At 48.1% G+C, this 115,343-nt stretch carries 106 protein-coding genes, 1 tRNA gene and 1 riboswitch (2 of these 108 cut by a window edge); of the genes, 58 read left to right on the forward strand and 49 right to left on the reverse strand.

The window, feature by feature from the left end; genetic code table 11:
• On the forward strand, positions 1 to 256 hold the 3' end of the coding sequence (locus H6F72_RS15760; RefSeq protein WP_190437779.1) for a LysR family transcriptional regulator. Its footprint begins 701 nt before the window's first position; only the last 256 of its 957 coding nucleotides appear in the window; the start codon falls outside the window, past its left edge; its stop codon occupies positions 254 to 256.
• A 79-nt stretch (positions 257 to 335) separates the two neighbouring features.
• Positions 336 to 1,424: an anthranilate phosphoribosyltransferase family protein gene (locus H6F72_RS15765; protein WP_190437431.1), complete on the forward strand. Its 1,089-nt coding sequence runs from the start codon at positions 336 to 338 to the stop codon at positions 1,422 to 1,424.
• On the opposite strand, the gene H6F72_RS15770 is transcribed toward H6F72_RS15765, so the two are convergent.
• The 7 genes from H6F72_RS15770 to H6F72_RS15800 form a co-directional block, all read right to left on the reverse strand.
• Positions 1,392 to 2,300, reverse strand: coding sequence for an MBL fold metallo-hydrolase (locus tag H6F72_RS15770; protein WP_190437433.1), 909 nt, complete (start codon positions 2,298 to 2,300; stop codon positions 1,392 to 1,394). The two genes, H6F72_RS15765 and H6F72_RS15770, sit on opposite strands and share 33 nt — an antisense overlap.
• Positions 2,287 to 2,694, reverse strand: coding sequence for an aspartate 1-decarboxylase (panD, locus tag H6F72_RS15775; protein ID WP_190437438.1), 408 nt, complete (start codon positions 2,692 to 2,694; stop codon positions 2,287 to 2,289). Before panD ends, H6F72_RS15770 begins: the two co-directional genes overlap by 14 nt.
• A 357-nt stretch (positions 2,695 to 3,051) precedes the next feature.
• A complete protein-coding gene (locus H6F72_RS15780; protein ID WP_190437442.1) occupies positions 3,052 to 3,570 on the reverse strand; it encodes an inorganic diphosphatase in 519 nt (172 codons plus the stop codon).
• Positions 3,571 to 4,285: 715 nt separating this feature from the next.
• Positions 4,286 to 4,648: a resolvase gene (locus tag H6F72_RS15785; protein WP_190437445.1), complete on the reverse strand. Its 363-nt coding sequence runs from the start codon at positions 4,646 to 4,648 to the stop codon at positions 4,286 to 4,288.
• A gap of 73 nt (positions 4,649 to 4,721) precedes the next feature.
• Complete coding sequence (locus H6F72_RS15790) at positions 4,722 to 6,512, reverse strand: ABC transporter ATP-binding protein (RefSeq protein ID WP_190437782.1); 1,791 nt, start codon at positions 6,510 to 6,512, stop codon at positions 4,722 to 4,724.
• Positions 6,513 to 6,659: 147 nt separating this feature from the next.
• Positions 6,660 to 7,019, reverse strand: a complete 360-nt coding sequence (locus tag H6F72_RS15795; RefSeq protein ID WP_190437446.1) for a carbon dioxide-concentrating mechanism protein CcmK — start codon at positions 7,017 to 7,019, stop codon at positions 6,660 to 6,662.
• Positions 7,020 to 7,099: 80 nt separating this feature from the next.
• Positions 7,100 to 7,411 carry a BMC domain-containing protein gene (locus H6F72_RS15800; RefSeq protein ID WP_190437449.1) on the reverse strand — a complete coding sequence of 104 codons (312 nt, stop codon included), beginning with the start codon at positions 7,409 to 7,411 and terminating at the stop codon, positions 7,100 to 7,102.
• A gap of 485 nt (positions 7,412 to 7,896) precedes the next feature.
• Between H6F72_RS15800 and H6F72_RS15805 the strand changes: the two genes are divergently transcribed.
• Positions 7,897 to 8,688: a cobyrinic acid a,c-diamide synthase gene (locus H6F72_RS15805; protein ID WP_190437452.1), complete on the forward strand. Its 792-nt coding sequence runs from the start codon at positions 7,897 to 7,899 to the stop codon at positions 8,686 to 8,688.
• A 53-nt stretch (positions 8,689 to 8,741) separates the two neighbouring features.
• On the opposite strand, the gene H6F72_RS15810 is transcribed toward H6F72_RS15805, so the two are convergent.
• From H6F72_RS15810 to H6F72_RS15825, 4 genes are all read right to left on the reverse strand, one after another.
• Complete coding sequence (locus H6F72_RS15810; protein WP_190437455.1) at positions 8,742 to 10,676, reverse strand: ABC-F family ATP-binding cassette domain-containing protein; 1,935 nt, start codon at positions 10,674 to 10,676, stop codon at positions 8,742 to 8,744.
• Between the two features lie 157 nt (positions 10,677 to 10,833).
• Entirely contained in the window at positions 10,834 to 11,220 is a 387-nt protein-coding gene (locus H6F72_RS15815; protein WP_190437460.1) for a hypothetical protein, read from the reverse strand.
• Between the two features lie 156 nt (positions 11,221 to 11,376).
• Positions 11,377 to 12,078, reverse strand: coding sequence for a Nif3-like dinuclear metal center hexameric protein (locus H6F72_RS15820; protein WP_190437785.1), 702 nt, complete (start codon positions 12,076 to 12,078; stop codon positions 11,377 to 11,379).
• Positions 12,079 to 12,197: 119 nt separating this feature from the next.
• Positions 12,198 to 12,440 (reverse strand): hypothetical protein, encoded by a 243-nt coding sequence (locus H6F72_RS15825; protein ID WP_190437463.1) that lies wholly within the window; start codon positions 12,438 to 12,440, stop codon positions 12,198 to 12,200.
• A gap of 263 nt (positions 12,441 to 12,703) precedes the next feature.
• Between H6F72_RS15825 and H6F72_RS15830 the strand changes: the two genes are divergently transcribed.
• A complete protein-coding gene (locus H6F72_RS15830; RefSeq protein ID WP_190437465.1) occupies positions 12,704 to 12,955 on the forward strand; it encodes a hypothetical protein in 252 nt (83 codons plus the stop codon).
• Positions 12,956 to 13,096: 141 nt separating this feature from the next.
• A complete protein-coding gene (locus H6F72_RS15835; RefSeq protein ID WP_190437467.1) occupies positions 13,097 to 13,999 on the forward strand; it encodes an alpha/beta fold hydrolase in 903 nt (300 codons plus the stop codon).
• A gap of 66 nt (positions 14,000 to 14,065) precedes the next feature.
• Here H6F72_RS15835 and H6F72_RS15840 read toward each other — a convergent pair whose 3' ends face one another.
• The gene (locus H6F72_RS15840) at positions 14,066 to 14,269 is read right to left on the reverse strand and encodes a DUF2949 domain-containing protein (RefSeq protein WP_190437468.1); all 204 of its coding nucleotides are present in this window, start codon (positions 14,267 to 14,269) and stop codon (positions 14,066 to 14,068) included.
• Positions 14,270 to 14,837: 568 nt separating this feature from the next.
• On the opposite strand from H6F72_RS15840, the gene H6F72_RS15845 reads away from it, so the two are divergent.
• The 5 genes from H6F72_RS15845 (at position 14,838) to H6F72_RS15865 (ending at position 20,803) form a co-directional block, all read left to right on the forward strand.
• Positions 14,838 to 16,157: a TIGR04283 family arsenosugar biosynthesis glycosyltransferase gene (locus tag H6F72_RS15845; protein WP_348252311.1), complete on the forward strand. Its 1,320-nt coding sequence runs from the start codon at positions 14,838 to 14,840 to the stop codon at positions 16,155 to 16,157.
• Between the two features lie 189 nt (positions 16,158 to 16,346).
• Entirely contained in the window at positions 16,347 to 17,312 is a 966-nt protein-coding gene (gene arsM, locus H6F72_RS15850) for an arsenosugar biosynthesis arsenite methyltransferase ArsM (RefSeq protein WP_190437469.1), read from the forward strand.
• 23 nt (positions 17,313 to 17,335) lie between these two features.
• Positions 17,336 to 18,451, forward strand: coding sequence for an inorganic phosphate transporter (locus tag H6F72_RS15855; protein ID WP_190437470.1), 1,116 nt, complete (start codon positions 17,336 to 17,338; stop codon positions 18,449 to 18,451).
• Between the two features lie 85 nt (positions 18,452 to 18,536).
• Positions 18,537 to 19,538: an arsenosugar biosynthesis radical SAM (seleno)protein ArsS gene (gene arsS / locus H6F72_RS15860; RefSeq protein WP_190437471.1), complete on the forward strand. Its 1,002-nt coding sequence runs from the start codon at positions 18,537 to 18,539 to the stop codon at positions 19,536 to 19,538.
• 92 nt (positions 19,539 to 19,630) lie between these two features.
• Positions 19,631 to 20,803 (forward strand): SpoIID/LytB domain-containing protein, encoded by a 1,173-nt coding sequence (locus H6F72_RS15865; RefSeq protein WP_190437472.1) that lies wholly within the window; start codon positions 19,631 to 19,633, stop codon positions 20,801 to 20,803.
• 141 nt (positions 20,804 to 20,944) lie between these two features.
• On the opposite strand, the gene hemJ is transcribed toward H6F72_RS15865, so the two are convergent.
• The 3 genes from hemJ to H6F72_RS15880 all read right to left on the reverse strand — a co-directional run bounded on the left by hemJ (position 20,945) and on the right by H6F72_RS15880 (position 24,036).
• Entirely contained in the window at positions 20,945 to 21,541 is a 597-nt protein-coding gene (gene hemJ / locus H6F72_RS15870) for a protoporphyrinogen oxidase HemJ (RefSeq protein WP_190437473.1), read from the reverse strand.
• A 145-nt stretch (positions 21,542 to 21,686) separates the two neighbouring features.
• On the reverse strand, positions 21,687 to 22,493 hold the full coding sequence (locus H6F72_RS15875; RefSeq protein ID WP_190437475.1) for a Nif3-like dinuclear metal center hexameric protein: 807 nt from the start codon (positions 22,491 to 22,493) through the stop codon (positions 21,687 to 21,689).
• Between the two features lie 112 nt (positions 22,494 to 22,605).
• Entirely contained in the window at positions 22,606 to 24,036 is a 1,431-nt protein-coding gene (locus H6F72_RS15880) for an LCP family protein (RefSeq protein ID WP_348252312.1), read from the reverse strand.
• An 804-nt stretch (positions 24,037 to 24,840) separates the two neighbouring features.
• On the opposite strand from H6F72_RS15880, the gene H6F72_RS15885 reads away from it, so the two are divergent.
• Together H6F72_RS15885 and treS are read left to right on the forward strand one after the other, a co-directional pair.
• Complete coding sequence (locus H6F72_RS15885; RefSeq protein ID WP_190437477.1) at positions 24,841 to 26,523, forward strand: R3H domain-containing nucleic acid-binding protein; 1,683 nt, start codon at positions 24,841 to 24,843, stop codon at positions 26,521 to 26,523.
• Positions 26,524 to 26,795: 272 nt separating this feature from the next.
• Positions 26,796 to 30,131, forward strand: a complete 3,336-nt coding sequence (gene treS / locus H6F72_RS15890) for a maltose alpha-D-glucosyltransferase (protein ID WP_190437480.1) — start codon at positions 26,796 to 26,798, stop codon at positions 30,129 to 30,131.
• Between the two features lie 132 nt (positions 30,132 to 30,263).
• Here treS and H6F72_RS15895 read toward each other — a convergent pair whose 3' ends face one another.
• Together H6F72_RS15895 and H6F72_RS15900 are read right to left on the reverse strand one after the other, a co-directional pair.
• Positions 30,264 to 31,049: a histidine kinase gene (locus H6F72_RS15895; protein WP_190437483.1), complete on the reverse strand. Its 786-nt coding sequence runs from the start codon at positions 31,047 to 31,049 to the stop codon at positions 30,264 to 30,266.
• A 189-nt stretch (positions 31,050 to 31,238) separates the two neighbouring features.
• Positions 31,239 to 33,236: a family 10 glycosylhydrolase gene (locus H6F72_RS15900; protein WP_190437487.1), complete on the reverse strand. Its 1,998-nt coding sequence runs from the start codon at positions 33,234 to 33,236 to the stop codon at positions 31,239 to 31,241.
• A gap of 785 nt (positions 33,237 to 34,021) precedes the next feature.
• Between H6F72_RS15900 and H6F72_RS15905 the strand changes: the two genes are divergently transcribed.
• Together H6F72_RS15905 and H6F72_RS15910 are read left to right on the forward strand one after the other, a co-directional pair.
• The gene (locus H6F72_RS15905; protein ID WP_190437490.1) at positions 34,022 to 34,756 is read left to right on the forward strand and encodes a PPC domain-containing protein; all 735 of its coding nucleotides are present in this window, start codon (positions 34,022 to 34,024) and stop codon (positions 34,754 to 34,756) included.
• Between the two features lie 363 nt (positions 34,757 to 35,119).
• Positions 35,120 to 37,228, forward strand: a complete 2,109-nt coding sequence (locus H6F72_RS15910; RefSeq protein WP_242016968.1) for a cytochrome-c peroxidase — start codon at positions 35,120 to 35,122, stop codon at positions 37,226 to 37,228.
• 69 nt (positions 37,229 to 37,297) lie between these two features.
• Here H6F72_RS15910 and H6F72_RS15915 read toward each other — a convergent pair whose 3' ends face one another.
• Entirely contained in the window at positions 37,298 to 37,630 is a 333-nt protein-coding gene (locus H6F72_RS15915) for a TMEM14 family protein (protein WP_199295732.1), read from the reverse strand.
• Positions 37,631 to 37,728: 98 nt separating this feature from the next.
• Between H6F72_RS15915 and H6F72_RS15920 the strand changes: the two genes are divergently transcribed.
• Positions 37,729 to 39,063: an ATP-binding protein gene (locus tag H6F72_RS15920; RefSeq protein WP_190437495.1), complete on the forward strand. Its 1,335-nt coding sequence runs from the start codon at positions 37,729 to 37,731 to the stop codon at positions 39,061 to 39,063.
• Positions 39,064 to 39,104: 41 nt separating this feature from the next.
• Here H6F72_RS15920 and H6F72_RS15925 read toward each other — a convergent pair whose 3' ends face one another.
• The 3 genes from H6F72_RS15925 to H6F72_RS15935 all read right to left on the reverse strand — a co-directional run bounded on the left by H6F72_RS15925 (position 39,105) and on the right by H6F72_RS15935 (position 41,366).
• The gene (locus H6F72_RS15925; RefSeq protein WP_190437497.1) at positions 39,105 to 39,713 is read right to left on the reverse strand and encodes an outer membrane beta-barrel protein; all 609 of its coding nucleotides are present in this window, start codon (positions 39,711 to 39,713) and stop codon (positions 39,105 to 39,107) included.
• Between the two features lie 91 nt (positions 39,714 to 39,804).
• Complete coding sequence (locus H6F72_RS15930) at positions 39,805 to 40,830, reverse strand: hypothetical protein (protein WP_190437501.1); 1,026 nt, start codon at positions 40,828 to 40,830, stop codon at positions 39,805 to 39,807.
• 2 nt (positions 40,831 to 40,832) lie between these two features.
• A complete protein-coding gene (locus H6F72_RS15935) occupies positions 40,833 to 41,366 on the reverse strand; it encodes a J domain-containing protein (protein WP_190437504.1) in 534 nt (177 codons plus the stop codon).
• A 258-nt stretch (positions 41,367 to 41,624) separates the two neighbouring features.
• On the opposite strand from H6F72_RS15935, the gene H6F72_RS15940 reads away from it, so the two are divergent.
• The 3 genes from H6F72_RS15940 (at position 41,625) to H6F72_RS15950 (ending at position 44,547) form a co-directional block, all read left to right on the forward strand.
• The gene (locus H6F72_RS15940; RefSeq protein ID WP_190437506.1) at positions 41,625 to 42,290 is read left to right on the forward strand and encodes a Uma2 family endonuclease; all 666 of its coding nucleotides are present in this window, start codon (positions 41,625 to 41,627) and stop codon (positions 42,288 to 42,290) included.
• Positions 42,291 to 42,355: 65 nt separating this feature from the next.
• The gene (locus tag H6F72_RS15945; protein ID WP_242016969.1) at positions 42,356 to 43,189 is read left to right on the forward strand and encodes a class II glutamine amidotransferase; all 834 of its coding nucleotides are present in this window, start codon (positions 42,356 to 42,358) and stop codon (positions 43,187 to 43,189) included.
• Positions 43,190 to 43,806: 617 nt separating this feature from the next.
• Complete coding sequence (locus tag H6F72_RS15950; RefSeq protein ID WP_190437507.1) at positions 43,807 to 44,547, forward strand: diacylglycerol/polyprenol kinase family protein; 741 nt, start codon at positions 43,807 to 43,809, stop codon at positions 44,545 to 44,547.
• Positions 44,548 to 44,554: 7 nt separating this feature from the next.
• On the opposite strand, the gene H6F72_RS15955 is transcribed toward H6F72_RS15950, so the two are convergent.
• The 5 genes from H6F72_RS15955 to H6F72_RS15975 form a co-directional block, all read right to left on the reverse strand.
• Positions 44,555 to 45,157 (reverse strand): 2OG-Fe(II) oxygenase, encoded by a 603-nt coding sequence (locus tag H6F72_RS15955; protein ID WP_190437509.1) that lies wholly within the window; start codon positions 45,155 to 45,157, stop codon positions 44,555 to 44,557.
• An 86-nt stretch (positions 45,158 to 45,243) separates the two neighbouring features.
• Positions 45,244 to 46,512, reverse strand: coding sequence for a family 10 glycosylhydrolase (locus H6F72_RS15960; protein WP_242016970.1), 1,269 nt, complete (start codon positions 46,510 to 46,512; stop codon positions 45,244 to 45,246).
• Between the two features lie 146 nt (positions 46,513 to 46,658).
• Complete coding sequence (locus tag H6F72_RS15965) at positions 46,659 to 47,516, reverse strand: aldo/keto reductase (RefSeq protein ID WP_348252317.1); 858 nt, start codon at positions 47,514 to 47,516, stop codon at positions 46,659 to 46,661.
• A gap of 212 nt (positions 47,517 to 47,728) precedes the next feature.
• The gene (locus H6F72_RS15970) at positions 47,729 to 48,238 is read right to left on the reverse strand and encodes a BON domain-containing protein (protein WP_190437515.1); all 510 of its coding nucleotides are present in this window, start codon (positions 48,236 to 48,238) and stop codon (positions 47,729 to 47,731) included.
• Between the two features lie 109 nt (positions 48,239 to 48,347).
• Positions 48,348 to 49,433 carry a YsnF/AvaK domain-containing protein gene (locus H6F72_RS15975; protein WP_190437519.1) on the reverse strand — a complete coding sequence of 362 codons (1,086 nt, stop codon included), beginning with the start codon at positions 49,431 to 49,433 and terminating at the stop codon, positions 48,348 to 48,350.
• A 366-nt stretch (positions 49,434 to 49,799) separates the two neighbouring features.
• On the opposite strand from H6F72_RS15975, the gene H6F72_RS15980 reads away from it, so the two are divergent.
• The gene (locus H6F72_RS15980; protein ID WP_190437522.1) at positions 49,800 to 50,660 is read left to right on the forward strand and encodes a peptidase C39; all 861 of its coding nucleotides are present in this window, start codon (positions 49,800 to 49,802) and stop codon (positions 50,658 to 50,660) included.
• Here H6F72_RS15980 and H6F72_RS15985 read toward each other — a convergent pair.
• Complete coding sequence (locus H6F72_RS15985; RefSeq protein WP_190437525.1) at positions 50,657 to 51,178, reverse strand: AAA family ATPase; 522 nt, start codon at positions 51,176 to 51,178, stop codon at positions 50,657 to 50,659. The genes H6F72_RS15980 and H6F72_RS15985 overlap by 4 nt on opposite strands.
• 244 nt (positions 51,179 to 51,422) lie before the next feature.
• Positions 51,423 to 51,542: riboswitch (guanidine-I (ykkC/yxkD leader) on the forward strand.
• A gap of 173 nt (positions 51,543 to 51,715) precedes the next feature.
• Here H6F72_RS15985 and H6F72_RS15990 point away from each other — a divergent pair.
• From H6F72_RS15990 to H6F72_RS16020, 7 genes are read left to right on the forward strand one after another with little or no spacing between them, the layout of a single operon-like run.
• Positions 51,716 to 52,576, forward strand: a complete 861-nt coding sequence (locus tag H6F72_RS15990) for an ABC transporter ATP-binding protein (protein ID WP_190437528.1) — start codon at positions 51,716 to 51,718, stop codon at positions 52,574 to 52,576.
• A gap of 23 nt (positions 52,577 to 52,599) precedes the next feature.
• Positions 52,600 to 53,595, forward strand: coding sequence for an ABC transporter substrate-binding protein (locus H6F72_RS15995; protein ID WP_190437531.1), 996 nt, complete (start codon positions 52,600 to 52,602; stop codon positions 53,593 to 53,595).
• Between the two features lie 30 nt (positions 53,596 to 53,625).
• Positions 53,626 to 54,405: an MBL fold metallo-hydrolase gene (locus tag H6F72_RS16000; protein WP_190437534.1), complete on the forward strand. Its 780-nt coding sequence runs from the start codon at positions 53,626 to 53,628 to the stop codon at positions 54,403 to 54,405.
• A complete protein-coding gene (locus H6F72_RS16005) occupies positions 54,402 to 55,187 on the forward strand; it encodes a creatininase family protein (protein WP_190437537.1) in 786 nt (261 codons plus the stop codon). The genes H6F72_RS16000 and H6F72_RS16005 overlap by 4 nt, the downstream gene beginning before the upstream one ends.
• Positions 55,188 to 55,212: 25 nt before the next feature.
• Positions 55,213 to 56,574, forward strand: coding sequence for a type III glutamate--ammonia ligase (gene glnT, locus H6F72_RS16010; protein ID WP_190437540.1), 1,362 nt, complete (start codon positions 55,213 to 55,215; stop codon positions 56,572 to 56,574).
• Positions 56,575 to 56,634: 60 nt separating this feature from the next.
• Positions 56,635 to 57,486 (forward strand): ABC transporter permease subunit, encoded by an 852-nt coding sequence (locus H6F72_RS16015; protein WP_190437543.1) that lies wholly within the window; start codon positions 56,635 to 56,637, stop codon positions 57,484 to 57,486.
• Between the two features lie 47 nt (positions 57,487 to 57,533).
• On the forward strand, positions 57,534 to 58,139 hold the full coding sequence (locus H6F72_RS16020; RefSeq protein ID WP_190437546.1) for a cysteine hydrolase family protein: 606 nt from the start codon (positions 57,534 to 57,536) through the stop codon (positions 58,137 to 58,139).
• 7 nt (positions 58,140 to 58,146) lie between these two features.
• Here H6F72_RS16020 and H6F72_RS16025 read toward each other — a convergent pair whose 3' ends face one another.
• Positions 58,147 to 58,929, reverse strand: coding sequence for an isoprenyl transferase (locus tag H6F72_RS16025; protein ID WP_190437549.1), 783 nt, complete (start codon positions 58,927 to 58,929; stop codon positions 58,147 to 58,149).
• 101 nt (positions 58,930 to 59,030) lie between these two features.
• The gene (locus H6F72_RS16030) at positions 59,031 to 59,990 is read right to left on the reverse strand and encodes a ferritin-like domain-containing protein (protein ID WP_199299119.1); all 960 of its coding nucleotides are present in this window, start codon (positions 59,988 to 59,990) and stop codon (positions 59,031 to 59,033) included.
• Between H6F72_RS16030 and H6F72_RS30790 the strand changes: the two genes are divergently transcribed.
• The 6 genes from H6F72_RS30790 to H6F72_RS16055 all read left to right on the forward strand — a co-directional run bounded on the left by H6F72_RS30790 (position 59,989) and on the right by H6F72_RS16055 (position 66,070).
• Positions 59,989 to 60,117, forward strand: coding sequence for a hypothetical protein (locus H6F72_RS30790; protein ID WP_255527346.1), 129 nt, complete (start codon positions 59,989 to 59,991; stop codon positions 60,115 to 60,117). The two genes, H6F72_RS16030 and H6F72_RS30790, sit on opposite strands and share 2 nt — an antisense overlap.
• Positions 60,118 to 60,190: 73 nt before the next feature.
• Positions 60,191 to 62,596 (forward strand): tetratricopeptide repeat protein, encoded by a 2,406-nt coding sequence (locus H6F72_RS16035; RefSeq protein WP_190437552.1) that lies wholly within the window; start codon positions 60,191 to 60,193, stop codon positions 62,594 to 62,596.
• A gap of 115 nt (positions 62,597 to 62,711) precedes the next feature.
• Complete coding sequence (locus H6F72_RS16040; protein ID WP_190437555.1) at positions 62,712 to 63,689, forward strand: aldo/keto reductase; 978 nt, start codon at positions 62,712 to 62,714, stop codon at positions 63,687 to 63,689.
• 182 nt (positions 63,690 to 63,871) lie between these two features.
• Complete coding sequence (locus tag H6F72_RS16045) at positions 63,872 to 64,099, forward strand: hypothetical protein (RefSeq protein ID WP_190437558.1); 228 nt, start codon at positions 63,872 to 63,874, stop codon at positions 64,097 to 64,099.
• Positions 64,100 to 64,288: 189 nt separating this feature from the next.
• On the forward strand, positions 64,289 to 65,269 hold the full coding sequence (locus tag H6F72_RS16050) for an ROK family protein (RefSeq protein WP_199299120.1): 981 nt from the start codon (positions 64,289 to 64,291) through the stop codon (positions 65,267 to 65,269).
• A 63-nt stretch (positions 65,270 to 65,332) separates the two neighbouring features.
• Positions 65,333 to 66,070: a DUF554 domain-containing protein gene (locus H6F72_RS16055; protein WP_190437560.1), complete on the forward strand. Its 738-nt coding sequence runs from the start codon at positions 65,333 to 65,335 to the stop codon at positions 66,068 to 66,070.
• Between the two features lie 3 nt (positions 66,071 to 66,073).
• Here H6F72_RS16055 and H6F72_RS16060 read toward each other — a convergent pair whose 3' ends face one another.
• The 4 genes from H6F72_RS16060 to H6F72_RS16075 all read right to left on the reverse strand — a co-directional run bounded on the left by H6F72_RS16060 (position 66,074) and on the right by H6F72_RS16075 (position 70,538).
• The gene (locus H6F72_RS16060; protein ID WP_190437563.1) at positions 66,074 to 67,219 is read right to left on the reverse strand and encodes a hypothetical protein; all 1,146 of its coding nucleotides are present in this window, start codon (positions 67,217 to 67,219) and stop codon (positions 66,074 to 66,076) included.
• A gap of 76 nt (positions 67,220 to 67,295) precedes the next feature.
• Positions 67,296 to 68,366 carry a 3-deoxy-7-phosphoheptulonate synthase gene (locus H6F72_RS16065; protein WP_190437565.1) on the reverse strand — a complete coding sequence of 357 codons (1,071 nt, stop codon included), beginning with the start codon at positions 68,364 to 68,366 and terminating at the stop codon, positions 67,296 to 67,298.
• A gap of 586 nt (positions 68,367 to 68,952) precedes the next feature.
• Positions 68,953 to 69,588 (reverse strand): hypothetical protein, encoded by a 636-nt coding sequence (locus H6F72_RS16070; RefSeq protein WP_370527509.1) that lies wholly within the window; start codon positions 69,586 to 69,588, stop codon positions 68,953 to 68,955.
• A 20-nt stretch (positions 69,589 to 69,608) separates the two neighbouring features.
• Positions 69,609 to 70,538 carry an exopolyphosphatase gene (locus tag H6F72_RS16075; protein ID WP_190437567.1) on the reverse strand — a complete coding sequence of 310 codons (930 nt, stop codon included), beginning with the start codon at positions 70,536 to 70,538 and terminating at the stop codon, positions 69,609 to 69,611.
• A gap of 261 nt (positions 70,539 to 70,799) precedes the next feature.
• Here H6F72_RS16075 and ilvA point away from each other — a divergent pair, with 261 nt between their 5' ends.
• Complete coding sequence (ilvA, locus tag H6F72_RS16080) at positions 70,800 to 72,311, forward strand: threonine ammonia-lyase, biosynthetic (RefSeq protein WP_190437815.1); 1,512 nt, start codon at positions 70,800 to 70,802, stop codon at positions 72,309 to 72,311.
• 26 nt (positions 72,312 to 72,337) lie between these two features.
• On the opposite strand, the gene H6F72_RS16085 is transcribed toward ilvA, so the two are convergent.
• A complete protein-coding gene (locus H6F72_RS16085; protein ID WP_190437570.1) occupies positions 72,338 to 73,678 on the reverse strand; it encodes a cytochrome P450 in 1,341 nt (446 codons plus the stop codon).
• 74 nt (positions 73,679 to 73,752) lie between these two features.
• Positions 73,753 to 74,160, reverse strand: a complete 408-nt coding sequence (locus H6F72_RS16090; protein ID WP_190437573.1) for a hypothetical protein — start codon at positions 74,158 to 74,160, stop codon at positions 73,753 to 73,755.
• 150 nt (positions 74,161 to 74,310) lie between these two features.
• Between H6F72_RS16090 and H6F72_RS16095 the strand changes: the two genes are divergently transcribed.
• Positions 74,311 to 75,009 carry a hypothetical protein gene (locus H6F72_RS16095; RefSeq protein ID WP_190437576.1) on the forward strand — a complete coding sequence of 233 codons (699 nt, stop codon included), beginning with the start codon at positions 74,311 to 74,313 and terminating at the stop codon, positions 75,007 to 75,009.
• Positions 75,010 to 75,070: 61 nt separating this feature from the next.
• Here H6F72_RS16095 and H6F72_RS16100 read toward each other — a convergent pair whose 3' ends face one another.
• Positions 75,071 to 78,409, reverse strand: a complete 3,339-nt coding sequence (locus H6F72_RS16100) for an efflux RND transporter permease subunit (RefSeq protein ID WP_190437578.1) — start codon at positions 78,407 to 78,409, stop codon at positions 75,071 to 75,073.
• Between the two features lie 127 nt (positions 78,410 to 78,536).
• Positions 78,537 to 80,021: an efflux RND transporter periplasmic adaptor subunit gene (locus H6F72_RS16105; protein WP_190437581.1), complete on the reverse strand. Its 1,485-nt coding sequence runs from the start codon at positions 80,019 to 80,021 to the stop codon at positions 78,537 to 78,539.
• Between the two features lie 418 nt (positions 80,022 to 80,439).
• Between H6F72_RS16105 and H6F72_RS16110 the strand changes: the two genes are divergently transcribed.
• Positions 80,440 to 81,600, forward strand: coding sequence for a tocopherol cyclase family protein (locus H6F72_RS16110; protein ID WP_199299121.1), 1,161 nt, complete (start codon positions 80,440 to 80,442; stop codon positions 81,598 to 81,600).
• 58 nt (positions 81,601 to 81,658) lie between these two features.
• Positions 81,659 to 81,732: transfer RNA gene (locus tag H6F72_RS16115), tRNA-Arg, on the forward strand.
• Positions 81,733 to 81,794: 62 nt separating this feature from the next.
• Here H6F72_RS16115 and H6F72_RS16120 read toward each other — a convergent pair.
• On the reverse strand, positions 81,795 to 82,040 hold the full coding sequence (locus tag H6F72_RS16120) for a hypothetical protein (RefSeq protein WP_190437585.1): 246 nt from the start codon (positions 82,038 to 82,040) through the stop codon (positions 81,795 to 81,797).
• 340 nt (positions 82,041 to 82,380) lie between these two features.
• Between H6F72_RS16120 and H6F72_RS16125 the strand changes: the two genes are divergently transcribed.
• From H6F72_RS16125 to H6F72_RS16135, 3 genes are all read left to right on the forward strand, one after another.
• On the forward strand, positions 82,381 to 84,006 hold the full coding sequence (locus tag H6F72_RS16125) for a bifunctional diguanylate cyclase/phosphodiesterase (protein WP_199299122.1): 1,626 nt from the start codon (positions 82,381 to 82,383) through the stop codon (positions 84,004 to 84,006).
• A 559-nt stretch (positions 84,007 to 84,565) separates the two neighbouring features.
• Positions 84,566 to 84,817 (forward strand): hypothetical protein, encoded by a 252-nt coding sequence (locus tag H6F72_RS16130; RefSeq protein WP_190437590.1) that lies wholly within the window; start codon positions 84,566 to 84,568, stop codon positions 84,815 to 84,817.
• A 430-nt stretch (positions 84,818 to 85,247) separates the two neighbouring features.
• Positions 85,248 to 85,559, forward strand: coding sequence for an RNA-binding protein (locus tag H6F72_RS16135; protein ID WP_190437592.1), 312 nt, complete (start codon positions 85,248 to 85,250; stop codon positions 85,557 to 85,559).
• Between the two features lie 160 nt (positions 85,560 to 85,719).
• Here H6F72_RS16135 and H6F72_RS16140 read toward each other — a convergent pair whose 3' ends face one another.
• On the reverse strand, positions 85,720 to 86,553 hold the full coding sequence (locus H6F72_RS16140; protein ID WP_190437597.1) for an aldo/keto reductase: 834 nt from the start codon (positions 86,551 to 86,553) through the stop codon (positions 85,720 to 85,722).
• Between H6F72_RS16140 and H6F72_RS16145 the strand changes: the two genes are divergently transcribed.
• The 7 genes from H6F72_RS16145 (at position 86,552) to H6F72_RS16175 (ending at position 93,548) form a co-directional block, all read left to right on the forward strand.
• On the forward strand, positions 86,552 to 86,704 hold the full coding sequence (locus H6F72_RS16145; RefSeq protein WP_190437599.1) for a hypothetical protein: 153 nt from the start codon (positions 86,552 to 86,554) through the stop codon (positions 86,702 to 86,704). The two genes, H6F72_RS16140 and H6F72_RS16145, sit on opposite strands and share 2 nt — an antisense overlap.
• Positions 86,705 to 86,773: 69 nt before the next feature.
• Positions 86,774 to 87,046 (forward strand): hypothetical protein, encoded by a 273-nt coding sequence (locus H6F72_RS16150; protein WP_190437602.1) that lies wholly within the window; start codon positions 86,774 to 86,776, stop codon positions 87,044 to 87,046.
• Positions 87,043 to 87,840: a tryptophan-rich sensory protein gene (locus H6F72_RS16155; protein ID WP_242016971.1), complete on the forward strand. Its 798-nt coding sequence runs from the start codon at positions 87,043 to 87,045 to the stop codon at positions 87,838 to 87,840. Before H6F72_RS16150 ends, H6F72_RS16155 begins: the two co-directional genes overlap by 4 nt.
• A gap of 139 nt (positions 87,841 to 87,979) precedes the next feature.
• On the forward strand, positions 87,980 to 88,465 hold the full coding sequence (locus H6F72_RS16160) for a response regulator (RefSeq protein ID WP_190437606.1): 486 nt from the start codon (positions 87,980 to 87,982) through the stop codon (positions 88,463 to 88,465).
• A gap of 158 nt (positions 88,466 to 88,623) precedes the next feature.
• Positions 88,624 to 91,398: a PAS domain S-box protein gene (locus H6F72_RS16165; protein ID WP_190437610.1), complete on the forward strand. Its 2,775-nt coding sequence runs from the start codon at positions 88,624 to 88,626 to the stop codon at positions 91,396 to 91,398.
• 200 nt (positions 91,399 to 91,598) lie between these two features.
• Positions 91,599 to 91,787, forward strand: coding sequence for an ATP-binding protein (locus H6F72_RS16170; RefSeq protein ID WP_199299123.1), 189 nt, complete (start codon positions 91,599 to 91,601; stop codon positions 91,785 to 91,787).
• 192 nt (positions 91,788 to 91,979) lie between these two features.
• Positions 91,980 to 93,548 carry a response regulator gene (locus tag H6F72_RS16175; protein WP_190437614.1) on the forward strand — a complete coding sequence of 523 codons (1,569 nt, stop codon included), beginning with the start codon at positions 91,980 to 91,982 and terminating at the stop codon, positions 93,546 to 93,548.
• A 12-nt stretch (positions 93,549 to 93,560) separates the two neighbouring features.
• Here H6F72_RS16175 and H6F72_RS16180 read toward each other — a convergent pair whose 3' ends face one another.
• Positions 93,561 to 94,478: a hypothetical protein gene (locus tag H6F72_RS16180; RefSeq protein WP_190437618.1), complete on the reverse strand. Its 918-nt coding sequence runs from the start codon at positions 94,476 to 94,478 to the stop codon at positions 93,561 to 93,563.
• A gap of 348 nt (positions 94,479 to 94,826) precedes the next feature.
• Between H6F72_RS16180 and hppD the strand changes: the two genes are divergently transcribed.
• Genes hppD through H6F72_RS16195 form a run of 3 tightly spaced genes read left to right on the forward strand, consistent with a single transcriptional unit; the run spans position 94,827 to position 98,033 of the window.
• Positions 94,827 to 95,915, forward strand: a complete 1,089-nt coding sequence (gene hppD, locus H6F72_RS16185) for a 4-hydroxyphenylpyruvate dioxygenase (RefSeq protein ID WP_190437620.1) — start codon at positions 94,827 to 94,829, stop codon at positions 95,913 to 95,915.
• Positions 95,916 to 95,921: 6 nt separating this feature from the next.
• Positions 95,922 to 97,079 (forward strand): homogentisate 1,2-dioxygenase, encoded by a 1,158-nt coding sequence (locus H6F72_RS16190; protein WP_190437623.1) that lies wholly within the window; start codon positions 95,922 to 95,924, stop codon positions 97,077 to 97,079.
• A gap of 42 nt (positions 97,080 to 97,121) precedes the next feature.
• Positions 97,122 to 98,033 (forward strand): hypothetical protein, encoded by a 912-nt coding sequence (locus H6F72_RS16195; protein WP_190437626.1) that lies wholly within the window; start codon positions 97,122 to 97,124, stop codon positions 98,031 to 98,033.
• Between the two features lie 8 nt (positions 98,034 to 98,041).
• On the opposite strand, the gene H6F72_RS16200 is transcribed toward H6F72_RS16195, so the two are convergent.
• Positions 98,042 to 100,099: a cupin-like domain-containing protein gene (locus H6F72_RS16200; protein ID WP_190437628.1), complete on the reverse strand. Its 2,058-nt coding sequence runs from the start codon at positions 100,097 to 100,099 to the stop codon at positions 98,042 to 98,044.
• Positions 100,100 to 100,339: 240 nt separating this feature from the next.
• On the opposite strand from H6F72_RS16200, the gene H6F72_RS16205 reads away from it, so the two are divergent.
• Entirely contained in the window at positions 100,340 to 102,418 is a 2,079-nt protein-coding gene (locus H6F72_RS16205) for an AMP-binding protein (RefSeq protein ID WP_242016972.1), read from the forward strand.
• 45 nt (positions 102,419 to 102,463) lie between these two features.
• Positions 102,464 to 103,633 carry a pyridoxal phosphate-dependent aminotransferase gene (locus H6F72_RS16210; RefSeq protein ID WP_190437629.1) on the forward strand — a complete coding sequence of 390 codons (1,170 nt, stop codon included), beginning with the start codon at positions 102,464 to 102,466 and terminating at the stop codon, positions 103,631 to 103,633.
• Between the two features lie 21 nt (positions 103,634 to 103,654).
• On the opposite strand, the gene H6F72_RS16215 is transcribed toward H6F72_RS16210, so the two are convergent.
• The 7 genes from H6F72_RS16215 to H6F72_RS16240 all read right to left on the reverse strand — a co-directional run bounded on the left by H6F72_RS16215 (position 103,655) and on the right by H6F72_RS16240 (position 109,262).
• Positions 103,655 to 104,311, reverse strand: coding sequence for a hypothetical protein (locus H6F72_RS16215; RefSeq protein ID WP_190437631.1), 657 nt, complete (start codon positions 104,309 to 104,311; stop codon positions 103,655 to 103,657).
• 11 nt (positions 104,312 to 104,322) lie between these two features.
• A complete protein-coding gene (gene kbl, locus H6F72_RS16220; RefSeq protein ID WP_190437633.1) occupies positions 104,323 to 105,507 on the reverse strand; it encodes a glycine C-acetyltransferase in 1,185 nt (394 codons plus the stop codon).
• A 44-nt stretch (positions 105,508 to 105,551) separates the two neighbouring features.
• Positions 105,552 to 106,079 carry a hypothetical protein gene (locus H6F72_RS30795; RefSeq protein WP_255527348.1) on the reverse strand — a complete coding sequence of 176 codons (528 nt, stop codon included), beginning with the start codon at positions 106,077 to 106,079 and terminating at the stop codon, positions 105,552 to 105,554.
• Between the two features lie 43 nt (positions 106,080 to 106,122).
• Positions 106,123 to 106,521, reverse strand: a complete 399-nt coding sequence (locus H6F72_RS30800) for an NAD-dependent epimerase/dehydratase family protein (protein ID WP_255527349.1) — start codon at positions 106,519 to 106,521, stop codon at positions 106,123 to 106,125.
• A gap of 51 nt (positions 106,522 to 106,572) precedes the next feature.
• A complete protein-coding gene (locus H6F72_RS16230) occupies positions 106,573 to 107,865 on the reverse strand; it encodes a cysteine desulfurase-like protein (protein WP_190437635.1) in 1,293 nt (430 codons plus the stop codon).
• A 37-nt stretch (positions 107,866 to 107,902) separates the two neighbouring features.
• Positions 107,903 to 108,577 carry a 2OG-Fe dioxygenase family protein gene (locus H6F72_RS16235; protein ID WP_190437639.1) on the reverse strand — a complete coding sequence of 225 codons (675 nt, stop codon included), beginning with the start codon at positions 108,575 to 108,577 and terminating at the stop codon, positions 107,903 to 107,905.
• A gap of 532 nt (positions 108,578 to 109,109) precedes the next feature.
• Complete coding sequence (locus H6F72_RS16240) at positions 109,110 to 109,262, reverse strand: hypothetical protein (protein ID WP_190437641.1); 153 nt, start codon at positions 109,260 to 109,262, stop codon at positions 109,110 to 109,112.
• Positions 109,263 to 109,633: 371 nt separating this feature from the next.
• Between H6F72_RS16240 and H6F72_RS16245 the strand changes: the two genes are divergently transcribed.
• The 3 genes from H6F72_RS16245 (at position 109,634) to H6F72_RS16255 (ending at position 111,241) form a co-directional block, all read left to right on the forward strand.
• Entirely contained in the window at positions 109,634 to 110,497 is an 864-nt protein-coding gene (locus H6F72_RS16245) for a cyanophycinase (RefSeq protein WP_190437644.1), read from the forward strand.
• Between the two features lie 100 nt (positions 110,498 to 110,597).
• Positions 110,598 to 110,819: a DUF4327 family protein gene (locus H6F72_RS16250; RefSeq protein ID WP_190437646.1), complete on the forward strand. Its 222-nt coding sequence runs from the start codon at positions 110,598 to 110,600 to the stop codon at positions 110,817 to 110,819.
• Between the two features lie 182 nt (positions 110,820 to 111,001).
• Entirely contained in the window at positions 111,002 to 111,241 is a 240-nt protein-coding gene (locus H6F72_RS16255; protein WP_190437649.1) for a Calvin cycle protein CP12, read from the forward strand.
• Here H6F72_RS16255 and H6F72_RS16260 read toward each other — a convergent pair.
• Complete coding sequence (locus H6F72_RS16260; RefSeq protein WP_277876026.1) at positions 111,238 to 111,360, reverse strand: hypothetical protein; 123 nt, start codon at positions 111,358 to 111,360, stop codon at positions 111,238 to 111,240. The genes H6F72_RS16255 and H6F72_RS16260 overlap by 4 nt on opposite strands.
• A 500-nt stretch (positions 111,361 to 111,860) precedes the next feature.
• On the opposite strand from H6F72_RS16260, the gene H6F72_RS31150 reads away from it, so the two are divergent.
• From H6F72_RS31150 to H6F72_RS16280, 4 genes are all read left to right on the forward strand, one after another.
• Positions 111,861 to 112,262, forward strand: coding sequence for a pentapeptide repeat-containing protein (locus H6F72_RS31150; RefSeq protein ID WP_199299124.1), 402 nt, complete (start codon positions 111,861 to 111,863; stop codon positions 112,260 to 112,262).
• Between the two features lie 105 nt (positions 112,263 to 112,367).
• Positions 112,368 to 113,174, forward strand: coding sequence for an ADYC domain-containing protein (locus H6F72_RS16270; protein ID WP_190437651.1), 807 nt, complete (start codon positions 112,368 to 112,370; stop codon positions 113,172 to 113,174).
• Positions 113,175 to 113,335: 161 nt separating this feature from the next.
• Positions 113,336 to 114,400: an S-methyl-5-thioribose-1-phosphate isomerase gene (gene mtnA / locus H6F72_RS16275; RefSeq protein WP_190437654.1), complete on the forward strand. Its 1,065-nt coding sequence runs from the start codon at positions 113,336 to 113,338 to the stop codon at positions 114,398 to 114,400.
• A gap of 241 nt (positions 114,401 to 114,641) precedes the next feature.
• A protein-coding gene (locus tag H6F72_RS16280; protein WP_190437657.1) for an aldo/keto reductase crosses the window boundary here: on the forward strand, positions 114,642 to 115,343 show its 5' portion. Its footprint extends 279 nt past the window's final position; the window shows 702 of its 981 coding nt (coding positions 1-702); its start codon is at positions 114,642 to 114,644; the stop codon falls past the right edge of the window.

Here is a 115,343-nt window from a genome sequence, read left to right on the forward strand (position 1 = left end):
TCAGGGTAAGCTAATTGCCTTACTGCCCAAAGCAGCAATTTTTGATGCTCATATTGACCCCACCTTGGCGATACGACCCACCGATGAACCTTTGTTGTTGCGTCAAGTGGTGTTAGTCACGACCCGCGATCGCCTACAAATTCCTCCGATTCAGCGATTTCGCGAGTTAGTTTATCAATTGATTCGAGATCAAATTTCTGGACTTTCTGAGAGCACTTTGGCCCTAGATGCCACAGGCTCACTGCAAGCTGTATGATCCTTTAGCGGTGTTTCTGCCCAATTTCGAGCCAAACACCTAAAAAACCATCTAAAGACCGTTTATTTGAGCTGCGACCATGAGCGATGCATTTAGAGAACTACTGCGGAAAGTTGGCAGTGGCCCCCATACGGGGAAGAATTTGAATCGCTCAGAAGCAGCCGCAGCCACCCGCATGATGTTGCTGCAAGAGGCGACTCCAGCTCAGATTGGAGCCTTCATGATCGCTCACCGCATCAAGCGACCGACCGGAGAAGAGTTGGCAGGCATGCTTGATGCCTATGCGGAACTAGGCCCCCAGTTGCAGCCTATAGGCTCAGAGCAGGCTGTACTTGTACTTAGCTCCCCTTACGACGGGCGATCGCGCACCGCTCCCATTAGCCCCCTCACCGCGTTGATCGTGGCGGCAGCAGGCTACCCTGTGATTATGCATGGGGGCGATCGCATGCCCACCAAGCAAGGATTGCCACTGGTTGAGGTTTGGCAAGGGTTAGGAATTGATTGGACTCGGTTGACCCTAGAGCAAGTGCAGCAAGTGTTAGCTACTACTCAACTCGGTTTTGTTTACCTGCCCCAACATTTTCCTCAGGCGCATGGGCTGGTGCCTTACCGCGACCAGATTGGCAAACGCCCGCCCTTCGCTACGCTAGAGCTACTTTGGGGGCCTTATGCTGGAAGCGCTAATATTGTGTCTGGTTTTGTCCATCCGCCCACTGAAGTCATGCTCCAAGATGCCTTTCAGTTGCGAGGGTTTCCTGCTTATTTCACGACAGTCAAAGGATTAGAAGGCAGTTGTGACTTACCGCGCGATCGCACAGCGATCATCGGTTTGGGACAGGGTGGAGCTGATTTCTTCTTAGAGCGCTTGCTGCTGGCTCCCCGCGATTACGATTTTGCTGGCATAGATGTGCCTCTGGAAGAAACGACTCAGCTCATAGCTGAGATGCAGGCAGTTTTGCAAGGCGATGGCTCTGAACTAGGGCGATCGGCAATTTGGAATGGGGGATTTTATCTCTGGCGCTGTGGCGCTTGTGCAGACTTAGCCACAGGCTTAACCCAAGCCGAAGCACTACTCACCCAAGGACAAGCAGCAGCCCAACTACAAAAAGTGCAACAGGCAATAGCAGGGCTAGCGTCAGATCTCCAGGATCATGCCTTCACGGGCTAATAATCCGCTGGGAAATACTGCTTTTAGTTGCTTACCCACTTGGTCTAAAAAGTTATCGTCATGAGTGGGGTCATGGTGAAACATCGCAACACGCTTTACACCCGCTGCTTGGGCCACCGCGACTCCAGCCTGCCAAGTAGAATGCCCCCACCCTACCTTAGGAGTTTTAACGTCGTGATACTCTTGGTCGGTGTAGCAAGCATCGTAAATTAATAAATCAGCATCTCGAGCCAAGTGGAGCAGACTTTCATCTAGGTGATCGGGGAAATGCTCCGTATCAGTGGCATAAACCACTGTTCGACCTTGCCAAGTCACTCGATAACCCATTGCGGTATTCGGGTGATTCAACGAACCTGTTTCGATCGTGATGTCATCTAGCGTAAACGCATCGCCAGGGGTTAAGTCATAAAACTTGAGGTCTGACTGCATTACCTGAATTGGCACCGGGAAGTTAGGGTGCAGCATTTGATCGCTCAGACGCTGCTTCATCGTCGCCCCATTCGGCGCGATCGCCCCGTAGATGTGAAAGCAATTACCGGGAACGAAAGCGGGGGTAAAGAAAGGAAACCCTTGAATATGATCCCAGTGAGAGTGAGTAAACAGCATGTAAGCTTCTACTGGCATCTCCTTGAGCAGTTCCCGACCTAAAACCCTTAGGCCAGTGCCACCATCAAAGATTAGCCGCTTACCGCCCACCCGCATTTCAACACAGGACGTGTTGCCGCCATAGCGAACCGTTTCAGCTCCAGGAGCTGGGATGCTGCCACGGACACCCCAGAATTGCACTAGAAACTCCTGAGAGCCAACGCTTGGGGTCTGGGTGTCTGACTCGTAGGCAGACGGTGAGTTCTGAGGGACTGAATTAGACTCTGACATCTTCGATCAAACCAGGCCTTGGTAGCATGTGATTGTATCGGAGCACTTCCGCTAGCCGATTGTGCTCGTCCACCAAAATCACCGTAGGACAGTGAGTTTGGACTTCGACAGCATCAAACTGTGCGTAAGTCATAATAATGACGCGATCGCCTTTCATGCCCAGACGCGCAGCGGCACCATTTAGTTCAACTGCTCCAGAATTAGCTGGGGCTGGAATTGCATAGGTAATGAGTCGCTCGCCGTTAGCCACGTTGACCACTTGCACTTGCTCATAAGGAAAAATTCCCGCTGCATCCAATAAAACCTCATCAATACTGATGCTACCCACATAATTGAGGTTGGCAGCAGTGAGTGTGCAACTGTGAATTTTGGCTAAGAGGAGCGTCCGATGCATAGTAGAGGAAAGTCTTCTAAAGGAAAAAGTTTAAAGCCTCAGGTCACCCAAACACCTTAATTAATTATGAACACTCTCGTTTCGTCTATACTGGCACAAGTTATTAAGGTCGGGAAGACTTTGGGATCAACTAGGTAAATACTAGTAGGCAAATATTAAGAGTTGGCACTTCGCTGGCTTTACTGGCTGAGCCAATATCCTTAGTAATTGTGTTCATAGTTAAAACCTCATTTACCTGCGGCACCCCCCTCCTAGAGGAGAGGGGCGAGGAAGAGATTAGCTCAAGTTAATATCTCAGCCTTAGCTCCATGACTTTTAATAAGTACTAGAGCCTCAGTGAGTGCTAGAGCCAGAATTTTAGCCTTTTTCACTTCCAGCTTTGATGCACTCCTCAACTAGAGGCATCACTTGGTCTACGTCTTTCCAGCCCAAGATTTCGGTAACTTTTTTCTCCAGATTCTTGTAGGTTCTGAAGAACTCCGCAATCTCGTCTAGGCGGTGTTGAGCAATGTCTTTGAGAGATTTCACATGAGCGTAACGTGGGTCTTTGTCAGGAACGCAAAGAATTTTTTCGTCGCGATCGCCCCCATCAATCATTTCTAGCATCCCGATCGGACGAGCAGTAATGACGCACCCTGGAAAAGTAGGCTGATCCATGATCACCATGCCATCGAGAGGGTCGCCATCATCTGCCAAGGTATTGGGCACAAAGCCGTAGTCGTATGGATACTGGACAGAGGCGTAGAGGACGCGATCGAGCGCCATGGCTTGCAGGTCTTTATCGAACTCGTACTTGTTTTTGCTGCCCGCAGGAATTTCGATTAGGACGTTGATCAAACCTGCTTTAGGTTGTGCAGGAATGCGCGATAAGTCCACAGTGTTTCTCCAAGTTAACAAGATGACGGTCTATTGAAATCAGATGTCAGCAGACATCTTGGCATTGACTGAATTAGCCAAACCAAACAAATGCAGGCAGAGCGAAAAGTTTTGCTAGAAAACTTTTCACTTTACTGCAACTCAACTAAGTACCCTAGGCTTGGCTCAGCCATCACAGCGTGGTGTCTAGCCAGTTCGTACTAGTTACTAGCATTTTAGGGGAATACGGTTAACGCCGAACTGACAATCCGGCACTCACAACCATAATGGCTACAGCCAGGACAGAGAACCGTTGCTGAATCAGAGATTTAGGGCATGACTCTCGGCTCGATCTGGTTCAAGCTCACCATGATGTCTGCAACTTAAAACTGTCCCAATTTGGGCTTCTATTACTTACATTAGTTCTCCTAATCCCTTGGCCCCGGTAATGAGTAGGTCTGCTGCGGCTGCAAGGGTTCTGTTCTATTAGGCGAATAATGAGCAATCACGTAAATTGGTAAAGTCAAGGTTAACAAGGCAATTGCAGTGCCAACAACATCTGCCAATCTATGACTAGATCGGCCAGGAGGGTTGGCGGATTGGCCACCTGATTCCATAAAGGGCTTAGTTTTTAACTAACTCTGATAGGTTAACTTGCGTGAGGGCTTGATCGTCAGCCCCTCTAGATATAATTTTAGCTATTCCCACAGAGTGGACTGTCTTGCAGCCTACAGTCTCAAGAATTTACGTTAGAGCTTTGAGATTTCAACAACTGATGGATACTCTTGAGTTCTGCTAAGATTGCCCGCAAGACTTCAAGACTAGCGTTTTGGGCTGACTCTTGCACCTCAATGGTGACCTGCCGAATTCCTAAAACATCTTTGGCAAACCGAGCCACTTCGTTGGGGTGAAACAAGAGGGGATCGTTAGGATTTAAGCGCAATTCTGGATTGAGACGCTTGGGATCGTAAGGAGAGTTCAATTCCTGTGGATCAGTATTGGCATATCGATACACAGAGGCTCGTGATCGATTCAACGCTTTCTGTACTGCTTCCACATCCATCAACTCAGGCTGAGCCATTCCAACTTCGAGTTCCATGCGTCAATTTCTAATGGATGAACTACTGAATTAACTTAAGGTTTGTATTAACTTAAGATTGACAATCTCAATCTTACGCTCTTAAGCCCGTCTGGACGCGCCATAAGCTAGCGTAAATGCCTGAGCGGTCTAACAGTTGGTCGTGTCGCCCTTTTTCAACTAAGCGACCCTGCTCCATGACGTAAATGCAGTCAGCATTCCGCACCGTGGAGAGACGATGGGCGATCGCGATGGTAGTGCGGTTTTGAGTAATTGTTTCTAGGGATTTCTGGATCGCGGCTTCGGTTTCGTTGTCCACCGCAGAGGTGGCTTCGTCCAGAATCAAAATCGGTGGGTCTTTGAGCACAGCACGAGCGATCGCGAGACGTTGCCGCTGCCCCCCAGATAGTTTTTGGCCGCGTTCTCCCACAATCGTGTCGTAACCCTGAGGTAATTGCATGATGAAGTCGTGAGCTTCGGCAACTCTGGTTGCTGCAATAATTTCGTCCCAATTGGCTTCGGGGCTGCCATAGGCAATGTTTTCTCTAACCGTGCCGTGAAAGAGAAATACGTCTTGGCTCACTAAGCCGATCGCGCCTCGTAAGTCCTGGAGTTGCAAATCCTGTAAAGGAATGCCATCTAACGTGATCGTCCCCGATTGAATTTCGTACAGACGCAGCAGCAATTTAACCAGGGTACTTTTACCAGACCCTGTAGAACCGACAATGGCAATCGTTTTTCCGGCGGGGATGTGGAGCGATAGATCCTCAATTACAGGTTGGCGATCGCGATAAGCAAACGTGACGTGTTGCAAATCCACTTCACCGCGCACCGACTTCACGGGCAGAGATAAATGGCCTGAATGAATTTCAATTGGGGTATCGAGCAGATTCATCACGCGGTTGGTCGAAGCCATTGCCCGCTGATACTGGTCTAGAGTTTCACCCAAGCGAGTCAGGGGCCAGAGTAAGCGTTGCGTCAAAAACACCATAACGCTGTAACTCCCCACCGAGAGTCTGCCAGCCACCGCCTCCATCCCACCCAACAAAAGAATGGCAATAAAGCCAAACAAGATGATGATGCGAATTAGCGGCACAAAGGCGGCACTGAGCCGAATGGCCCGGTAGTTGCTGCGACGATAGCCTTCACTTTCCGTTGCAATGCGCGATCGCTCATACTGCTCGGTCGTAAAGCTTTTAATTGTCGTAATACCGCTGAGGTTGTTAGAAAGCTGACCGTTGAGCAAGCCAACTTTCTCACGCACCTCGGCATAGCGGGGGGCCAAACGTTTTTGAAAGGCAATCGATCCCCACAGAATAAACGGCATGGGCAACATGGCGAGCCAAGCCACACTAGGAGCCAGGATAAAAAAGGCTCCTCCAATAATCACAACTGTGGTGGCAACTTGGAGCACTTCGTTAGCGCCAAAATCTAAGAACCGTTCTAGTTGGTTAATATCATCGCTGAGAATCGACATTAAGCCGCCAGTGCTACGTTCCTCAAAAAAAGCTAGCTCTAGGTTCTGGAGGTGACCGTAAGCATCTAAGCGCAGGTCGTGTTGAATGTTTTGCGCCAAGTTGCGCCACAGCCGAGCATAGGCATACTCAAACGCTGATTCCAAACCCCAAATCACAGCGCTGAGAACCGATAAAATTACTAACTGCCCAAAGACATCTCGGACGCCAAATTGAGCCAGCCAAGAATTTTGTTTTTGTACCACCACATCAACCGCCGCCCCGATCAGAGCAGGCGGAGCTAAATCAAAAATTTTGTTCAGGATGGAGCAGGCGATCGCCCAGCGAATCTGTGAGTGATACTGATGCCCATACCGAATCAGGCGCTGTAGCGGGTGCTGTGAGTGGGATTGTCTGGGTTGCTGAGGCATGCGGTGTTGCGATCGCAAAGAAAAAAACAGCGACAAGCCGTAGAGGTCGCTGCAAGTTTCTCAAACCCTGGAACCCAACAGCAAGATAGCTCAGATGGCAGTCGCTGATAAAAACTAAGATAACGAATTGGCAAAGCTAGTAAAAGCTTAACCCCGTGGCGCGATGGGGCGATTAACGGCATCGCGGTATTGTTGCACTTCGTTGGTGTACCCGATGGGTAGCACTGCTTCCACGTTTTCATGAGGGCGAGGAATAATCACCCAAGTCTCTAAGGCACCGCCATAAACAGTTTCTACGGCTTCAATACCAGCTGCCATAGCAGTCTTAACTTCTGATACATCCCCACGAATGTTAACGGTAAAACGAGCACTACCCGCTCGGATGTAGCCCACTAACGTCACGCGGCCTGCTTTGACCATCGCATCGGCGGCAGCCAACACCGCCGGAAAACCTTTCGTCTCAATTGAGCCAACAGCTTGTGCTGAACTACCCGCCTGTGGAGGCATTGCCAATCTCCTGAATTAAAAAGTTAAGTAAGAGAGCTAAAAACCGCTATGGAAATGATTGAGCCAGATCCCTGTCCTGATTAAAACATGCGGAACGGTTCATCTTGCTCGGTGTAATGGATGGGGAGCACCTGTTCTACATTCTCCGGAGGATTGGGAATAATGTAGTGGCTAACAACCTCAGCCCCGAATACCTGTTCTACGGATACAATGCCAGCCTCTACAGACCGCTTTACTTCTGAAACTGGCCCCCGGACAGCCACCAGAAACTCGCCTCTTTCGGCCAGACCGTAATACACCAGAGTGACTGATGCCGCCTTGACCATGGCATCTGCTGCTGCCAGCACCCCTGGAAACCCTAGTGTTTGAATAACGCCAACTGCCGCTGGCATGGCTAAGCTCCTGAGTCACAGAATACGTGCAATCAATTGTACGAGGCTTCGTCACCAATTGGCATAAATGGACAGCTCCTTTTCCCAAACTTTGGCTTTAGAGGCAGTACTTCACCGAGCGATTACTAAGGATGAACTTACTAAGAAGTTTTCCGAAGCTGTTGATATAAGCCTCTAAGTCATAGCTAATCTCGGTCAGGCGATCGTCAACCGAACTTTCACTGACAAAAACTAAAATGCTCGCAAAGACAGGTTGATATTCCAGGTATTTCTCAGGTACACCCTAACCAACCATCTGTTAGATGAATAGATCACTATTAAAGTTTTGATTACTTAATTCCATTAAGAAAATTAATTAGATTCATCAAGATTGGTTACCTACCGTAACGTGCTTTTTTAAAGAACTCGAGAAATCTCGCAACTTTATCTACTAGCCAAACCATATATCTTGTTTCAGAGCTCAAATCATACAAATGCCTCAGCTTATGACTCAGCGAAAGTCTAGAAAAGACTCCATTGCGAGTTCCCCCATAGCAGAGGGTATTCTGGCTAAGCTGCCCTTAGAAGCACAAAAATGGGCGGAGAGCTTACCCTGGGAACAACGCCGTTATGTCTTATCTTTATGCCACTTGATCTGTGCTACGCCTCCAGAAAAGCAAGCTGAGTTTTTGGATGACTACACCGCTGATGGTTTAGTTTCTAGGGTTTTGCAGGATCGAGACAACAAAGAAAGAGTAAAAGGGTATCTAAACGGGTTTCATATCCATACAGAATTGAGCGAATTAGTTTTAAGAAATTATATTAGGCAGTTCTATATTCATTCTGCTCAAGATGCTCATCGCCAACCAGATCTCTATTTAGAATCTGCTCTTAAGTTGGTCACCAATATAGAAGAAAGAAATAACGTCTTCAACTATATCTTGGGCTTTGAACTTCTTAAAATGATGTTTCGTATGAGTTGGTGGGAGCACGAGAAGCTATATCGACTGCAACGCAACCAAGAAGCATTCATCAAAACCTATATCAAGCCGATTCAAAGAGCGCACGAAATTAACGGCATTATTGTCCCTAGAGATATAGATGTTTTCTTTGCCAAGCGCGATCACTTTATTCAAAAGCCCAAGGTTTCTGACAGGAAGCTCATTGAGTTGGTAATGGCTACTTTCACAACCGACGTGGTAACTAACTTTGGCTTCTCGATTATTCGTCACCTAAAATCTTTCTGTTTCGATTACGAATACGTGTTTGAACCTGAGCCTGAAGCGATTTTTCAATAGCTCAGCGATCGCCTTTCATCCACGCCTTTCAGCGGCGATCGCACCTTGTTGGCTTAAGCAACTAGCTCTGCCAGCTCCATCCAGCGCTCAGTCGCCTGATCGATCGCCTGGGTCAGTTCTGCTAAGCGTTCTGAGAGTTGTTGCACCTCACTAAAACCAGAAGGTGGGTTATTATAGAGCGTTTTTTCGATCGCTTCTTTCTCCGCTTCCATCTCAGGAATTTTAGTTTCTAGCAGCTCAAATTCACGCTTTTCTTTATAAGAAATTTTTCGTGATTTATCGCCATTTGCCGATTTAGCAATTGGCTCTGAGGTAGTTGAAGCTGCTTGCTGGTCTGGCTTTGCAGCCGCAACTTGCTTGGCTTCCTCTTCTTCTTCCTTTTTCTTAAAGTCTAAGTAAACTGAGTAGTTACCGGGGTATTGACGTAAATTTCCGCCCGGTTCTAAAGCAAAAATTGTGTCTATGGCGCGATCGAGAAAATAGCGATCATGAGAAACAGCAATCACACAACCATTAAAGTCCTCTAAATATTCTTCCAAAACTGCCAATGTTTGTACATCCAAATCATTGGTCGGTTCATCTAAGATCAATACATTGGGCGCACTCATCAATATCCGCAGGAGAAACAACCGACGTTTTTCTCCCCCAGAAAGTTTGTGGATCGGAGCATACTGTTGATTGCCAGGAAACAGAAAGCGCTCCAGCATCTGGGAGGCGCTAATTTGGCTGCCGTCAGCGACTTTAACGAACTCTCCCACTTCCTTGATGTAGTCGATTACCCGCTGATCTTCGTTGAGAGCGGTCAACAACTCTTCTGAGTGTTGGTCAAAATAGCCAATGTGAATGGTAGAACCGATTTCGACGGTACCTAGGTCTGGCTGCACTCGCCCAGTGATGATGTTCATCAGCGTAGACTTTCCTGCCCCATTGCCGCCAATGATGCCCACGCGGTCTTCGGGGTTGAAGTTGTAGGTAAAGTCCTTGATTAAGGTGCGGTCATCATAGGCTTTAGAGATATTAACTAAGTCAATCACTTTTTTACCAATGCGACGGCCTGGGGTGGATATTTCCACTTTGCCTGGGCCTTGCTTGAATTCCTGCGATCGCATATCTTGAATGCGCTGAATCCGAGCTTTTTGCTTGGTACTGCGAGCTTTGGGGCCACGCTTCAACCACTCTAGTTCTCGCCGCAAAACTCCTTGGTGCTTCCGCTGACTGCTAACGGCAGATTCCTCAGCCAGGGCTTTTTTCTCTAGGTAGTAGGAATAATTACCGGAGTAACTATAAAGATCCCCTCGATCAATCTCAATAATGCGATTAGTCACGCGATCGAGAAAGTAGCGATCGTGAGTAATCAAGAGTAACGCACCCCGAAAGCGATTGAGATAGCTTTGCAACCATTCCACAGAGAGCGCATCTAAGTGGTTGGTAGGTTCATCCATCAGCAACACGTCGGGACCAGCCATCAAAGCAGCCGCTAAGGCAATTCGCTTCCGGTATCCGCCCGAAAGAGAGCCAATTCGAGCTTCAAAGTCTTCAATTCCCAGTTTGGTCAAAATAATTTTGGCTTGGGTTTCTAGTTCCCAAGCGCCTACAGTATCCATGCGCTGCGAAACAACGGATAACTGAGCCATCAACTGATTCGCATCACCGTGACCATGCGCTAATTTGTCCGAAAGCTCCTCATACTCTCGTACCAGCGCCATTCCTTCTCCGCTGTCAGCAAAAACTTGCTCTAGAACGGTGTACTCTTCATTCAGGTCAGGCTGCTGGGGTAAGTAAACAATTTTGATACTAGAATTGACCAGAATTTGTCCAGCATCAATCGGTTCTAGCCCCGCAATCATCTTTAGGAGAGTAGATTTGCCAGAGCCATTAGTGCCAATCAGACCAACTTTATCGTCAGCATTAAGGCTGAAGCTGGCATCTTTGAGGATTTCCTTAATGCCAAAGTCTTTCTGAACCGACTGTAGTGTGAAGATACTCATGGAGCTGCTGGACCAAGCAAAATTGAAGACTAGGTGGAGCAATTAAATCTTACCGACAGAATTCTTGGCAAGAATTAAATTGCCCCAGCTTCAATAGTAAACGTTGCAACCTAGAGAATTTGTTTTTTCATGAGCTCCCCAGCTAATGCAACTCCCATCAAGTTTCTGACTTGTGCGCGTAGTAGCTGGAAATATGCTCATAGACATGCTCTGGAAACTCTAGCTCCTTATACACATTGCAAGCGTCGGGATCATTGGCATCTGGGCAAATGGGGAAGTCTTGCTGCTGTTGCCATTCCAAAATGCGCTCGCGTTTGGGTGGATTGTAGTCTTTGCCCTGCACTTGCTGAAACAACACTTTGGCATCGGTTTCGCTGCAATCAGGCGCTTTTTGCAAATAACTGATCAGTTCGTCTTCTTCCATAAAGTGACGCGCGATCATGGCGAATGTCAACTTGCCATAGTGACCAATATCCTGGCCTGCATCTAAAGCATCTAAGAGATGCACCATCATCTTGCTTTTACGGAGTTCTTCAACTGGCATAAATTCAAATTCCCTGGGAGATCAATTTTGGTTGAGAACGCTACTTGGTGCCTCGGCTAAGGCTCACCTAGCGACCTGGCCACTTCTTTTATAAAGGGTTTAAGAAGAACAGCCGTCTTCCAGAAGAAGGTGATCTTGATAGTACAAAAATACTACTTAAGATGGGGGTAAAATGACCTGCAACTCTAGCCAGCGCTCGCGTAGAACTCCAGCTAACGCTTGCAATCCCCACTCCTCACTACGACGATGCCCTACCACAATGACATTGATCCCCGTTTCTAAAACAGCAGAGCGGGCTGGCTGGCGAAACTGCCCTGTAATGTAAATCTCTGCGCCACGTGTTTTGGCATCTCGCACTAAATCCTCTGTCATAGCTCCCACAACCGCGACTTTTGTGACTGTCTGGGGTAAACCTCTTTCTACTGCTTCGCAGCCGCCAAATGCTTGTTGTACGCGATCGCAAAAACTTTCAAGACACTGAGATGAAGTACTACCCAACATGCCGATCGGTCGTCCAGCTTTTTGGCCCAAGACTTCTAGATCAAAGAGGCCCAAAGTGTTGGCGAGCAAAGGATTAAAGCCAATAGTCATCTGCTCATCGAAGGCTAAGTGGTAGGCTACTACTCCTACATGCGCCGGAAGTTGATCTCCTTCAAGCTTCCAAGGCCGATGCAAAAATAACGCATCTATCTCTGTTTCAGTTACCCATTCTGCCAAATCGGACCAAGGCTCTAAAGCTAAGCCTAAGCGCTGAATTGGAAGATTTGAAGGTCGATAAATACCACCAGGATCAAGCTCAAATTGATGAACTCGCAAGAATTGATTTAGAAATTCAGCTAATTGCGCGAGATAAATCATAGACAAAGATATATAGAGCGATCGCAGTTTTACCCCAAGCAGTGCCTAATTTCTACCAAATCACGGCTGCGGCGATAAAGTTGCAGTACACAGATCCACTGGCTGTCATAATTGGCTAGCTAGTGTAAAGAGTCGCTATAGTTCAGTATTTTGAAGTTCTCCAAAACTGCTAAATGCGATACCATGTACCCGGCGGCAGAAATAAAGTTGAAGGAGATCTCTTTTGGTGTCCGTCTTGCTAACCGCTTCAAGGTGGACAATTGCTCAAAATTAGCCAGCACAGCAGTTTGAGGCTTAAATAAAGAGCGATCGCGCTGCAAATCCTCCGGAAAACACATTAATGCAGGTGTGGATTTAATCAAGGCCTTACTCAGGTATCTCTAAAGATGAGGGCGTAAAACTACCGAATTCTACACAAAGAGACTAGAGACTCGCTACTTACCAGAGTAGAAATACAGTAGAGGTTCAAGCCAGATCGTTTTAATCTCAAGACAGTTAAGGAATCGCGCAGCAATCGCTTCTAGAGCCAAGAAAAAGAATCGCAACACTCTATAACCAGGCTGCCCCCGCTATCCAAGTATCTCAGCCGCAACAACTGGATTTACCTAATCCGCAGGAGAAACCAATGAGAGATTTTGTTTTGGACGCTCCCAACCAAGAACGCTACACCTACTTCATTGCGTTATATGGCCGGGACTACCAACAACGGACAGGTTTGCTGCATATCAAGCATGATTTTGGTGATTCGATTCGTGACCTGCATACTCTAATCAGAGACAGACTGAACGAAGTTTTAGGTGAAGAAACTCCTTCTTGCTATCACATCTTGGCGTTAGCTGCCCCAGAACCAATTCCCTGCCCAGCTCCCACTAACTAAACGGCCCTTAGTGCACATTTGGATCTGTAGTCGCTACCTGCAAACTTGGCCTTTGAGCTTTTAAGCTCTATACCATTCTTAAACTCTTACTTTGGCTGAGATTTACCAAAATTGACCAGGTTGCGAGGTAAACTGGAGCTTATGCTCACCAGTTTTCTTCCACCCCTAGCTAAAAACCTGACGGAACCCGCTTCGATTGCTCTAGCCCAAAGCATCGAATGCCAAGATATTCTTACACCCCTATGCTCACAGGCGATCGCGACAGCCTATGTTCATCAGGGTAGTGGTGGCACTCCAATTTTGTTACTGCACGGCTTTGACAGCTCTGTTTTTGAGTTTCGTCGGCTTCTGCCCCTTCTAACGGCTCAATCTGAAACCTGGGCTGTAGATTTATTAGGATTTGGCTTTACCAATCGCACGGCAGGCCATCCCTTCAGCCCCACGGCAATCAAGACTCACCTCTATTCCTTCTGGAAAACTCTGATTAATCAGCCTGTGATTCTAGTCGGCGCTTCGATGGGAGGAGCCGCCGCTATAGATTTCACGCTCGCCTACCCCGAATGCGTGCAAAAGCTGGTACTGATTGATAGTGCAGGCTTTAGAAGTGGGCCAGCCTTGAGCAAGTTTTTAGTAACACCCATAGCCCATCTGGCCGCAGGAATTCTTCGCAGTCCCAAAGTTCGCGATCGCATTAGCCGCACCGCCTACTACGACCCCACCTTTGCTTCTCCAGACGCTCAACTCTGTGCAGCCCTACACCTCGAAGTACCTGGTTGGCGTGAGGCACTTGCTGCTTTTACTCAAAGTGGCGGTTATGGTTCTTTCAGCAACAAAATAGCGCACATTCAGCAGCAGACGCTGATTTTGTGGGGAGAGGCTGACAAGATCCTGGGAACTAAAGACGCCACTCAATTCCATCAGGCGATCGCTAACAGTAAGCTTGTTTGGATTCCCGAATGTGGTCATGTGCCGCATTTAGAAAAGCCTCAGCTCACTGCCCAATATATTCTTGAGTTCGGTCAAGTTAAGTCTGGCCAGATCTAATTTGGGCAGGCATAAAGTGCGATCGCGTCGGTACTAATCTAGCGACCTGATCATCTCCAAGAGACTTCAGACAGGCGCACTAGCTAGCCAGTCAAAAACTTGTTCTAGTTGCTCCAGGGAAATGAGGCCGTATTGCCAAAGGATAATGGGCAGCGAACCAGATTCCTGCTCACATCGTCGTAGAGCCAGCGACATGGAAGCAGCGGAAACTGCGAGTTCGTCTTGCAGAAAGTTAATGAGTTGAGCTTTACTGCGTCCGGTTTCAATCATGGAATATTCACCTCCTTTCCTGGCAACAGTTTTGGTTGAGTAATTTTGAATCAAGCTGTATGTAAGCGCTTGCTGTTAGGACAAGTTATCACTTTTGGTGCCAAACAGATCACTTGTCTTTAAACTCTATGTTGAAGCTTTATAGTAATGAGCAATCTTGATGAAATACCGATTGCTGATTGAGCGATCGCAAGTTGATATCTTAAAACAGGTGAAGACAATAGAACAGTAAGCCGACTATTCTCTACTGAAATTTTACAGTTTGAAAAATTATCTTAAAAGTTAATGATGTAGTGCGATTGTTCCTCAGAAAATAATTGTGGCTATTATCCTACAAATGGACAACAAATGGTGCCTCATCCTACTGAATTACCTGACTAGGTGATTGTGGAGAGCATCAAACCGATTGGCACTAGGCATACAGCAGTTCTAAATGATTTATGAAGTTGGCGAGTTGTGAGAGGCACACCGCATTTAAGAATCGCTATATTACATTTCCAGCTAACAGAGAGTTTTGCCTGGAGAAACTTAATCAATTGCGCCAGTGTAGGATAAGTAGCTGTACTGAGTGGCGACAGCAGTGAGAGAACGCCTGATTATTTTTACGCGTTACCCTGAACCTAGCAAAACGAAAACGCGACTGATTCCGGCGTTAGGGCCAGAGAGAGCAGCGATTTTGCAACAGCGCATGACAGAACATACATTGGCGCAAGCCCAACTGCTCCAGGCAAGTTTACTCATTGATTTAGAGGTGCGATTCACAGGTGGTAATGTCGGTCTGATGCGATCCTGGTTAGGACACGATTTGACTTACCGATCGCAAGGTGAAGGAGACTTAGGACAACGGCTGGCCCAGGCTTTCCAATCTGCCTTTCGAGCCGGGATGCAGCGCGTGGTGATTGTGGGAATTGACTGCCCCGATTTAGATGCGATCATTCTCGGCAAAGCACTTCAGGAATTACAGCAGCATGATTTAGTGTTAGGCCCTGCTACCGATGGTGGCTATTACTTGATTGGTTTGCGGCGACTTGTCCCAAAATTATTTCAAGGTATTACCTGGAGCACCGATCGCGTTTGGGAACAAACGATCGCGATCGCCCAACAGCATGATTTATCGGTTGGTTCTTTACCGCCTCTAGATGATATTGATCGCCCTGAAGATTTAGCGATTTGGGAGCGAGTCAGCCAATCATCTATTACTCAGCTTGGTAACGAGAAAATCTCGATTATTATTCCGGTGCTTAACGAAGCTGCTGCGATCGCCCAAACTTTAACGGCGGCTCAGCAAGTGTCGCAGGCAGAAATTATTGTGGTAGATGGTGGCAGCCAGGATGAGACAGTGGCGATCGCGCAATCACTGGGAGCCAAGGTAATCACGACTGCCCCAGGCCGCGCTCAGCAGATGAATGCTGGGGCAAAGGTTGCCACTGGAGAAGTGTTGCTGTTTCTGCATGGAGACACGCTTTTACCTGCTGATTTTGCTACCCAAATTCGGCAAGATTTAATTTCCCCAGGAGTGATTGCTGGAGCGTTTGCCCTCAGTATTAATAGTGCATTACCAGGAATACGGCTGATTGAGCGGTTAGTGAATTGGCGATCGCGCTACGGGCAAATGCCCTACGGCGACCAAGCTATGTTTCTCCGAGCCAAAACCTTTCAGCAAATGGGTGGCTTTGCTGATTTGCCAATTATGGAAGATTTTGAGCTGATGCAACGGTTGAAGCAAAAGGGGGCAATCGCGATCGTTCCTGAGCCAGTTATCACCTCTGGTCGCCGTTGGGCAAGACTCGGCGTGCTCCGAACCACACTGCTCAATCAATTGATCATCTTGGCTTACTTTTTGGGAGTACCGCGCGATCGCTTAGCTCGATGGTATCGCTCCCATTGAATCAAAGCATCAAGCTAATTTAACCGCACGCTAAACGTATTTCTGACGTTACACTGACCAGAAGTAGTCATTCACCACAGCGAATTTGTGGGTTTAGGTAGGGCTGAGAAAGTCCATCTAACCAACAAAATTAACCGGGTGAAATCGTAGCCATGAGCTACTGAGGTCACATCACGAGAGAGGGTTTCTGTGAGTTATCTTGAATCAGTTGCACAGTTTTATAGTGAAGTGGCAGAAACGCCACAGGTGGGGCTTTGCTGCGTGCAAAGTAGCCCCTTGCAACTGCCTGGTCTAAACATTCCTGGCAAGATGCAGGAGATGAACTATGGTTGTGGGACCACCGTACATGCAACAGAACTAGCAGGTAACCCCACTGTTCTTTATGTCGGGGTGGGGGGCGGTTTAGAGGCACTGCAATTTGCCTACTTCTCTCGCCAGCCCGGAGCGGTGATCGCGGTCGATCCGGTTGAGATGATGCGGGAAGCGGCTCGCCAAAATCTACAGATGGCTGCCCAAGAAAATGACTGGTTTGACCCTAGCTTCGTGGAAATTCGGGAAGGAGATGCTTTTCATCTACCCGTTGCCGATGCTTCTGTAGATGTAGTGGCCCAAAACTGTCTGTTTAATATTTTTGAACCTGCCGATCTAGCTAAAGCACTTCAAGAAGTTTATCGAGTCCTGAAACCGGGTGGTCGTCTCTTGATGAGTGATCCGATCGCCACGCGGCCCATTCCAGAGCATCTACAGCAAGATGAGCGTCTACGGGCTATGTGCTTATCTGGAGCCTTAACTTATGAACGCTATGTTCAGCATCTTGTTCAGGCTGGCTTTGGGCAGGTAGAAATTCGGGCGCGTCGTCCTTACCGTCTGCTCGATCGCCAAAGCTATGGCTTAGAGGAACATCTCTTATTAGAAAGTCTCGATTCAGTTTCCTTTAAAGTGTCAATTCCGGATGATGGAGCCTGCATTTTTACAGGGAAAACCGCCATCTATACGGGGTTAGAACCCTTTTTTGACGACCAAGCAGGGCACGTATTACAACGCGGTCTCCCCGCAGCCGTATGCGACAAAACCGCTGCCAAACTTGCAGCCACCATTCCGGATGTGATTGTGACTTCATCCACTTGGCATTATGACGGTGGTGGTTGCTGTTAGGTGGATCGTTAGAGACAAGCCTCATGCTTTTGTTTGTGCTATTTTTAGCTACTTGCTTTCTTGCATATTCCAATGGAGCCAATGACAACTTCAAAGGAGTTGCTACTCTATTTGGCAGCAAAACCACCAGCTACAAAGTCGCGATCGCTTGGGCTACCCTAACGACATTTTTAGGGTCAATCTGTTCAATTTTTTTAGCGGCAACCCTACTCAAAAACTTCTCTGGTAAGGGGCTAGTGCCTGATGCGATCGCCAGTGCCGCTGACTTTCACTTAGCTGTAGCTTTAGGGGCAGGAATCACGGTCATCCTAGCCACCTTCACCGGATTTCCCATTTCTACCACTCATGGTTTAACAGGTGCCTTAGTAGGTGCTGGGTTAGTCGCGATCGGTAGCCAGGTAAATTTTGGTGCCCTAGGAAGCTCGTTTTTGCTGCCTTTATTGGTCAGTCCTGTCCTGGCGATCGTGCTGGGAAGCTTATTGTACGGGCTGTTTCGGACTTTGCGAGTAACCCTTGGCATTAAGAAAGAGTGGTGTTTGTGCGTGGGAGAGACTCAGCAGGTGATTCCGATTCCGCAACCAGATGCCACGAATCTGCTCAAGTGTGTGACGACCACTGACATTGCGGTAGATTCCTTGGACCGTTGTACGCAGCGCTATACAGGTAAGTTTCTAGGGGTAAAAAGTCAACAACTGATTAATGCCCTCCACTTTTTCAGTGCTGGGACGGTTAGCTTTGCTAGGGGCTTGAATGATACACCTAAAATTGTCTCCTTGCTCTTGGTTGGGCAAGCCTTCTCCGTGCAGTGGGGCATGCTGGCAGTTGGCTTAGGAATGGCGATCGGTGGCTTAATCAACGCTAAAAAAGTTGCCATCACAATGAGCCAAAAAATTACCAACATGAATGCGGGACAAGGTTTCTCGGCCAACTTGGTCACAGCCGCCCTAGTGATTGCTGCGAGTCGCTATGGCTTACCTGTATCAACGACGCATGTTTCAGTGGGTTCGATTTTTGGTGGTGGTTTAATTTCTCGCCAAGCGAACTGGCAGGTGTTTTATCAAATTCTGCTGTCTTGGATTTTAACTTTACCGATCGCAGCCTCTATTAGTGCAGGAAGTTATTTGCTGCTCCATCGATAGCTTGACGAATCACTCCCTAATTACGGGTTGTGAGGATGATTACTGTTGCGATCGCTTAGCTCAGGAAACTCCAAAGGAAAAGAGGATGATTCAATCACAATCAAGTCCTAAAACCGTGACTCCTTTCGCGCAAAAGCTGGGTGCGCCCCTCACCAAGCAATCCATTAGCGTTCTCCAAATTAATTTAGGCAGGCGTTGCAATTTAGCTTGTAGTCATTGCCATGTGGAAGCGGGGCCAAAACGTACAGAAGAACTGACAGCAGAAGTTTGTCAACAATTGATTGAAGTGATGTACCGCTTCCCTCAAATTAAAACCGTTGACTTGACGGGTGGGGCTCCAGAGATGAACTATGGCTTTCGGCCTCTAGTCGAAGCGGCAAGAGCGACAGGTAAAGAGGTGATTGTGCGCTCTAACCTGACCATCTGTTTTGAGCCAGGATTTGAAGATTTGCCTGAATATTTTGCTCAACATCAAGTCAGAATAGTGGCTTCCCTACCCTGCTATCAAGCAGACAACGTAGATAAAATGCGGGGCAATGGGGTGTTCGATCGCTCTATTCAAGCTCTGCAAAAGCTCAATCAATTGGGGTATGGCGACAACCCCAACTTAATTCTGGATTTAGTTTATAACCCGCCAATTCCGACCACTGAGAAGTTCTCACTCACACCTAATCAACAGAAACTAGAGCAGGATTATAAAACCTATCTCAAAGAGCAGTTTGGAATTCAATTCAACCAACTATTCACAATCACCAACCTGCCCATTGGTCGAACCAAGTTTCACCTAGAGCATCGTCATCTGCATCAGCCTTATTTGCAGTTTTTAGAAGACAACTTCAACCCTGCTACTTTAGCCAATTTAATGTGTCGCAACGAACTCTCAATTGATTATTTAGGCAATATTTACGACTGCGATTTTAACCAAATGGAAAACCTGCCCGCTAGAACTGGCGCTGGAAAAATGTTGAGCGTCGCAAAGCTACTGGAAGCTGGGACTCTAGATGTAATTGAAGCTGTCCGTACTGCCAATTTCTGTTATGGTTGTACCGCTGGAAGTGGATCTAGCTGTGGCGGAGCCTTAGTGTAACTGATTCAAAAGCCGAGTTATAGTTGAAAACCGTAGGAATAAATAGCTATAGGCCCAACAGTTAAATAGGAGTCCAGACCTTGAGCCGTTCTATGGTAAAGCCTATCTTTAGCTTGATCCAACGCCGCCCTTGGCCACTAATTCCAGTGCTAGGTATGGTGCCGCTCGTGAGCATTTTGTTGATCAGCCAAAGTCGCCAAAGTGCCCCAGTCGCTCAAGAAACTTCAACAGTCATTTCGGCTTCACCGACTGCCAATCTTGCAGTTCCGTCTCCCACTACAACGCCAACTGCTGCTAAGAGTGTCGTAAAAACGCCGACTGCCTCTCCCAAAAAATCTACTCAGAAGTCTGGAAGTCCTGCCAAGCCAGCCGCCAACACTAGTCCTGCCTCTGCCGCTAAAAATCCCAAACCACAAGCTAAAGCTAAGTCTACGGCTCCTGCCAAGCAACAGAAAACCTCTGCCCAGGCTAGTGCAGCACCCATCAGTGCTAGTGCCGCAGAGAGATTGGCAGCTGCTAAGTCCTCCACAGCAATCGATAGTGTGCTGGAGATCCAGGTGGCGATCGCAGTAGAAGCTAACTCTTTAGCTGTCGGCACCTCAACACCTGGAGTTATTCTAGACACCAATGGTCAAGTGCTCCGGGAGCTACCTGCCGAATCTGCTTATACTGCTCAGCTCGATGGGTCAGGCATCACCTTAAATTCATGGCAGCTTCCCAGTGCGGTTTATATTGAACCCACAGAAGGAGGTTTGGTCTACGTGGGCGATCGCTGGTACCGGGGCCGTTTGCTGCTGATGGTGCGACCTAGCGGTTTGTTAGCGGTGAACCATGTTCTATTGCGAGATTATCTCTACAGTGTGGTTGGCGCTGAGGTTTCTCCGAGTTGGCCGATGGCGGCTCTGAAAGCTCAGGCGATCGCAGCCCGCTCTTATGCTTTGACTTATTATTTCAAACCTGCAACCGACTTTTATCACATAGGGGATGATGAGCAGTACCAAGTCTATGCGGGTGCCGAAAAAGAAGCAGACAGGACTTATCAAGCGGTGAATGAAACTGCGGGAGAATTTATTAGTTATCGCGGTGGGATTGTAGAGTCGCTCTATGCCGCTTCTGATGACATTGTGATTGATGCGCATGGGGGCCGAGGAATGAGCCAATTAGGAGCCTTGAAGTTGGCGGAGGAAGGATATGATTATCGCCAAATTTTAGGCACCTACTACCCAGGCACAGGACTCGCCCGAATCGAAGTAGATCAAGAATAAAGATTTACAGCTCCCCTTCGCTTGTACCGGAGGAGAGCAATACGGGAAGGAACCAAAACTCAAAATCCCCCTCCGTTGCGGAGAGGGATTGGAGAGATCAACTCAAGTTGGAAACTTTGATAAGTATTTGCTTCGTTCTCTTTAAGAATTAGCGGGTAAAGAGTTGTCCGTTGTTTGGGTAACAGCGGCAGCTAGTTTCTCTTCGTTTTTGCGGCGGATCTTGGCATAAAGCTGGATTGTGGCAGCCATTGTAACCACTAAGCCGACCACTACCCAGGCTGTAGCATCGGTGGGCAAGCTGTTTTTGAACACTGCCAGCATCACAATTACGACTAGCAGCAGCGTTGGGGCTTCATTTAAGGCTCGCAACTGCCGACTGTTCCACTTGCATTCCCCCTTACCCAATTGTTTGAGCAAGCGACCACAGTAATGGTGATAGACCAGCAGAATAGCGACGAATCCCAACTTGAAGTGCAACCAGCGATCGTGTAACAGATCCGGTTGGGTATAGAGCATGCCGATCGCCATTGCCACTGTCACCGCCATTCCGGGCGTGGTGATGATGTTATATAGGCGCTTTTCCATCAGGGCATACTGCTCTTGCAAGATGGAACGGGCGGGTTCTGGCTTTTCTTCGGCTTCTACGTGGTAGATGAATAAACGCACTAAATAGAAAAGTCCGGCGAACCAAACTACGACGCCGATGATATGAAATGCTTTAAACCAGAAATAAGCCATGAATACAATTCTCCCAAACAGCCTCATAACCAGAGTATCCGTTACAGTATGCCACTGGCCGAGCTGCTGACAAGTTGTTTGGCAAGTAAATTAACGAGCTGTAGTAGTGGAAGCAAAACCCACAGCCATCAAAATTATTACCAATTTAATGATGGTAAAACTGCCGAAAGTCTTCGTCTTCGCTGCTGAGTTGCACCCATTCCAGCCCTAGTACCCGCAATTTTTCGACTAAGCGAGCACAGGCGGGGCGTTCGGTGGCGTAGTGCCCCGCGTCAATCAAAATTAGGCCGCGATCGCGACTTTCTTGAAACTGGTGAAACTTGCAATCCGAGGTGAGGTAGGCTTGCGCTCCCGTCTTGACCACAGCGGGAATATAGCTCGCGCCCGAGCCTCCCAAAACGGCTACCTTTTGAATTGATTGATGCAGATCAGCCGTAGGCGAAAAAATCAACTCAGGGGGTGCAAGCTGAGTTTGAATTCGGGCGAGCAAATCTTGTAAGGAAAGTGCTGGTTCAAGTAAGCCGACTCGTCCGTAACCAAAGCCATTTTGCGTCGGCACAATCGGGGCAACCTGAGCCAAATCCAAAACTTCGGCTAGGACATCTGCTGTACCGTGATTCACCTGGTCAAAGTTAGTATGAGCCGTGTAAATACCAATTTGGTGGGTGAAGGCTAAGCGGGCCATATCCCCGATGGGGTCACCTTTTTTCAGCGATTTCAGGGGGCCAAAGATTAACGGATGGTGGGCAAAGATTAAGCTGACTGGAATTCCGGCATGTTGGAGGGCGATCGCCTCATGCATGACGCTGAGCGTGGGGGTGAGGCAGACTAAAACGTAGGCGGGTTGATCGAGAACTCCTGGCTCTACTTGCCAGCCACAGTTATCCCAACTTTCCTGCCAACTTGGATTGGCCCAAGCTTCAAACCAGGTAATTAAATCTGCAACTTTCATCCCACTTCAGCCACCGACATTCTGCACCCAACCTAGCACGAGACCGCTTGGATATTAGTTCAGGCGAGGCGAAGCTCTACTCAAACTAATCTAGCTAATCTAGCCCAGAGTTCTAGATCCCCTTTTGCAGCCAATCTTCTCCGATGCGAATAGTGAGGTCAGATTCTAAATCTCCGGTGGAAGTGGCTTCAATATTACCGAGTCCGATCGCTTTTTTGAGAACTGCTGCTCCTTCTAAGTCACCTTGCTGCACGATGATTTGGGTTTGGCGTTGATGGTCGGGCCAGTCTTGCACAATGTAGACGTTTGGAAAACCCTGGTTCTCTAACAGTTGAGCCACACGACTACCTAGATCAGGCTGTCCAGAGGCATTTTGAATAGCAATTCGTAGGCCTTGGGGAGCGGCATCGGAAGCCAAGCGATATTGGTTGTCTAGAGCTAATCCGCTGGAGTCGATTTTGAAAAACTCTCGCATGACGCGATCGCGCCCCCGATCGTCCATGAGCCAATAGCTGGCAATGTATTCATCGGCTTGGCTAAAGCGACCGGGTAGCATCACCATCTTGAGTTGGTCGCGCTCTAAGTTGAGACCAAAACCAATGAGAGATAGCATTTCCTCTAGGCTGAGGTTGGTGTCAATGTACTTCCGCATGATGCGAATCGCCTTGGGGAGGCGCGGCAGCACACTAGGGCTGGTGAGGCGATCGCGTAGAGCTTTGATTAAGGCCTGCTGGCGTTGAACTCGGCCAATGTCACCATATGCATCGTTGCGAAAACGAGCAAAGCCCTCGGCTTGTTCCCCATTTAGAGTTTGCCAGCCCTGCGCCAAGTCGATTTTTAGCTTTTGGGTTTGGTCTACATAGGCCATTGGCGTAGGAACGAAGACATCAACACCGCCCAGCAAGTCTACAATCTCGCGGAAAGCATCAGTACTGACGCGAACGTAGCGATCAATTGGGACATCATTTAAGGTGCGACTAACCACCCGCGCAGTTAGAGCAGGTCCACCACTAGCGTTGGCTTGGTTAACTTTGGTGATCCCAATTCCCGGAATCTCCACCTGGGTATCTCTGGGAATCGAGAGCATGCTGACTGATTGAGCTTTGGGGTCAACATGCAGCAGCAGCATGGTGTCGCTACGACCGTCAAACACTTCTGAGGAATTACCCGTCACCCCAGGAACGCGATCGACCCCCATCACCAAGATGTTGACTGGCCGAGACACTTTGTACTGTAGCCCTTTCTGCCACAGGTTATTCAGAGATACGTTTTGCTCTTCTGGAGACGAAGACGGCGCTAAAGGAGTCAGCAAAGCCACACTTGCACCAATCGACGCAGAGACGGTGGTCGTTAAAACGAAGGCAAAACTCCAAAAGAGGCGTTTGGCCAGGGTAGTACGTTGGGACAAAGGTGCAGTTACGACCGGGTTGGACATGGGCGATTCAAATGGAGTGACTGGCGGAGAGAAACCTACCGATTCTTCCGTGCCATCGGGTTGTTGCAATTTGGAATTGCTGGTAGATTGTTCCACTCCTTCTATCACCTTTCCTTCACCCGAACAACCGGACTTTACGTGTGTAGTTTTGTTAATTTAACGCGATTATACCCCTACTACTGTTATTTCTCGGTAACAAAATAGGTATTTATCACAATTCTCAACTACATGACAGCCCAGAAGTATTGGGTGGAATCTACGCCAGGTGCCTCGCCCAAAGCTCTTACCAACCCCAACTTACTCCGCTGCGTCGTGGGGAAATAGAGAGTTTGTGCCCTGGGCGATCGCCTAGAAGCAGATTCATCAATTTTAGGTAATTACTTTTATTTCTTTGTAGAAAATTTAACACAATCTCCCTCGCCTTTGAAGCGTCAGGCTGATGGAGAGGATTTATTTGAGCAGTCACCCTACCGCTTAGAGAAAAACTATTGGAGCGGAGCTATACAACCTTAGGATCTTCTTCCTCTTCAACTTGGGCGATCGGCCAAGGGGTAGGTAAGGTGTCAAACGAATCTGTTTCAGACAAGTTGGCTCGACCAAGAGGTTGAGTTTTGGTCATACCAAGCCGTTTCTTAAGGGATCTGATTAAACGTGCGAGCATTTAGCTCTCCGCAATTGAGTATGTGCCATCCTAATGATTATCTGCCGTCTACTCGTCTACTTAGCGGTAGAGGCTAACCCTAGATCTGGGGAGGTAGATTGGTAGAACTGAGACTCAGGGGTGGAATCCCTACTTGGGTAGTCGTACTCTCTGGCTGATAAAAAGTGGGACGATCGCCACAATGTTAGATGAGATGGCAAGCAGGTTTTACTAATTCTTTTATTTGCGTCTAGCAACGCTGACATAGAAGCATGCAAACTACAGATGATCTCCAGAAACTGTTAAATATTTTGCCTTCGGAGATTCAACAGGTTTTAGAACAACATTCAGAGTGCGATCGCTTAGTTGAAGTCGTTTTAGATTTAGGGCGGCGACCAGAAGCTCGTTTTCCGCACCAAGCCGAGTATCTTTCTGAACAGGTAGTGACTCGGGCTCAAATTCAGGACTGCATCGATCGCGTAGGCGACTTTGGGGGAGATAACCGCGCCGGAATTGAGCAAACCTTGCACCGGATTAGCGCCATCAGAAACCGCTCTGGTGAAATTGTCGGCCTTACTTGTCGGGTAGGTCGTGCTATTTTCGGTACGATCGCGATGATTCGAGATCTGGTGGAAACAGGCCAGTCAATTCTGATGTTGGGTCGTCCAGGAGTCGGTAAAACCACAGCCTTGCGAGAAATTGCGCGAGTTCTGGCAGATGACTTGAATAAGCGGGTGGTGATCATTGATAGCTCCAATGAAATTGCTGGAGACGGAGATATTCCTCACCCTGCGATCGGTCGCGCTAGACGCATGCAGGTGGCTCGTCCTGAACTGCAACATCAAGTAATGATCGAGGCGGTGGAAAACCACATGCCAGAGGTGATCGTCATTGATGAAATTGGTACAGAACTCGAAGCTTTGGCTGCTCGCACGATCGCGGAAAGAGGCGTGCAACTCGTAGGGACCGCTCACGGTAATCAGATTGAGAACTTAATTAAAAACCCAACCCTTTCCGATCTGGTGGGCGGGATTCAGTCTGTGACGCTGGGAGATGAAGAAGCCAGGCGGCGAGGTAGTCAAAAGAGCGTCCTGGAACGCAAAGCTCCCCCGACTTTCGACATTGCTGTGGAGATGCTAGAGCGGCAGCGTTGGGTTGTGCATGAAACGGTGGCAGATACGGTAGATGCTTTGCTCAGAGGTCGTCAACCTAGCCCGCAAGTCAGAACTATCAATGACGAGGGTCAGGTCACGATTACCCGAGAAGTGCCCAGCCTATCGCCTGTCAGACGACCCAATGCGCCTGCGGCAAATGACTCATTTAGCAAAACCAGTAGTCAAAGCACAGGACAGCTTCTGCCTTTTCCGCAAAATCTATCTAGAAGCAGGAGCTTAGCAGAAGTTGATCGTGAGTTGCCACCAACAGAGGCTCTAGAGCTATCGGGCCATCAACCGCTACGGCTTTACCTTTACGGGACAGGTCGTCAGCAGTTGGAACAGGTGATCAGCATGCTGAACTTACCAGTTGTCCTGGTTGAAGGGTTGGCAGAAGCTGAAGCGATCTTGGCGTTGCGATCGCACCTGAGAAAGCATGCCAACCTACGGCACCTAGCTCAAGCGCACGACATCCCAATCTATGCCATTAAGTCCAACACAACTCCTCAAATTACCCGCACGTTACGTCAGGTGTTGGGGATGCCAGGGCTAGAAGCGATCGCTGAACCTGATTTTGATCTAGCGGCTGACAGAAATGATGAGGGCGATGAAATGGATGCCCTGGAGGAAGCCAGATTAGCAGTAGAGCAAATTGTGCTACCTAAAGGCCAGCCTGTGGAGTTGCTGCCTCGCGCAGCCCATATCCGTAAGATGCAACATGAGCTAGTAGAACACTACCAACTCCAGTCCAGCAGCTTCGGCTCCGAACCGCATCGTCGCTTACGCATTTATCCTGCCTAATACCAACACCAACGTAATCAGGGAGTGATAGAAATGGGTGGTCCTTAGCGATCGCCCATTTTTTTGTGAATTTATTTCTTCTGGTATAGACCTATCTATTTCTTCAGGAGTAATCGCATGCCGACCATAGCAAGAGCAGGGGAGGCTGAAGCCAAATAGTGATGGGCAAGACACTGTATACCCCTTAAGTTTCAGCCTGTAGGCTATTGGCAAGCTAGGGATAGACTCTCTACCTTATTACAGTGGCGATAGGGAATTGAACTGTGGAAAAGATGCAACGTTCAGTGATCAAAGATGAACCTTTATGGTTTAAGAACGCGATCATCTATGAGGTGCCAGTTCGGGCTTTTGCTGACAGTAACGGGGATGGCATCGGGGACTTTCGAGGTCTGACGGAGAAATTAGACTATCTACAGGATTTGGGCACTACTGCCCTTTGGGTGCTGCCGTTCTTTCCCTCGCCACTCAAAGACGATGGCTACGATATTGCCGACTACACCAACGTCAACCCAATTTATGGCACGCTAGAAGACTTTCAGGAGTTTCTGGCCGCAGCCCATCAGCGGGGCATTCGGGTCATTATTGAGCTAATTGTTAATCATACTTCTGATCAGCATCCTTGGTTTCAGCGGGCGCGTCGCTCTCCAAAAGGTAGCGTAGAGCGAGACTTTTATGTATGGAGCGATACTCCAGAAAAATACCAGGAAGCTCGGATTATTTTTCAGGATTTTGAAACTTCCAACTGGGCTTGGGACCCGATCGCAAAATCTTACTATTGGCATCGTTTTTACTCCCACCAGCCTGACCTGAACTATGACAATCCAGCCGTACGGCAAGCCGTTTTTGAGGTGTTGGATTTCTGGCTCAGTATGGGTGTGGATGGCCTCCGAATGGATGCGGTGCCTTATCTCTACGAGCGTGAAGGTACCAACTGTGAGAATTTGCCAGAAACCCATGACTTTCTGAAGCAAATGCGGCAGTATGTGGACGAAAGACATCCGAACCGGATGCTACTAGCGGAAGCCAATCAATGGCCAGAGGATGCGGCGGCTTACTATGGCGATGGGGACGAGTGCCATATGAATTTCCACTTCCCCCTGATGCCGCGCTTGTTTATGTCATTGCGGATGGAAGATAGCTTCCCGATTATCGATATCTTGCATCAGACGCCGCCAATTCCAGATAACTGTCAGTGGGGATTGTTTCTCCGTAACCATGATGAATTAACCCTAGAAATGGTGACGGATGAAGACCGCGACTATATGTATCGCGTCTATGCTCAAGATCGAGATATGCGAGTGAATTTGGGCATTCGCCGTCGCTTGGCTCCTTTGCTGGGGAACGATCGCCGTCAAATTGAATTGCTTAACAGCTTGCTACTGGCCCTCCCAGGAACTCCGGTGCTGTATTACGGAGACGAAATTGGGATGGGGGATAACGTCTATGTAGGCGATCGCAATGGCGTGCGAACTCCGATGCAATGGAGCGCCGATCGCAATGCTGGTTTTAGCCGTGCCAATCCGCATCGGATGTATTTGCCGATTATTGTCGAATCGGAGTACCACTACGAAGCCATCAACGTTGAGGCACAGCGGGCTAACCCCAATTCCCTCTGGCATTGGATGAAGCGCTTAATTGCTACTCGCAAGCGCTACCAAGCCTTAGGACGGGGCAGTTTTGAGCTGCTGCACCCAGATAACCGAAAGGTGTTGGCTTTCATTCGTACCTACGAAGACGAATCGATTCTAGTCATCGCCAATTTATCCCGCTTTGTGCAAACTGTAGAAATCGATCTCTCTGCCTTTCAAGGCATGATGCCTGTAGAGATCTTTGGTCGCACACAGTTCCCCCCAATTACGGAGTCCTCCTACTTCCTCAGCGTCGGGCCTTACGCTTTCTACTGGTTCACCTTGCAACCCCAACCCAGTGCCTTACAAGCACCAAAATCTCAAGCTGATCTACCGACATTGACGGTTCAGGGTGAGTGGCGGATGGTGTTATCCCAACGCGACTCACGGGATTATTTGGAATCGGTGCTAGCAAATTATCTCTATACCTGCCGCTGGTTTGTTGGTAAAGCACAAACGGTGCAATCGGTTCACATTAAAGAGGCGATCGCGATTCCTTTCCAAGACCGAGAAGCCCATCTCCTTTGCTTGCAAGTGCAGTATATTCAAGGAGAGTCAGAAACCTACTTACTTCCTCTGGGCTATGCAGAAGGAGATCAAGCAATCCATTTGTTGGCTGATAATCCGCAACTAGTGGTAGCCCGCCTACATATTACTGGCAAAGATGACATCGGCGTTTTATTTGATGCCACAGCCGATAAAAACTTCCTCACAGCTCTCCTAGATGCAGTAGCAAAAAATCACCGCTATCAGGGGACAGCAGGAGAACTGGCGGCTACACCAACCGATATCTTCTCTCCTTTAACGGCTGATGCTGCTCCTCTAGAGCCAACGCTGATGAAAGGAGAGCACAACAATACCTCGATCATTTATGGCGATCGCTTGATTCTGAAGCTATTCCGTAAAGTTGAGGAGGGTATTAACCCGGATTTAGAAATTGGGATCTTTTTGGAAGAAAAGAAATGTCTAGAGCATTTTGCTTCGGTTGCAGGCGCTCTAGAGTATCGCCAACCCAATAAAGAACCCATGACTCTGGGTAGGTTGCAAGAATTTGTTCTGGATACCAGAAGCGGTTGGGATTACACCCTCGATAGTTTACGGGATTATTTCGATCATGCTCTGATTCAACCAGAAGCAATCACGGAAATTTCAATTCCTTCAGGAACGCTGTTTGATTGGCAAAAAGCTACAGTGCCTGACTCTCACCTCAGTAAGATTGGTTCTTATCTGGCTAATGTCCAGCTCTTGGCTCAGCGGACCGCAGAACTACACAGTGCTCTAGCTTCTGATCTAGAGAATGCCAGCTTTGCACCAGAACCCTTCTCCACATTCTATCAGCGCTCTATTTATCAATATGCGCGCAATTTGACCGGGAAAGTGTTCCGGTTGCTGAAGCAGAACCTAGGCACTTTATCCGCTGATGTTCAACCGCTGGCTCAGTCTGTTTGTGATCTTCAGGAGAAAGCGCTGGATAGCTTCCAACTCATTCTGAACCAGAAAATTACCGCGATGCGGACCCGCTGTCACGGGGATTATCATCTGGGGCAAGTGCTGTATACCGGGAAGGATTTCATCATTATTGATTTTGAGGGAGAACCGAATCGAACTCTGAGCGAACGCCGGATGAAGCGATCGCCTTTACGAGATGTGGCAGGGATACTCCAGTCCTTCTACTACGCCGCTAACCAAGCTCTGCGCAATGAAATTGAAGGTGGCTTGATTCATGCCGACAACCTAGCTCTCATGGAGCAATGGACGGAGTTTTGGCATGGTTCTGTCAGTGCTACATTCCTCAACACCTACCTTGAGACTGCGGCTCAGCATCCTTTCGTGCCTCAAACCGAGCAGGAGCTACAGGTGCTGCTGAATGCGTATCTTTTGGAGAAAGCAATCTACAGCCTCGGCCACGACCTCAACCACTATCCTGCTCAGGTAGAGATCTCCTTACAGCGATTGCTCCAGTTGATTAACGCTAGTTAGCAACTCGTAGGGGCGAATGGCCGTTCGCCCTTACAGGGTTTCGTGTAAAAAAAGAGGGCGATCGCCTCTGGTTAACAGAAGAGCGATCGCCCTCTTTTTTATCTAATCTCTAACAAAGAAATTGAACCAAAATTAGCGCTTATTAGAACGCTCTTTCTCACGCAAAGCATCACCCGCAGAGTGCAGTAGCTCACTGAGAATTTGCCGAATTTGGCGCTCTTTTTTGGCTACGGCTGTCCCTGCATCTCCCAAGCGCTCCTCTAGCTGCGATCGCTTCTGCTCCACTTGCTCAGCCAACGCTTCCGCTTGAGGACGAGAACGGTCATACCAGTTTTTGGCTTCGTCTAAATATCCTTGGATATCTTCAGTGCGTCCACCATAACGAGCCGCTAAGTTAGCTCGGAGAATTGCCAGTTGTGCTTGGAGTTGAGCATAGCGTTTTTTCATCAAAGAGACTTCATCGCTATCTCGCAAGCTATCGACTGCGGATGTAATGGCTGTCTTGACCTTAGGTGAAGTCTCACCGTGGTCTGCTTCACCCACATCAACTAAGAGGCGATCGATTTCTTGTTGCAGTTCTGCCTCTTCGCTGTCTAATCTGGTTTCCAATTGCTTCATCTCCGATTGGGTTTGAGCGATCGAGCGGCGTCTTATCTCACTCACACCCTCAATAGCGCCTTCCAACGAAGCCGTCACTTCTTCTTTCAGTTCACCGCCTTTTTCTTGAAAGGTTTCCACAACCGCAGAAATGGCATCTCTGACAATATCCCGGAGTTCACCGGAACCTTGCTTTACTTCAGAGCTAACTTGGGAAACTGCCGACTTGACAATGTCTCGGATGCGGTCCGATCGCACTTGTCCAGTAGATTTGACTTGTTGCAAATCTTGGGTAATTTTCTCTTTGATATTGCTAGGCATATTAAGCACTCATGTTGTAGGTAGGGGCTGTTTCAAGCTCACACTTGAAGCCAATAAAACTCGCACTGTAACAATCAAATAAGCTAGAGTATTGTTTGATCTTGTCGCAGCCGAGCTTAGATTGTTCACCCTCCTTAGACATAACCTCAACAGAACCTAAGTTGCCTCAGCACCATTGCTCTGCCTAATTTACTTCACTGTAATTAACACTCCAGCGCTTTCGTTGGCTAATCTATCAACAGTGCAGAGAGCGTAGGTGCCAGGTATGAGGGTGACAGTTCTGGTGTCAGCCGGTAGGATTCGCTGCAATGTCCAAGTTTCTCCTGACTGTTGATAGAGGGTCCAAGATCGCACTGTACTATTAGCTGTGGTGCTCCAAGTGAGGGTACCATTTTGCAATTTCAGGTTAATCGGGAGAGAGGGGCGATCGCTACTCAACCAAGTCATTGCAGGTGCTAAAGCAAGCTTGGTATAGAGGGCATTTTTGAAAGTGTCTGTAATGCCTAAACGATTGTCAAGCAAGGGTTTGGCGCTGAAAAAGATATTGCCCAAGGCTAATTGAGCTGCCATGCTACGAGTGATGGCGATTTGCTGCTCGACCTCTGCAACAGGCCACTTGATGCTATCTAACTTACTTAAGTGGTTGCCGACATAAATGTGCCGACGCTGGGAGTTTTGCTCGGTCCACCACTGCAACAACATCGGGTAACTTTGGGCGGGAGCATCAATGCGCCAATACAGTTGTGGGGCGAGATAGTCGGCCCAACCTTGTTGCATCCACTTTAGGGCATCGGCGTACAGGCGATCGTAAGCATCTAATCCTTGAGCCTTGGGAGGCTGTCCAGGGCGATAAATCCCAAAAGGGCTGATGCCAAATTTGACATGACGTTTCGTGGCTCGAATCCCGGTGGCAAGGCGCTGAATCAGTTGATTGACATTCTCCCGTCGCCAATCTCCCAAGGAGAGTGTACCGCCTTTTGCTTGGTACGCCTGATAGGTTTTCTCGTCTGGAAATGGCTGATTTGCGAGCGGATAAGGATAAAAATAATCATCCAAATGTATCCCATCTACGTCATAGCGGCGAACTACGTCCAAAATCACGTTGTAAGACAAATCTTGGACTACTTTTGCTCCTGGGTCCATCCACAGCTCATCTCCATACGGTAGAACGGCTTCTGGATGCGTTACCGCAATATGGGGAGCAGCTAAAGATTTGTCTTGTCTATCGGTTCTAGCGCGGTAGGGATTGAACCAAGCATGAAACTCCATATTGCGCTGATGGCATTGCGCGATCGCAAACTCCAAAGGATCGTAGAACGGCTCTGGGGCTTTTCCTTGCGTCCCGGTTAACCAGCTACTCCAAGGCTCTAGCTGTGAAGCATACAGGGCATCTCCTTCTGGTCGCACTTGCAGAATCACCGCATTGATGTTCAACGCTTGGAACTGATCTAATAATCTGACAAACTCTGCCTTTTGTTGCTCTACAGATAGCTTTGAAGAAGAGGGCCAATCGCGGTTCCAGACCGATGTTACCCACACGCCGCGGAATTCCCTGGTATGAGATACGGCGGCAGTGCGCTGATAATTCACAATGTAGTTGGATGAAATGACAGGTGCTTGTCCCAAATACACCAGGGTCTGATAGAGCAGGGCGGCAACTTCCGCTCTGGTGGCAGCTTGGGCAGGATTCAACCGCTTCAGGTCTGGGTAGTTGACGATCATCCCTGCACTGGTAGCCGCTGCGATCGCCTCAGTCGCATAGCCGGGAATTTGAGCTGCATCTTGATACACCGTTGGTAGAGCCGCTTTGAGATCGGCCGCAACCATTTTGTTGATGCCCAAGCCATTCACCAGGGAAACCAAAACCTGAGCCCGAATAATCTTTTCGTTCGGTTGAAACTGATTATTGGGATAGCCAGACAGAAACCCCGTTTCGTAAGTTTTCTGGATGGCTGTTCGCGCCCAGTGGGTAGTAGGCACATCAACAAACGGCACATAGGGACGAATGGCGGGCTTGGGAAAGGTCGCTTGCATCAAAGCCGCAAACTCGGCCCGCGTGATGGATTGGTTGGGCCGAAAGGTACCATCCTCAAACCCTTTAATGATGTTACGGTGCGCCAAATTCTCAATAAAAGCACGAGCCCAATGAGTTTGAATATCCGGGAAGCGAGCAGTCGTGTAAACCATCAGTAACCTCAATGTAAATGCAGCGACTGGTTTATATTTTTCCCAGGCCAAGCACGCTCATTTGCACTCGGCCTAGAGCCAAATTAGTACTTCCCCCAAGCTGCCTGGTTGGTAGCGATTGCTAGCTCATCTATGAGCCGTAGATTGGTACGAGTTTAGCGCCAGAATATACATCTTCTGCACTGCATCTAGAATCCCTTAAACTTGCTCCTGTTCCTGACAGTACCAAACCCTATCTCTTTGGCAGCAAAGCTTGATGAAATTCGAGATAGGTGATTTTCCTCTAGCTATTCAGTGATATCAACTAGTTTGGTAAGCGCGATCGCACCAGAACGAGTTAGTACGCATAACAATAGTTACACCAAATTTACTTAACCTTGGCCTAAATAATTAATAACACTGTCGTACCACTTCCAGAGTAGCAGCTCTAGATTACAGAACATTGTCGTATAAAAAATAGCTTTGGGCTCATTAAAACTTCAAAGTAGCTCATACAAGCTTTTTGGAATCAGCTCCACAAGCATTAGACAATGATGGATTTAGGCTAAGCCTAGGTATTTATAAGTACTTTAAAATTAATTTCCTAGTATATTTTTTTGATAAATCATACTTAGATGCTTCGCTGTCTCCGTACAAATCATGTCAACTTATATACAGAGACCTCTTTAATAGTGCTCAGAGTAAAAAAATGAGCCGAGAAATACGTAGATAAAAGGTACTTTTGATACCTAAATTGATCTGTCTCTCAAGGGGTCTCAATCATCAACATTCACCCAATGAGAGCAATGAACTTCGTATCTAACCTTTGGAAAACCGGAACGGTTGCAGCGCTTGGTGCTCTTTTTTCGGTTGGCTTACCACTAGTAGTACGACCTGCGATCGCGAGCTATGCTCCGGAACAAGAACCCAACAATGATTTGTTTACAGAAGCCCAGAGCCTGGATTCCTTGTTTTCGCTCGATTGGGATGAAGACATTTTGAATTCTTTGGAAATCCCCCATGCCTCTATTTGGGGTAGTGGTTTTTCAGAGTGCATCACGCAAGATGAGTGCCTAGATGAATTCGACTTTTACTCATTCACAGTTCCTACAGGCAAGCGGACTTTTAGTTTCTTTGACATCGATCGCACAACTGGAGATCTAGACACTCAACTCTTTTTGTTCGATCGCATACCAGATTTGACTTTACTCGCTTTCAACGACGATGCTTTAGCCAGTTTAGGAGCTAAGGGTAGTCAGGCAAGTTGCTCAATTTTTGATCCCAACTTCTCTTGTGATTCTTTTTTGGGATTCAACCTGAGTAACCCAGGCACTTACTACTTAGGTGTCAACTTTATTCCTCCCGCTACAGCAGGCCGAATAGAAGGTAACTACACATTGCATGTTTCCTTACGGACTGAAGACGTGCCTGCAAGTGTTCCTGAGCCTGCTTCTGGATTGGGGCTTCTCAGTGTAGGTGCTCTAGGTGCAAGAGCGATCCACAAGCGAAAGAAAGCTACTGGTCTAGACCAAGCTGCTTAAACTTCACCTAATACTGTGATTAGGTCAAAGGAGCGATCGCCTGTAGAAGCAATATCAGTAAGCGTTGAAGATACAGGTATTAATAGTAACTTCACAAAGCTGCCGGGCTTCTAAGGTCTAGTAATACCAAGAGGAACAGGCGATCGCCTAAGCAATTCAGTAACAACTAGCACAAAGTTTTAGTGAAAGTTACGTAGGTACTTGCATTATTACCTCTACGTAGTGCTTCAATCAGAAGTGATCGACATCTACCTAAAGACGTAGGTATTTACCTCATCCATTCAGAGCTATATGACTAGAGAAAGGAATATGTTTAACTTCCCTCTAGCCATCTGGCGAAGTTGCCTTCGGCTAACTTCCAAGATGCCTAGATTTAAAGGGAAACCGTTTAAGCACTTGCGGATTGCCATTCTATTTGCTCTGGCAATTTTTGCAGGTCAGGCGGTTTCATCTACTTTATCGGCTCAAACAGTTTCTGACTCGCTGCCACCACTAGTTTCGCTGAGTACGGTTCCAGTCCCCAAACCACCTAACATCAGTGAATACATCAAGAACGAAAAAGCAGCGATCGCTTTAGGAAAATCTCTGTTTTGGGATATGCAGGTAGGAAGCGATGGCGTGTTAGCTTGTGCCTCTTGTCACTTTAGCGCTGGCGCAGACAACCGCTCCAAAAACCAAATCAACCCTGCTTTAATTGCTGGGGACAAAACCTATCAAATTGGTGGCGCACCTAACTACCAATTGCAGGTCAGTGACTTTCCCTTTCACAAACTGGTAAACCCCGATGACCGCAACTCAACGGTGCTAGCGGATGCCAACGATGTTTCCTCTTCTCAGGGAGCATTCAATGGGTTCCTAACCGAGGTGGTGCCCCGTAAATCAGCCGATGCAGGGACCGTTGAGACAGACAACGACTCCTTCGAAATACAGGGCATTAATGTACGTCGGGTAGAGCCTCGCAACAGCCCCACCGTCATCAATGCTGTTTTTAACTTCCGTAACTTCTGGGATGGTCGAGCGCAGCATGAATTCAACGGACAAAATCCATTTGGCGATCGCGATCCCAATGCGCGAGTTCTAAAAACATCAGGATCAAGTGCCGATTGGGTAAGAATCAGCATTAAGAATTCCAGCTTGGCTTCTCAGGCAGTTGGCCCACCGCTGAGCGGATTTGAGATGTCCTTCCAAAAGCGCGGATTCGCTCAATTGGCACGAAAAATGCTCTCCCTGCGTCCGCTCTCTAAGCAGCAAGTCAGTTCTACAGATAGTGCTCTAGGGTCTTCTAGCCGCTATCCTTTACCTGGCCTCAAGACCTCTACCTACGCCACCTTGATTCGCAATGTCTTTCAAGATGTGTGGTGGAACAACACCAATACGATCGTAGAGTTTGATGCCAACAATAATCCAGTCTTAAAACCTCATCCTGGAACTCCTTTGGCAAGTAATCAATTTACCCAAATGGAGTACAACTTCCCCCTCTTCTTTGGTTTGGCAGTCCAAGCTTATGAAGCGACTTTGGTCTCTGACCAAACTCCTTTTGACAAATATGCTGTCGGAACCACTAGCGCTCTGACTGCCCAACAGAAGCACGGCTTAGAACTCTTCGAGGGTAAGGCAAAGTGTATTAACTGTCATAGTGGTCCAGAGTTTACCAACGCTTCTGTAGCGAACGTCAAAAACCAGAAAATCGAACGGATGCGGATGGGCGACAACAACGTTGCTGTCTATGACAATGGCTTCTACAATATTGCTGTGCGACCCACTGGGGAAGACTTGGGTGTAGGTGGTACCGATCCATTTGGTAAGCCGCTATCGTTTAGCAAGCTGACTCAGCAAGAAGTGGCTGCGGGTGCGCCTGCTCCTGTCTTGGAGGGTGTTCCTGAAGAAAACATTGAGGCAGCACCGCTAGACCCGAATGAGCGAGTTGCCGTGAATGGAGCCTTCAAAACTCCAACGCTGCGTAACGTGGAACTCACTGGGCCTTACTTCCACAACGGCGGTCAGCTCACTCTACGTCAAGTGGTGGAATTCTATAACCGAGGCGGAGACTTCCACGAAGCCAATATCAATGACTTGGATCCCGATATCGTGAATCTGGGTCTAACTGAAACAGAAAAGGATGATTTGGTCGCTTTCATGAAAGCGCTGACAGATGAGCGAGTTCGCAACCGCAAGGCACCTTTTGATCATCCTCAACTGTTCATTCCCAATGGTCATCCCGGTGATACTCAGTCTGTTACTAATGATGGCACTGGCAATGCAACGGATAGCTTGCTCAATATCCCTGCGGTGGGAGCTAGCGGTGGTAAGCCATTACCCTACTTCTTGAATGTTTCACCAATGGCTAATTTGACCCCTACAACAACCACATCAACTACCAGTACTAATTCACTGGAGGGCAGCATCACTCAACAAGATTGCCCAGCAGGCACCACGTTAAAGTTCATCTCTGGTGGCTATGCCTGTATGTAAGCGATCGCTGTAATCCAGATCAAGCAGTTCTCCTAGCTTTGCCTAGCTTCTCACAGGAAGCTAGGTTTTTTATTGGCCCCGGAGGGTGTACAGCATCACCGCCAAAGCTCCTACCCCTAAAATAATCATTAGACCCGCAGGCATAAATTTGCGAGTTTTGGTCCAGCGTCCCACAAACACAATGATGAGTAGAGCAGTAATCGCAGCGGCTAAAGGCAAGCCCCAAGCGTATCCTTGCAGTTGTAGCACTGCCGCACCGATTAGCAGCAGGCCACTGATGCTACCAGAAATGAGGGATGCTTTACTTTGAACTTGGAGGAAGCCCACGATTCCCCCGATAATAGCTAAAGTTCCGTAGGCGATCGCGGCCAAAATACCTGGGTTAATCACAGCTGATTCCATAAGGTCAATTCCCTGGCTATCAGGGCTGAAGTTTGTACACTTAGTCCAGAGATTAACGGACGATCGCGCATTCCTCAAGTAAACTACCTGATTCATTCATGGATGCCCAAACTGTTGCTTCAGTTCAATTTATCCAACGTCAAGCCGCGTCCCTCCTGCTATACCAATTTTTATTTGAGGAGGAAGTCGGTCGGCGGTTTGTAGAACTGTTGCAAGCCCTACGCCACACGGATGTAGACGGGTTGGCTTGCGTGCAAGCCTATGGGCGCTGGTTTCAATCTTTGGCCGCGAGCAATCAAGGCTGGCAAGAATACCTGCTGATGCAACTCCTCAAGGCTGATAATCCCTTCTCGCGGCGCGTGCAGCAAACGGAATTAACCGAACTACCTCCGGCTTTAGTCACAGCCGCTCGGCATGACTTGCGGGTGCTGCAAACGCTGTATGGCTGCACGAGCTATCGCTTGAGCCAATGGGTGCAAGTAATAGCCCAGTTGCCTGCGGCTCCAGTTTCCTGGGTGGATGACTTGACCTGCTTTAGCCCTGCGATCGCCTTGCATACGGATGAAACTATGCAGGAGCAACTGCTAATCACTAAGCTGCAAACGATGGATGATTGGTCGGATGCCTTGGAAGATTTGGCGGCCTATTATCAACGGTTTGGTACTGGCTTCTTTGCGGAATATTGCGCCTGTCGCTGGCAATCTGGAAAGTTAGTGGGAATTGCTCACCCTGACCCAATTCGGCTCACTGATCTAGTGGGTTATGAGGCAGCACGGGAAGCTTTAATGAAAAACACAGCCTTTTTGCTGTCTGGTTACCCAGCGTTGCATGTGTTGCTCTACGGTAGCCGTGGTTCTGGCAAGTCGTCCCTAGTAAAGGCGTTGTTGAATGAGTACAGTGACTTGGGGTTGCGCTTGATTGAAGTCGCCAAGTCTGACCTGAAAGATTTACCTGTGATCGTGGAGCAACTGCGGAATTTGCCTCAGAAGTTCATTGTTTTTGTTGATGATCTGTCGTTTGAAGAAGATGATGATGCTTTCAAATCCTTAAAGGTGGTACTGGAAGGCAACTTGACGGCTCGAGCGCAAAATGTTGTCGTTTATGCCACATCCAACCGACGGCATTTGGTACGCGAGTTCTTTGGCGATCGCCCCCGACCGAAGGATAGTGACGAAATCCACAATTGGGATACGGTGCAGGAGAAGCTATCTTTTAGCGATCGCTTTGGCCTAACTCTAACCTTTGAGCCTGCTAACCAGGATGTGTATTTGCAGATGGTGCGACACCTCGCGGTTCAGGCAGGAATTGCCATCAGTCGCGAAGAGTTGGAGTTCCAAGCCTTGCAATGGGCAACGCGCCACAATGGTCGCTCTGGCCGTACCGCTCGGCAATTTATCGACTTCTTGCAAGCAGATTTAGCGCTTTCTAGCTGACTTGAGAGACCCCTCCCCGACGCGGAGAGGGATTTCATGCTCTAAAAACGATAACCCGCTCCTACCTGAACTCTCACGGGAGGATTGGTGTCAGCGCGATCGCGGTTGAGCCTCAATTTGGCATCTCCGTAAATCACAATGCCATCACTCACGGCTGCTTCTACGCCTGTAGTCAGGACGACGCCATTGCGATCGCCTAGCGGTGTGGCTTGTTCTGGCGTTTTGACGAAGGTATATCCTGCTCCTGCATAAATGTTGGTGTTGTCAGTCACAGCGAGGTCGTAGGAGAGCATTGGCATCACGGCCTTGACTTCTTTATCCACCAAGAAGACAGATCCTCGCGCTGAGATTTTGCTATTGGGCAAATCCAAGCGGCCTTGAAACTGATTTTCGATCCCGACGCTGGAATTGTCAGTAGGCTCTTGCCAAAGCTCTGATGGAGACCAAGTAGGGCTACCATCCCAGGTTCCTGGCTCTATGAAGGATTGCAGCATTTCGTTGGTTTTGCTGCTATCAACGGTCACACCAACGTAGCTACCCTGCATCCCTTGAGGCTGAGCGGTAGAGGGCTGGGCCAGCAAAATTGTGGGGGCGATCGCTAAACCAAAGCCAATCAGGGAAGGGAGGGGCAAACCTAAAACTGATTTCATAAGGTTTCGACTAAAAGCTACGTCATGTTATGTCATCCCTTACAGGGTAGCGCTGATTTCTTCAGGAAAGTTATTGAGGGGGCGATCGGAGTTATTGAACTCTACTTGCTGTTAGGTAAAGCACATGAGGTTTGCGCGCATCCATAGGTTGAGGATCACCTAAAACTAGCTTTTTCTGTTGTAAGTCAATAACAATCTGCGTTTTGCTAGGATAGTATTGCTGCACAAAGTCAATAAAGTTGTCTATTGTGCAGGTTTTATTGGTTCCGCCCATAAAATCTTGATGAAACTGATCATGGACTTCGCAAGCTAAAGTAATCAAGTTACTTTCAATATCTGCCAAATGCGGATAATCGCGTTGTGAGTACAGATGGTGAGCTGCTAACTTTAAGCCCTTTTCCATGTAGTTCTTTTTCTTCCCAGTGACCTTGCATGTATGACCATCACGCTTTTTAACGTGATCCTTAACATTCTGGATCCGTTTTTCACGGTTTATAATCTGAGAAACAATATCATCAATCTGTGGCTTAATTACCTCACCGACCTCCTTGCACTCTTCCTTTCGATTCTTTTTTGTTTGACATTCTTCAAAAGCCTGCGCTAGCTTGTAGATGCCTGAAAGAGAGAAGTAAAGCCCACCATCATCAACGAAATCTTCGTAATCCTCACCTTTAATCAAAGGATTTTGAGTCCGTTGAGTGTAGTCAGCCATTTTTGTTAGATAGTCAGAGCGTGTTCCAAAAATGGTTACAACATTAGCTCTTGAAATAAAGAATTGGTTATTTCTTTTAACTAAAGACGAGCAGTTGTCTAGGATCTTTCTTCTAATAAAACTCCTGCGAATCTCTCTTTTGGTATGTAAAAACCATTCTTTTACCCACTGCCAAAAGCTCTGCTTTTGAGTTGCTTCTAAGTAGCGGGCTATTGTGTAAGCTCCTGACTGGGTATATTCTCGCAAGCCGTTAGAATTTATAACAATTTTATAGTCTTTGCCTTTAATTAATTCCCACTCATCATCTAGAATTGAATCAAATAACTTTTCAATTCCCATCAATTCATCAGAAGTAATTTTTAATGTTTTGATCAGCTCTTGGCAAGTAATGTATGTTTCTGCCATCGTTAGAATCTCTCAGTAAGGCTTTTATAGAACACAGTCAAGCGATTAAAGATTAGAGCATCCCCAGTTTTGGTGTTATCTGGGTGATAAATCTTGCTTAGGTCTCGATAAGAAGCCTTAATATCTTCAGTCTTGGCTGTTTTAGGATCTAAACCAAAAGCTTTCCATGGCAAATCATACTTGAGGATATTAACCCCATTAATACACCCGTATCCCTGCTCGTTTTCTTCACCTGGTAGAACCCCAACCAGCTTTCGGTAAAGTTCCTCCCAAGCTGCTTTCTTGCTCAGATCAAGCTTACCCATGCCACTGGTCGCCATTTGGAAATTCCCAGACTTCTTCAGAGTGGTTGTATCCTTGACGCTGAAGTGCTGATAGATTGCCTGTTTGAGTTTGGGTAGAGAAAGACTTTTAGCTATCTCCTTTTCAAGCGCAAATAGAACGAGGTTCTTTAAGACCGACTCACTATATCCATTCTCTTCAACCAATCGTTGAATTTCGGATTCTACTCTTTTGGTGAGTTGTTTTTTAGCCATTTTGAGTTATTCCGACAAGGAATCAAAACAGTGTCACACAATAACACTGTTAATTGGTATAAGGGGACTTTGCTTGCACTTCTTTCAAGATGGAAATACACGCCTTACTAAGTGTTCCCCACATCAGGTCAAAAAACTGGTAGTTCTGGATAAAGTTCTTAAGAAGAGAATGGCTAAATTTATGAAGAAGCGATCGCCCTTCCTTCAATTAAGCGAATATAGAAAATAAGTGCCGATCGCGAGACGTAGGGAAAATTGATGAGTTACCTACAGACCAAATTGCCGACAGATACCTGGGTTGCTGCCTCTTGGGAGGATTATTTGCAGGCGATCGCAAATCCTGCTTACGAAACAGCCAGAGGTTACTACTACAACGGCCACATGAGGATAGAAATGCTGCCAGTCGGTCACGATCACGCTGCTGCTGATTCCGCGATCGCCCTAGCAGTCAATCTCTTTGGGATTGCCAAAAACATTGCCCTCAAGAGCCTCAACAACTGCACCTATCGCAAAGCCAACCACCAAGAATGCCAGCCTGATATTTCTTACTACATTGGGCCACAAGCTCAAGCAATTCCTTGGGGCACCAACATCATTGATCTAGACCGCTATCCCGCCCCCGATTTAGTCATCGAAATCTCCAGCACCACCTTACTCGCCGATCAAGGAGCCAAGCGCTTACTCTACGAAGACTTAGCCGTAAAAGAATACTGGATTGTAGATGTCCAGCAGGGGCAGATTCTCGCCTTTGCCATGCTGCCCGCCAATCCGCAAGATGGCATGGCTGAGCAAGGAAGTCGGCGGATTCGCGAATCACAAGTTTTACCAAGTTTAGCCATATCCGTTTTAGAAGAGGCATTGCAACGCAGTCGGCAAATGGACCAGTCTCAAGTAGGGGCTTGGTTACTGGCTCAGTTTCAGTAATGGGGGCGATCGCACGTACAATCAATAATGGGGGCGATCGCACGTACAATCAATGGGCATAGGGTTTGAAGGACTATCGAGACATTGCCTCCATGTGCCAACTGTTGGGAATGAACTGCAACGTACCCACCGACATCTGCTTTTCATTTGAAGGCTTCTCGGCACGGGGTGGCAAAACAGATGAACACCAAGATGGCTGGGGAATCGCCTTCTTTGAGGGGTTAGGATGCCGTTTATTTCTAGATGAAAAACCCTCCTCCACCTCCCCCATAGCTGAGCTAGTGCGGCAATATCCGATCAAATCTACCCATGTGATTGCCCATATCCGTAAAGCAACGTTTGGCGGAGTGGCACTAGAAAACTGTCATCCTTTCCGGCGGGAACTGTGGGGGCGCTATTGGATCTTTGCTCACAATGGCGACTTGCCCGACTTTTACCCAGAAAGCAATGGCTTTTACCGTCCGGTAGGACAGACCGACAGCGAACGAGCTTTTTGCCTGATTATGAATACTTTGCGGCAAGCCTTCCCAGAAGACAAACCGCCCCTAGAGCAACTTTATCCAGTCTTGGACGAAGTCACTCGCACGATCGCCCAGCAAGGCAGCTTCAACTACTTGCTCTCCGACGGTGAACACTTCTTTGCTCACTGTTCTACCAAGCTTTGCTACATTGTGCGTCAGGCTCCTTTTGCGGCAGCCCATCTAATTGATGCTGACCTCACCGTGGATTTTCAGGAGTTGACTACCCCCCGCGATCGCGTTGCCATTATTGCCACTGTGCCGCTCACCGATAACGAAGTTTGGACATCTTTTCAACCCGGAGAGCTACTTGTCTTTCGGGATGGCTTACCGCTGAAACCAGAGACAGCTATAAACTCAACTGGCGATCGTCCAACTTGACCCAGCCCAGGTTAGTCCAGTTTTAAGAGTGTGTAATTGCGCGATCGTAAACTTTGGTTTCAATGTCATGAAACCGATAAAATCCGAGTATTCTGTTAATAGAAGCTAATTAGCTTCTGAGACGAGTAAATCGTTACGTTGCACGTCAAGAGGAGGTTAAAAATTAATTCCTCATCCTGTTTACTGGACCAAATTACCGCTGCATTTAAACTGGTTCTTGGTATTTCCTCTCCACTTTAATCGGGAGCTCTGTTGCTGATAGCTTCACTGAAATTTACGCTTCAATGAAGTCTTACATCAGCCCAACTCCAAGTAACCTCAACCTATTTGGGGAAGTCAATCACAAGAATCGTTCTGGGTCGTAAGTAGTCCAGTTTCCGATCGATGCAGATTACAAGTAAGTTCCTTTGTGAATTTATCGACCGAAATTACAACAGCATCCAATTCTGTTTCTCATATCTCCCTTCTGGATTAAAAGAGAGCCTTGTTGCTGATACCTTTGTCAGAAAGATTTAGTTTAAATCTTTTTCAGCACAACTCTAGGCAAGCTCATCGTATTGGAGGAGATTATTGTAAGGAACGATTCTGGGTGCTGTTGTTGTTTGTTGATTTAAAGAATGGAATTAAGTGCTTTATTAGCTAATTTCCTAGTTCGAGATATTGCAGCTACGGCAATCACCTTTGCGATCGCCCTCAGTTGGCTCAAGCTAGTAAATACGCTGGCGCAACGAGGCTGGCTAGAACAAAAACTCAGCCGCAAAATTATTCATATTGGGACAGGGCCGTTGTTTGTCCTCTGCTGGCATCTCTACAGCGAGCAGGCGATCGCGCGGTATTTTGCAGCCCTGGTACCTCTCGCAATCACCCTTCAGTTTTTAGCGATCGGCACCCAGCTCATTGCCGATCCAGCGACTGTTCAAGCCATGACCCGTGAGGGCAAGCCCGCCGAAATTTTGCGGGGACCACTGTATTACGGCATTGCCTTTATTTTCTGCACAGTGTTGTTCTGGCGCAATTCCCCTGTCGGCATTTTGGCTTTAATGCTGATGTGTGGCGGTGATGGCTTAGCAGATATTGTGGGGCGACGACTAGGCAAACACAAGTTACCCTTTAGCTCTCATAAAAGCTGGGCAGGCTCAACAGCCATGTTTTTGGGCAGTTTCGGATTTGGCTTAGGATTTCTAATGCTCTTCAATCACTTGGGCCACTTTCAACTACCTCTCAATTTTGCGAATACCGCAGGTGCAGTAGCAGCGATCGCGTTTGTGGCAACTCTCGTAGAAGCTCTACCATTCCCAGATATCGACAACATCACGCTGGTGGGAGTGGCGATCGCAATGGGGTTGTGGCTGTTGTAGCATTCTGCTACTTGCGTTTTGGCTTCATGGCCCTCGATTCTATGGTCAAGGTCGGGATGTCGTGCAGCTCTGCATCACTGAGGCTGTATTGTTCGCAGACTAAGCTCAGCCGCGTTCCAGTTGTTTTCACCGCATTGACAGAATGGGTCAAATCCCCTTGAAAATACACCAACGTATTGGCTTGAGGTTTCACTTGCCCCACCTGCTGCTTTTGGCGACGTAGCACTAATTCTCCGCCCTCCAAATTGGCTGGTACCTGCACATAAAGCACGCTCACTGCCATTGGTGGCTCAACGGTTTTGCAGTAGGACCGCAACGAGCGATCGATATGGGGGTCAACGCGGGAGCCTTCCCCCAATAACAAGGGGTTGAGGTAAAAAGCGTTGCAGTTGGGCAGTAAGGCTCGATCGAGATAAGGCTTAAAGAACGGGAATTGCTGCTCTACCTTCCCTAGTTCTGAGCGTTGAAACACGATTGAGAATCCTTTGGTTCCTACAAAGTCACGATTGAGATTATTCACCGCTAAATAAGAGCAAGCGAGAATCTGACCTCGGAGGTCGCTAAGGTACTGAGTAGGGAAAACATCCCGTTCTTGAGAATAGTATTTCAAGCGCCTGAACTAATTTAGGTTGAAAGGTTGAGCGTTTACTATGTTACCCCTCCCTCTTGGCGCTCAACCACTTAGGGCTGCAATTCCTACTCTGTTACTGCCCGCGCCACTGGCGATTGGAAAAGCGCCTGAAAATTCGCTTGCCGTTCTGCTGCGGGTTCGGGGGTATGCTCCCAGAGGCTTTCGTAGTAGAAGAAAGATACACCCAAACCGCGATCGCGAGCGGCTCTGACTTTTGACTGAATCAGCGACATCGGCATGGGTTTGTTTCTCAAGCCTGTCAGCACCCCAACTCCTGTGGGAATTTTTTGGCTAGCTTCTTGAAGTTCCGAGCGGGCGATTTGTCCTAGGAAACTCTGCATGTCAGGACGATACACCTGTACGATCAGCTCATCTACAATATCCTTCCGTACCCAACTCAACCAGTCTTGCAGATAGCCACTATAGGCCGAATCATAGGGGTTAGGAGACACAGAGAAGATCGCATTTGGCTTTCTCTCCTTGACTGCTTTATTTAACTGAGCCATGAAGGCCGTAATTTTATCAGCCCGCCAGCGCACCCACTCTGGATCACGAGCATTGGCTGGAGCGTCTTTCTTGGTTTCCTTTTTGTATAAAGCTAAGGTATGGCGGTCGTAACCGAACTCAACAGGCAAGCTCATGTGGTCATCAAACTGGATGCCATCGACATCGTATTGAGTTACCGCTTCTAGCACCAGATCGCTAATGAACTGCTGCACCTCTGGCAAGAACGGATTCAACCACATCACCTCACCAGCATCAATCTCTGTGGTTAGGCTGCCGTCGCGGCGGTGGGTGAACCACTCAGGACGATTGGCGGCTAACTCCGAAACCACAGGTGCCATGAAGCCGAACTCAAACCAAGGGATCACGAGCAATCCTTTTTGATGAGCCTGAGCTGCTAGATCAGCAAGGATATCCTGTCCCTGCAAGCCTTTGCGTACAAAAGGTTGAATTTCATGGCGTTGAGCCACAGCGCTGGGATACAGGACATACCCTGAATTCCAAATCACCGGGTAAAGCGTGTTGAAGTTCAATCGAGCCAGCTGACCGACAGCATCTTGAAGCTTAGCCTGATCTCTTAGGATGTCATTATCATTCTCGGTTAGCCAAACTCCACGAATTTCCTGGTGGGGCTTCGGCGTAGGTTGTGGAACGCTGACCTCTGGCAGCGGCACCTCTGGAAAAGGCATTTCTGGAATTGGACTTTGCGCGATCGCTTTGGTGGGCTGACCCGCTAATAAGATAGTCAGGGACGCTGCTAAGCAAAATAGGAAGCAGGACTGGAGCGACTGCCGCCAGCTTTTAGACAGAAAGCGTAGTGGTCGTTTCATTGGTTTGAATGAGTGCTCTACCCAGTTGTGCGATCGCATGCTTTCGTAGTGAAATCCAAGTCAACTATTGTATAGGTATTTGTAGTTACAGCAAAATTGCTCCGCAAACCGGACTTACCCAATAAATAATTGTGGTTGGTTGAGCACTAAAGCCATTGCGTCTCAAATTTGTCCAGGCCATTGCCATAAACGAAATCCCCATACTGTCGCCAGTGAACTAGCTCTGGAGAAGTCAGGGATGCAGTTTGTAAGACGCTAAGATTTGCAGTCAGTTCCGTCAAGTTGGCAGGTGAAGTCAAAACAACTGAAATCGCCGAGGGATGTAGCGAGAAGCGATAGCAGTCAGTGGCACTAGAAGGATCATGAGGCCAATCGGCTGGCGATCGCAATAGAGTGCCCCAGCGGGTCGCAGTAAATGCCACTACTGGGATACCTGTTTGAACTGCCGTCGGCAAAACATCTACTTCTGCTTTACGGTGCGCCATGTTATAGCGATGCATCAAGACATCACAGCGCTGATTTTGGATCATATCCAGAGCAATCGCTCGGTTATGGGTACTGACGCCAACATAGCGAACATATCCTTGTGCTTTCCATTCGTATACCTCCTCTAGCGCTGCTGCAACCTCGGTAGGGTTATCGCTAGGAGACACATATTGTGCAAAAAAGATATCTACTACATCAACCGCTAATGTTTTTCTTACTTGATCTAGATACTCTCGAAGGGTAGTAGAGCTGCGTTGTTCACTGCCTGTGGCGATACATAAATTTTCTCGTTGAGCGATCGCCAGTAATTTCAATGCCTCTAAAAAACGCTCAGAACCCAAGTTGTAGAAGAAAAAGTAGTTAACCCCAGCCTCAAATGCTTGAGCTATACAAGCCGATTCTTGTACTCGTCGGCTAGCTAAACCCAAGCAACTAATGGGATTTCCAGCGATCGTTTTTAGTTCCATATCTATGTCAAAAAAGTCTGCGATCGCTGCGTGAAGGGACTGATGCCTCACAATATCTTCACAAAAATCACGTATCTGTTTACCTAAAGAGTTGTCGCTAGTTTTGCAATTAAGCAGCTCAAAGCTAGCGACAACTCTTTAGATACTGAACCCAGCCAGTTAAATGAGATCTCTGGCGAGGTTGACGTTCAACCCAACTAATAGATTTTCAAATTTTCGGTTGTTTTGCCCGAGCTAAATCGTACCAGATAGGACCATGAATTCTAATTTGTATGAGTTTCTGTTACTTCTTTGGAATCTGCTGCGGGTGGTTCGTCTGGCTGGGCATGGGAAGCAACGTTAGCCTTGACAGTCACAGCGCGAACGCCTTTGATTTGTTTTGCTAAAGGTTCGATTTTTCTCAATTGTTGATCATCTACTACGGTTCCAGCGATCGTGACTGTTCCTTCTTCCGCAGTGATAGTTAATTCACTTTGAGGCAGATTAGCTTCTAACTTTGAGCGCACTTCACTTTGTAGATCACCATCGGCTCTGATAGCATCATCTCCGGTGGCATCATTGCGCTGCTCACGGGCACGAATATCAGAATTTAATTGCCTTCTTCGCAGTTCGGAAGTAGCATCATTTTGGTTTTTTTGAGCAACAGGCTCTTTTAAGTTGCTCTCTGGCTGTGTCGCTGTATCCGGTGAACTGTTACTGGTTCTGGCAGTATCACAAGCTGTTAAGCCCAGTAGCAAAACACTACTCAGAAACAATGGAGTTAACGTCTTCATAATTTTCTTTGCAAAGCTGATTATTTATCAATTATTATTTGAGGGCGATCGCTGACCTAAGCCTCAAAGCTAATCTGAGAGGGGCGATCGCTACCCGTGAAGATAAAGCTTAGATCCGATCCTGAGGCAGGCGATCGCGGTCTGCATTCACAGCGGGATGCCCTTCTGTCTCGACCCGAATTTCTTCGCGACGTACTGTATCTTCAAGACTGACCACCTCTCGGGTAACTTCCTTCCGTAGGCTGACCTCTTCGCGAACAAACACCTCTTTTTGAATGTTTGGTGTCTCCTCATACACTGCCATGCGGAAGATTTCTCCGGCTCGAAAGCTAGTCTCATCAAGTGCTACAGGTCGGTCAGCGTCCTCTATTTTAATCCGCTCCACAATAACGCGCTCTCGCTCAATTGAAGTTGAAACACTTTGGGTTTCTACGGCAACGTGCTTACCAACAGAGACTTCCCCTGTCTTTTGCCGAGTCTTATCTGGCACCAGCCGTTCTGAATACAAGTCAATAGATTGGATATTTTCTGGCTCAACTGTGGCGACTGTGGCGGCGGAGTTAGCTATTTCAGGTGACTTAACAGATGGCTCAGCGATGGCGGTGGAGCCAGCTCCTCCGGAGTGCTGGGTATCATAGATGCCCCACTCCTCAACACCTCGATGCTGGAGGATCGCTTCAGCGCGACGCAGGTCTGCATCTGTGCCTTCCACTATGACCATGTATTGTCCTTGAGCCACGCGATCGCTATAGACTTTAGCCCGATCTTCAGGGATGCCTAGCCCTACTAGCCCGCCCAGCAAGCCGCCTGTAGCAGCGCCAATGGCCGTACCTGAGAGCGCTGTAGCTAGGACAGTGGCTCCTGCTCCCGCTAGCATTACTGGCCCAATTCCTGGGATTGCTAAGATACCAAGACCCACTAGCAGACCTGCCAAACCACCCAACGCACCGCCCGTAATCGCGCCTGTCTTTGCACCTTCATCAGCTTTGTTGCCGACTTTGTTGCCGACTTGATGTGTGACTTCAGTGCCTGCCAGCCGCTCATCGTTGTGATTTGAGTCTTTCGCTACAACAGAAACTTTGTCCATCGGGAAGCCGCTGTCACGCAATTCTCCCAATGCGTGTTCTGCCTGCTCACGACTGGGAAATATACCGATCGCTCTTCTATGTTGTTCTAAAGGTTGTCCTAAAGCCATTTCTCCCTCCTGATTCATATGTTTTCTGAAAAAATTTATTTTTTAGAAGTATCTTCAGCAAGGTTATTAAGACTTAAAAAAAGAATTTAGGCGATCGCTTAAACCCAAGATTTTACTTTTCTAACCGTATGTTTATAAAACTGTTTTAATGACTACAACCCCTTAATCTTGCTCTACTAAAGTCTTTTGGGCATTCATCCATAGATGTAATCTCTTACTCCTCGGTCACTCATTTGGTAGAGATACTGACTTCGCTGAACTACAAAATAGTTGAGTTTGGTGGAGCTATTTTTGGGGTTAAAGCTGCCTATCTGGGAACTTTAGGCTCAACCCATCCATAGCGTGCTGCAAACAGCAGTTGAGCTTGTGTTTCTACTAGTCATCTCCCTAATCTCTTTTTTGCCAGGTATCTTTACAGGTCAAACCTTAGCTCGGCGGGGTTTCACCGCTGCCAACGCCCTACAGCACCGTCAGAAACAAGTGTATGTGATTAGCCTATTGTCACTAGGTGTTGGCACCCTACTGAGTATCGTACTAGTAGCAGGACGCAGCAGCCCTTGGGTGCCCAACTTTCTTTTGCTATATGTGGGAGCCTACCTTTGGGATGCTGTTTTGGCGGTTTGCTGCTTCTGCACTGGGCTGATCCTATCGTTGGAGTTACCTGGTTGGAAAGATATACAGCGCCTACAACAATTAGTTTTGTTTTTGGTGGTGAGCTTGTCGGCTACCTGCTTTTTGACGTACTACCAGTTGCCAATTGACAACTTGGTCCAAGCCGCTAGAGTTTCAGAGGAAGTTGTGCTGCAAACCACCCCTTACACATGTGCTGCTGCATCTATTGCCACCATCGCTCAAATAATCAAACCTGAGTCATCCGTCGCTGAGCTAGATGTGGTGAAACTAGCTGGGACTGACCGCACGGGTACCAGTACGATCGCGGAGATTTATGCCATGCGGGTTTTAGGGCTAGATCCTCAATACGAGCGTAATTTAAGTATTCAAGATCTAGTGAATCGTCAGCAACTAGCAATTTTGCATGTCATGGAGCCTGTAGGAGAGAGTAAGATCTCTCATGCGATCGCTCTATTAGCCATTGATCCTGCAAAACAGACCCTATTGCTGGGCAATCCCCTCTACGGTAGGCAAGTCAAAACCTTTGCTGAGATGCAAGACTATTGGCTGAAAGAGGCTGTGTTTGTCTCTGGCACACTAATTCAGCCAATCTAGACCAGTTCTTTTAGCCAGGTTTGAGCGACTTGGGGCGATCGCAAGTGAATAACTTTTAGATGAGCATACTCTGGTCGCTGTAGCAGGACGGGATACTCGCGTCGGCGCTTGTGATAGGTGCGAAATAGCCACAACAGAATCGAGTCTTGGCTCAGCGCTTTGGTAAGCGTCTCTCGGTTGCCACCCCATAGTTCTTCTTGAGTTACCACTCGTCGCACCGTGCGTCGCAATAGTCGCCCAAAGGTAGTAGAAAAGGGCAGATCCAACCAAACTAAAGTATCTGCTCTGGACCAAGTTAGATTTCGTACTTCGCTGTAATTTCCATCTACCACCCAGCGATCGCCACTCAAAGCTTCAGCCACTCGTGAGCAAAAAACATCGGTTGCACTTTCCGACCAATTAGGGTTCCAGTGCAAAGCATCCAACTCAACGTGGGGGATGTTCAGACGTTGAGAAATGTGCCGAGCCAGAGTTGTTTTGCCAGAACCCGTGGTTCCAACTACTGAAATACGCTGCATGCAACCCCTAGTTCCATGAAATCACTACTCAATCTCTACAAGCTTGTGAGAATCAATTCCCTGAGCCTGCTGAAGTTAGGTTGAGACCGCTCTCGCCCTTAATTAAACTTTTAGGGTTTTAGCACTGCCTTGCAATTTCGTCAATTTTGATACAACTGTTTCTGTTAGCAACTGGCTATATATAGTCTGGGTCATTCATTATTCTCGAAAAAAGCTTTCTAGAGAAGTTAAAAAAACTGAAAACTGTTACAGCTTCTAGGGTTCCGACCTATCCATCGAGATAAGTGCCTGGTCCGAGAGAAGCGGATCTATTAACTTTTATAGAGTTTGATAGGTTACACGGCGGGATAAAAGCCCGGGAGAGTTTACTGCTACAGCAGTTGCTTCTCTCCTGGGCTTTTTTGTTCTATTTCCTACAGGTGAGTTTGTATATGGCAACTATCGTTATCGGAAAATCCAAAGAATTTGTAGAGGTTCAATCTGCCTCGGTTCTTCGGCTCAGCATCGTAATCCTTCCCGCCTCAGGAGCTTTTTGCAATGCTCAGTACTGATTCAAAATCTCGTAAGTTGCCAGAGCGCGCTGCTCAACCCCAACCAACCCATCCAATGCTTTCTCCCACAGGTGCAAAACTAGAGGTTCACAATGTCTGCAAATCTTACGGTCTCAAGGGTAAGCAATTAAGAGTACTGGACGATATCAACCTACAGATTCACTCTAGAGAATTTGTCTGTTTGGTTGGTGCCTCTGGTTGCGGTAAGTCCACGTTACTCAATATTGTGGCTGGACTGGCTGCCCCTTCCTCTGGTGCGGTCTTTGTCGATAGTCAGTTGGTGACAGGTCGCCCTGGTTCCGATCGCGGCATGGTATTTCAGGGATATACCCTCTATCCTTGGCTGACCGTAGCTCAGAATGTGGCGTTTGGGTTACAACTCCGCCAAATGTCAAAAGCAGAACAGCGCGATCGCGTGGGTTACTTCCTGAATGTGGTGGGGTTATCAAAGTTTGCCAACAGCTACCCCAAACAGTTATCGGGTGGGATGAAGCAACGGGTGGCGATCGCACGAGCCTTAGCCAATGAGCCCGCTGTGTTGCTGATGGACGAACCCTTCGGCGCTTTGGATGCCCAGACTAAAGAACAAATGCAACAGTTCTTACTAGAGCTATGGGCGCAAACCCATGTCACCGTGATGATGATTACTCATGACATTGAGGAAGCTATCTACTTATCGCAACGGGTTTATGTCATGAGTGCCCATCCGGGTCAAATCAAAGCCGAGATTACGATTCAATTGCCAGAACGTCGAGAACTGGATATTAAACTTTCTCCCACCTTTGTCGATATTAAACGGCAAATTATTCATACTCTCCGTCACGATGTTGCCACAGTTTCTCTTTAGTTAATCAAACTCAATCAGATTCCATGCGTAAGTTCCCTTCTTTGATTCGGTTGCTGGGTTTAGCGTTCTTGTCTTTAGTCCTCAGCATTGCCTGCTCTCAGCAACCTAGTACTAATACGCCTCAATCTCAACCTTTGGTTTCTGCCACCAATAACTGGGTGGGGTATTCGGGTCATCATGTGGCTGTAGGCAAAGATCTTTTCTCCCAAGCAGGGCTAAAAGTTCAAGATCTATTTTTCCAGAGTGCTACAGAAGAGATGACCGCGTTCCTAGCAGGAAAAGTAGATATTGGTTGGTTTACCTCTGGGGATGCCATTCAAATGGCGGCTAAAGATCCTTCGATCAAGATGATCTACTTGGTAGACTACTCTAATGGTTCCGATGGCATTATTGGCCGTGGGATTAAATCTCCTCAAGATGTCAAAGGCAAAACGATCGCTCGTGAAAATATTTTATTTGAGAAAGTTCTGCTCCGAGCCTACCTGGAAAAAGGAGGGCTGACTGAAGCAGATGCGATCGTTAAAGATCTAGCAGCGGCTGATGCGGCAACCGCTTTCGCAGCCAAACAAGTGGATGTTGCCGTTTCCTATGAACCTTACTTGAGTAAAGCCGCACAGCAAGGAGGAGGAGAAATCATTTTCTCCACCAAGGATACCAATCTGATTGCAGATGTGATTGCGGTGCATGACAAGTTGCTGCAAACCCGTCAGGCAGATCTACAAACTTATCTCAAAGCAGTCGATCAAGCTGTGAAGCTTTTGAATGCAAACGATGCCGAATCTCTGAAGCTTGCAGGTACTAGGCTGGGGGTGAGCGCTGAGGAAATCAAAACGCAATTGGAAGGCGTAAAACTATTTGATTTAGAAGGCAATAAATCTGTCGGTTTCAATGCTAGTAATGCCAACAGTTTGATTGGCAATTTGGACATGACTGCCAAAGCCGCTTATGACTTTAAGTTTGTGCCTCAGGCTCTCAAGGTTGATTCTTTGTATGACGCTTCCATCGTGAAAGCAGCATAATCATCCATTGCTCATCTGTTCGCTATTATCATGTGCAACAAACCTGTCTGTGAGCATTGGTTTTCCACCCAACGAGTCCGAGACAACCTGTATTTGATTACAGAGCCTCACTATTACGCCTATAATCGCGCCAATCTTTGGCTAATCAAAGGCCAAACCCAAGATCTACTGGTTGATACCGGGTTAGGAGTAGCGAGTCTGCGGCAACATATTGCTGCCTTGATTGATAAACCTTTGCTAGCGATCGCCTCTCACATTCATTTCGACCATGCGGGCGGGCTATATGAGTTTGATCAGCGAGCCATTCATGCGTCAGAAGCAGAGGCTCTGCGGCGAGGTGATGATTATGAGGCGCTGTGCTTACCAGAGCAGGGTTGGGTGCAACCAGATCATTTCGATCTGCTACCTCACGCTGGGTTTACAGTCGAGCAATACACCCTCCGAGAGACTGAGCCTACTAGAGTTCTGCAAGAAGGAGATGTACTGGACTTGGGCAATCGCGCCTTAGAAGTGTTGCATCTACCGGGACATTCGGCTGGCTGTATTGCTTTGTACGATCCTGCTTCTCAGGAGTTATTCTCTGGCGATGTGATTTATGACGGTGAGTTGCTGGATGAACTGCATTGCAGCCACATTCCCACCTACACAGCCACCTATGAGCGCTTACAACAGCTACCTGTAGAAACGGTCTATCCCGGTCACTATGCTATTTTCGGCCAAGAACGCTATCACCAAATTATGCAAGACTATCTAGAGCGCCGCCGCCAACCGGGATGTCCAATAGATCTGGCTAGGAGTGCCAGACCATGACCCACCCAGACACCTCCACCAAGCAGCCTGTACTTTGGGAAGAACTGACTTGGGAGCAAATCACCCAACTGCGAGAAAGCGGAATCAACATGGTGATCCTCCCAATTGGAGCCACTGAGCAACATGGTCTGCATTTGCCAGTTGGGGTAGATACTTTCTCCGCGATCGCCGTGGCTCATGGGGTTTCAGCTCAAACAGGTATCCCCGTGTTACCTGCCTTACCTTACGGTTGCTCTCTAGGTCATTCCAAAAAATGGCCTGGAACGATCTCCCTACGCCCAGAAACCTTGGCTAAGTTAATTTTAGAAATTGCTGAGTGGGTTTATAGCGCCGGATTCCAGCGTTTACTCTTGCTGAACGGTCACGTCACCAACTGGGCACCGCTGCGTTGCGGCCTAGAAAATGTGCGGCACACCTATCCCGATCTCCGGATTGCCCTGCGATCGCTTTGGGAAATCACGCCTCAAATTCATCAGTTCTATCACCAGGATGCAGCTAATTTCCATGCTAACTGTGCCGAAACTTCAATGATGTTGGCGTTACGGCCAGATTTGGTGCAGATCGATAAAGCGCTAGATGAACCTGATCGCTCGGCTGGTTGCTTCTTCGCCTACACCGTCAATAAAGAGAGCGTTCACGGAGCGGTAGGAACCCCTAGCCAAGCAAATTTTAATTTTGGCAAACAAATCTTAGAGAGCTGTGTGGTAGAGCTAAGCGCCCAATTGCAACGAGCCATGTCGGAAGGAACCCCGCTCGAAGAGATGCCTCCCATCATTCAGTAACGCCCGACTTTGAAGGATAAAGAAGATGACTGAGACTCTAACTTCAGAATCACAAGCACTCAAAGAATCCCTACAAGATCAAGGTGTAAAGTATGCCCTAGCCAGTTTTGTCGATATCCACGGCATGTGCAAGGCCAAATCCGTACCGCTGAACCACTGGGGGCAAATGATGTCAGGGTCAGAGCTGTTTACTGGAGCTGCTCTGGATGGTGTGCCGCAGGATGTCAGTGACGAAGAAGTGTCGGCTCGTCCTGACCTCAACTCAGCAACTATCTTGCCCTGGAATTCAGAACTGGTTTGGCTGGCCAGCGATCTTTATCTCAAAGGAGAACCCTTTGAAGCTTGCTCTCGTGGCATCCTCAAACGAGTTTTAGCCGAAGCCGCTGCGATGGGATTTACCTTTAACCTTGGCATTGAAACCGAATTTTTTCTTCTGAAAGAAGGAGAAGATGGCAAAGTTGTGCCAGTGAGCGATCGCGACACCTTAGCTAAACCTTGCTACGACCTACAAGGACTGCTAGATAACTACACCTGGGTGACAGAAATTGTCGAGGCTATGAATAGCCTAGGATGGGATGTCTACTCCTTCGACCACGAAGATGGCAATGGCCAGTTTGAAACCGATTTCGCTTATTGTGATGCCCTAAAAATGGCCGATCGCTTTACCTTCTTCCGGCTCATGGTAAAAGAGATCGCTCGTAAGCATGGCTTTTTTGCCACTTTCATGCCCAAACCCTTTGCCAATCGGACGGGAAGCGGTGCTCACTACAATATGTCCTTGGCAGATATCCAGACGGGAGAGAATTTATTTTATGAGCCTGACGATACGCGAGGTTGTAAGCTCTCCAAACTCGGCTATCAGTTCATTGCAGGCATCCTCAAACATGCGCCTGCCATCTGTGCCGTCATTGCCCCTACGGTCAATAGCTACAAGCGGTTGGTAGCTAGAGGCAGTATGTCAGGTTTCACTTGGGCTCCCATCTACGTCTGCTACGGCAACAACAACCGCACTAATATGTTGCGAATTCCTTTAGCAGGGGGACGAGTAGAATGCCGCGCCGCTGATATTGCCACCAACCCCTATCTCGGTGCCGCCATGCTGTTAGCCGCCGGATTAGAAGGTATTCGGGAGGGGGTCGATCCAGGGGAGCCTCATGTTGAAAACATGTATAACTACTCGCTAGAGCAATTGGAGGAGATGGGGATTCGCTTTCTGCCGCGCAATTTAGGAGAAGCGATCGCGGCTTTTGCCAGTGACCCGCTGAGCAAAAAAGTGATGGGGCCGTTAATGTACAAATCTTACATTGAGTTCAAATCCCAGGAATGGAAGGAATATCACACCCATGTTTCCGATTGGGAAATCCAGCGGTACTTAAAGTTTTTCTAAACTCAGATTTCTTAAACATCACTTTTAGCCTAAGTCTTAACCCTAGCAGAGGTAATTTCGGTGACTCAATCCAGCCTAACGAATTCAGAACCTACTCGGGAATATCACTATTTGCAGCCCTCGACTTTTTGGAGTATCCGTCAAGGCTTTCCCAAATCCCTGTCTTTGCTGCTCATTGCTGTATCCCTGATCTTTCCGTTAGTGCTCTGGACTGTGGTTAGCTCTTTGGGCTGGGTATCGCCAATCTTTTTGCCATCCCCAGCCCTTGTCTTTCAAGCTGGCCTCAAACTGTTTACTGAAGACAGTCTAGCGTTGGATGTCTTAGTCAGCAGTGGCCGTGTCTTGGCTGGTTTTCTCGCAGCCGCAGTCATTGGCGTGCCCATGGGATTGGCAATGGGCACGTTCTACAGCCTGGATAGCTTGTTTGCTCCCTTGGTTGGTACTGTGCGTTATATGCCTGTGACTGCCTTTGTGCCGTTAATCGTGATTTGGTTGGGCTTGGGAGAGCCTTCCAAAATCTTGATCATCATGTTGGGAGTGGTGTTGTATAACGCCATTATGGTAGCGGATGCAGTGAAATTCATACCCAATGAAATGATCAATGTGGCTTACACATTGGGTGCAACTCGGCGGAATGTGGTCTTCAAAGTGATTATCCCTGCTGCCTTCCCTAGCGTCCTCGATACTCTTCGCGTCAATATCTCCGGAGCTTGGAACTTCTTGGTCATTGCAGAACTGGTAGCAGCACAAAATGGTTTAGGCTTCAAAATTATTCAAGCTCAACGCTTTCTGCAAACCGAAAAAGTATTGTTCTGTATTGCCCTAATCGGGGTGATTGGAGTCGTGATCGACTACGGCTTAAAAGCGCTTTCACAAAAGCTCACGCCTTGGGCTGACCAAATTCGCCATTAGTTTTCACGCAAGAGCATCACCTAAATCATCACTTCTACAGGTATCTGATGACGCTTCAATTTAATCCCCAAACAACCGCACTGATCTGTATTGATTTCCAAACGGGTGTGTTCACGGGTGAGGGTGGATTGCCGCATGTGGGTACAACCGAGGTTTTGCCAAAAGCTAAGCAAGTATTAGCTGCAGCGCGAGCCGCCAAGATGCCCATAATCCACTTTAAGGAAATCCATCGCAAGGAAATGGTAGACTTTGGCCGAGAACTCGATGGTGCGGAACCAATTCATTGCTTGGAAACTTGGCCCAGCACCGACTATTACTGCGAACTCGCCCCCATTGAGGGAGAATTTGCTATTGGTAAACGCCGCTATAGCTGCTTCTTTGGTACTGACCTAGAAATACTTCTACGAGGCTTAAAAGTTGACACCCTAATCTTGATGGGCACGATGACCAATGTTTGCGTCCACTACACCGCCGCCGAAGCCCACCACCGCGACTATCACTTTCATGTCATCGAGGATTGCTGTGCTGGTTCTGATTGGGAGGCTCACTGGGCGGCACTGAAGGCGATGGCATATCTACAACGATCGGCCCGGATTAAGCACGATGAATTTATCCAGGCAGCAAGATCGACATCCCCAACCGCGATCGCCTAAAGCATAACTACAGGACAGCCTGAGCCGCAGAATTAGATAGTGGCGTGGAGACAGTTCCGAAACGGCGGTCGCGCGATTGGTAAGTCAATAAAGCCTGATGAAAAGCAGCCCGGTCAAAATCGGGCCAAAGGATATCCGTGAAATACAATTCTGTATAAGCCAACTGCCACAGCAAGAAGTTGCTCAGGCGTAGCTCTCCGCTAGTCCGAATTAAGAGATCTGGAGCAGGAGTATCAGCTGTATCAAGATATTGCTCAATCAAATCTTCGCTCACACTAGCAGCAGACAGTTTTCCCTGTTCTACCTGTTCGGCCACCCGACGACAAGCCTGCGCAATTTCCGCCCGACTACCATAATTCACTGCCACATTAAATTGAATAGTTCGGTTGTGAGCCGTCATCTGCGTTGCATAGTGGATTTCCTGCTGCAAAACTTTTGGTAGACCTGATAAGTCTCCAATAAAAGTGATCTTTACGTCCTCTCGCTGCATCACAGCCAATTCCTGACGTAACAACCGCTTAAACAGCAGCATCAAAAAATTTACTTCTTCAGGCGATCGCCGCCAATTCTCAGTCGAGAAAGCATAGGCAGTCAGCGATTCAATCCCCCAATCTTTGCAGCAACGCAATAGCGCTTTGAGAGTTTTAGCACCTTGACGATGCCCCGCAACTCGTGGCCAACCCCGCTGAGTCGCCCAACGACCATTCCCATCCATAATCACCGCCACGTGACGAGGCAAGCGTTGGGGATCTAAATCGACAGGTAAAGACGAAAGAAATTTGGTGGCCATATAGGTTTTGATTCTCGGCTTATATTAATTACTCATCATCAACAGCAAGAGGCTTTTCACCCTTAGGATATTTTTCCTCCGGAACGCTGCACGAACATCCCTCAGCCTTCATCTTTACTAAACAGCTCCTGCAACTCCATAACCGTCAAACTCCTGCTCCACCCATAAAGACGGTGCAAAATTCGGGTACAGGTAAAAATAAACGTGGCTCGGTTACTCCACGACCAAGATTGCCACGCCAAGACATTCGTCATGCGATGAAGAGTGCCAACTAAGCTACTGCGGTTCTGGCTGTAAGTAAGCCGTCCTTGCATCGTTTGCAGTAGGGTGAGACCAATATGAGGCAGAGAAGACTCTGGAAATGCCCAAACTCCAAATCCCCAGAATTTAGTCATGTGATTGATCTCATCTCGTGCTAACTCTTCTAGGACTACCTGGAGCGGGCCTGTCGTATGCGCCATCAGCCAAAGATAGAGACAAGTGGCACCATATTCGGTTGCGATGCGATGGAGACCATGCCGATATAAATCGTTGCGGGGGTTATCAGACGATTGATAGGAGCGAACCGATCGCTGAGCTGGTATGACTTTCTCGCCTGTCAGTTGGGCGTACACCTTCATCAGGGCTGGCGTATGTTGTCGTTCCTCTTTTTCCCACAAGCCTGGCTCTACCAGAGAACCTTGCTCGTCTACAGTGCCGCCAACAAACCGAGCCAACTGGGGATGTAACTGCTCTAGATACAGCCGACTGGTCTGCGTGTATTGCCGAATCGGGGCTTCTGTGTCGATCGCGCCTTTGAGAATTGCCAAAAACACATCCAAGTCAACCCCAACCACTTGCTGACGGTCGATCGCTTGCCAATCGATCGGTTGCCAAGGTCGAGTTTGCGGGGTTTTGAACTGAGTCGGAAGATCTTCTAAGCGATCGCGCAAATGTTCTACAGAGAGATAGCGATTGATCAGAGCATCAATTCGATGCTGAATCTGCCAGAAATTCAGGTCTTGGTGGTACTGGCCTGCCAAATCTATTGAAGTTAAGTTCAATTGCAGCATTTCAACCATGTTTCTCTCAACTAGCTCTTTTTCTGTAGCTTATAAAGGCGCAGCATGCTTTGTCAGTCGGTTGGAGTCGGGAGTTTTGTCCGAGCAAAAAGTCGGAAAGTCGGAAAAACCGGATGAGCCGTTGTAGCCAAACTGAGTTGTCAGTCAGACTGTCACCTTGTACGAGGTAGACTAAATACAACTTTGCGATGTGGCTATCAATGGACGCTGAAGCAGTATTGGCATGGGTTGACACCCTAGTTCTGACCAAAACTGGGCAGCGTCTGAGCGATTTGCAGAAAACAATTCTGCGAAAAGTCTGGCAGGGACATAAGTATCTCGAAATCGCTGCTGACTACGGTTGCACTGAAGGGCATGTCAAAGATGTTGGTTCCGACTTGTGGAAGTTTCTCTCTCAACAAGTTGGTGAAAAGATTACTAAAACCAATTGCCGAACCGCGTTAGCTCAATATTTTCAAACCACCTCAATCACGTCACAAATTTCTCGCACTCAGTCTCTCTCGGCTCCTCCCCCATTCCATCCAGGCATAGCTCCAACCACAGAACCTACTAACTTCGTTGGACGGACAACCGCGATCGCACACCTCCATCGCTTAGCCAGTCAAGGAGCAAAGGCGATCGTCATTCAGGGAGAAGGCGGTTTAGGGAAAACTACACTGGCCCAACAATACCTGCAAGCCCAAGAATTTGAGGTAGTTTTAGAACTGTTGATGGCGAAGGAAACACAAAATATTACTTCTGCTGAACGGGTGGTAGAGGAATGGCTCCAACACGACTTTGGCCAAGAGCCCAGCGTAGACTTTGGCGTAAATTTAGGGCGGCTCAAGCGACAACTCCAAACTCGGCGCATTGGCATCTCGATCGATAACTTGGAGCCTGCCCTAGATTTACAAGGACGATTGTTAACCGCCCATCGCAACTATGTCGAGCTATTGCGGATCTTGACCGATGGCCGAGTCCGATCGCTGACCTTAATTACCAGTCGCGATCGCCTCTGTGAATCGAGCCTCAGCCTACTGCACTATCGGCTCCCCAGCTTAGATCAGGAGGCATGGGAGCAGTTCTTTCGGCATCAAGAGATTGCAATTAATGAATCAGTACTGCAAAAAATGCACCGGGCCTATGGCGGCAACGCTAAAGCAATGGGGATTCTCTGTGGTGCAATTCAGGAAGACTTTGTTCATGATATGGCGGCTTACTGGCGAGAAAACGACGGCGATTTGCTAGTGACTACCGACTTAAAAGATTTAGTCGCCAGCCAAGTCAATCGGCTACAAGCTCTAGACCCCCCAGCGTATCGGCTGTTCTACCGTTTGGGCTGCTATCGCTACCAAGATGTTCCCACCATTCCCACAGCAGCACTACTTTGTTTACTGTGGGATGTCCCACCGACGCAGCAGCGACAAACTATTGCTTCACTTCGCAACCGTTCTCTGATCGAACATCATAACGGGGGCTACTGGCTGCATCCCGTCATCCGGGCAGAGGCGATCGCCCGTCTACGAGCTAGTGATGAATGGGTCACTGTGAACCACAAAGCAGCAGAGTTTTGGACTACCAGTATCCCTGCGATTGAAACGACCAAAGATGCGCTACAAGCCCTAGAAGCCTACTATCACTACATCGAAATTAATGATTTTGAGGCAGCGGGCAGCGTGATTCTCAAAAGTAGAAATAATCAGTGGCAGCAGTTTCTCCCTCTGGGTAGCACCTTATATCGGATGGGGCTACTGCAACCGCTACTCGCTGCGATTACTCAAGTGATTCGCAATGTGCGCTCCGAGCGCAACCTCAGCGAACTCTACAACATCTGGGGAGATTTGCACTGGATTACGGGCAAAATTCATCAGGCGATCGCTTGCCAAGAAACGACGATGACGCTGGCTCATCAAGCCTTGCAGTCTCTCCCTGCTGCCCCTCAAACTCCAGCCGAGAAACATCAGCTTTACTACTTCAAAATGCTGAAAGTCGATTCCCTACTCAGCATTGGGCTTTACAAAATTGATCTGTGGGAGTTAGCGGATGCCGCCCGTTTGTTTCAGCAAGTAATCGCTCTAGCTCAAAACACCGAACACCACCGCTGGGCCGAAAAAGCCACTGTCTGTCTAGCTTTGGTCAATTCTTATTTGAATTTACCCAGTGCATCTCTCACGTTGGTGGAGACAATCTATCATTCCCTCCTGACCGAGCAGTTGGCAGAGCACAGCGGAAGATTTGCTTATTTCATTCAGATTCTGGGTCAAACTTATGTCAACTTAGGCAATTTCGAGAAGGCAAGGGCTATGCATCAGATGGCGTTGACCTTTTCTGAGGCAGGTTGCTACACCCAAATCAAAGCCAAAACTCTCAATGGTTTAGCCGAAATTGAGCGCCAACAATCTGCTTTTGATATCGCCCTCAATCATCACGCCGAAGCGATCGCTCTTTTAGAACAAATTGGTGCCAAATGTGACTTGGCTGAAGCTTATTTCCAGCTAGGACTTACTCACCAAAAAATGAACAATATTGTGAGTAGTCAAACCAACTTTGAGCGTGCCATTCAGCTATTTACAGAAATGCAAGCGCCTCAACAAGTGCTCAAAGTGAAGCAAGCCCAAAGATCATAGCGCTGCGATCGCGTCCCAATCAGCTCAGAAACCTAGACAGAATCGGGCGATCGCCCACTAGACTAGCAGAGGAGGCTTTTTCAACCGAGACGACTAGTAACTGAGACTATCAACTATGCATCATCAATCACTCTCTTTACCCCTGATGGGATGCGGCACTTGGGCCTGGGGCAATCGTTTGCTGTGGGGCTACGACGAGAGCATGGATGAGCAGTTGCAAGCTGTCTTTAACTTATGCGTCCAGCAAGGTGTGACGTTATTCGATACAGGCGATTCCTACGGCACAGGCAAATTCAATGGACGCAGTGAGCAATTACTCGGACAATTTAGCCAAGAGTACATTGGCCCCAATCAAGCAGAGATCTGTATTGCAACTAAATTGGCGGCTTATCCTTGGCGCTTGACGCGCAAAGCAATGGTGTCGGCGGGCCAAGCCTCAGCTCAGCGTTTAGGGAGAAACGTAGACTTAGTGCAGATGCATTGGTCTACGGCGAATTATGCACCTTGGCAAGAATGGTCTCTCTTAGATGGTCTGGGTGATCTATATGAACAAGGACTCGTCAAAGCGGTAGGCCTCTCGAATTACGGCCCGAAGCGCCTACGGCAAGTCTACCAAAGACTAGCAGAGCGGGGCATTCCTATCGCTACTTTACAAGTGCAATACTCGCTGCTGTCTACCTATCCCGTTACAGAGTTGGGATTGAAGGATGTCTGTGATGAGCTAGGCATCAAACTCATCGCCTATAGTCCTCTGGCTCTGGGAATCCTAACGGGCAAGTATTCTGAGCAAGGCCCCTTTCCCAAAGGTATTCGTGGGCTCCTCTTTAAGCAACTCCTGTCAGGTAGCCGACCGTTGCTAGATTGCTTACAAGCGATCGCCACCTCTCGTGACAAAACCATGTCTCAAGTTGCCCTCAATTGGTGTATTGCGAAAGGCACTATCCCCATTCCTGGTGCAAAAAGCGTAGAACAAGCCCAGCAGAACATCGGGGCTTTAGGATGGCAACTGGACACAGGGGAAATGGCAGAACTCGATCAAACAGCCGCTAACGTAGACAAACCAATGGTTCAAAACATCTTTCAAACTAAATAAATTCACCATCTACTCTCTTTGTGATGATTATCACCAAAAAACCAAGTTTTAATCACTGAAAGAGAGGAACTATATCACCGAAAAATCTTTGTAATATCACCTTTGTGGCAGGGGCAACATCACTACAAAGTCTGTTTAATTAGGTGATATTGAGGGTAGGCAAAACTCCCTTTAGAAATATAATGTTAGTCACTGCATGTCTACTACCCTCTGCCCTCTCTGACCTATTTGCTCAGTCCCAAGACTCTGGCAAAATCACCCTCGCCGATCGCCACGGAATCAGAATTGCTCTGCTTCAGACAGCTCTCGATGAAGAAGAATTAGGCTCTATCGATCGCCTGCTCCATGCCATTCGCCGAGGCCGAGTTGAGGTAGTCGATGAACTGTCTGTCATCCTCTCAAATAACTAGTGCATTACTCGTTCTATCGATCGCGCTTTTATTTCTTTAAGCTTAAAATTCTAAAGTTACAGCCGTAGATCAGCATTATTTTTAACGCCACAAAGTAAGTTCATTAATCAGACCTTCTATTCTCTGTTGTGCAAGGGCAAAACTCATTCAACCTGTAGAATTAAAAGCGATTGCTTTCTAGCAAGTTGGTTGAGTCGAGACAAGCCTGTGACAGAAACTCCTTTATTGCTGGCCCTAGATTTTGGCGGCACGAAACACGCAGCAGCACTGATTGGTCAGGGTGAGACGCAATGGCGAGATTCCCGCCGTAAGCTTTCTCCTGCCGAACCCACTGCCCAGACCGATTGGGAGATCATGCGATCGCTAGCTCACGAACTGCTGCAAGGTGCCAAGCCAAATGCGATCGGAGTTAGCTTTGGTGGGCCAGTCGATGCCAAAACCGGAACAGTGCGGCTCTCTCACCATGTCCCTGGTTGGGAAAATGTGCCCCTACAGCAGTGGCTAGAAACAGAATTTGGTGCTCCTGCTAGGGTGGATAACGATGCTAACGTTGCCGCCTTAGGCGAGCATCGCTTTGGAGCTGGCCAAGGCTGCGAGAGTTTGTTATATATCACCATCAGTACAGGCGTGGGCGGCGGCTGGATTCTCAACGGCCAACCGTGGTCAGGAGCCGAAGGGATGGCGGGAGAAATTGGTCATATCGTCGTTGATCCCGATGGGCCAATTTGTCTATGCGGCAAACGCGGCTGTGTCGAACGCTTAGCCTCTGGCCCTTATATCGCTCAAGCAGCACGAGAGCAGCTAGCAGCCCAACCCCACCGAGGCCAAATTCTGCGATCGCTGGTCAACCAAAACTTAGACGCGATTACCGCCCAAGTAGTGAGTGAAGCCACAGCTCAAGGCGATGACTTAGCTTGGGAAGTTTTGGAAGTAGCAGCTTGGGGGCTCGGCATAGGAATTGGCAATGTAGCTAACTTGATGAATCCGCAACGCTTTATTTTAGGTGGGGGGGTAACTAAATCAGGAGCACAGTGGTGGGAGACAGTGCGGCAAACGGCTCAGACTACCGCGCTACCAGAAGTTCATTTTGAAATTGTGCCTGCGGCCTTAGGTGATGAGGCTCCTTTGTGGGGAGCTGGGGCTCTGGCTAGCGATCGCCTCCAAGCATAATCTTTTAAGCTATTACCACTATGGTTTGTGATGCCCCTCTCACAGCTCCCTTAGGATCGCTCTATGACACTTGATTTTTGGGCTAAAACCAGCGGCACCTGGATTAATATCGGCACGGTCTTGGCTGGTACTGCACTAGGCTTGGGGCTGCAAGGTCGCTTGTCAATGCGAATGCAGCGCATCATTACTCAAGGCTTAGGGCTGATCACCTTGTTCGTGGGGATTCAGATGGCGGGCAGCTTAACCAAAACTCAAGCAGGCCGAATTGATGGCGTAGTTTTAGCATTATTGGCGATCGCCTTGGGCGGGCTGTTAGGCGAGTGGTGGCAACTAGAAGAACGCTTGACCGCAGTGGGGGACTGGCTAAAGCAACGCTTTAAGAGAGGGGGTGGCTTTACCGATGGTTTTGTCGCCGCGAGCCTCTTGTTTTGTGTTGGACCCATGACGTTAATCGGTAGCCTCAACAATGGCTTAACTGGAGACAACACCCTGCTAACCTTGAAAGCCACAATGGATGGCTTAGCCGCGATCGCCTTCACTAGCAGTTTTGGTATTGGTGTGGGCTTCTCTACCTTGATTATTTTGGTCTATCAAGGGGGTCTATCACTAGCAGCAGGGCTACTAGCTCAGTCCCTCCCCGATCCCGCCACCGATCCCTGTGTGCTGTTGGTGACAGGCGTGGGAGGGCTGATGATCTTGGGCATCTCCTTAAACTTGTTAGAGATCGCCCAAGTTCGCGTCGCTTCATTCTTACCAGCCTTGGCTTTAGCACCCTTGATCTATTTCATTTTGGCTCGCTAGCCACTACAGTTTTTCCCAAGCTTGAATTAGGGCTTGCAGAGCTTGAGGTAAACCTTCCTTGTCAATGTCGATATATTCAAAGGTGCTACCCATTGCTTGCACAGTTGAGGTGGGGTAATCGGCAAAAGCAGCACTGGTGAAGAATCTCAAACCATTCATGTTAGGGACTCTTTGCTGCTCTAGCACCTGTTGAAACTGACTCAGTTGTTGTTGAGACAAACGCTTGATCACCTTGGGTCCAGAGGTCGGAGAATTAGGACCTCGAGTTTGGCTGTAGAGCGTCCCGTCGGCGGTGAGGTAAGTATCAGTTACGCTTCCAGTCAAACCACCGGAAACGCTGAGGCGAAACACTACATTGTCACCAATCGGCGTAGGCGGTTCGTTTCCTTCAGGGATGAAAGAAGTGAAGACTTCACCTCGACTGCCGCTGGCTGTAGCATTTTGGGCAATGCGGGAAGCATCTTCGCTTACATGGTAGACCCACTGTTGGCGATCGCCCGCTACAATCACCTTCCAACCAGAAATCGCAATTCTCGTGCAAGCTCGTCCGGGTTCGTAAATCCCCATGCAGCCGTCAAAGGTGGCAGCTTTAGATTCTAAAACGCGCAAGCTAGAAGCAGGAACGCGAGTTTGTTTTGCAATGGTCTCAAACAGGCGATCGACCACTTGAGGCGGCAAAGCAGAGGGATCTTGAGTTTCTATCCTGATCACTTGAGCTTTCAGGTCAGTGCGGTAGACCCAATTCTCTTTACCATTGGTCATTTCAACTCGCCAACCTTCTACCGTTGCCATCGCGCAGCGCTCATTGGGTTGGGCCAGCCCTAAGCAGCTATCTCCCCAAGTTTCTCGGCTAAAGCTGACTACTTTTAAGTCGCGCGATCGCAACTCAAAGCGTTGAACTAAATCTTGTTTAACTCGCCGCACCACCATCTGGGGCAAACGAGTTTTAGCTTTAGCAGCTTGGGCTTGCTTAAGTTGGGCAATCAGGGGTTGGGAAGGGTGGGACAGCGTCACTGCTGCTGGTGCAGAAACAGCACCAAACATGACGGCACCCAACAGAGCTAACGACAAAAGCTTTTGAGGTTGCTTGGTTGCTGAAGAATTTGAAGTGAAACGCATCATTGGAAGCACCAGAAGTAAGAGAGTCATTCATTACTCTCCTAAACTAGCCTTCTGCAACCCACCCCTGAGTCCGGTTACAAAATTGGTTACAGAATTGACCAATCTAGGCGACTGGAACTCCTCCGGTTTGCCGACTCACCGCTTCTGCCAGATTTTCTAGCATTTCCGCAGTCGTGCCAAGGTCCACACAGGGATCGGTAATGCTCTGACCGTAGGTGAGTTGAGACAAATCGTCGGGAATGGGTTGACTGCCCGCCACCAAATGACTCTCAATCATAATCCCCATAATGTGAGGAGAGCCAGCTTTCACCTGAGCCGCAATGTCCTGCGAGACTAGGGGTTGGCGGGTGTAGTCTTTGTCAGAGTTGCCGTGACTACAATCAATCATGATGCGCTGGTTGAGCTTGTATTTGCTCAGTTCCTTGGCTGATTTCTCGATGTAAGCAGCGTCATAGTTGGGTCCTTGCTTACCACCGCGTAGCACTAAGTGACCATCTGGATTGCCTGTTGTAGTGACAATACTCGCTAGCCCTTGGGAACTGATCCCTAAAAAATGATGAGGAGAATTGGCTGCGAGCATTGCATTTACGGCAGCACCCAGGTTGCCATCGGTACCATTCTTATAGCCGACAGGCATAGAGAGCCCAGAAGCCATTTCTCGGTGAGTTTGGCTTTCGGTCGTACGTGCTCCGATCGCGGTCCAAGAAATGAGATCGGCTAAATACTGCGGAGTAATGGGATCGAGCAGTTCTGTGGCAGCGGGCAACCCTAATTTAGCCAACTCTAAGAGCAACTTCCGCGCCTGCCGCAATCCCGTATTGATGTCGTAGCTGCCGTCTAAATGGGGATCATTGATCAAGCCCTTCCAACCAATCGTGGTGCGGGGCTTCTCGAAATAAACACGCATGACGATCTCAAGCTGGTCTTGTAGTGCTGTCCGCAGCTTGAGCAACTTTTGGCCATACTCGTAGGCAGCATCCACATCATGAATTGAGCAGGGACCCACAATGACGAGTAGGCGTTGATCCTCTCCTTGTAGAATATTGCGGATGCGATCGCGGGTTTCTGCCACCAAAGTAGACACTTCTTCGGTGATCGGCAATTCGCTATGAATAAAGGCTGGACTTAATAGGGGACGCGTTTCAACGACGTGCAAATCGTAGGTTCTACGCATGGGACTTATAAACTCTCAACAAAGAAACCCGGTCTCTCAAATTGCAGCTTAACAGTTTCGCTCTCCATCGTGACGTTTGAATAGAGAATTTAAGCCACAATACTTAGACTTAAGCAATTCTAACTGGCCCAAAGCTCAACGTTTTGCGGCTAACGTCGGCGCAGCTATGCAAACACCTGCTCGACTGATAAGCTCAAAGCCATCCCCGCTAAACTTGGTAACCAGTCCGCGCCTGATAGTAAATCTGGCAAGCGCTCGGGCTGATAAACCAAGACTGAGCGCTCCTTGGGCTCAATTAACCATGCTTGCCGCCCCCATTGGTTTTTGAATTGCTACTCCACCGATATATTCCCACGCTGGCGACTCCTCAATAGAGGAGCGTTCGAGAAACTCTTGCAGAGTCAAAACTTGGGATGATGCGAGAGTATGGGCGATCGCTTACTTAACCTTTTGATGTACAGAATTAGCTTAGCAGTTACCTTAATAATGACTATCTTTGGGAGGTAGTGACTGCCTTAGCAAAAGCGATCGCCTTCTCGAATGTGAAAGAGCGATCGCCTTCATCCTGAACTAATTACGCACCTAATTAGCCACGGTTCCGCTCCAGCAAAAGCATCATCACCAGGCTCAACAGCACTTGAGCTTCTTCGTTACCACTGAGTTGATCGACCTGCTTGATTGTAAAAATTCGAGATAAAAATGCTGGGCGTTTCTCCAAATACATCACGGGGTTTCCGTTAGCCCGATTCACTGCATAAACTGGATTAAACACATAGCCCGTAAATAGCCCAACGATGGGAATCTCTGCAAATAGGCTATCCATGACTTTTACCCAGGGATTTTGCTCACTAATGGTAAAGACAGGAGTTCCACCATCGTAGATATCATAGTGAGCACGCCACAGGGACTTCATACCACGCCGCTTCACCGCACCCATTGTTTTGCCATTGGTATCTACAAAGTTGTAGCGAGCGGAAAAGTCAATAATGCGATCGGCTTTGATCTCGTATCTTAGCTGAGTCCGTTCCAAGTCAGAAAAAACATTGATGACTTCCTTGAGTTTGAAAAGCTTCTGACGGATACAGAAGACCGTATCACCTGTCGCGTCTTGCAGGGCAAGTTGAGGTGCCAATGACCAAAGCTTGAAGGTAAGAGTAAGTGGATATTGCATGGGTAGTTCCGGAAAGAAATCAGAAGGGAGCGATCGCGCTAACTGCTTCACATGGCTGTTTTGGCTATGCTTTAGCCATCTGTGTTAATTCGAGCAATCAATTCCTTTAGGGTTGCTTCAGCTTGAGCATTGTCGATTTGGCAAGTTCCCGCATTGGCATGACCACCGCCGCCATATTGCAGCATTAATTCGCCAATATTGGTTTTGGAGCTTTTGTTAAAAATCGACTTACCCACTGCGAAAACTGTATTCTGTTGCTTTACGCCCCACATCTGATGAATGGAGATGTTGCAGTTGGGAAACAAAGCATAAATCATGAAACGGTTGCCTGCATAGATTACATCCTCATTCCGCAGGTCTAAGACCACTAAGTTGTCATATACGGTGGCACAACGCAGAAGTTGATCTTTGAACTGAGATGCTTGTTCAAAGTAGAGGTCAACTCGTTCCTTAACATCAGGTAGTTCTAGGATTTCAGCGATGGTGTGATTTTTGCAATAGTCGATTAATTCCATCATCAAACTGTAGTTTGAGATATTGAATTCCTTGAATCTTCCCAAACCTGTTCTGGCATCCATTAAAAAGTTGAGGAGCACCCAATTCTTAGGATGTAAGACTTCATCAATATTAAATTGAGCTGAGTCTCCTTTATCAACGGCCTCCATCATTTCGGTGGAGATGTGGGGGAATTTCTCTGAGCCTCCAAAATAGTCGTAAACCACTCTGGCTGCGGAAGGAGCCTCTGGGTTGTTAATATAGCCTGCTTCAGGATTTTGATTTCGCAGAATCTCACTGTAGTGGTGATCGAACGCTAAATGAACTCCTGACACATAGGGTAGATTGGTGGTGATATCTTTATCGGTAATTGCAATTTTGCCATCCTGCATATCTTTGGGATGGACAAATTTAATTTCGTTAATCAAATCTAATTCTTTTAATAAAACAGCACAGACAAGGCCATCAAAATCGCTTCTAGTGACTAATCGGTATTGGTCGGTCATAACTACCACTAATAATTCCTCTTATAGTAAAACCCGTTACTCAATGCGACACAGCTTTTGGTATCAGCGATCGCAAGCTAAGCATTCCACCCTAGACTTCCCAGAACTTGCTAGATGGCGACAAAGAAAGTAAAACAGCTTAACTTTGAGCGCAGGAAACTATAGAAGCTTTTCTAATTCGCGCGATCGTCCACCTGCACAGCAAAAGGCGAGACTGGAGTAAAATTGTCCTTTATCTGCCACTGCTCACCCCTTGACCCCATGCTTTGCGACTACCTGGTACAAATCCTGACGGCTCGTGTTTATGATGTCGCCCAAGAATCGCCGCTAGAGTACGCCCCTAATTTATCGGCACGGCTAAATAATAAGTTGCTACTGAAGCGGGAAGATATGCAGTCAGTGTTTTCGTTTAAGCTGCGGGGGGCCTACAACAAAATGGCAAACTTATCCCCGGAGCAGCTAGCGCAAGGCGTGATTGCAGCTTCAGCAGGAAACCATGCTCAAGGGGTTGCTCTGGGTGCTAGTCGGCTAGGAACTCGTGCCATCATTGTCATGCCTGTGACTACTCCTCAGGTCAAGGTAGATGCGGTTAAAGCACGGGGCGGTGAAGTGGTGCTACATGGCGACACCTATGATGATGCTTATGCTTATGCCCGTCAACTTGAAGCGGAAAAAGGATTGACCTTTATTCATCCCTTTGATGACCCCGATGTGATTGCAGGCCAAGGCACGATTGGCATGGAGATTTTGCGGCAATGTCAGCAACCGATTCATGCCATCTTTGTCGCGATCGGTGGTGGTGGCTTAATTTCTGGAATTGCGGCTTATGTTAAACGGTTACGCCCAGAAATCAAAATCATTGGCGTAGAACCTGTGGATGCCGATGCGATGCACCAATCCCTTAAAGCAGGACATCGGGTGCGCTTGCCTCAGGTGGGGTTGTTTGCTGATGGGGTAGCGGTACGCGAGGTAGGAGAAGAAACGTTTCGCCTCTGTCAAGAATATGTAGATGACATTATTCTGGTGGATACAGATGCCACCTGTGCGGCGATCAAAGATGTGTTTGAGGATACGCGATCGATTCTGGAACCTGCCGGAGCCTTAGCGATCGCTGGAGCCAAAGCCTACGCAGAAAGAGAACAACTTGAAGGACAAACGTTAATTGCGATCGCTTGCGGTGCCAACATGAACTTTGATCGCCTGCGATTTGTGGCAGAGCGAGCCGAGTTTGGTGAACGTCGAGAAGCGATTTTTGCCGTCAACATCCCAGAGGAGCCAGGAAGTCTCCGCAAGTTCTGTGAGTGCCTGGGTCGTCGCAATCTGACCGAGTTCAATTACCGCATTTCTGACCAAAAGGAAGCGCATATCTTTGTCGGTTTACAGATTCAAAATCGGGCTGATGCCGCAAAGATGGCGCAAGACTTTGAGACCTGTGGATTCAAGACGATTGATCTCACAGATGATGAATTAACCAAATTACACCTCCGACATATGGTGGGTGGTCACTCGGCTCTGGCTCATCATGAACTGCTCTACCGCTTCGAGTTCCCCGAACGTCCCGGTGCCTTGATGAAGTTTGTCACCTCCATGAGCCCCAACTGGAACATCAGCATGTTCCACTACCGCAACAACGGTGCAGACTATGGGCGGATTGTGGTGGGGATGCAAGTGCCACCCCAAGAGATGCAAGAGTGGCAAGCCTTCCTCGACACCTTAGGATATCGCTATTGGGATGAAAGCCAGAATCCTGCCTATAAGTTGTTTTTGGGGTAGGTTTTTGGGGTAGTAAGACTGTCTCCCTAGCGGCGCGATCGCAGTACCATCTTAACTCCCCGTTCTGGCCTTAGTGTGACGCCTCCGCGTACAGGACGTTCTGGCTTTTGGTCGCTCAACTCTAATTCATAGCGCTGTAGGATCGTCGCTAACACCAATTTCATTTCAAACCAGGCTAAAGCTTCACCAATGCAGCGTCGGACACCTCCTCCAAAGGGTAAAAATTCATAGGGGGAAAACTGGCGCTCTAGGAAGCGTTCGGGTCTGAATTGTTTGGAGTCTGGGTACAGATCTTTACGATGATGGGTGAGGTAAATGCAGCCAAACACCCTGATCCCTGGCTGTAGTGAATAGCCCATAAGCTCTACAGGTTCCTTCACTGCTCGGGGCACTGTTAGCACAGCAATGGGACAAATCCGGAGAGTTTCTTGGCAAACTGCTGTGAGATAGGGCAACCGAGCAATACTGGTGGGATCAGGCGCATCTCCTAATGTGGCTAGCTCCTGAAGTATCCTCTCCCGGACATGAGGAAATTTATGCACCCAGTAGAATGTCCAGGCGATCGCAGAGGCTGTAGTTTCGTGGCCTGCCAACAGCAAAGTCATTAATTCATCTTTTAATTCTGCATCAGTCATGCCTCCTCGAGCTTCATCCTTAGCGGAAAGAAGGAGGCTCAAAATATCTGAATTAGCAGGATCATGATGTTGGCGACGAGCTTGAATTTCCGTGTAGAGTAGTTCGTCGATTTGCCGCTGGACATGCCGCACATATCCCCAAGGACTGCGAGGACCTAAATCTTTTTGTAAGTTAGGGAAAAAGAGCAAGCCTGCTATCAACGGAGATTTAAACAAATCCATCAGTGTAGTGATGCGTTGCTTTAGCTCATAGAATCGCTCTCCTTCCGATAGCCCAAACACAACCCTCAAGATCACATCCATCGAGATGTTCTGTGCTAGGCTGCGGGCAGTAAAGGACTGACTAGGCGCTAATTGAGCAAAGGCTTTATCTGCCAACTCAATAATTGATTGCCCATAGGCTCGCATGCGATCGCCGTGAAATGGAGGCAAGAGCAGTTTGCGCCCCTGGAGATGGCGATCGCCTTCTAATACCAGCAGGGAATACTCACCCACTAAAGGCCGCAACAATTGATTAGGCGGAGCGGCGAATTGTTTGGTATCGCTAGAAAAAATTTGTTGAATTGCGGCAGGATGACTAACCAGCAACATGGTATCGGCATTTCCCGTAACAGGTGCATTGAAAATATCTCCGTAACGTTCTGCTGCTGTCTCCAGGAACCTTAGAGGATCTAAGGTATATTGCAGTTTTTGTAACCAAGATGGTATTTTCGGACCGTCAGGGATATTCATCGTAGTTACTGGTTAAAGTAGGAAACTGGTTCAAGCAAGAGCGGGCTTTGCCACCGCAGATTATACCCTCTGTTTCATTTTGCAGTAGCTTGTTGAATTCTCTCCTCAATGTCTTCTAGCGTTTGAATCACGAGGCGCTTAGCTTGTAGTTTCCAGCCCCACTGTTGAATCTTAAAGGCGGCAAACCCAGCAGCAGCCACGATCGCAAAATCGAAAGGTTGGGAGAATGATATCCCTAGCAGTAAGCCGAGTCCAGCAATGCCCCAAAATGGCAGGGCGACGGTCTGACGCTGTTTCTCCACAAGTTGGCTTAAGGTATCTGTCGGCATCTCTGCCAGCAGTGTTTCTTTAATCTGCCGCTGCTCTGCTAAAGGAACAGAGATACCGATTTTTTGACGCAGTTTTTCTATCTTGCGAGCATCAGTGCTGTATTGAGTGAGTTCATCCTCTGCCATAAGGATCAAGCGTTCTAGCTGTGCCATTGTTTATTACTGTGATTTGAAGAAGTCGAGTAATAAGAGTTTATAACATGGTCTCTTCTTATCCTTCAGTGGCAAGAAAACTGCGTGTGACGTTGCCCCTCAAATTATGCAGCAAGGGTTTCTAAAACTCAGGAAAACGATTTGAGATGGATGTATCTTCTATCAGTTGTCTCCTGCCTACCCCAGCAAGAGAGCAGCGATCGCTACAACTCTCTCAACTTGCGTATTATGAAACGTTTTGCTATTTTTGGCCTCTTCCTATCTTTAGCTGCTGGCTGCACGCCCTTACAGCCCGCTCCTCTACCTGCCCCATACCCTGATACTGGGAGTCCGTCCCCAACTCCAACTATCACTCAGCCTACTTCTTCTCCCTCTAGCACTCAAGGAAAAAATACTTTTCAGAGCGATCGCTTTGGCTTTCGTTTCCAATATCCGGAAGGTTTTACACCGGATAATCGCAGTGAGAATCAACCTCCAGAGGCTAAAGAAGCTCTGCTAGGGCGCATAGAAGTTTGGGAAAGTGAAGACTACCAGGCGATCGCCTCTGGCACTTGGAAGGGAGGTGAGTATCCGGCGAGCGTGACAATTTCAGTTTTTGATAATGCTCAGAAGCGCCCCCTCGCAGCTTGGAAGGAAGCCAATCTGAGCCGAGGCAAAGATAAAAATATTACGGTAGCGGGTCAAGATGCGCTAGCTTATGCTTCCACAGGTCTTTATGAAGCAGATAATGTACTCTTCTCTAGTCCCGATGGTCGTTATGTGATTCATATTCATGGCGCTTACATCAACCCGGAAGACCCCATGCGTCAGGCTTATCAAAAAGTAGTATCCAGTTTCGAGTTTCAGTAAAAGCAAGAGCGATCGCCTTATTTGAGTAAAGCGATCGCTCCCTGAATGTATGCCCTAATCTCTAGTGATGATCTGTGGCGCGGCTAGCAGTAGTTTCTCGGCTGTGATGACCTGCACCGTCACTATGCCCATCCTTATGACCATCTCCGTTGCCATCTCCGTTGCCATCTCCGTCGCTGCCCATAGTCGCTGAGTTTACACCTACAAAGGCTGGCTGGCGCGATCGCCGGAGCTGAGATTCAGCGGTTTTAATCACGATGTACAGCACAGGCACTACAAACAAACTGAGCACTGTGGCTACGCACATTCCGCCCACGATCGCTGTACCCAAAGATTGTCGGGCTGCGGCCCCTGGTCCGGTAGCAACGATCAGGGGCACAGCACCGATCACCGTTGAAATGGCGGTCATCAAGATTGGGCGTAAGCGGTCTCGGCAAGCTTCCGTCACCGCTTTGGTTAAAGTCAATCCTTCGTCAGAAAGTTGGTTGGCAAACTCCACAATCAAGACTGCGTTTTTACTCGCCATACCGATCAGCATGACTAGCCCGATCTGGGTGTAGACATCATTTGCAGTGCCCCGCAGCAGCACCGCAAATAAGGCTCCCAAAACCGCTAATGGCACAGTCAGCATGATGATCAGAGGATCGGTATAACTTTCATACTGAGCCGCCAGGGTTAAGAAGACAAAGATAATGCCTAAAGAGAAAATAAAGACCGCTGAACCGCCTGCCTGAATCTCCTCCAAGGAGAGACCAGACCACTCATACCGGAACCCCTTGGGCAGGGTTTCGTTGGCTACGGCTTCCATCGCCTTGATTGCTTGCCCAGAACTAACGCCAGGTGATCCTGAGCCATTAATCTCTACAGAACGGGAGAGATTGTAATGGGTAATGATTGAAGGGCCGATTGTTTGATTTACGCGCACCAAGTTGCCGAGAGGAATCATCCTGCCAGCTCGCGATCGCACATACAGCTTCTTGATGTCTTCCGGATTAGAACGGAAGCGGCTATCTGCTTGCACATAGACTCGGTAGGCCCGTTGAAACTGGTTGAAGTCATTTACATAGGCTGAGCCGAGGAAAATTTGCAACGTGCTAAAGATTTCTTCCGGTGAAACCTGGAGTTGGTTGGCTCTCACCCGATCCACTTCTACGGAGATCTGGGGAGTGTTGGCATTAAAGGTAGGCCGCAACCCAGCTAGTTGAGGTTTGTCAGGAGCGGGATAGGTAGTTGCCCGCCCCATGAATTTACCTAACACTTCCCCAATCGTGTTGAAGTCGCTGCCTGTGCGGTCTTGTAGGTGAAACTCAAATCCCCCAAAATTACCAATCCCTTGAATAGCGGGTGGGGGAAACGGCACCACGATCGCTTCCTTAATTCCAATCAGTTGCGGAAATAGCCCCGATGGTTGCGGAAAGAAGCCGCCAATAATGCCTTTAACCGACTGTTCTGCTTTAGGACGTTCTGCCCAGGGTTTTAGGGTGGAGAAAATTAAGCCATTATTGGGTGTAGCACCACTGAAGCTAAATCCTCCCACCGCAAAAATGTTCTTAATTTCAGGGCGTTGCTTCATGATCTCCTCAGCTTTTGCCAAAACTTCTTCGGTGTAGCTGAGGGATACGCCTTCTGGACCTTGAACCAGTGTAATAAAGTAGCCTTGGTCTTCATCGGGTACAAATCCCGCTGGCACGATCGTATAGATCCAGTAGGTAAGGACTAAACCCGCTGAAAACAAGGCCAGCACAATGCTTTTGCGCCGAATGACTTTTGTCAGTGTTCCAGTGTAGCTTTGGCGGGTCCGCTCGATCGCACCGTTAATGCCATTAAAAAACCAATTGTTTGGCGTTGTGTGTCCTTGCTTCAGCAGCAAAGCTGACAAAGTAGGCGTAAACGTAATCGCGTTGAAAGTAGAAACCACAACCGAGAAAGCGATTGTGAGCGCAAACTGCTTATATAGTTGCCCTGTGGTGCCAGGGAAGAAGGCAATGGGCACGAACACTGTGATCAACACCAGCGATGTGGCAATGACAGCACCAAACAGCGCATTCATGGAGGCGAGAGCTGCCTCAAGGGGACGCAGTCCATCCTCGTTAATCCGCCGCGAGATATCCTCCACAATCACGATCGCGTCATCAACTACCAGACCTGTAGCAAGTGTTAAACCGAACAAGGTCAGAGTGTTGATCGAGAAGTTGAGCAGCTTGACAAAGATAAACGTACCAATGAAAGCTACCGGAATCGCGATCGATACTACCAGCGCCGCTCGCCAGTTCTGCAAAAATAGGAAGATTACTAAAATCACTAACGCGATCGCCTGGAAGAGCGAGACGATTACCTCTTCCGCCCCTGCTTGAATAAAAGTCGTGGTGTCAAAGGCGATTTCGTAATGCAAACCGGGAGGGAAACTAGCGGTCAGCCGTTGCATCTCATCTTTGACTGCTTGTGCTGTATCCAGAGCATTACTGCCGAACTGCTGGGTGATCCCTAGTCCTACTCCCCGATGGGTGACGCGATCGTCTGAGGTAAAGCGCAATACGGAACCGTAGTTTTCCGCGCCTAATTCCGCTCTGCCCACGTCTCTCAGCTTCACCAACGTGCCAGCATCCGTACTTTTGATCACTAGCTCGTTGAATTCTTCCGCATCTTTCAGCCGTCCTTGGGCTGTCACTGCATATTGATACTGTTGCCCAGTAGCAGCAGGAGGCTGACCAATTTGTCCCGCGCCAATTTGGAGGTTTTGTTGCTGCAATGCCACCACTACATCTTGTGGGGTCAAGTTGCGGCTAGCTAGGCGTTCTGGGTCAAGCCACAGCCGCATAGCATATTTGCGCTCTCCAAAAATCTGTACCCCGCCCACGCCTTCGAGCCGCTTTAAGGCATCAACCACATAGAGGTCGGCGTAGTTGCTGAGATAAACATCGTCGTACAGATCTTCGTCTTTGCCCTCGTCCCGGTCAGAGTAAAGCCCGATCGCTAGCAAAAAGTTGTTGTTGGCTTTGGAAACTTGCACCCCTGTCTGGGTGACAGGTCCAGGCAGACGTGAGACTACAGTTGAAACCTTGTTCTGGACATCAACCGCAGCAATATCCTGATTTAGACCCAAGTCAAAGGTCAAGTTGATACTGCTGGTGCCGTCATTGGCACTAGTAGACTTGATGTATTTCACCCCAGAGACACCGTTGAGTTCCCGTTCCAAAATGTTGGTAACAGTTGACTCTACGATCTCCGCATTCGCGCCAATATAGTTAGACGTAACGCTGACCTGGGGGGGCGTAATGTCTGGGTACTGGGCGATCGGCAGGGTAGGGATACAGGCAAGGCCTAACAAGGTCACAACGATCGAACAGACCGTAGCGAATACAGGACGTTTGATAAAGAAGTCGGAAATGGAGAGAATCATAACTTCGCTACCCGTAGAAGCGGCCGTAGAAGTGCTAGAGACGAAGGATTCAGTCAGGAATTTTTGGATGAATCTAAAATTGAACTGCCGAATGCTTCGCTTCTACAAGACATGGCACAGTATCGTTTTAAGGAGCGCTAGCAGGAGCGTTAGCAGGTGGAGTATCTGCTGCGATCGGCATGCAGTTCTGCAATTGCAGGATGCCAGAAGTCACAATGCGATCGCTCGCACTGAGTCCTTCTACGACTTCCTGGTTGTTGCCGACAATCCTGCCTAACTTGATGGGTTTCTGCACGGCAACTAATTGGTCAGGCTCCACCTGGGGTCCGCCAGGAGCACCACCGGGAGCCGCATTAGCTTGTGCCTGCGCTTGACAACCTGAGCTTTGAAATGGAGCTGCCACGAAGATAAAATCTCTGCCGCCTAGCCGAGAAATGGCGGTAGTAGGAGCCAGAACTCCAGAGCGTGACTGCCAAATTACTCTGGCCCGGACAAACTGCGACGTCCGGAGTTGATTGTTGGCGTTGTCGAAGAGCGCCTTCACCTGTACTGACTGAGTTGACGGATCAACACTGGGCGAAATAAATGAGACTTTGCCTGTCTGCAACACCCGGTCTTGATCACTCAACAGCTTGACAGGCAACCCTAAGCGCAAATTAGGCGCTCTTTCCAGCGGGATGGCAATTTGTACTTCCAGTTCCTGGTTTTGCGTCAGGGTCAGTAGAGGAGTTGCAGCACTGACAACATCACCCTGCTTGACTGGGATATTGCCAATAACGCCTGCAAAAGGAGCGGTAATAGCGTAGTCTTGTAGTTGCGCCTGCCCTTCTGCTACATTCGCCTGGGCTTGCTCCAAGGCTCGCTGACTTCTGACCACTTGAGATTTGGCTCTGTTGATGGCACTTTGTTGAGCCCGGATGTCAGCCTCCGTCTGCCGGACGGTTGCTTGAGCCGTTTGCAGCGCATTGAGTCTCTGATCCAGAATTTGTCGGCTTTCCGCTCCTTGTCGCTGGAGTTCCTGGTAGCGCTCGTATTCGCGCTGATTTAGCTGGACATTGGCTTGATCAGCCGCTCGTTTTTCTTGCAACGCTTTCAGCGTGTCGATCGCGCTGGCAACATCGGCTTGCGCAGAATCAATATCAGCGGCGGCTGTATCAACCGCAGCATTGCGACTAGCGACTTGCGCCCGTTGCTCAGCCGCACCAATTTGTAAAAGTGGCTCACCTGCTTCAACGCGATCGCCCGCTTCTACATAGATAGCTGAGACTTGGCCTGACACACGCGGTTGTAGGGTCACAGACTGCCGTGAATCCAAAGTAGCCGCATAATCTGAGCTATCTTCTACTGGGGCTGATTCAGGAGTGCCTAATTGCACTAGAGTCGGTGGTGGCTGCATGGAGCCTGCCATCAGCATGGGCATGATGAAGCGGCTAAAAATGATCCAACCTATGCCACCGAGAAGCAGCAGGCCAATTGTAACAGGCAGTAACCACCGTCGAAAGCGGCTTGAGTTAGGGGGCTGACTCGGCTCTTGCGGGTGTTGAGGAGCGTTCAGTTCTCCCTCAGAGATAGCTGGGAGAGCAGGTTGCTGTTGAGTATCGTTGCCGCTCATAGGGAATGCCTTGAATCCGAACAATGGTTTAAGCCACTACAAAGAGTGATGCTCGAAATAGTGATGGTTGAGCCCGCTCAGAAAAACAGAGCTAGACTTCATGCTTGTATTCAATTAGCTTCAGATACGGCTTTTTCTGTGAACCAAACTAAATAACTAAGAATATTTTCGAGCTAGAGCAGCAAAGATGAATGAGCCCAAGTTATCACAGGCGATCGCAATTCGACTTCATGCCGTTATCTCACCCAATCGGGTGAAGTGGATGGCTATTGCGATGGACCTGTAGAAAGTTTATTGATTGTAACTTTGCGTTAGATTACCTTAACACTGGACGATGCTAAATTCTATCCGGGTGGGGACGAAAATTCTGGTAGCTTTTTACTACCCTATCTCAACCACTACTAGGGGCTAATTACCGTTGGTTCAGCAAGCATCAAGCTGCATCGCTTCCTTAATCTCCTCTTTACTACCAGCCTCTGGCTCCCTTCAAACGCCTCATAGCGGCTATCACTGGGACGGTAATCCGCGTCGGTTTTTTGAAGGCTGGTACTACCGAGTGACATTACCCGATCTGGGCCAAACCTTTGCCTTTATGTACTCTATTGAAGACCCGCAGGGGGGGACACCTGTCAGCGGTGGCGGGGCACAGATCTTAGGGCCAAACGACGAATATCTCTGCCGTAGCTTTCCTCAAGTCCAGCAATTCTGGGCGTGGCAACAGGCTCTAGGCATAGGTCATTGGCGGCACACTAGCGAAGCCGCTCATAGCCAAGCTACTCAAGGTCATTTGGAAACTAAGCAGCCGAGATTGCTACCCCCGGCAGAGTTCGATCGCTGGGTCAATGAAGGGTATCAAGCAACGGCAACCTGGCATCAGGGAGTACTGAATGATCCCGGCTCTGGGGCATCAGCTCGCTGGCAATACAAAATTCAGCCTATTTATGGTTGGGGTAACGTTGGTAGTCCGCAACAATCTACCGCTGGCTGGCTCTCTTCTCTGCAAATTTTTGAACCTGGCTGGCAAATCCTTATGGCTCACGGATTAGCCACAGGTTGGATTGACTGGAACGGTCAGCGCTACAACTTTACGAACGCGCCTGCCTATAGCGAGAAAAACTGGGGTGGTTCATTTCCGCAGAAATGGTTTTGGCTCAATTGCAATTGCTTTGTCAATGAACCAGATCTAGCCCTGACGGCTGGAGGAGGTCGGCGGGGAGTGTTGTGGTGGATGGAATCGGTCGCCATGATCGGAATTCACTATCGAGGTAAATTCTACGAGTTTGTCCCCTGGAACAGCAAAGTAACTTGGCAGATTAAACCGTGGGGTTGCTGGCAGATGCAAGCTGAACAAGACCAGTATCGAATAGAGCTAACGGGGACTTGTGAGACACCAGGGACTCCTTTGCGCGCCCCTACAGAACAAGGTTTAATTTTCTTCTGCCGTGACACGATGCATGGGCACGTGACCTTACGCCTCTGGCAACGCGATCGCTCTCAACCGATTTTAGTGGCGCAAAGCCATCTCTGTGGCTTGGAAGTGGGGGGTGGACCTTGGGAAGAAACGTGGGAGTCTACGTGATGCTGTTAAGGCTCTTGCATGCACTCACACAACTGTTATGATCGTGATGTTTGAAACTGGGGTTGTAGCTCAGATGGATAGAGCGATCGCCTCCTAAGCGATAGGCCGCGGGTTCGAATCCCGCCAATCCCGTAGGTTTGAGCCTGTAGTTTGACTGGTGTCCTGCATCTGCATGGGTAAAGGTATGGTGAAAGTTAGCTGGCGATTGCGCTAACCGCTTGAGGTGATAAAGCTTTCACGAGATTAATCCACGTCAGCGTGTCTTCAGAGTGGGGAAGCAGTGGCAAGGTGTGCAAAAACGAAACGAGGTCTTCTAAGCAACTGTAAGGTTCGCTCGTGAAGTACAGATTTTCGACCCAGTAAATAGTTTCATCTTGAATCGTGGCCGTTTTGAGCAGATATCCTCGGCCCAAGGCGAGATTGAACGCTCCATTCATCATAGTTAGACTCCGCAACTGTTGGACTTTGCAGCTTTATTGATGAGTTTCAGTATCGGTTGAATGGCTGGTAGTACCTATCAGCAAAGTTGCTCAACCTTATCCGCTAGATGATGGAAGATGGCGATCGCAATATCGGGAAGTCTGTAAGAGACAGCCTCGTTGAGGCTAATTTCCTGGAATTGTCAAGTAAAACCACCTCTCATCTCAATAGAGGTGTTTGACAACTCACCTGTTGTCTTTTAAGTCTCACTCGTTATTTATGTCGCTCTCTCAGAAGCTTCATCTCTATTCATTTCTAGCTGGCTTTAGATTCCTCAAAACTAGCTATATCGCCAAAATAATGGCAGTGGCATTTTTAGGCACCCATGTTCCTCTTCTCACGTTATTGCTAACTTTTGTTACCTCCCATTCCTATTCCTGGGAAATGGCAATCCCAGTCTTAGTCATTGCTTTGGTCGCGACGTTGATAGGTACCGCAGCCACTCTCTATGCCTTACATCACCTTTTGATTCCAGTCATTTTGACTTCTACGGTTTTGCAAGACTATCTCAATACTAAAACCTTGCCGGAACTACCGACAGACTTTGAAGATGAAGCTGGGACGTTAATGGCGAATACCTCCCAAACGCTACACCAATTAGATGAGTTGATTCACTACATCCGCCATTACGATAACTTGACTGGCTTGCCCAATCGGGATTTGTTTTGCGATCGCCTGTATCAAACTCTGTCCCCAGTTCCGAACCAGCCAAGATTGGTGGCGGTTCTGTTAGTGGGGATTGATGACTTTACGGGCGCGAGTCACGCTTGGCAACCGGAGACTGCCAACCTGCTCCTTAGAGCCATGGCTCAACGTTTAACTACTTGCCTAGGTTCCACAGAGATTTTGGCCCATCTCAGCGAGGATCAATTTGCGATCGCTCTCACAGACTTGCCTTGCTTGGAGAGTGTGATTAAGCTTTCTCAGTTAATCTTGAGCACGCTAGCAAAACCTTTCGCTTTAGAAGGCGGGCTGATTCGGATTACAGCCAGTGTGGGAATTACCATCAATGAGCTGGGAGAGCGGCAAGGCGTCGAGCCACTTTTACAGCAGGCTCACATGGCACTTTACCGAGCCCAGCAGCAGGGACGCGGCCAATACCAATTTTATTGCCCCGAAATAGCCGCTCAGTTGCAAGAGCGCTTAGCGTTAGAGAACGAATTGTATGGTGCTTTAGAGCGCCAGGAAATGCGAGTTTACTACCAGCCTTTAATTGATTTACAGAGTGGAGAATTGACAGCGGTTGAGGCACTAGTGCGTTGGCAGCATCCGACTCTGGGTTTGGTTTCCCCCGCTAAGTTTATCCCCATTGCTGAAGCCAATGGTCTGATTGTGCCACTGGGAGAATGGGTGTTGCGTACGGCATGTGCCCAGAGCCGAGCTTGGCAGTTGGCTGGATTTCCAGCCATGCGAATGTCCGTCAACCTGTCCGCTCGACAGCTAGAACAACCCAATTTAGTGGACATGATTAGGCAGGTTTTAGCAGAGACGGAGCTAGAGCCAGCCTATCTAGAATTGGAAGTGACTGAAAGCGCGTTGATGGTGGAGCTAGAGCGATCGATTGATACCTTAAAACAATTGCAGGGACTGGGCATCCTGCTGGCTCTAGATGACTTCGGTACAGGATATTCCTCCCTCAATTACTTAAAGCAATTTCCGGTGAGTCTGCTTAAGATCGATCGCTCCTTTGTGCAAGATATACTGTCGAATCCAGACAGTGCTGCGGTGAGCGATGCCATCATTGCTTTGGCAAAAAGCCTGCGGTTAAGCATTACAGCGGAGGGGATAGAAACTGAGGAACAGTTGGAGTACCTGCGCCAACGGGGATGTCATGAAGGCCAAGGATTCTACTTCAGCCGTCCTGTTCCCGCAGCTAAGCTCACGCAAATGCTGGAAAGTTGTTCTCAGCAGGTACAGGTAGCCTGAGGATCAGCTCCTGCTTCTCTGAATATTTTCGTGAGTTAGCTGAAAAGCAAAGAGCTGAATAAATTTTAGCTGCTATCTTCTCTCCGTTCTAAAAGCTGACGTGGGCTTACCTGAACGGAGCGATCGCCCGATCGCGTTACTAAGCGAGTAATGGCGTTGACCGAAATCTTTCACTTGTTTGAGCACCTCTAGTTGGGGTGCTTTTTGTTTGCAGGGGAAGACTGGCACAACTCTGTGGAGAAGATGTGCGCACCTCTTTTCAAGAAGCTGACTTAATTAAAATCTTCCTAAGAAGATTTTAAGCAAAATTGCTATTGACGAGAAAATAGAGCTTTTGATAGAATTTCAAGCCTTTACGTGGTACTATTAAAAAACACCGAAACTCTTAGTAAAGCTAAGGACTCACGATACGTAGTTTCCTTCTGAGCCTAGAACTTGCGTAAGAGCGGCAAATCTGCAAATTACCCCTAATCAAAAAAGCATCATTCAATCGCTATCACCTCGTAGGTAGCATTGAACCCGTTCAGCTAAGCTAATTTCTTCATAGGTTTGGTGGTCATTGAAAATTCAAGCGTTAGAGATTCAAGTGGGCGATCGCATTGTTGCTTATTGCAACAACAAGATGCAAACCTGCACAGTGAAGCACATCGTAGATCCTGGGCAGCGTAACGTTACTTTGTCAGTTTCTACGTCCGAGCACTCTCGCAACTCCATTTCACGGGTGGTTCGGTTTCATCAAGACGCTTGGGTGGATTTGCAAGCCAAAGCTGCAAGTGCAAATCCTGTGATAGAGGATGCTTGCCAAGCGTAGTTCTCACCCGAGGATGCATGGTAACAGAGCAGGCTGATGGTGAATCGCTGATTTGCTAGTCATCTCGGCGGAAAAGAAACTCTAGTTTAAGGAATCGTTATGTCTAAAGAGCAGAAAGGCAACAAAGAATCTAAAAAACCGAAAGCTCAGTCTGATGGGACCAAAAAAGAAAAGAAAGACCCTAAGCGACATGACGGACTGGGCGGCAAATAAACGATTAGGTGTGGTGGTCCACCAGAAAGTAAAATTAAGATTTTCTGGTCAGGAAATAACTCAACACACCACCTAACTATTGTGTTATGGTTGAGAAGAGAATTAGTAATCGGTTGCAGCGTTTGTTTTTAGCATTGACGGTTTTTTCACCTTTGGTATTGGCAAGCTTCTCTCCGAAATCTCAATCTCTACACCCCTATGATTTTGGAGACAAGCTATGTCGATTTATGTAGGCAATTTGTCCTATGAAGTTACAGAAGCAGATTTGACTGCTGTATTTGCTGAATACGGTTCAGTTAAGCGAGTTCAGCTTCCCACCGATCGCGAAACTGGTCGGATGCGTGGCTTCGGCTTCGTAGAAATGGGTGCAGACGCTGAAGAAGCAGCTGCCATTGAAGCATTGGACGGAGCTGAGTGGATGGGCCGCGATTTGAAGGTTAACAAAGCCAAGCCTCGTGAAGACCGTGGTGGTGGTTCCTTCGGTGGTGGCGGTGGCCGCAGAAACGACAGTTTCTCTCGCGGTTACTAATCCCTGAACTTTTGTCGCTTGATTCTCAAGCCATTAGTTTTCAAGGATTGAGAGAGCTAAACTGGCCAAACTTAATGTCTGGTTAGGTTCTCTAGCTCATCAAATTTAATTTGTATAGGCTCAGGTTATTGCTACCTGGGCCTTTGTTTTTGCTCTATTTTTACAACATTTCTAGGGAAACTCTCTTCGTTGGGGCTGGAAAGGCCGCATCCAAGGCTTGCAGATCCTCCGGCGTGAGTTTCAGATCCAGCGTGGCTCGATTTTCTTCTACGTGAGCGATACTGCTGGATTTAGGAATGACAATCACATTTTCTTGGTGCAGCAACCAAGCGATCGCGATTTGAGCGGGAGTTACGTTTTTTTGTTGGGCAATGGTCTGTAGGGTACGATGCTGGAGCAGTCGGCCTTGTTCCACGGGTGAGTAGGCCATGATCGGGATACTTCGTTGGCGGCACCAAGGTAACAAGTCCCACTCAACGCCACGACGCATCAAGTTGTAAAGCACTTGATTGGTGGCGATCGCTTCTCCTCCGGGTGAAGCAATGGCTTGCTTCATATCGGCTACATCGAAATTACTGACTCCGTAATCTCGGATTTTGCCCGCCTGCTTCAGGGTTTGAAAGGCTTCCAAGGTTTCGGAGAGAGGGACAGAACCTCGCCAGTGCAATAAATAAAGATCAAGATAATTAGTTTTGAGCCGTCGTAAACTGCGCTCACAGGCAGCGATCGCGTCTTGACGAGAGGCGTTGTGCGGATAAACCTTGCTGACTAAAAAAGCGGAGGAACGCCGATCAGCAATGGCTTCAGCAATCACAGTTTCAGCACCGCCTTCGCCGTACATTTCGGCTGTATCAATCAGAGTGATACCGAGATTAAGGCCATGCTGCAAGGCTGCGATCTCGTTGGGACGTTGAGTAGCAGATTCTCCCATCCTCCAAGTGCCCATCCCTAAGGCTGGAATTGATTGACCCGATGGTAAGCGGATGGTTCTCATGGCAACTCTGGGAAGCAACTTTTTCAGACACTGCGATCGCGCTGCAATTCAGGAATACGACAGCAATTCTGGGCACAATAGCGCACTTAGCAACGATGAACATCTAACTGGAGGGCGATCGCCTCATACTCCGAAAACCTGTCCCATCTAGCTATCAGCTAGGCCAAGCCCTCCCCTCGATTGGTGCTGTTTAGACTGGAAGGAGACGTTTGTGAATTCTATGAGTCAGAATCCTGTGCCTAATTCTGAGAGTGTGGCAGACGCATTGATTGCTGATTTGAGACAAGAGGGGCAACTCATCAATTTAATTCTTCAAGGATGTATTGAGCTGCGTTGGGCAATCGGTCCAGAAGAACAGGACATTGCTAGAGCCATGATTTACAATGCGTTTGAAACCTACGCCTTGGAGCGAGGCATGTCTTTAGCAGCAGCCGAGCAGTTTTGTGAGCAGCATTTAGAAGACCTGATTCAGGATATTTTAGCCGTTTTATGAAAGTGTCGCCGCCAGAATCTAGATCGGGATCGCGCGCAGGCATGAGCTTGGCGATCGCAACGCTTGTGGCCATCGTCGCAACGCTGCTAGTCAATGCCCTCTCGAATTTTTTCCCGATTGCGGGGTTAAACATTGGCGCGGTTGCCAACACCATTCTGGGGGGTGTGCAGATTACCCCGGCTAACTACGCCTTTGCAATTTGGGGTCTAATTTATCTTGGACTCATTGCCTATGGGGTTTATCAGCTCGGCCCTGCTCAGCGCCAAGAGGCTACGCTGCGGCGGGCTAGCTCTCTGCTGATTGTGGCTTGCTTAGCTCAGATTGCTTGGGTTTATCTCTTCACGCTACAACTGTTTTGGCCTTCAGTGGCGGCAATGTTAGTGATTCTGCTGCCATTGATTGGAGCTTATTTGCAGCTACATGATGGCGGACGAGTGTCGCGCGATCGCCAATGGTTGGCCCATATCCCGTTTAGCATTTACTTAGGCTGGATTTCTGTCGCTACCATCGTCAATGTAGCCTCAGCGCTGTATAGTTCTGGCTGGGATCGCTGGGGTTTAAGTGCCACTAGTTGGACAGTCGCGATGTTGGTCGTTGCGACAATCATTGGAGCGCTTGTGGCCATACGACGCGCTGATATTGCCTTTACCTCGGTGTTCATCTGGGCCTTTGTGGCGATCGCAGTGCGTCAATTAGCGAACTCAGCCATAACGGCGACTGCGATTGGTGGAGCGATCGTCATGGCTGTGCTCTTAATATTCATTAACCGTAAATATAACCAACGCCACCTTTAGAGGTAATTTTTCACCCTGTACTTGAAGTTTCGGGCCTTCAGACGAGTGAGTCTATCGGAAGGTAGGGAGCGTATGGGCCGACATGCAGTAGAACAAACATAGGAGTGTTACATTTGCTGGGCGCAAGTACGAGTTTCAAATGTATCAAATTGCGATCGTTGATGATAATGAGGCTTGGTGCTTCATTTTAGAGGCTAGGCTAGGTCAACATGGCTATGCTGTGTCCACCTTTACTGATCCAGATGCTTTTCTGCGAGAAGCAGAGCGATTTGATCTCGCCCTGATTGACTTTTCCATGCCCCCACGACGCTACCAAATCAATACAGATGGCCCGGATGTGATTTGCCGATTGAGGCAGCGTGTAGCTAATCCACCTTTGGTAATTTTGATTTCATCTTTTTTCACGGATGATATCCTCAGTCAAACTTCTGATCTGGGGCTGGAAGCCGATGCTTACCTCAGCAAAAGTGTTGAGTCAGCAGGACTGCTGCGACAGATAGACCGCTTGCTAGCTCCTAAACGATCGCTGGCTAGAGAAAAATCTCAAGGGAGAACTGATAGCCAACAGCGCTCAGAACGCTCTTCCGTGATGGAGATGGGCGACTCCTTGCGGCGCTGCGGTTAGTTAAAGTAGTGTCATTGCTACTTATCGCTACCTGAAAGGCTGTTGAAGCTACAGAAGTCAGATTAGGATGAGTTTAGAGCGATCGCAATTCTGCTAATTTCTTTAGAAAGGCATAAAAGCAGCAAAGCGCCTCCGAACTCTCTAAGGAAACTTGGGTAATGGCCAGAGCAAAGCAGTTGCTGCAATCAGAGTATAGTGTTGCAGTGTTGGCAACCCTATTCGCTCTATTATTGCGATTCTTGCTAACGCCACTGCTACGCGAAAACGCTCCACTTTTGGTTTTCGTCTTGCCCGTCATGTTTAGTGCTTGGTACGGCGGGTTCCGAGCAGGGCTACTTGCAACCGGATTATGCACGTTATTCGGAACTTATTTCTTTATCCCCCCGTATTTCAGCTTACAGGTTACGGATGCAGTTAACCTAACCCGAATTTCAATCTTTGTCTTTGAGGGTCTATTCATTAGTTGGCTCAGTCAATCTTTACGAAGTGCTAGACAAAGGGCTGAAAAGGCTTTTGCGATCCTGAAAGAGAGTGAGGAGCAATACCGTCTTCTGGTAGAGGGAGTCCGGGACTACGCCATCTTTGGGCTGGATGCTAACGGATACATTACCAGTTGGAACAGTGGCGCAGAAGTACTGAAGGGATATAAGGCCGCAGAAGTCTTGGGTCATCATTTTTCGATCTTTTATCCAGAAGCAGCGATCGCTCAAAATAAGCCTGCTTATGGGTTGCAAGTTGCAATTGCAGAAGGACACTATACAGACGAAGGTTGGCGGAGACGCAAGGATGGTTCGTTGTTTTGGGCAAGCGTAGTGATTACTGCCCTCTACGATGAGAACCAGAAGCTATATGGTTTTTCTAAAGTCACTCGCGACATTACAGAACGTAGGCGTAGTGAGCAAGCCTTGCAAGAGAGCTATAACTTGCTGGAGCGGGTGATTGAAGAAACGGCAGATGCGGTGTTTGTCAAGGATCTTCAGGGAAAATATCAACTAGTTAACTCGGCAACAGCACGTGTTTTTGGTAAGCCAAAGACAGAAATTTTAGGAAAATCCGATCTAGAGTTAATTCCTTTGAAGCAGGCGATCGCGCTGCAAAAGATCGATCGCTCTGTGATAGAAACAGGCATCTCGCAAGCCTCGGAAGAACCCCTTTTAGTAGCAGGCGAGGTCCGCATATTTCTCACAAGCAAAGATCCTTGCCGTGATGCTGAAGGAAACATCGTGGGTGTGATTGGGGTAGCGCGGGATCTAACGGAACGCATCCAAGCGGAGATGGCTCAGCGGCAACTACTCAAAGACCTGTCAGATGTGAAATTTGCTCTGGATCAAGCTGCAATTTTAGCCACCACAGATAGTCATGGCGTGATCACAGAGGTCAATGACCAGTTTTGTCAAATCTCGCAATTTAGCCGAGCTGAATTGATTGGCCAAACACATCGCCTGATCAACTCTGGCTACCACTCTCAAGAATTCTTTCGGCAGCTCTGGTCCACGATTACTCAGGGAGAAGTTTGGCAGGGAGAGATTAAGAACCGAGCCAAGGATGGCACCAGCTATTGGGTTGACACCACAATCGTGCCGTTTTTGGATGAATCAGGTAAGCCGCTGCAATATCTCGCGGTTCGGTTTGATATCACAACTCGCAAGCAAGCAGAAGCCAAACTGCAACGTTCAATTCAACGCCTAGAAGCCGTACATCAGATTGACCAAGCAATTCTAAGCCTAGAGGCTCCATCTGCGATCGCCCATTCCGCTCTATCTCACCTGAGCAACGTGCTGCCTTGCAACCAGTCGGCTGTGGTTCTGTTTGACATCGAAGCCGCTGAACTTCAGATCCTAGCTGGAGCAATTGCCAATGATGTGGCAGGAACTGTCCTCCCGATTAGAGATCGCTTTCCAATTGCCATGCTATGGGATCGAGAACCGATTTGGTATGTCCAAGACCTAGCAGATTTGCCGCAACGCTCCGTGGGCTTAGAGCAAATCCTGACCGCTGGATATCATAGCTTTCTGGCGATCGCCCTCACCGTTGAGAACTCTGTTTTAGGAGATTTGATTTTATTGGCTCAGGCAAGGGATGCCTTTAGTGCTGAAGATCAACAAATTGCTCAAGAAGTGGCAAGTCAGCTGGCGATCGCGATTCAGCAAACTCGATTGCGAGACCAACTTCAAGGTTATACCAATCAACTAGAACAACGAGTGGCAGAACGCACTACAGCTCTCGAAGAAGCAATTGATGGCTTAGAGACTTTTAGCTATTCGGTGTCCCACGATTTACGCGCTCCCCTACGGTCTATGCAGGGTTTATCTCAAGCCCTTTTGGAAGACTACGGCGATCGCCTGGATGCCATAGGGCAACGGTACGCTCAGGAAATTTCGGCTTCTGCCCAACAAGCGGACCAGCTAGTCAACGATTTGCTAGATTATGGGCGCTTGTCGCGAGCGGAGATTATTGTTCAACCGCTCAACCTAACTGAATTGGTAACGACAGTAGTTGAGAAAACAGAAGCTGAGTGGCAAGCCCGACCCGCAATGGTGACAGTGGATCACCCACTGCCAGAGGTGATGGGCCATCGGCTCACCCTGATTCAAGCTTTGCTGAATCTTCTAAACAATGCGGTGAAGTTTGTCCCCCCAGACAGACAGCCTCAGATTCACATCTGGGCAGAATTGCGGTCTGGATGGGTGCGGCTGTGGATCGAAGATAACGGCATTGGCATTGCCCCTCAATATCATGAGCGGATTTTTCAAGCCTTTGAGCGATTGCACACCAGGCAGGCTTATCCGGGGACAGGTGTAGGGCTGGCGATCGTCCGCAAAGGAGCTGAGCGTATGAGAGGGCGAGTAGGAGTCGAGTCAGCCTTGGGGCAAGGAAGCCGCTTTTGGTTAGAGTTACAAGCAGGCGAGGAGAGCAGCACCGCTGAGCCTTGATTTATTATTTCTACGAATAAATATCTTTTGAAGAATGGAGCCCATGAGGACAGTCAATGGATATTTTGGTTATCGATGACAACTAGGGCGATCGCTTGTTGGCAGAACGCGAGCTATACCCTATTAAATTTGTATCTCCTGGCATACAGCCACAGGTAAGGATATGGACCGAACATCGGGATCACTAGGTGTGCCTGTGGGTGGAAGATAACGGCATCGGGATCGCTTCCGAAAACCAGAATCGTATTTTTGGTGGATTTGAGCGCCTACATGCCGAAGAAACTTATCTTGTTACTGGCATTGGATTAGCCATTCTGCGGCGTGCGTTGGAGCGGATGTGTGGGCAGACTAATGTGGAGGCTGATCTGGGTACAGGCAGGCGCTTTTAGCTCGAATTACCAGTCCCCGCTGAGTTCTAATATGATTCAGTGTCAATTAATACAAGAAAATATATTGAGTGATTTCTTTAACAAGCAGTACAGTCTTAAGGTTGATTCCCAGCTTGCCTGCTAACGCTGTAACCTGATCTTTAGCTTTTCGCCTATTCCCTCGTCCACCCTGCGCCACCCGCTGAAATTGTAATGCTCCGTGTCTTGCTGATTGACGATAATCAGGGCGATCGCCTACTCGCCATTCGTGAATTGAAGAAAACGTTTTTCGATTTGCAAGTTCAAGAAGTTGGTGAGGCGAGTGAGTTTACCCAAGCTCTGGAGGCAGGAGAGTTTGATTTGGTCGTGACTGACTACCAACTGCGTTGGAGCAACGGCTTAGAAATCCTACAAAGTATAAAACTTTGCTACCCCCACTGCCCTGTAGTGATGTTTACAAACAGTGGCTCTGAGGAAGTGGCTGTCAGGGGTATGAAGCAGGGCTTGAGCGACTATGTGCTAAAGGGCAAGCCATTATATCGCTTGGCTATTGCCGTACAAGAAAGCTTAGACAAAGAACGGCTCCGCCGGGAGTACGAAGAAACGCTAGAACAACTGAGGCTTTCAGAAGAACGGTTCCGCCAGCAAGCTAAAGAGCTAGAGGAAGCCAATCAACTTAAGGATGAGTTTCTCGCAGTGCTGTCTCACGAGTTGCGATCGCCCTTGAACCCGATTCTAGGCTGGGTCCAAATCCTTCGCAGCGGTAAGTTAGATGCAGACAAAGTGAACTACGCTCTAGAAACGATTGAGCGTAATGCCAGACTGCAAACTCAATTAATCGAAGACTTATTAGATATTTCCCGCATTTTGCGCGGCAAACTCCACTTAAACAGTACGGCGGTTGACCTAGTGCCCACCATTGAGGCCGCTTTAGAGAATATCCGTTTAGCGGCTGAAGCTAAGCATATTCAACTTACGACTCGCTTAGAACCACGAGGTAAATTTATCGCTGGAGATGTGGCTCGCCTGCAACAGATTCTCTGGAATTTGCTTTCTAATGCGATTAAATTTACGCCGACTGGAGGCAAAGTTGAAGTTTGCTTAGAATATGTTGATCTAGAAGCCAAAATCACAGTCAACGATACAGGCAAAGGAATTAACCCAGAGTTTCTACCACATGTGTTTGACTACTTTCGCCAAGCTGACAGCTCTACCACTCGCAACTTTGGCGGCTTAGGTCTGGGATTAGCGATCGTTCAACACTTAACAGAGATTCATGGTGGCAGGGTGCAAGCTGCGAGTTTAGGGGAGGGTCAAGGTGCCACTTTTACGGTGCTGCTACCTTTGCTGACCACAGATACAGAAGGAGTTGGCACGGCAGTTCTGGTTGATCAATCTTCCAATTTGCAAGGAGTCAAAGTGCTTGTAGTAGACGATGAACCGGATAACTTAGAGCTGGTTCATTTTGTCCTCGAAGATGTAGGCGCAACAGTCATTGCAGTATCTTCAGCGCGAGCTGTATTGGAGCTATTACTAGAATTTCAACCCGATGTTCTAGTCAGCGATATTGGGCTGCCTGAAATGGATGGGTATGCTCTATTGCGAGAAGTTCAGGCTTTAACCTCACAACTGGGAAGAAGTCTGCCTGCGATTGCGCTGACTGCTTATGCGGGTGAAGTCAACCAACAACAAGCGATCGCTGCTGGATTCGAGATTCATCTAGCGAAACCCATCGACCCCCTTGAGTTAATCACCGCGATCGCAAACTTATCCAAGAGATAAAGATAGGCTGATTTATATCTTTTTGCTGCTAAGTTCTTGTCTTGTCTGTGGCTCAGGTTTTGATAAGAGCTGCATGGCTTGCAGTCCAGCAATTGGTTCTACAAACGAGCAGGAGCCGAAGGAACGGAAGATCTGTTTACGGGCGATCGCTAGTTCTGGCAGGCTGAGCTGATGTTGGTTCCAGCTAATAGCGCTGTCTGTTAGTAGAAACTGATCAGCCGACTGTTCTTGCAGCAAGCTTAAACCAGCTTCCGAAGTAATCTTTTGCCAGTAGACCAAAGCTGAAGCCAGCGCCACATTTAAGAAACCAGGCATCGTTGTGACCTCACTCTCTGGTTCGTAGGTCAACGGGTACTCGCCAGGTATGGGGTGATGAAGACCTGCAGTGGCCTTGAAGGAGACTTGAGCCTGAGCACAGGCAAAGATAAATTCGTAGAGTTGTACTGCACTTGGAAAGGCAGCCGCAGTTATGCCACCAGTCCGAATTTTGGCAGAGGCTCCTTGGTGGTGTAACACGTCTAAGTAAGGAGTTAAATCCTGATCCAGAGGAATTTCAAAAAAGGTTTCTACTTGTGGCAGTAGATCGAGAGCGGTGATTTCAGTTGCTGTTAAGGGAGGAAATTCTAGAGCTTGGAGGGCGATCGCAGGGTTATGAGCCGCTAAAGATTGAACTCGACTGAGAACAGGCTCAAAATCCTGAGAAATAACGATACTAAGCGGCCACTGGGCGAGCGGGAAGGTAGGTAAGAGAGCAATGAATTCTTCTAGGTGTGAGGCGGGCAGGACGAATCGCCCCAGCATCCAAGCGTCAGGAGAAGCGTGATATTGAGCATAATTCGCCATTGCTGCTTTTAGGCTCAACTGAGCGGGTGGAAAGAAACCTGCATAATCTACGATCGCTGAAAGAAAGGTACTAACTGATGACAGCATCTAGCGTTACCTCAAATACGGATTATCTTCGAGGTGGTTTAGATGTCCGTACTCAACCTAATTGCCTTGTCAAAAATTAACCCTTGAGACGGACCAAAAATAAAATCTATAATCTTACTATAGGGTTAGTAGCAAGTGAGCTGCAAACCACAGAACCCCTCTCAGGACGAGTCTGTATTCTGACGCTGCATTGACAGAAAACATCTCTGATTTAAGTAATGAGATCGCTCCAGTGAATAAAGGTAGGTAAGGTCGAGCGCCTTTTATCAGCTGGAATAGTCATGGATTTTGGTGTGAGGAGTGGGAGCGGTGCCCTGCGGTAGAAGCGGCTGGTCAGGAGGAATCCCCATGCATGATATTTGCCCGATTAAACGCTTTGATCACCTAGAATTCTACGTGGGTAATGCCAAGCAAGCAGCGCTCTTTTATGCTGATTGCTTTGGTTTTACCAATACTGCTTATCGGGGATTAAGTACTGGAAGCCGCGACGTAACCTCCTATGTCATGGAGCAAGGAGAAATTCGTTTGGTCCTAAGTAGCGCTCTGCACCCCGATCACGCGATCGCGCAGAGCGGGTTGAAACATGGCGATAGTGTGGCAGTGATTGCTCTAGAAGTGCCAGATGCAGAGAAAGCCTTCTGGGAAACAACATCTCGTGGAGCTAGAGAAGCGATCGCACTGACTGAGGAGCAAGACGAGCAAGGGGTGTTTCGCTACGCCGTTATTCATGTCTATGGAGATATGCTAGTTAAGTTTGTTGAGCGCAGCCAATACCAAGGATTTGCTCCTGGTTTCGCTATGCGTCAGCAGGCTCATCAACGGGTTGGTGCAGGGCTAACCGCGATTGATCATGTCGTAGCCAACGTAGAATATGGCGCAATGGATCGCTGGGTACAGTTCTTCACCGATACGCTGGGCTTTGAGCTATTGATGCACTTTGATGATCAGGCAATTTCTACAGAATATTCTGCTTTGATGTCTAAGGTGATGCGCGATCGTACAGGCAAAATTAAGCTACCCATCAACGAGCCCGCCTATGGCAAACGCAAATCACAGATTGATGAGTTCTTGGAATATCACCACGGACCTGGGATTCAGCATATCGCTTTAGCAACCAACAATATTATTGAAACAGTCACCCAACTAAAACGCTCTGGCGTTGAGTTCCTCCAGACTCCCCCGACATATTACCAAAACTTAGCTTCCCGTGTCGGTGCTCTAGAAGAACCGATTGATCAACTTGCTCAGTTAGGCATTCTGATCGATCGCGATTCGGAAGGCTATCTCCTCCAGATCTTCACCCAACCTGTCCAAGACCGCCCCACCCTATTCTTTGAGATCATTCAGCGCCACGGAGCCCAAGGATTTGGTGAAGGCAACTTTAAGGCACTGTTTGAAGCGATCGAACGAGAACAAGCGCTGAGGGGAAATCTTTGAGAAGTTATGAGCTACTACTACAAACTAGGAGCAATTCCCCATAAACGGCACACGCAGTTCCGTCAACCGGATGGCTCGCTTTATCACGAAGAATTGATTAGTGTCCAAGGGTTTTCGGGGGTGCAATCTTTGCTGTACCACTTGCGGCCACCAACTCAGGTTTATAAGGTGTTATCTCATCAAGACACCAAGATTGTTCATGAGGAGTCGAGTGCCTTGCGGCATCGTCATTTACGCACCGCAGATGTCACAGCAGGTGGAGATGCGATCGCGGCTCGAATTCCTTTACTAGTAAATGCCGATGTCTGTATTTCTGTCGCTCGACCAACAGAGCCGATGGCTTACTGGTACCGCTTTGCTCACGGAGATGAGGTGATCTTTATCCATCAGGGTACAGGGATATTGGAGAGCCAATATGGGGTGCTGCCTTATCGACCGGGAGATTATTTGGTAATTCCAACCGGGGTACTGTGGCGGATTCTGCCAGATGCAAAAAGCGAGCAGCGGATGTTGGCGATCGAAGCTCAGGGACATATCGAACCACCTCAGCGGTATCTAAATCGGTACGGCCAGTTTCTGGAACATGCACCTTACTGTGAGCGGGACATTCGCCCACCCCAAGACTTAGTGGTTCACGATGAAGCAGGGGAGTTCGAAGTTCAAATTAAAACTCAGGGTTGTATTACGCATTATCTCTATCACTATCATCCGCTAGATGTGGTGGGTTGGGATGGTCATCTGTATCCTTATGCTTTAAATATTGAGGATTTTGAACCAATTACCGGACGGGTGCACCAGCCGCCTCCTGTGCATCAAACCTTTGCGGCGGCTGGGTTTGTGATTTGTTCTTTTGTGCCGCGTCTGTTCGATTACCATCCACTCGCCATTCCTGCACCCTACAATCACTCCAATGTCGATTCGGATGAGGTGCTTTACTACGCTGCGGGTAACTTTATGTCACGCAGAGGCATCGAAGAAGCTTCTGTCACTGTGCATCCTAGCGGCATCCCCCACGGTCCCCATCCCGGTATGTATGAAGGGTCAATTGGTAAAGAGCGCACCGATGAATTAGCTGTCATGATTGACACCTTCCGCCCCCTCAAGTTAACGGCTCAGGCTACGCACTTAGAGGATCTCAATTATCTCTACAGTTGGAGCGCTTAATCTGGACTTTTAGTTTTTCTCTCTCTTCTCAGGAGAACTTCGATGATGACTACAGTTCTCAACTCGCCTACTCCTGCAATCTCTGCTCGAATTCAAGAACGTTTGCAGCAAGGCCAGCTAACTCAAGACCAAGTGACCGAGTTTCAAGCTTTTCTGGCTGAAATCGATCGCCACTTTCTGCAACACCGGATTATTACAGACAATGCTTACACCCGTTGGTTTCAGCAAGGTGAAGCGGCAGATGCTGAGTTGCGGCATTTTATCCAGCAATTCTCGGTTTTCTCTAATCAGTTTCTAATTGCAGCGCTACAAAAGGAGATTAATGCTCCCACGCTCCAACAGTCGCGGGCGAGCCGAGAAATTCTCTTAAATGAATTAGGCGTAATCTACCGTAAAACTGGGCAAGCGATCGCCAATCAGCCATCTTTAACCGAGGCAGAAAAAGAGCGAGAAGGTGATCCAGAACTGGTCGGAACAGAAGGCACAGTAGATGGAGGGATTTGTCGTTTCCGCGCCGCTCACTTTGAATGGTTGGTGGCAGTGGCAGCGAGTTTAGGGCTGAATTTCGCGGATATTGGTAAACGCAAGCATGGCACGCCAGCAACGCTGCATTTCTGCGATGAGTTAATTCGGCTTTACGGCAGCGACGACCCCCAAATCGCGGAAGGTGCGAGCTTTGCGGTGGAGCATTGGGCCGCAGCAGGCTTCTGGCAAGAGCTAGAAGATGGTTTACTGAAGATTAAACAAATTCGACATCCTCAACTACCGCTAGCCTTCTTCACCTGGCACAACCGCGTAGAAGCGCAACATGCAGGACATACCTTAGAAGAGATTGAAGCTGTTTACTTCAGCTCTGATTTTGATCCAGTCAAGTTTTTTCAAGGAGGTCGAGAGATTCTGGAAGCGATCGCGGTCTTTTGGAATGGCTTAGCGAGCGATCTTTACATGCAATAACCACCTGCTTAAAAAATTGTCTTGAGTAGCAAGTTATCCATCAACTTGTGATCTACCAAATATTTGACAATTGCATGCCCTGATTCCTCAAATGCTTGAATTGTGCAGTTTGGTAAGGCATTAAAGCGGCTAGCATGCAGATCGTCTAAATTCACAGTTCCAGGTGTTTCTGGATCTAGCTTTTTACCATAGAAGATACGTATATCTGGAGTATGAGGAGAAGTCTGGCAGAGTGTAGGCAAGTCAAAATAACGAACACTAGGAGGATTTGTCTCTAGGGCTTCCATGATGGAGAGCCAGCGAGTATCGCCCATTGCGATCGCTTGAGCGGAGTCTAGGCAGGACAGAGGACCAAAAGTAATGATCTGATCGGCTCCTAACAGTTGTCCAAACATAATGGCGGCATACCCACCCATAGACTGCCCAATCATAATGACTTTGCTAGGGGCAATTTGAACAATTAGTTGTTTCAGGCTATCTACAACTTCGTTAACTGTGTGTCCTAGTCCTGGGATGCCGCGCTGATACCAACTGTTGGATAAGTCTCGCACCAAAATTCGGTTGATAGGTTTAGCAGCTAACTGAGCCAATTTTTTGGTTCTGCCGTAAAAATCAAACTGAGGAAGACCATCCCAAGAGACAAAACCAAACGAAATAGTTAACGGTTCCCCGGCAAAGATCTCATCTACCAGGTATGAAGCATTGGTGCTCTCAACTATCTCATTCGTGAGAGGGCCATGATTCAGGACCAAATTAGACTGCTGAGCCAGCAAAGTTGCTTGCCCTGACGCTACCTGACTACTTTGAGCCGCTTTGCCTGTCGATGATATGTCTGTCGATGAAGTGATATGAGGGTTTTGATGTGAGTATGTGTTGGGGAAGATGAAATTGGTAAATGACAGCGAGATGCTAACGTCCAGCCCTTTGACTTGATGCCACCATCCCACTGGTACGAAAATTACTTCTCCAGGTTCTAATACTGTTTCAATAATCTGAACATCTTTAACGAGTGGATACTTTTCGTAATCTATATTCTCCAAATCTACACGACTGAAGACACCAATATCGTTGTAAACCAAGGGAGTGGCAGCGGGTGAAATTAGCCGCCAGCGCTTGCGTCCATACACTTGAGCCATCATCAAGTTCATTGGGTCGTGGTGCAACGGAGTAACGGTGCCTGCTGGCCCAAACCAAAAGAAGACTGTGCCTTTTGTGCTTTCAGGGTTCAGTAGTTCCGGAAACATGATAAAGTCCTTGAACAGACCTTTGAGGTCTTCGCGCTCAAGGTTGCCATTGTTGGCAACCATGTAGTAGTCATTACTTTCTCCACCCTGAACCACCATATCTACATATTCGCTAAGCTTGATTGCCCGCTTATATTGATTAGTATTGATTTCGTAGCTGGGGTCTGAGGTGCGACCAAATTGGATTTGTACTTCTGCTTGACCGTAATTCGTCTTTAAAAAGTCAGGAGTCCACGAGGAAAGGGCAGGCCAGTCCGCCATCATGCCTGTCAAAATAACAGGTGTGTTGGTTGCGTAATATTTTTCTAAAAATTCTTCTCTAGAGATGCGATCGCGTCGTTCAATCGTACTAAAGTTAGGAGATAGCTGTGTGAGTTGGCGTTGAATCGTCAGAATAGACTCTAGTTTACGTAGACGTTGCAGTGTTTCACTTTCTGTTTGAAAGGTTTTTTCGGTTGCAATATAGCTGACTGCCTGAGTTGCTAGGGCTGCATCAATTCCTTCGCGGACCATTGTCTCAACTAAAACAGAGTCTGGAACTTGGCGAAGCTTGTTCTCAATGATCCATTGTTTCCAAGGCTCAGAGAGATTTAAGGCCGATGAATCTGCCTGACTTGCTACAGATGTCTGTGGGATTACCTTTTGTTGTTCTAGTTCCAAAATTTTGGCAGCAAGATTCATCCGCTCTTGTACAGAGAGCTGCTCACTGGACAACATTGCCTCCAATGTTTCTATTGCTCGCTCAACTAAATTGCCAAATTTTGGTGATTGAGCAATCGCTGTGGGATCAAGATTGAGTGCCAACTGCTTTTCTGTAAACATATTAAATGTTTGTAATCAATCTCTAACTCTTGGAAATCAAGCTTAGTAAAGCTTTAGAGGTCAGGCAGATAAGTGTATTAACATAGATGCAGAGGAGTGTTTCAAGCTTCATCATACACGCTCTAAATTTTGATTCCATTTCCTCTCAAATGACTTGAAGCTTTTCATCACTCCCCATCAGGCAGCTAGATTCAAATCTATTTTTGCAAGGGGTGAATTGCGATCGCCAAACAACTGTCCTTGGCGCAACTTCTGATCTGTGGCATTGAAAACCACATTGCCACTCAACTTTTAACCCAGATCAATCAGTTGCTTGTTGCTTTACCAACGATTGAGTGTTGGCAATATTTCACTCAGCATCTTCTGAAGCCTGAGCATCCTTGGGCGTTACATCAACTCCTCTACACTGAAACTTTTGCTGACTGGGATGAAAAACAGGGGCCGCCTCCTGCTTGGTCTCCTTCTCTGGAGCAAATTCAGTCTACAAATATTGCGGCTTTGATGCGAAAACAGGCGATCGCAACCTACCCGGAATTACATGCTTGGTCCTGTCAGCATCGAGATGAGTTTTGGCAAATCATGATGCGACGGTTGGGAATTCGCTTTCAGCAAAACTATACACAGATTCTAGATTTATCCCAAGGAGTTGAATCGCCTCAGTGGTTGATCAACGCTCGGCTCAATATTGTAGAAAGTTGTTTCCAAGCCCCCGATAGCGCTATAGCCATTGTCTTTCAACCGGAGGGGGGTTCTCTGGATACCCTCACCTATGGCGAACTGCGTAGTTTGGTGAATCAGGTTTCAAATGGTCTAGTAGAACTGGGTCTACGACCAGGAGACGCGATCGCTGTTGTCTTACCGATGACAGTAGAAGCAGTTGTGATTTATTTGGGGATTGTTCAGGCGGGTTGTGTGGTGGTGTCGGTCGCGGATAGCTTTGCTGCACCTGAAATCGCTATCCGCTTACAGATTGCGCAAGCAAAAGCAGTATTCACGCAAGCCTTGATTCTGCGGGCTGGAAAGCAATTGCCTCTCTATACCAAAGTCATAGAGGCACAGTCTCCAAAAGCGATCGTTCTTGCTGCTTCTTCTAACACTCAATTGCGATCGGGTGATCTGTCCTGGCAAGATTTCCTGAGTGATCGCCAGCAATTTCAGCCTATACCTGCGGTTTCATCAGCTCACACTAATATCTTGTTCTCTTCTGGGACCACTGGTGAACCCAAGGCAGTTCCTTGGACGCAGACCACGCCGATTAAATGTGCCGTGGATGGACATCTACACCAAGACATTCATGCTGGAGATGTGGTGGCTTGGCCGACAAACCTGGGTTGGATGATGGGTCCGTGGCTGATCTATGCCAGTTTGATTAATCAGGCCGCGATCACCTTGTACTATGGTACTCCGACGACCAGAGAGTTCGGAAAATTTATTCAAGACGCTCAGGTAACGATGCTGGGTGTAGTGCCTAGTTTAGTAACAGCATGGAAAAATACTGATTGTATGAAAGGACTGGACTGGAGCACAATTAAAACTTTTAGCTCTACAGGTGAGTGTTCTAATTCACAGGATATGTTGTTCCTCATGTCTTTGGCAGGCTATAAACCCATCATAGAATACTGCGGTGGGACCGAAATCGGTGGAGCATATATCACTGGAACTGTAGTACAACCCTGCGCTCCTGCAACTTTTACCACTCCTGCTCTCGGTCTTGATGTTGTCATTATGAACCCAGAGGGACAGCCAGCAGAGAGAGGTGAAGCATTCATCATTCCTCCGTCTATTGGGCTCTCAACTGAACTGCTGAATCGGGATCATCATCAAGTGTACTTTGCCGATACACCTTGTTTACCTGTCGTGCGCGAGGCTATAGAAGCCAAGAGTCAAAGAGGCTTTTCTCATGCTTCACCCTCCATCCCTCTTCGTCGCCACGGCGATCGCTTAGAACGTTTACCCAACGGCTACTATCGAGCCCAGGGACGAGTAGATGATGCAATGAATTTGGGTGGAATTAAGGTGAGTTCCACAGAGATCGAGCAAGTGCTGAATAGAGTTGAGGATATTGGTGAGACAGCGGCGATCGCGATCGCTCCTCCGGGCGGTGGTCCTAGCCAGTTAATTATTTATGCGGTTGTTGTCCCGAATAGCTCGAAAACTAGAGAGGAACTAAAAACCTCTCTGCAAACTGCGCTCGCTCAGAATCTCAATCCTCTCTTCAAAATTCGTGATGTGGTCATGTTGGATGCTTTGCCACGGACAGCTTCTAACAAGGTGATGCGACGGGTGCTGCGTGACCAATACCGTCTAACGCCTTTATGAGGGAGATTTAGGGAGCTAGCTGATTTTTCATACAGTGAGGTAATTATGACAATATTTGCAGAACGTATGAGTCACCTAGGCACTGAATCCGCTTTTGAGGTGCTTGCTAGAGCTAAAAAGTTAGAAGCTCAGGGCAAAAGTGTGATTCATCTAGAGATTGGTCAGCCCGATTTTCCCACCCCTGACAATATCTGTGAAGCCGCTTGCCGAGCCATGCGCGAAGGATATACGGGCTATGGTCCTGCAGCTGGGTTATTGGAGTTTCGCAAAGTAGTTGCTGAGTATATTGCAGCGACCAGAGGTGTGGAAGTTCATCCCGATGAAGTCGTCGTCACACCTGGAGCTAAACCAATTATTTTTTTCACGATATTGACGCTGGTGAATCCGGGAGATGAGGTCATTTATCCCAATCCAGGTTTTCCGGTTTATGAATCGGTAATCAGTTTTGTTGGCGCTAAAGCTGTGCCTTTACCGTTACGGGAAGAAGTAGATTTTCGCTTTCGGATTGAAGACTTAGTTAGTGCTATTTCCGATCGCACCAAACTCTTAATTATTAATTCTCCTCAAAATCCTACAGGCGGGCTGTTGGCCGCAGAAGATTTGGCTGCGATCGCAGAGCTAGCCAATAAACATGATTTCTATGTGCTCTCTGATGAGGTTTATTCCCGGATGGTCTATGGCGAGAAGCATCAAAGTATCTTAAGTTTGCCAGGGATGAAAGCGCGGACTATTTTGCTGGATGGTCACTCGAAAACCTATGCGATGACAGGCTGGCGCTTGGGGTATGGTGTGGCTCCTCAGGCCATCACGGAAAAGATGGTGCAACTGATGATTAATTCTAATTCTTGCACCTGCTCTTTTACACAAATCGCTGGAATGGAAGCATTGACTGGGCCACAGGATGCGGTGGAGCAAATGATGGCTGAATTCCAACAACGGCGAGATGTGATTGTTGAAGGACTCAATGCGATCGCTGGAATCCAATGTCGCAAACCCACAGGTGCGTTCTATGTATTCCCCAATGTCAAGCAACTACCCCTCTCTTCTGATGCGCTGGCTGATTATCTTTTGCAGGAAGCAAATGTCGCCGTCCTCTCAGGAACTGCTTTCGGTGAGTATGGTGATGGCTACTTAAGACTTTCCTACGCTAATTCTCCAGAGAATATCCATGAGGCGTTAGAACGAATTCAAATAGCGATAATTAAGCTTAAGTAGGCGCAACGGAAAGAGGGGGGGTTAAGTTTCTTCGGTAAGACGTAAGGCAGCAATGTTTTGACAAGAGAAAGTGGCTCCCTCTACACATCGACGGTGAATCAATTCTATGATCTGTCTGGCTGAATTTTTGAAAGACCACTGACACAGGCAACCATCATCTTGAGGTGCTACTGATAAGGGTACAAAGCCTTTGCTCTGCCATACTTCGGCTGCTGCATTTATATCATTGGTACGCAGGGCAACATGATGAACGGTATTTAAGCCCCGCTCTTGCAAAAGGCGATCGAGCTGATCACTAGATGCGTGGGGAGCGGCTAGGACCAGAATGCCGCCGGATGGCATTAGCACTGAGAGCAAATACATCGTTAGATCAGCCGGGAAAGTGGTGAAACCTGGGCAGAAGTCTTGTGGCCATATTCCTGGCCCTTCAATGGTTTTCGCTCCATACTGAATTAAGCGGTTGGCGTATTGGGTGAGATCCACGGAGCTGGAGAACAACATCACCAAGTGATCTATAACCACCCTTTCACCAAATAAGATGGTTACAAATGCAGCATCTAGAAACTCAGGTTGTTTGCCTGCCTCTTTGTAGAAAAGCAGTCCATCAACTTCTACATAAGGTGGCTCGTGAATGCTTTGAGGCTGGTTTGCAGTGCGATCGCGAGTAGAGTATGACATAACCAATTCACCTAAATCACGCCATGTTTTTTGCCGACTCTTGCAAACGCATCAATACAGTGGTCAAGATGGGCTTGGGTATGAGCAGCAGAGAGCTGGATTCGAATGCGGGCCTGACCTTGAGGCACCACAGGATAGCTAAACCCAATCACATAAATGCCTTCCTCTAGCAGATCATGTGCCATATCCTTGGCTAACTTGGCTTTGTAGAGCATGATTGGCACAATGGGATGGATACCTGGTTTAATGTCGAAGCCGCGATCGCTCATCTGCTGCCGAAAGTAGCGTGTATTCTCCATCAGGCGATCGCGTAGCTCACTAGTTTCGTTGAGCAGATCTAAGACTCGAATGCTGGTGTAGGTAATGGCAGGAGCCAATGTATTAGAGAACAGATAAGGCCGCGATCGCTGCCGCAGTAGATCCACTATCTGTTTATGAGCAGCGGTAAAGCCACCAGAAGCACCTCCTAAGGCTTTCCCAAGAGTGCTGGTGATAATATCTACTCGCCCGATTACGCCACAATGCTCGATCGAACCCCGTCCCTGGGCTCCCAAAACTCCGGTGCCGTGGCTATCATCTACCATGACCAAAGCATCATATTTCTCCGCTAAGTCGCAAACTTGCTCTAGCTGGGCAATCTCTCCATCCATGCTAAAAACGCCATCTGTGGCAATCAGCCGAATTTTAGCGGTCTGAGTCTCTTGCAGAACTTGTTCTAATTCCTGCATATCACTATGCGCATAGCGATACCGCTTAGCTTTGCACAGCCGAATGCCATCAATAATGCTGGCATGGTTTAGGGCATCGCTGATTACCGCAGACTCAGCATCAAGGATGGTCTCAAATAATCCTCCATTCGCATCAAAACAGGAGGTGTAGAGGATCGCGTCCTCCGTGCCCAAGAATTCTGAAATCCGAGCCTCCAGCTCTTTATGAATCACTTGAGTACCACAGATAAAGCGCCCAGAGGAGAGGCCAAATCCGTACTTGGCAATTCCCACCTGCGCCGCTGCTACGACATCAGGATGATTAGCCAATCCCAAGTAGTTGTTGGCGCAAAAGTTCAGTACTTCCCTGCCACCCTGAACCACAATTTCAGCTCCCTGTGGCATTGTTAGCGCCCGTTCTTCTTTACTTAAGCCCGATTGCTGGATCTCATCTAGGAGGGTTTGAAAAATAGCTTTGGAGGTAAACATGACCAAATTAAAACGAACTAAAAAGTGTTAATGAAAGTCAAAAGTCAGCTTCTCACGGCTGGCTTTTGGCTTGTGACTTCTATCCTTTGCGAGAGCTTTTCTAACATATCCACCACGATCGCCGATAAGCCATATTGATGCCTCCAACCCCAATCGGCTCTTGCGCGTGAATCATCAATCACAGCAGGCCAAGAATCTGCGATCGCTTGACGAAAATCCGGTGCGTAGTGGCAGTTAAAATGAGGAAGATGCTTTTGAATTTCAGTGACCAATTCGGCAGCAGAGAAACTCACGGCAGTAATGTTATAACTGGAGCGAATTTTAATCGAATTTGGCTCAGCAGCCATTAAATCTAAAATGGCACGGATAGCATCTGGCACATACATCATGGGTAGCCGAGTTTCTGGACGCACAAAGCAGGTGTAAGTGCCGTGCTGAAGCGCTGCTGCAAAAATTTCTACCGCAAAATCTGTGGTGCCGCCGCCCGGAGGAGTGCTGTAGCTGATGATGCCTGGCAAACGTAGACTCCGGACATCAACGCCAAAGTGGTGCGCGTAGTAATGGCAGAGCAATTCCCCTGTAACCTTAGTGATCCCGTAGATCGTAGCGGGATCTTCAACCGTAATTTGGGGTATCTAGTTTAGGGGTGTGAGGCCCAAAGACCGCGATCGAGCTAGGAAAAAAGACTTTTAACTGATATGTTTTTGCAGCTTCTAAAATGTTTCTCAAACCATTGACATTGACATCCCAGCAGCGATCTGGGTATTTTTCTCCTTTGGCCGAGAGTACTCCGGCAAGATGATAGATCGTTTGAATCTGCTCTTGTTCAATGATCGTCTGTAGCTGCTGATGGTTAGTAACATCTAGGGTTTTATACAAGTAGAAATTGTTTTCAGAATGAGGTGGCGATCGCCCACTTTCTACAACCTGTTCTACTCCATAGATCTGACGCAGAACTGTCACCAAGTCACTTCCCAGTTGCCCTTGCGACCCAGTTACTAAAATTCTGTTCATTTCTCATTACCCCTCGTAGCTAATATTCCATAGTGGTGGGGATAGGTTTAGCTAAGATATATGTTGAGAGGATAATCTATTTGCAAAACCCACCCCTACAGGTTCGGTCATTTCATGTAATGCCTGTAGTAACCGATTCACCTCATCCATCGTGTTGTAGTGCACCAAGCCAATCCTCAGTAAACCACCGCTTGCTGCCAGCCCTAGCCGCTCTATTACGCCTAAGGCATAGAAGTGACCATGCCAGGTGAAGATAGCGCGATCGCCCAGTTGAGTCGCGAGTTCCGCAGGGGTGTAGCCCTTGATGCGGAGACCGAAGGTTGGGGTACGTTCAGCTAAGCGGTTTAGCTCGGTGATGCCATAGATGGTTAAACCAGGGATCTCCAGCAATCCCCGCAGTAATGCTTGGCTCAGTTCGGCTTCATAGGTGTGAATCGCAGATGTAACGGCAGTTAGAGCCGCCCGGCGGTTTTGCATAGATGGGTCAACTCGATGTCCCAGTTCAGTTAAGTAGCCCAGGGTAGCAAGCAGACCTGCCATACCTTCATAGTTTTGCGTCCCTGTTTCCCAGCGAGACGGCACCTCATCGGGAGCAGGCAGGACTTTGTAAGGCTGGAGGCGTGCTAAATGTTCTCGCTTGCCATATAGAATCCCTAGGTGAGGCCCAAAGAATTTATAAGCTGAGCAGACGAGAAAATCACAATCTAAGGCTTGCACATCGATTGCGCCGTGGGGGGCATAGTGAACGGCATCTACAAACACCCGAGCGCCCACTTGGTGAGCGAGTTGAGCAATTTTAGCAACATCATTAATGGTACCGACAGCATTGGAGGCATAGCCGATCGCCACTAACTTGGTGCGCTCATTTAGCGATCGCGTCAACTCCTCCCAATTCAGAGTGCAATCTTCGGGATGAATATCCACCGTGCGAATCACAATTCCCTGCTCCGCTAGAGCTTGCCAGGCAGAAACATTGGCGTAGTGGTCGAGGGCGGTGACAATGATTTCATCTCCGGGTTGCAGGGTCCGACCAATGGCGCGGCTGATGGTGTAGGTGAGAGTGGTCATGTTGGCACCGAACACAACTTCATCACTGCCACAGTTGAGAAAGTCAGCAACAGCATCACGAGCGGCGGCAATTAGCGCATCTGTCCGCTGGCTCGTAGCAAAAGCACCATGAGCATTGGCGTTGGAGGTGAGCAAGTAGTCGCTGATGGCATCCACTACCGCCTTTGGGACTTGAGTACCACCAGGACCATCGCAAAAGATAGCAGGTTGACCGTTGATTTCTTGCGTCAAGGCTGGAAACTGGGAGCGAATCCAGTTGAGGTCAAGGGCAATCATAAACGTCTCCCCATTAATGTTGATTTGGGTGGAAGGTTTATTCTGGTGGAAAGAGCCCAGGGCAAGTGAAGACAAAGACATCTCTCTCCCCAGCTTCAGGGGCGATCGCACTCACAGAGGAGGTGAAATGAAAATATTGATCATCTCTAAATACTAGAAGCTCGCCTGGATTGAGCACTTTAGTAAAAGCTGGACTGCCCTGCTTATCTTTGTAGAGATGTGTTTCACCCCCCTCAATTTGCATGCGATTGACAGAGAAGATACCCACTAAATCAACCCCATCCCGGTGAATTCCTTCTGGAGCCGGATTCCCCACCTGTTGAGAGGTAGCTGTGGTTCTAATTTGATGAACCGCAACTTCTTTATGAGGAGTGCAAAGTTGGCAAAACTGGAAAAATTCCCAGATGATTTTTTGAAAGTCTTCCAGCTCAATTAATGCATCATCCAGCTCGGCATATTCTCTCGCTACATCGCCCAATAAGGGATTGTAAGCTTTCGATTGGAATAAACGTCGATGGGGTAATTTAACCAAGCGATCGCCTTCAATTTGAAAATGAGAGAGACGCCTAAAGCGGTAATTGCCCGTTAAATAAGGATCGGGTGGCAGGGTGTCAAAGAAGGGCTTGAGTTGGTCTACCTTTACAGCTGTCACCATTTCTAGAATGTAGCTGGCTAGGCAATCAAACTCCTTCGGCTTGGATAAGTTCAGCATGTCACTTAACTTCCTCGCTTAAATTTTTCAGCAGCGTCTAGTTCTGCTAGCTTGAATCAAGCCACAGGGGTCACTAAAAATATGAGTAATGTGGTGTTGAGTCCTACAATTTGCAGGAAATCAAAGAGAGAGTAGGGAGCAAAAAGAGAGGCCAGATGTTGGATATTCTTGCGCTGTAGCGTCAGATAAGCTTGATAAGCTTAGCCCCTCTCAAATAGCTTGACTAAGACTTGGTTGAGTGATGCGCTCTAGACTTAGAAAAGATATCAGTAAAGCTTTTTCCAATTCTTAAGAATAACACCTCATATTGAATGGATGCTGATTTCATTGTAGTAATACTTTTTGAATGTTGTCGATCCCTAGCCCTACTTAGATAGTTTTTTACTCAATCTTCATAACTTCTTGGCTCTGCCTATTTTTAGCAACCTAGTTTTATTTAATCAAAGTTCATAATCAAATGTTTCTATTCTAAGCAGCTCTGAGATTTTTTCTCTAATCAACCTCTGCCTGAGGTAAGAACTTCAGTTAAGAATTATTCTTGGCAAGCGATCGCGTAGCTCATCAATTTTGGCGATCGCTTAGCTATCAAGTGCAATAAGCCTATCTTCTGCACTAAACCTACTTGTTGAGCTGGATAACTGGCTTTTATAGACAGTAGCGCCACCTTAGCAAACACAGTAGACACCGACCTATTCTCTAGAAAGATAGAGAATGGTTAATCAGTATTTTTCTGTATACCCTAATACAGATCAGTTTAATTTGAAATCATGACATAGGGCAGACGTGAGCCTGTTAGTTAGTCTGTACTCTACTTATTACAGCCTTAGAAGCTAGGCAAAGATTGCCAAGTTTTTATTCAGGTGGGCTGACAAAACCTGGTGATAGTGGTTTAGCCTTCGTCACTGTCATATCAATCAACAATGTCTCTCTTCGATCTGTCTTTGTTCTAAACGGCAAAAACAGGCGGGGGAACTTTTGATATTCTCTTGCAACTGAGTTTTACCAGCCGTAGACCTCATTCAATTCAATCTTTAGTATTAGACGGAATTAACTCAAATGGTCATTGACATCAATCAAGTACAGATGGGAACTCATGCTCAAGCTGTTAAACAAGGACAACTTGTAATTATCGGGGGAGCTGAGGATAAGCAGGGAGATTGCAGTATTCTGCGCGAATTTGTTCGCCGCGCTGGCAGCCGTCAAGCCAAGATTGTTGTAATGACCGTTGCAACAGAATTACCCAAAGAAGTCGGAGACAACTACATTCAAGTATTTGAGCGTCTGGGTGTTGAACAGGTTCGTGTGGTAGATACAGACAGCCGCGAGGAGGCCGAAGCTCCTGAAGCCTTGGCTGCAATTCGCGAAGCCACTGGAGTTTTTTTTACAGGCGGGCAACAGGATCGGATCACTAAATATATCAAGGGCACAAAACTAGATCGGTTGCTACATCAACGCTATGCTCAAGGGTTGATTCTTGGGGGCACCAGTGCAGGGGCAAGCATGATGTCTGACGCCATGATTGTAGAAGGAGAAGCTGAAACTCACCCCCGAATTGAGATTGTAGAAACAGATGATGGCCTCAGTTTTATGCCAGAGGCTGTAATCGACCAACATTTTGCCCAGCGAGGCCGCCTTGGACGCTTGCTGTCAGCCGTGGCTGAGCAACCCCACCTGTTAGGTATTGGAATTGATGAAAATACCGCAATCATCGTTAGTGGGGGGCAACTCTCAGTGATTGGTGCGGGCGCTGTTACTATTGTCGATTTACAAGACATGGTGTACTCAAACTTACATAATTTGCTCAAAGATGAGGGTCTAGCGCTTTGTGGTGTCAAGCTGCATATCCTCCCGGACGGATATAGCTTTGACATAAAATCGCGATCGCCTCTCGTCGAAACAAATTCTCCCAAAGCAGCGTAAACCGTTAGCTGTACTTCACTAAATCTAAGGGGCAGGCTGAGTACGGTTCTGCCCTAAAAAACATCCAAAACTATCAATTGCTGGTTTTTATAAGGCTACGATGAATCGCTCCATTCACGCCTCTATTGAAGTCATTCAAGATGAAGCTCGCTGCTTAGTCGAGCGAAGAGTGATTAGCCGTCATCAACCTATTTATGTCTTATTTCATTATTTTCCAGTTCGAGAATGGGTAGAAGTTGAGCAGGAGCTAGAAGCTAATGACTTTCTTCTGCGAGACCCAGTGGGTGATTTGATTGGTCATGCTCAATGGAGTAATGATTAAGTATTTGCTTATAACTTTTGCTTAGTTCCTAAGCAGGGGGAAAACATCCCTACAGGAATTACGGTTTTCTCACCTGCCGATCTAATTGTGGATGTCTAGAGTAAAAGAGTTAGTTGCAGTCATAACGCTTCACAACTACCTACTCACTCTACACAAGGGCTCTTGAAGGGCTGTCGTTGACCATGATTAATACATTAGAAGTCTCTTCTCTAGAGCAAGCCATTCAAGACGCGATCGCTCAAGCCCGGACTGCTTGCGAGTCAACTGGTAATACTTCCGCCAATTGTGCAGTTGCTTGGGACATTGTGGAAGAACTTCAAGCTGAGCGTGCTCACCGTCAAGTGAAATCCAGCAAAACTTCTTTAGAAGTCTACTGTGACCAGAACCCAGATGCGGCTGAGTGTCGGATCTATGACATTTAATCTACCGCTAAACCATATCTAACCTGGATGATGCGACGGGTTTGGGCAGCCACATCCGGTTCGTGAGTGACAATAACAATCGTGATGCCTTGCTCATTGAGCTTTGTGGGCAAGGTCATTACTTCTTCTGAGGTTTGATGGTCTAATGCCTCAGTTGACTCATCAGCTAGTACCAAAGCGCATGCCTTAAGTCACACAGCTACTTTGAACCATATTTCTAAGATTTAACTCTGAATTTTACTAGGGTTTAAAAATTATAAGCCTCCCATAATAAAGGCTGGGAGGCAGTTTGCTATAAAGTTTAATGCGCTTTGGGATATCGCTTTATTTGTGTTTATCTTATCCGAGCGATCGCCCGATCTCCTTCCCCCATAAGGGTGGAACTGCCACTGGTACTCTCATCCGGAAAACATAGGCTCTAAAACATATTCCCTTGTGCTTTTGAGTAGATAAATTGTGGCATTTGGGCGGTTGTAAGGTAGAGGTCAATAACAAATACCTTGAAGGATGGAGCGTTGAGCTGATTCTTGAAAAATTGCAAATGTCATCATTTTTTGACTGGAATTTGGGTTTTTCCTTTTGTAGGCATCTTTGCTACATCATCAAGAGGTTATTAACGGTGAATTCACGCTTCCTGTTTATTGTCGCGCTTACTGCTCTGAGTGTTACAGCCTTCTCCTCAAATGCAAACGCTGGTCTTGCCGTGAATGGCCTTGCCTTTAACGGAACTCAGTTAAATGGCAGCAACCTGAATGGAGTAACGCTCAATGGGATTAGCGTTAATGGAGTGAGAATGAATGGGACATCAGTAAATGGTAGTAATCTCAATGGGAGTAATCTGAACGGTAGCAACTTGAATGGCAGCAACCTGAATGGTGCCAACTTGAATGGGCGTAACGTGAATGGTGAAGAAAATCAGAACGCAGCAGTGGCGGCCTCTCCAGAAACAGGCATGGTCTTGTCGAGTCCTGAGTTCACGGAGATTCAAGTTGAAGAGGGCCGTTTGGTAGGCGTTAAGTAAACAAGGTTGCTATCTAAATCACCTAATCGAGATGGAACAATGTTTCACGGTTCCATCTCGGTGAAGAAGTGAGATTGTTAGGATTGCTTGAGAAGAAGGTACTGCATGCGTATTCGGTCAATGTTGCGATCGCTGTTGCTGGGTTTGGTGTTTTTGTTTGCTTGGAGCAGCATTGCGATCGCGAAACCTACCTCTCATCCCCCTGAAAAAGATAAAGTGCCTCTCTCCAAAACAGAGCTTCAAACCGCTGAGATGGTAGGGTTCGATGATCAAGGTCGTCAACAGAAGTTTCAAGTGCGAAATAGTGAAGTTGATCCCCTTGATCCAGAGAAAAAAACATATCTCTACACTGTTTTTTATCAGGATAATCAGCGGAACTGGCAGAACCTCTGTGAACCAGATGCGAAAGGAGTTGCTAAAGCTGTTGTTTTACAAGGCTCTTGGGATAGCCGAGGCAGTTACAACCCCAATAAGAAATTGGTGACATTTAGCTGCACCAACGGAGCTTTAGCCAAGTGTATGCGGTTCGGCTACAAACCTTGGCAAAATGTCAAAGGGCGATCGCTACGAGATTATCATTCTGCTTGTGTGCGGATGGTACGAGCGGATTATTGTGGGGATGGTGTGGCCCATACCAAAGATGGCACTCCAATCAATCTCTACGATCGCCTAGGCATCCAAAAACCAGATGTAATGCCAGAGATGCGGTTTGAAGCAGCTTGGGGGGTGAATGGGGCACACTGTATCAACCAAGTCAGGTGGCCAGAGGCGCTAGCTTATGTGAAGCGAGTTTGCCCTACCCGATTGGCGACAAGAGGCAATCACTGCACCTCAGCAGAACGGGCCCAACGCCACTTTCCTGATGCTCTGTTATTCAACGACTCAGCAATACAAAAATCTCAGCGATTATAAATAGCGATTGTAAGCATTGATTTGTAGGGGCACCTTTTGTGGATGCCTTAGTTTATTTTGAGAAGACTAATATCAAATATGTTGCTGACAAAGGAGAGTCTGGTAACGTTTTATAGTGGCGCGATCGCATTGTTGACGTTTTTTAATCTGCTGAAATATTTATGTTGTCTACCGTTGCTCAGGTATATCCCGTTGTTTGGCAAGAAGACCGAGTCTTGCTAATTGACCAAACCCGTTTGCCCAACGAATATATCGTTGTGGAAATTAGCCGCTATGAAGACATGGCTCGGGCGATTAAGACCATGATTGTGCGGGGGGCTCCGGCGATCGGGGTGGCAGCGGCCTACGGTGTGTACTTGGGGGCACGAGCGATTCAGACGAGCGATCGCGATCAATTTTTGGCTCAACTAGAAACAGTGGCTCAGGAGTTGCGGGAAACTCGCCCGACTGCGGTGAACTTGTTCTGGGCGATCGCGCGGATGCTGAAGACAGCACGGCAGACGATTGGGCCTGTGGAATATCTGAAAGAGACTTTGCTGCAAACGGCAAAGCAAATTAATGCAGATGACATCCAAACCTGTCAGGCGATCGGCGATCATGGAGTAAAGGCACTACCCACAAGCCCAGAAAAGCTGCGGATTTTGACCCACTGCAATGCGGGGGCTTTGGCAACGGCAGGATATGGCACCGCGTTGGGTGTAGTGCGCTCGGCTTGGCGAGATGGACGGCTAGAGCGAGTGTATGCCGATGAAACTCGGCCTCGGTTACAAGGGGCAAAGCTAACGGCTTGGGAATGTGTGCAAGAAGGCATTCCAGTAACGTTGATTTCGGATGGGATGGCGGCGCACTGCATGAAGCAGGGCCTGATTCACGCGGTTGTGGTGGGGGCCGATCGCATTGCAGCCAATGGCGATGCGGCAAACAAGATTGGGACTTACAGTGTGGCGATCGCTGCGAAAGCCCACAATGTTCCTTTCTTTGTAGCGGCTCCCCTGTCCACTATTGACTTTTCTTTGTCGGATGGTAGCGGAATTCCTATTGAGGAACGCGATCCGGTGGAGATTTACCAAGTGGGTGACACTCGCATTTGTTCGCCAGGTGTGGAGTTCTACAATCCCGCGTTTGATGTGACTCCTGCGGAGTTGATTACGGCGATCGTGACTGAGTTTGGGGCGTTTGCTCCGAGTGAGTTGAAGCCTCAGTTGCACGAGAAACAAGCAGTTTAACTACTTAAGGAACCAAGCCCTTGGGGGCACTCGCCCCCAACCCCCCGCTGAGGGACGGTTGCGTCCCCCAGATCCCCTCCAAAAGTTTGCCTTTAGCCGCCGTTTTCAAAGCCTTCTCCGCATCGGGGAGGGTTTGGGAGGGGTGATTTTGATCAATTTAGAACATTTCAGTCTTAAGAAGGGTGCTGTTCTCTGCTCAGGTGTTCCAATGGTTGGCAGTTGTTGATATGGGAGATCACGAATGCAAACTCGACAACTGGGTAGTCAAGGTTTGACGATTTCTGCGATCGGCTTGGGCTGTATGGGCATGTCTGAGTTCTATGGCGCGGGGGATGAAGCAGAGTCGATCGCGACGATTCACCGGGCTTTGGAATTGGGGGTGACGTTTTTAGATACAGCGGATATGTATGGGCCGTTTACCAATGAGAAGTTGGTGGGACAGGCGATCGTGGATCGCCGAGATCAGGTGATTTTAGCGACTAAGTTTGGCAATGAACGCAGTCAGGATGGAAAATTCCTTGGGGTGAATGGCAAGCCAGAATATGTGCGACAGTGCTGTGATGCTTCTCTGCAAAGGCTCGGCGTTGATTATATCGATCTCTACTACCAGCATCGGGTAGACCCGACTGTGCCCATTGAAGAAACGATTGGGGCGATGGCAGAGTTAGTGCAGCAGGGAAAGGTGCGCTATTTAGGCATGTCGGAGGCGGCTCCTGGTACGATTCGGCGGGCGCAAGCGGTGCATCCCATTAGTGCGTTGCAGACAGAGTATTCGCTCTGGAGTCGTGACCCAGAAGACGAGATTTTACCAACAGTGCGAGAGTTGGGAATTGGGTTTGTGGCCTACAGCCCGCTCGGTCGCGGCTTTCTTTCAGGACAGATCAAGAGTCTAGATGACTTAGCCCCAGATGACTATCGACGATATTCGCCCCGCCTCCAAGGA

The organism is Trichocoleus sp. FACHB-46, assembly GCF_014695385.1.
Lineage (GTDB): Bacteria > Cyanobacteriota > Cyanobacteriia > FACHB-46 > FACHB-46 > Trichocoleus.

What these genes read in the sequence shown, in the direction of transcription:
- H6F72_RS16065 (WP_190437565.1), bottom strand. Translation starts at nt 68,366, where the DNA reads ATGCGTAGAACCTACGATTTGCACGTCGTTGAAACGCGTCCCCTATTA.
- H6F72_RS15840 (WP_190437468.1), bottom strand. Translation starts at nt 14,269, where the DNA reads ATGATTGAAACCGGACGCAGTAAAGCTCAACTCATTAACTTTCTGCAA.
- H6F72_RS16195 (WP_190437626.1), top strand. Translation starts at nt 97,122, where the DNA reads ATGATGACTACAGTTCTCAACTCGCCTACTCCTGCAATCTCTGCTCGA.
- panD (WP_190437438.1), bottom strand. Translation starts at nt 2,694, where the DNA reads ATGCATCGGACGCTCCTCTTAGCCAAAATTCACAGTTGCACACTCACT.
- H6F72_RS15900 (WP_190437487.1), bottom strand. Translation starts at nt 33,236, where the DNA reads ATGGTTTACACGACTGCTCGCTTCCCGGATATTCAAACTCATTGGGCT.
- H6F72_RS15810 (WP_190437455.1), bottom strand. Translation starts at nt 10,676, where the DNA reads ATGAGTATCTTCACACTACAGTCGGTTCAGAAAGACTTTGGCATTAAG.
- H6F72_RS15895 (WP_190437483.1), bottom strand. Translation starts at nt 31,049, where the DNA reads ATGCCTAGCAATATCAAAGAGAAAATTACCCAAGATTTGCAACAAGTC.
- hppD (WP_190437620.1), top strand. Translation starts at nt 94,827, where the DNA reads ATGCATGATATTTGCCCGATTAAACGCTTTGATCACCTAGAATTCTAC.
- mtnA (WP_190437654.1), top strand. Translation starts at nt 113,336, where the DNA reads ATGTTGTCTACCGTTGCTCAGGTATATCCCGTTGTTTGGCAAGAAGAC.
- H6F72_RS16025 (WP_190437549.1), bottom strand. Translation starts at nt 58,929, where the DNA reads ATGGCCACCAAATTTCTTTCGTCTTTACCTGTCGATTTAGATCCCCAA.
- H6F72_RS15820 (WP_190437785.1), bottom strand. Translation starts at nt 12,078, where the DNA reads ATGATTTATCTCGCGCAATTAGCTGAATTTCTAAATCAATTCTTGCGA.
- H6F72_RS15990 (WP_190437528.1), top strand. Translation starts at nt 51,716, where the DNA reads ATGCTCAGTACTGATTCAAAATCTCGTAAGTTGCCAGAGCGCGCTGCT.
- kbl (WP_190437633.1), bottom strand. Translation starts at nt 105,507, where the DNA reads ATGTTTACCTCCAAAGCTATTTTTCAAACCCTCCTAGATGAGATCCAG.
- hemJ (WP_190437473.1), bottom strand. Translation starts at nt 21,541, where the DNA reads ATGGCTTATTTCTGGTTTAAAGCATTTCATATCATCGGCGTCGTAGTT.
- H6F72_RS16005 (WP_190437537.1), top strand. Translation starts at nt 54,402, where the DNA reads ATGACCCACCCAGACACCTCCACCAAGCAGCCTGTACTTTGGGAAGAA.
- H6F72_RS16255 (WP_190437649.1), top strand. Translation starts at nt 111,002, where the DNA reads ATGATTAATACATTAGAAGTCTCTTCTCTAGAGCAAGCCATTCAAGAC.
- H6F72_RS15815 (WP_190437460.1), bottom strand. Translation starts at nt 11,220, where the DNA reads ATGCCAGTTGAAGAACTCCGTAAAAGCAAGATGATGGTGCATCTCTTA.
- H6F72_RS15925 (WP_190437497.1), bottom strand. Translation starts at nt 39,713, where the DNA reads ATGAAATCAGTTTTAGGTTTGCCCCTCCCTTCCCTGATTGGCTTTGGT.
- H6F72_RS16090 (WP_190437573.1), bottom strand. Translation starts at nt 74,160, where the DNA reads ATGGCACAGCTAGAACGCTTGATCCTTATGGCAGAGGATGAACTCACT.
- H6F72_RS16030 (WP_199299119.1), bottom strand. Translation starts at nt 59,990, where the DNA reads ATGGTTGAAATGCTGCAATTGAACTTAACTTCAATAGATTTGGCAGGC.
- H6F72_RS15935 (WP_190437504.1), bottom strand. Translation starts at nt 41,366, where the DNA reads ATGGCTAAAAAACAACTCACCAAAAGAGTAGAATCCGAAATTCAACGA.
- H6F72_RS16155 (WP_242016971.1), top strand. Translation starts at nt 87,043, where the DNA reads ATGAAAGTGTCGCCGCCAGAATCTAGATCGGGATCGCGCGCAGGCATG.
- H6F72_RS16230 (WP_190437635.1), bottom strand. Translation starts at nt 107,865, where the DNA reads ATGATTGCCCTTGACCTCAACTGGATTCGCTCCCAGTTTCCAGCCTTG.
- H6F72_RS16045 (WP_190437558.1), top strand. Translation starts at nt 63,872, where the DNA reads ATGTTAGTCACTGCATGTCTACTACCCTCTGCCCTCTCTGACCTATTT.
- H6F72_RS16075 (WP_190437567.1), bottom strand. Translation starts at nt 70,538, where the DNA reads ATGACCGACCAATACCGATTAGTCACTAGAAGCGATTTTGATGGCCTT.
- H6F72_RS16145 (WP_190437599.1), top strand. Translation starts at nt 86,552, where the DNA reads ATGGCAACTCTGGGAAGCAACTTTTTCAGACACTGCGATCGCGCTGCA.
- H6F72_RS15865 (WP_190437472.1), top strand. Translation starts at nt 19,631, where the DNA reads ATGGTAAAGCCTATCTTTAGCTTGATCCAACGCCGCCCTTGGCCACTA.
- H6F72_RS15855 (WP_190437470.1), top strand. Translation starts at nt 17,336, where the DNA reads ATGCTTTTGTTTGTGCTATTTTTAGCTACTTGCTTTCTTGCATATTCC.
- ilvA (WP_190437815.1), top strand. Translation starts at nt 70,800, where the DNA reads ATGCTTTGCGACTACCTGGTACAAATCCTGACGGCTCGTGTTTATGAT.
- H6F72_RS15800 (WP_190437449.1), bottom strand. Translation starts at nt 7,411, where the DNA reads ATGCCAGCGGCAGTTGGCGTTATTCAAACACTAGGGTTTCCAGGGGTG.
- H6F72_RS16210 (WP_190437629.1), top strand. Translation starts at nt 102,464, where the DNA reads ATGACAATATTTGCAGAACGTATGAGTCACCTAGGCACTGAATCCGCT.
- H6F72_RS30800 (WP_255527349.1), bottom strand. Translation starts at nt 106,521, where the DNA reads ATGAACAGAATTTTAGTAACTGGGTCGCAAGGGCAACTGGGAAGTGAC.
- H6F72_RS15975 (WP_190437519.1), bottom strand. Translation starts at nt 49,433, where the DNA reads ATGGCTTTAGGACAACCTTTAGAACAACATAGAAGAGCGATCGGTATA.
- H6F72_RS16235 (WP_190437639.1), bottom strand. Translation starts at nt 108,577, where the DNA reads ATGCTGAACTTATCCAAGCCGAAGGAGTTTGATTGCCTAGCCAGCTAC.
- H6F72_RS16040 (WP_190437555.1), top strand. Translation starts at nt 62,712, where the DNA reads ATGCATCATCAATCACTCTCTTTACCCCTGATGGGATGCGGCACTTGG.
- H6F72_RS16200 (WP_190437628.1), bottom strand. Translation starts at nt 100,099, where the DNA reads ATGTTTACAGAAAAGCAGTTGGCACTCAATCTTGATCCCACAGCGATT.
- H6F72_RS15970 (WP_190437515.1), bottom strand. Translation starts at nt 48,238, where the DNA reads ATGAAGACGTTAACTCCATTGTTTCTGAGTAGTGTTTTGCTACTGGGC.
- H6F72_RS15950 (WP_190437507.1), top strand. Translation starts at nt 43,807, where the DNA reads ATGGAATTAAGTGCTTTATTAGCTAATTTCCTAGTTCGAGATATTGCA.
- H6F72_RS15835 (WP_190437467.1), top strand. Translation starts at nt 13,097, where the DNA reads ATGCTCACCAGTTTTCTTCCACCCCTAGCTAAAAACCTGACGGAACCC.
- H6F72_RS16260 (WP_277876026.1), bottom strand. Translation starts at nt 111,360, where the DNA reads ATGACCTTGCCCACAAAGCTCAATGAGCAAGGCATCACGATTGTTATT.
- H6F72_RS15905 (WP_190437490.1), top strand. Translation starts at nt 34,022, where the DNA reads ATGAACTTCGTATCTAACCTTTGGAAAACCGGAACGGTTGCAGCGCTT.
- H6F72_RS30790 (WP_255527346.1), top strand. Translation starts at nt 59,989, where the DNA reads ATGTTTCTCTCAACTAGCTCTTTTTCTGTAGCTTATAAAGGCGCAGCA.
- H6F72_RS16120 (WP_190437585.1), bottom strand. Translation starts at nt 82,040, where the DNA reads ATGATGAATGGAGCGTTCAATCTCGCCTTGGGCCGAGGATATCTGCTC.
- H6F72_RS15940 (WP_190437506.1), top strand. Translation starts at nt 41,625, where the DNA reads ATGAGTTACCTACAGACCAAATTGCCGACAGATACCTGGGTTGCTGCC.
- H6F72_RS16135 (WP_190437592.1), top strand. Translation starts at nt 85,248, where the DNA reads ATGTCGATTTATGTAGGCAATTTGTCCTATGAAGTTACAGAAGCAGAT.
- H6F72_RS15985 (WP_190437525.1), bottom strand. Translation starts at nt 51,178, where the DNA reads ATGCAGCGTATTTCAGTAGTTGGAACCACGGGTTCTGGCAAAACAACT.
- arsS (WP_190437471.1), top strand. Translation starts at nt 18,537, where the DNA reads ATGATTCAATCACAATCAAGTCCTAAAACCGTGACTCCTTTCGCGCAA.
- treS (WP_190437480.1), top strand. Translation starts at nt 26,796, where the DNA reads ATGCAACGTTCAGTGATCAAAGATGAACCTTTATGGTTTAAGAACGCG.
- H6F72_RS16175 (WP_190437614.1), top strand. Translation starts at nt 91,980, where the DNA reads ATGCTCCGTGTCTTGCTGATTGACGATAATCAGGGCGATCGCCTACTC.
- H6F72_RS16055 (WP_190437560.1), top strand. Translation starts at nt 65,333, where the DNA reads ATGACACTTGATTTTTGGGCTAAAACCAGCGGCACCTGGATTAATATC.
- H6F72_RS15785 (WP_190437445.1), bottom strand. Translation starts at nt 4,648, where the DNA reads ATGGAACTCGAAGTTGGAATGGCTCAGCCTGAGTTGATGGATGTGGAA.
- glnT (WP_190437540.1), top strand. Translation starts at nt 55,213, where the DNA reads ATGACTGAGACTCTAACTTCAGAATCACAAGCACTCAAAGAATCCCTA.
- H6F72_RS16190 (WP_190437623.1), top strand. Translation starts at nt 95,922, where the DNA reads ATGAGCTACTACTACAAACTAGGAGCAATTCCCCATAAACGGCACACG.
- H6F72_RS15885 (WP_190437477.1), top strand. Translation starts at nt 24,841, where the DNA reads ATGCAAACTACAGATGATCTCCAGAAACTGTTAAATATTTTGCCTTCG.
- H6F72_RS15830 (WP_190437465.1), top strand. Translation starts at nt 12,704, where the DNA reads ATGAGAGATTTTGTTTTGGACGCTCCCAACCAAGAACGCTACACCTAC.
- H6F72_RS15960 (WP_242016970.1), bottom strand. Translation starts at nt 46,512, where the DNA reads ATGAAACGACCACTACGCTTTCTGTCTAAAAGCTGGCGGCAGTCGCTC.
- H6F72_RS16150 (WP_190437602.1), top strand. Translation starts at nt 86,774, where the DNA reads ATGAGTCAGAATCCTGTGCCTAATTCTGAGAGTGTGGCAGACGCATTG.
- H6F72_RS15770 (WP_190437433.1), bottom strand. Translation starts at nt 2,300, where the DNA reads ATGTCAGAGTCTAATTCAGTCCCTCAGAACTCACCGTCTGCCTACGAG.
- H6F72_RS15805 (WP_190437452.1), top strand. Translation starts at nt 7,897, where the DNA reads ATGACTCAGCGAAAGTCTAGAAAAGACTCCATTGCGAGTTCCCCCATA.
- H6F72_RS16125 (WP_199299122.1), top strand. Translation starts at nt 82,381, where the DNA reads ATGGCAGTGGCATTTTTAGGCACCCATGTTCCTCTTCTCACGTTATTG.
- H6F72_RS16100 (WP_190437578.1), bottom strand. Translation starts at nt 78,409, where the DNA reads ATGATTCTCTCCATTTCCGACTTCTTTATCAAACGTCCTGTATTCGCT.
- H6F72_RS15790 (WP_190437782.1), bottom strand. Translation starts at nt 6,512, where the DNA reads ATGCCTCAGCAACCCAGACAATCCCACTCACAGCACCCGCTACAGCGC.
- H6F72_RS16085 (WP_190437570.1), bottom strand. Translation starts at nt 73,678, where the DNA reads ATGAATATCCCTGACGGTCCGAAAATACCATCTTGGTTACAAAAACTG.
- H6F72_RS16270 (WP_190437651.1), top strand. Translation starts at nt 112,368, where the DNA reads ATGCGTATTCGGTCAATGTTGCGATCGCTGTTGCTGGGTTTGGTGTTT.
- H6F72_RS15930 (WP_190437501.1), bottom strand. Translation starts at nt 40,830, where the DNA reads ATGGCAGAAACATACATTACTTGCCAAGAGCTGATCAAAACATTAAAA.
- H6F72_RS15875 (WP_190437475.1), bottom strand. Translation starts at nt 22,493, where the DNA reads ATGAAAGTTGCAGATTTAATTACCTGGTTTGAAGCTTGGGCCAATCCA.
- H6F72_RS15995 (WP_190437531.1), top strand. Translation starts at nt 52,600, where the DNA reads ATGCGTAAGTTCCCTTCTTTGATTCGGTTGCTGGGTTTAGCGTTCTTG.
- H6F72_RS16215 (WP_190437631.1), bottom strand. Translation starts at nt 104,311, where the DNA reads ATGTCATACTCTACTCGCGATCGCACTGCAAACCAGCCTCAAAGCATT.
- H6F72_RS16095 (WP_190437576.1), top strand. Translation starts at nt 74,311, where the DNA reads ATGTATCTTCTATCAGTTGTCTCCTGCCTACCCCAGCAAGAGAGCAGC.
- H6F72_RS16105 (WP_190437581.1), bottom strand. Translation starts at nt 80,021, where the DNA reads ATGAGCGGCAACGATACTCAACAGCAACCTGCTCTCCCAGCTATCTCT.
- H6F72_RS16060 (WP_190437563.1), bottom strand. Translation starts at nt 67,219, where the DNA reads ATGACTCTCTTACTTCTGGTGCTTCCAATGATGCGTTTCACTTCAAAT.
- H6F72_RS15915 (WP_199295732.1), bottom strand. Translation starts at nt 37,630, where the DNA reads ATGGAATCAGCTGTGATTAACCCAGGTATTTTGGCCGCGATCGCCTAC.
- H6F72_RS16250 (WP_190437646.1), top strand. Translation starts at nt 110,598, where the DNA reads ATGAATCGCTCCATTCACGCCTCTATTGAAGTCATTCAAGATGAAGCT.
- H6F72_RS16035 (WP_190437552.1), top strand. Translation starts at nt 60,191, where the DNA reads ATGGACGCTGAAGCAGTATTGGCATGGGTTGACACCCTAGTTCTGACC.
- H6F72_RS15765 (WP_190437431.1), top strand. Translation starts at nt 336, where the DNA reads ATGAGCGATGCATTTAGAGAACTACTGCGGAAAGTTGGCAGTGGCCCC.
- H6F72_RS15920 (WP_190437495.1), top strand. Translation starts at nt 37,729, where the DNA reads ATGGATGCCCAAACTGTTGCTTCAGTTCAATTTATCCAACGTCAAGCC.
- H6F72_RS16165 (WP_190437610.1), top strand. Translation starts at nt 88,624, where the DNA reads ATGGCCAGAGCAAAGCAGTTGCTGCAATCAGAGTATAGTGTTGCAGTG.
- H6F72_RS15795 (WP_190437446.1), bottom strand. Translation starts at nt 7,019, where the DNA reads ATGCCTCCACAGGCGGGTAGTTCAGCACAAGCTGTTGGCTCAATTGAG.
- H6F72_RS15910 (WP_242016968.1), top strand. Translation starts at nt 35,120, where the DNA reads ATGCCTAGATTTAAAGGGAAACCGTTTAAGCACTTGCGGATTGCCATT.
- H6F72_RS16160 (WP_190437606.1), top strand. Translation starts at nt 87,980, where the DNA reads ATGTATCAAATTGCGATCGTTGATGATAATGAGGCTTGGTGCTTCATT.
- H6F72_RS16020 (WP_190437546.1), top strand. Translation starts at nt 57,534, where the DNA reads ATGACGCTTCAATTTAATCCCCAAACAACCGCACTGATCTGTATTGAT.
- H6F72_RS16180 (WP_190437618.1), bottom strand. Translation starts at nt 94,478, where the DNA reads ATGCTGTCATCAGTTAGTACCTTTCTTTCAGCGATCGTAGATTATGCA.
- H6F72_RS16245 (WP_190437644.1), top strand. Translation starts at nt 109,634, where the DNA reads ATGGTCATTGACATCAATCAAGTACAGATGGGAACTCATGCTCAAGCT.
- H6F72_RS16000 (WP_190437534.1), top strand. Translation starts at nt 53,626, where the DNA reads ATGTGCAACAAACCTGTCTGTGAGCATTGGTTTTCCACCCAACGAGTC.
- H6F72_RS16140 (WP_190437597.1), bottom strand. Translation starts at nt 86,553, where the DNA reads ATGAGAACCATCCGCTTACCATCGGGTCAATCAATTCCAGCCTTAGGG.